We start from the raw sequence: 98,810 nt of genomic DNA, 5'->3' as shown, positions 1-98,810 counted from the left end.
AAGGTTTTGAAACCAGGGTAACGGGTAACTAGGTTATTGATCTTTTCAGCAGTCATAACCATGACCAATGCAGAGGCAATAATTGCAGCAACCATAAGCGGTACTTCACTTGTTAAACCGACTGCAGTGATGACAGAATCCATCGAGAATACCGCATCAACCGCAACGATTTGTAACAAAACCACCGCCAATCCCGTGCGCACATGGGTAGAGTGATTGGTTTCATTGTGAGTTAACCAGCTCCAAAGCTCTTTTAAGCTTTTCGCTAACAAAAACGCACCCCCCAAGATCATTATCATATCTCGACCTGTCACTGCATGGTTTGCAACGCTAAATAGTGGTTGTGTAAGTTGCATGATCCATGTGATAGAAAACACCAATCCAATACGCGCGAACACCGCAAGACCAATACCTAGGTTTCGTGCAAGCTTTCTCTGGTGGGATGGCAATCTTTCACATAAAACGGAAATAAAAACGACGTTATCTACGCCTAAAACAACTTCGAGAGCAAATAAGGTGGCAAATATCACCCATGCTTCGGGCTGCATGAAAAGTTCTAACATGAGTATGCCTCCTGAGAATGGAAGCGATACGGAGAAGGGTTCAGTCGACTAAAGGGGTCGTCCATTAATTATTTATACCTCTGTTACTTAGGGATCTAGAGTTAAGCACCTCTTGGTTTGCAACACAATACTCTTTTCAGCACAAAAACTAGTGTCTTTATTTGTTCTCTAAAGGATTCTTCCCATCTCACCCCTCCTCTGTTTATCACTCGGAAAAGTTTATAGTGTAGGCTTAAGGAGCATCCCCGTTCGGAACGCTTCTATATCAAGCATATTCAGACATTCGGCAAGTAAAACGACAAGTCCGCCAAGCATCTTTTATCAAATAAAGCCAACAATGGACCTTAAGCTATTCCATTGAGCTCAAAGAAAAAGATGCTATTTTTACTCAGTGATCAATAGTAAAAATTTGTTTCATGCTGATATACTGGCAGAAATCACAAGAAATCATCGCTCTCATGGATTATATCGCTCTATCGCGCATTAGCTTAAAACACCTCACCGTCCTTCACATGTTGCTGACAACTCACAGTGTCACTCAGGCGGCCGAGCGACTTTGTGTGACGCCTTCCAGTGTCAGTAAAACGCTAAGCCAGTTACGTGAAACGCTCAAAGATGATCTTTTCTATCGTGATGGTACACGTTTAGTGCCCACACCATTTGCGTTGAATATTGGCCCGTCCATTCACGGTATTCTGTCTAGCATGAACGGCCTATTGCACCAAGGTTCATTCAACCCAGCTTATTATCAAGGTACGTTTTCTCTGTCGATGAGAGGCAGTTCTTTTGAACTGTTTGCTCCCGTGTTAACGCGCATTTCTCAACAGTTGGGGAACAATGCTCACTTAAGCGTCCATGCAAAAGAAGAGATGAGTTTTGATTCACTAGTGAGAGGACAAGTCGATTTTTTGCTGCTGCCGCATGACATCAGCCAGCCGCCAACTCAAAATAAAGACTTGGTTTGGCAAACAATCTTGAAAGATGAAATGGTGTGTTTAATGGGCGAATCAAACCCGTTATCTAAAGCACCCCTGTCGATTGAAGGTTATCTTTGCGCTCGCCACATCGGGATTCACGATAAAGATCTTTCTCAGCCTTACTTCGAGCAAAACCTCACTCAGCAGCATTCAAAGCGTAATATGGCGATGCGTGTGGCAGATTTCGGTTCGGCAGCCGTCATGTGCCATCATTCCGATTATCTATTTACGTGTTCAAAACTGTGGGCGGGAGTCGCACATCAAGCGAAAGGTTTAGTGCAGCGCTCTTTACCGTTTGATTACGGGCAAGTGGCTTACAGCTTGGTGTGGAACAAAGCGAGTCTCAATGATCCTGCTCTGAGATGGCTGCAACAACAGTTGCTTGATGCTTGTATAGAGCTCGAAGGCTGCGGTGTGTAAAGATAAGAGGCAGCTCTAAACGAATACGGAAGGAACAGCGATAGGACGATCAACAAACTTTCCAAGCTGTTTCTCTAGTTGCTCTATCTCTTCTTTTGAACACTTGTCCCAACTACGTGCCTCTCCTACCACGCCATGATGTTGAAAGGCATTGAGGCGAACGTGTACCGAGCTTGGTAGCGCATTAAGATACCGCCCTACCGATTCGATTTCCGTATCTAAGTCACTTTTACCGGGAATATGCAGAAGACGTACTTCGTGCAGCTTTTGTTGTTCTGCAAGAAACTCAATCGTCTGAAAAACTCGGTGATGTTCTCGGCCAGTTAACCAACGATGTGTGTCGGTTTGCCACGATTTTAAATCAATCATTGCGCCATCCATAAAAGGTAAGACACGCAACCATCCCGAGACTGACAATGAACCATTGCTGTCGATGAAACAAGTGAGATGCTGTAGTTCAGGATCCCGCTTGATCCCTTTAAACAGCTCAATAATGAAAGGAAGTTGTAAGGTAGATTCCCCACCGGATACCGTCACACCGCTAATAAAAAAGCGTTGTTTTCGTATCAAATCGAGCATTGTCGCCACAGAGTAGTCAGTAATTTTTGGATTAGATTGGTTCTGACACATCTCTATACAATGATCGCAGTGGGTGCACTCCTCTTTAAGCCAAACAACGTTGTTGCTTTCGTCGAACTTCAATGCGCCTGCCGGACACTCTGCAACACAATCACCACAGTGATTACAATGGTTGATAGTGTGAGGGTTGTGACAGTTCAAACACTGATAGTTACAACCTTGTAGAAAGATGACTAGACGATTTCCTGGCCCATCAACACAAGAGAAAGGAAGGATACGAGTTACTTTCGCCAAAAGGCTTTCACTTCGTCTAGACATCTTGTTCTTTCCGTCACCAGTTACTTGTAGACTGGCGACATTTCTTGGCTCACCACTCGTGGTGAACGCTCTAAAATTCCTGTGTTCTTCGCCGCTTCAGCGCCCAAAAACGTCGTATTAGTACGGGAGCCTTCCGCATCGTATTTCGCGATATCAGATAACTTCACCATATAACCGGTCACTCGAACTAAATCATTCGACGCGACATTTGCGGTGAACTCTCGATACCCCGCGTTCAACGCGCCCTTGCATAAATTGAACATGGCTTCTGGGTTTGACTTCACCGTTTCATCAATCGTTAGAATATCGCTGATACCCGCTCGATAATATTGATGATGCGCCGCAGTTGCTTGTACATAAGTAACAGGGTCTGGCTCGTTACCGTAAGGAAGGCGCACACCTGGCGTTACATCCAGATCGAGACTGATACCACCTTGAGCATGCAACAACGCTTTGCCCTCTAAGCCATATCTCACAGGCGTAGAATCAACCAATGTCGCTAGTGACGCTGAAATCTCGTGGCCTAATGCATTTGCATGTTCGTCTTGTCCGTAGCGGGAAGTTTGCCCTTCTTTTTCAAGAAGTAAGTTGACCGCTTCAGCCATACCATAAATACCGTACATTGGCGCAAAGCGTGATTCTTCAATCAAGCCTTCTTGGGTTAAGAAGCCTTGGAAGAACTGTGATTGTTCATGCAAGTGCGAGCTTCTTGCATCCATCAACTCCGTCATTAGTTGATGATACGTCGGTAATACATTACTGAAAAAATCGTCGCGACTTGCTGCACGTTTCGCCACTTCTTTTAGATTCATGCGTACAAGCGTGTTTGAACCACCAGCTAGCGGGAGTGAGTTGTAGCAACTGACGATACCAAACCGCTCTCCGTCATAAGCATTTGCGTGAATTGGGTAATTCGCAATATGAGGCTTGCTACAGTCACAAATATTTTTCGTCGCCTGACGTAACAAATCATCTGGTGTGATCGATTCGTCGTACATAAACGTGAGATTTGGTGCAATTTGCTTGAGCTCTGCGTCCACACGTAAAATAGTGCGACAGATAATGTTGTCTGTCGGCCCGATATTCACGTGCATGAAGGCATCCGGCAACGTGCGATCCAACATGATCCAGAAATGTCGAAGTTTTTTGTAAATCTGCGCTTCAGTTTGGCCGCCTACATAAGGCATCAGGACGTCGTCTAACTGCCCTAAATACACGGGAATATTAGTAACTGACGGCACATGATGATAGATGATGGTAAGCATATTTAGCGCATCATCAAAATCTTCTGCAGGTGACAACTCCAAATATTCAGAGCCTTTAGATAAAAACTTAGCATAGTCAGGTAAAACGTAACGCGGTTTAAAAGGCGCATGACCTTCAAACATGTCACAGATTACGCCATCGCTCATCGCTTCACGAAGTGCTTCAGAAATGGGCATGTATGGAATACATGCTTCGGCTTCTAAAGCGAGGAAGTTAGACTTCTGTTTCGGAGACAAACGGCCGTCAGTTGCGATATTGAGAAAACGCTGTTGGAGTTCAGATAGGCTTGTCATCAAGGATGTTCCTGCAAAAAAGACCACTACATCTGGATCTGGGTAGGTACAGACCATTACCCCTAAAGGGCTAGATTGAATTTTACGCCTAGTTAAGCCTTGCCACTAATGAAAAAAAACAAACCGTTAATTTCCATATTGGAAATAAGCTATCCCTAAATTAGGGGTTACCTCACAATCTAGCTGCGATTCGCCGTGGATAGCATCACACCAGCACTGATAAACACCCCACCCGTTAAACGATTGAACAACTTAGCTCGTCCTGCTTCAAATAACCAATTGGATGTTTTCACCCCTAATAAGGCGTAAAAGGTTAACCAGCTCAATTCGAATACTACGAAAGTACCCGCGAAAATCGCATATTGGGTCAGCAGCGAAGCGGTTGGGTCAATGAATTGTGGGAATAGTGCCGTAAAGAAAATAATGGCTTTCGGATTACTGGAACCAACGATAAAACCACTGGTATAGGCGCTGACGTGGCTGGTTGACACCTGTGCAGAGTCGGACTTCGAAAAATCGGTTTGTTTTGATCGAAATGCTTGAATGCCTAACCAAATCAAGTATGCCGCACCACACCATTTGATGATGTTAAACACGAACTCAGAAGACGCAATCACAACGCCTAAACCGGTAAAAGAAAGGGTAAGAATGATGGTGATCGCGCTTAAACTGCCTAGAGCCGTCGTCAGTGCGAGACGAAAGCCGCTGCTGACGCCTTTACTTAAGCAAAGTAGAGAACTTGGCCCAGGAGAAGCAGTGAGAACGAGTATCGCGAGAGTGTAGTAAATCCAAGTATCGAGTTGCATTGGCGCTCCTTTCCAATCATGGTTTGATGCCACATATTAAGCCTTAAGCTAAGTGATGTAGTATCGACGCTTCTATCCTTGAAACGTGTTTTTGAGGCAAATGCGCAACCCAAATTGCGCATTAATTATGCAACCAAAATACTCGCTATATGCAATAGTGTAAAGAAAATAGTCAGTAATGATTCAAGCTAAGCACCGACTTAGTCATAGAACGGTTTTGGATCGATTTCTAAAGATGAAGGCGCTATCGCTCTTTCAATTTTGTGCGTACTTGTTTTTAAATCCACCATCGCGACATCAATGTATCGTTTGTACTTACGGGAGTAGAAACATTTCACTTCTGGCTTTAACGCTTGAGATGGATTCGAAGACCATACAATACCCACTCTGCCATCACTGAGTTCCACGATAGAACCTACTGGATACACACCAATGCAGTTGATGAACTTGTAAACCAGATCAGGGTCAAGATGGAAAGGCGTTAGACTGAGCAAAATCTTAAATGCTTCTGCTGAGCTCATGCCTTTTTTGTAGCAACGATCAGCGGTGAGCGCGTCATAAATGTCGACGATACAACTCATGCGACCATGAATCGGAATCTCGTCGCCCGATAGTCCGCGCGGATACCCTGTTCCATCAAGCTTTTCATGATGCATTAAACACACGTCTCGGCTGACATCGCTCAACCCTTTCACTTCAACGATGATCTCGCCCGCGAAGACTTGGTGCAACTTCATGTGCTCAAACTCTTCTGGCGTTAAACGCGCTGGCTTGTGAAGAATTTTATCGTCCACTTTGATTTTACCCACATCGTGAATGATGCCACCAATCGCCAATTGCTTGAGGGTATCTTTGTCTAAGCCTAAGTGTTTGCCGAACGAAACCAGGAGACAGGCGACATTTACTGAGTGCTCGAGTAAATAAGAATCTTTCTGGCGCAATGCAGAAACACACTGCAAAGCGTCTGAATCAATAAATACACTTTCGATCATGTCATCCGCCCACGATTCAATCTCGTCGACTTGGATAACTTTGCCTTCAAAAGTTTGGTTGAGAAGTTTCTGCGCTAGGCCTTTTGCTTCCGCAATCAGCTTTTTAGCACGCTTGTGTTGGACTTCTCGCGAGCGATACGCACGTTGTACTTTGCTTGATACGGAAAGCGTTTTATCCCCTACTTCGATATCGATAGGTTCTTCGACGGGTTTGAATACGCACTGCTGAGCAGAAAGTGATTGATCAACCCAAACGAATTTCACGCCACTTGCGCGAAGCTTTTTAATGCCCTCTGCGCTCGAAACTCGACCAGCATTGGCTAAATTGACTCGTTTGTTATGCTCTATCGCGGTAACAAACATGCCGACAGCAACATCTGCGATTGCAATTTTAATTGAGTCTTCTGGGTTGTACTGCATATGGTGACATTTATTAAATACTATTAGGTAACGCGTGCATTATAAAAGATATCGCGCATAGCTGTTATAAGAATCCTCAATTCATTTCAATTAATGAGTATTCAGTCAATTAATAGCGCGATTTACTTCATAAAACCATTTTATTCTTATGGACTTAGCTCAAGAAATGACAGCATTATTAACTAATTTTAATAATTTGAGGAATGCATCAATAACTATTTCATATAAACACGATTTACTGTTGACTAAGTTTTATAAATATCGATGATCAGCAAGTTAAACTGAACGAAGTTTTATTCATTTGAAAGCGCAAGAACATGACTGTCTACTATTTTAAATTAGCATTTGTATCTTAATAATGCGCATGATTACTTCATTTCCCTGTTACAGGAACGCCCACTCATCTCTGTTGCCAGTAAGGCACGAGGAGGACATGTCTTGACCACCATTTTTGATCAACAGGCCTCAGACAATGATCGCGAGTTTCTCAAGATCGTCGAAGAACGCTTTATTCATATCTTTGATGTGTTCAACGAAGGCCTCTTCTACATGGACGAGTTTGGGACGATGGTTTTCTACAATCAGGGATTTTATGAGCAACTTGGAATCAATGCTGGACGCATCAACCTAGATCGTTGGTTGGATTTGGTGCATCCGTTGGATAGGGAAAGATTGTCCAAGCGCGTCGATGCCCACATTAACACCGACAATAAGCGTGTCACAACCACTTACCGCCTGCGTAAACCCAACGGGCAATACGTTTGGATTGAAGGCGTTGCGATGACCAAAGAAACTGAGCATGGCCATTACATGGTAGGTAGCCATCGCGACATTTCAGAACGTAAATTGATGGAGAGTTACATTCATCAAGTCGCGTTCCATGATAACGCCTCAGGTATGGCAAACCGCGCGCATTTGTTGCTTGATATTGAAGAACACGTCTGTTCAACAGACACGCCAACGTCGATTTGCTACATCCAAATCAATGAGATCAAATCCTATCTGAACCAGTACGGCAATGAACTGGTCAATGGTTTGGTGGAAAAGCTGCTGCAGACGCTCAGTCATCTGCCATCCCCTAACTGCTCAGTGTATCGTGTACATGATGACGATTTCGCAATTTTAATTCAGGACGATTGCTCAATAGACACGCTTCAAGCTTACGCCGAGACGATAAAACAAACCTATCACGAAGCCGTTGTAGAAGAAGGTCAGTATCTTGGCAGTAACATCAGCATTGGCTTGTACCCTTGTATCGACCCTGCGCACTCTGCGGATGAAATTTTGCGTAAAGCTGCAAGAACATGCCAATACGCCAGTGAACAAAATAAAGATAGGATTGCCATTTACAGCCAACGCACTCAACACGCGGTAGATCGTTACTTTTTTATCGAACAAGGTTTGAAAAGCGCACTAGAAAAGCAAACCTTGAGTGTGAAGTTTCAACCAATCATTAATGCAAAAAGCTCCGAAGTGGTGAGTTTTGAATCTCTCGTTCGTTGGCGTAGCAAAGAGTTTGGCGAAATTTATCCCGATGAGTTTATTCCCGTAGCCGAGAACAAAGGCTTGATCGTCGAGCTAGGCTATCAAGTGTTCGCGAAAGCTTGTCAGTTCATAAAACAATACCGTGAACGCTACCAAAATGAAGTAAGAGTGAACGTAAACGTCTCCGTTCTGCAGCTTATGAATGGTGAGTTTCCCTCAAGAATCAAAGCCATGGCTGACGAGGCTAGCGTCGCACCTCAGTCTATCGTGCTAGAGCTCACCGAAACATTCATTTTGGATAACAACCAAACGGCTATGGCCCCCTTAAACACGCTTCGTGAGTTGGGCTTTGCGTTGTCTTTGGATGACTTTGGTTCCGGGTACAGTTCTTTAAACTGCTTCTTTGATTTACCGATGACGCAGATAAAAATCGATAAATCGATGGCTTGGAAAACGCTGACAAACCACTCTTCGCGAGAGTACCTAAAGTTTTTGATTGCAATGTGCCACGAGAACAATATTGAGGTAGTGATTGAAGGCATTGAGGATGCGAAGATGTGCGACTTCTTTACTCAGATGGGCGTCGACTATTTACAAGGTTACTGGTTCTCAAAACCCTTATCTGTCGCAAGTGCTAGCCGATATTCATTGAATTCGTAGTTCGAATTTTGTCATTCTCACCTGTTCCGCACAGCCACCGTTTAGTCACCGATTTTTACATCAAAACAGAACGTGGCTGTGGCGAAAACTCAGGTTAATTTTACCCACCTATCTTAAGCGGTCAAACACAACGTTTTGATCTAAGTGCTCGTGATATTGCGTGTAATCGAGCCCCATATCAAAAATGTATTGTGTAACGAGGTTTCTTACGCACTCAATCAACTGATTGGCTTGCCAAGGCTTTTCGAAATAGCGATCGATGCCCGCAGAGTTAATCGCATTGATCGTATCAGTGTGCGTGGCCTGCCCAGTCAACAAGACTTTGCGAGTGCGAACAAAGCGGCTGTCTTTGGAAATTTCCGTCAGCAGCTCAACACCCGTTTTACCTGGCATCACGTGATCCGAAATAATTAACGCGATCATTTCACCATCTGCATCAAGCTCATCCATCAGCTCAAGCACTTCATCAGCAGACTCACAATCCTCAATATTCAGCCATTTATTCAACGGTTCTAGATCTTGTAGAACCGCGCTTAACACCTCTCGTTGGTCATCAACGCAAATTAAATTAAGCTTCTCCATGTTCACCCTCTACCGGTAATTTGATTCTAAAAATGGTCTTTTCACTGTCACTTTTTACGACAATGGAACCGTTGTAACCTGCAATAATTCGTTTAACGATCGAGAGCCCAAGCCCCAACCCAAAAGACAATCCGCCCTTCTTCGTTGTAAAGTTCGGCCTAAATATTTTTCGGCGCGTGGCCTCATCAATTTCAGGGCCGTTGTTGGCGATCGTGACTAAAATCTTTCCTTTGCTCACGCGTGTATGAATTTCAATGGCCGGCGACTCAATGTTAATCATCGCATCGCACGCATTTTTTAAAATATTCACCCAAATTTGAACAAGCTCAGTTTGCGATCCAATAAAAACCGGCAGTTCTGCAGGGCTGAAACGCACACTAACGCGCCTCAAATCACTCTGCAGCAACGCCAATGCCCGATTTATTGAATCGTTAATGTTGATGGCCTCATCAAGGTCGATATCCGTTCTGCCCAATTGCTTAACGGAACGAACAATGCCAACCGTATGCTTAGACGCGATACGCAAGTCGTGCAGGTCTCGCCCAACTTGCCAGTAACGAATCGCCTCTTCTGGCCTTTTTAACCAATGCTCCGAGAGGTAGTTACTCGGCACGGCTCGCGCTAAATCACGCGCCAACTCTTTAGGCAACCCATAATATTTTTCGAAATGACGACCGCGCTTTCTCGCTTCACTAGACGATACTTTTTGCCCTTGCATCAAACCAAAATCAAAGAACTGACTCGCCTCTGGATGCACTTCTTCAAGCAGCGTCATGATGACGGACTCTAAACGCTCCGATTTACTGCTGACCACACCAATCGCATTGTTAAGTTCGTGTGCGATACCTGCGGCTAACTGACCGAGTGTTGTCATTTGCTCTGCGGTGTGGAGCTTTTGCAGCGCCTTTTCTTTTGCTATCGCTTCTTGCATCGCGCGGCGCTGACGGCGAGACAACTCATTCACCATTACGGGCATAAACTGTGTGGTTAATGGCCCGTAAGTTTCTTCTTCAACGGCTGGCGTATCGCGTTCTATCCACGCAAGTTCTACATCGGTTTGTGCAATCACCGTAGATGAGGCAGTCCATGTTCCTGAAAAAAAACTGTGCACTCCAATAAATGCCCCTTGAGAGGCGGAGAATACCTGAATAGGCTTTCTGTCTTCGTCCGCATAGAAGCCAGCAAGCTCGCCAGAGAGCACATAGTATAGACGGTCGTTGTAGCCTTGCTGTTCGATCAATACGGAGCCGGCCAACACAGTCAGCCGACGTTCGATATGATTAAAGTAGCGTTCTACTAACGCATCTAACTTGGTTTCGTACATGTATTACCCAATATGCCCAACCGTATGAAGGATCCACACCATCACAAAGCTTAGCAGCACACCAACAATACCAAGTACCGCACCCACTCTCGCCATTTGGCTACTTTCTACATGGCCAGTGGCATGCGCGAGCGCGTTAGGCGGTGTACTGATAGGTAGTGACATACCAAGCGAAGCCGCGAAGGTCACAACGAGAATAAGCGTGACTTCACCACCTAATGGCGTTAAAGAAGCCATGGACGTACCAAGCGCAGCCATTATTGGCATCAGCAAGTTGGCTGTGGCCGTGTGTGACATAAAGTTTGCCATTAGTAAGCAGAGGAATGCCGCGCCGAATAGCACCACATAAGGCGAGAATTCATCAAATGGAATACTGTGCACCACCAGCTTCGCAAGCCCTGTTTTGTCGAGCGCTAAACCTAGAGCAATACCACCCGAGACTAACCAAAGCACATCCCAAGAGATCTTTTTGAGGTCTTCTTTGTTGATGATCCCTGTCAGCGAGAATACGGCAACCGGAATTAAAGCGACGGTGTATGAGTTCATGCCATGCGCAGAGCCCATCAACCAAAGAATGATGGTGCCAGCGAATGTGACGTAAACAATCATCGCCTTTGGTGTTTTTAGGAACTTACTTTTGATGTTCAGATCAATCTTAGTCTGCTCGGCTTTGTATAAATAGCCTATCAGAAGCCAAGCAAGGGCCATCATAATCACCACAAATGGTACGCCGAATACCATCCACTCCCCAAAGGTAATCAAGTTATCACCCACGAGGTATTTCAGAGCAATCGCGTTTGGTGGCGTACCGATTGGCGTCCCAATACCACCGATGTTCGCAGCAACAGGAATACAAAGCGCGAATGCAATTCGCCCCGGGTCTTTAGGCCCAAACACGGCGATAACTGGCGTTAATATCGACAACATCATCGCGGTGGTCGCGGTATTCGACATAAACATCGAGAATATTGCGGTGATCAGCATCAGGCCTAACATGACAAACTTAGGGTTTTGCCCAAACGGCTTGAGCAACACCCTAGCGAGGTTCACATCCAAACGATATTTGGTTGCGGCCATTGCTAAGAAAAAACCACCTAAAAACAGCATGATGATTGGGCTTGCAAAGGTAGCCATGATTTCGTGGTATTGCAGTAGTTCGCCAAAATGAGGTTGCCCTTCTTGTGTTCGAAACAAGACAATGCCTTTGTTCGAAACGAGCAATAACTCAAGCACGATGATCACCACCGACGTGGCATAAATTGGAATAGGCTCGAACACCCAACAGAGCGCTGCCAGCAAAAAGATCGCGATAACTCGCTGTTGGACGATGGTAATGCCGTCAAAAGGAAACGCTGACAAAGGCATCAGCCAAATAAGTAACGGAATCACCGTTGGGATGATGTATTTGAGATATGGGCGCATAGTACTACTACTCTTCCTGAGTTGGTTGGCCATGACATTAGGCATTTCGAGCCACATTCAGTCATCTTTCTATCAATCTGATTTTTATGAACAACTTTGCGGTTGTGAGATAGAAACATACCTGTTTGATAACTCTGAGTAGAGATTATGTACACTGTTTTGAAACGAAATTTTGGTCTTAGATCAATGAACTGGAATTCACATCAGAAAACATCTCTTATCTGTGTCCAAGCTCACTAATTACGCGATAGATACTTCTTCATCACATAATTAGTTAAGTGTTGCCCTCTCACTTCAACTTCTTGATGTTTAATCACTTTAAATCCCATTCGTTCAAAGAACGGACGAGCAGTGATACTGACCTCTGAGTACAAATACGGTAACGCTAATGACTCCGCTTGAGAGAAAATATGAGCCATCAATGCGCGGCCAACACCTGTCCTTTGATGCTGATGATGGCAAAAGAAATGGTCAATGAAGCCATCTGGCTGTAAGTCCGCATAACCGACAATCTCACCTTCAATTTCGGCAATAAATGGGGTGATGGTGTCCATCCTCGCTTGCCAAGTTTGTGGTTCAAAATCATCGGGAGCCCAAGCTTTCACTTGATCTGTTTGGTAATCGCGGCAGTTTACTTCTCGAACCGTATGGTAGAAGAGCGTCCATAGTGTTGGCGCATCAGCAGCGCGATAGCGGCGTATTGAAAGCATCAGTACAATGTTCCAGACAGACGAAACAAAAACGTGGTCACAATCGCGCTCACTAACAACGTATTGATTGGCAAATAGTGCGGAAACAAATAAGGCAGAGAGCGTAAATCTGGTTTGGTGATAACTCTTTGAGGCTGGATATCTAGGCTCGTCGCGATCTCACAAGCCCGAACCGTTAACGGATGTTTAAAAAGCCATTGTGAATAAGCGCTATAAAGTGCCACCACTCCCGCCATTCCGATGATTTCTATCAACACAATAGCCTCTAGAGTAAAAGGCAGTAAAGTTGGGCCACTCAAAAGCAGCGCTGCGGAAAAAAGCCACTTTTTGTACGTCATCATCCATCCTTGAATTACATTCTATAAATGTACATTTGAGACCAATCGTCCATGATCAGCCTTGCAAGCGTATTTTCTATAAGCCTGTGTACTAAGTTATTTTGATTACTGACCAAAATCAAGCAGACGCAAACATAAACAAATCAAGTCAGACTACCTCAATAGTATCCACACAGTTGACACGAGTGATTCGACCGTCTTCGATAATGAAAAACGCATCTTGAGGTAAATCTTGCAGCCAAACTTGAGTGTAATCCATACCCAACAGCAATCCTCTTAGCACGATGCCTGTTAGCCCATGGCTCACCACGACAATGTCTTCGTCATGCGTTACATCACTCAACCAACTGGACAAACGCTCCCTTACCGACTCATAAGTTTCACAGTTTGGCGCTTGAAGGTACCAATCATTTTGAGCCAATAAGTTGGGAACTTCTTGCTCTAAGCTGGGAATCGTTCTTTGCTCCCACTCACCAAGAGAAAACTCTTTTAGCCTAGGCTCTTTGTTGAGGTTTTCATACGAGTAGTTAAGCTCTTCACATACGATTTGCGATGTTTGCAGTGCTCTCCCAAGCGTACTTGAGTAGACACGGAAAGGACGGTTTTCAACATACTGTTTGAGCGTTGTGCCAACGCGTCTTGCTTGGTCGCTGCCTTTCGATGTCAGTGAAGAGTTACAGTGACCTTGTAACTTTTTGTCTGCGTTAAACTCTGTTTCACCATGGCGCAATACGAATATTCTTCTCGTCATTTCTTTACCTTAAACGGTTTAAATTCATAGGTAAGCTAACGTAAAGTCGCCAACTGGGCAAAAAACACTATTTGAGTCAACTTTGACACAGAATGGCTCGCCTCATTATTCCTGAACATCCAAAATTTCATAATGGCGCTCAACATTCACTGTAACCCGCCCCCAGTCTGAATCTTTGACTCGGAGTTGATGGTGCTCAAACGCATCTCGATTTGTAAACTCTTCGTACACATCAAAGCGTAACGGGTTGTCAGGGATTTCAACCACTTGAAACACAAGGCACCCAGCCTCGCTTTTAGTTAATCGCATATGAATAGGCAGCGCACTTTTTACCGTTTCAAGTTCCTCTTCAGGCACCAATATAAATCCTTTTAATATGACTTTGGACATCACGACTCCATCGCTATTTTACTACCTACAAAAAACGCATAACCGAAAAGTTATGCGTTAAAACCATTAATACTGATTGAAAGGTTACCCAATTATTTTAACGTGAGGGTAAACACCTCGTTGTTCACGCCACCAATCATCATTGGTTTTCCAAGCTGATCTTGCTGGACAAAGAGCGTGGTTTTTAACTCACGACTTGAGTGACGAGATTTACTTTTGCGAACCACAAGCACATCAACAACGTAATCCGAATATTCCTTAATCACGGAGCCTGAGAGCTCGATGATTTCCTCATCATTGTCTTCAACGGCGTCAAATCCTCGATCAACCTGTATCGGTGCTGAAACCGAGGTTTGTCCATAGTTTAAAACCGCAGTTTGAGGCTCTTCAAGCTGTGAAGCAACACTAGTAAAGGCAATAAAACACGTTGCCCATAACGCTTTGGATATTATTTTCATTAGTATTTTTCTGATTTCCGGCAAGCAAATAGAAATAAAAACCTTAGATAAGAGTTTGATAAATAGTTAATAATGGCTATCTAAGGCGTGACTGGAAACAATACCGATTTCATTACGAATAAACAACTTTTACAGTATGTATCGTAATGTGATTTATCTCTTCACGTTCGTAGACGTATGCAGTAACTACACGAAAGCCTGACTGTTCTAGTTCCGTAATCAAAGATTGTTGTGAACATACATGTCGATAAACATGGTCATTTTTGGTGATTTCGTAGCTGTTACGGTCTTTGGCACACAAGCTGCTCACAAAGAAAACGCCATTTTCAACCAAAGAATTATAGATATGACCTAGAAAAGTATTCCGATCTTCACCAATGATGCAGTGTAAACAGTTTCCGTCGATCACCACATCATAGATCTCTGGAATCTCAAGCGTTTTCTCGGTCAAGTCCGCAACGTAAAACGCCCCTTGATTGCCAGTATCTCTCGCTTTTTCTTTTGCCCAAGATATGGCAGTCGGTGAAATATCAATACCTGTTACTTCAAAGCCTAATTTAAAAAATGCTCGACAATGATGCCCTTCGCCGCAGCCAACTTCCAAGAGTTTGCCAAAAGTCGGAGCTCCTTCTAGCTCAATAAAGCGCTGAACAAGAATGGCTTGCGATATGCGCTCATTGCCTCCCCATCCTTCCCAGCCCTCTTTTCGGGCTTGAACATACATATCCTCGTGGACATGGTAGTTCGCTTTCATATTCATCCTTGATGATTCCTTACGTTAAAGCGCTATCGACCTATCAATACATTACGGGTTGTACGACTCAACATGTTCATGTACTGCGTGCATTATCGACGCTTTAATATCCTTTAAATATTTCGCGTGTGGGCACCACATTGAAAGCGGCAGCTTCATCCCTTCTAGCATGAGGTCGATACTCACTGGCTCGATACCCTCTGCTTTAAACTGAGGCTTGGTTAATGCTTTGGGTAGCCACGACCACCCTAAACCCTCTCGCACCATATTGATGACAACGGAGAGCTGATCAACTTGCTCATTATTGGCTGAAAATATGAATTTCTCTTTTAAACCTTCATCAACTAACGATTTTAGAATGAACTGTCTCTCGGTCACCATCGCGTCAACAACCGAGTTCTGATCTAATTTCGCTAACCGTCCACCAACTTGAACATAAGGAACGAACTCGACGTGGCCTAAAAAAACCGAGTCCATGCTGTGCATCGCGCTACTTTCGTGCACATTAACTAATCCAAAGTGGATTGAGCCATCAACAATACCGCGCTTGATTTCAGCGCGATCACGCACTAATAACTCAACACGCATGGTCGGAAAATCTTTCGCTAGTTGTTTGCGAATCATGAACAAAGCAGAAGGCGGCATAAAGCTCGAATAGGCAATCACCACGCGCTCCAAACCTCCGAAAGAAAGGCTCAGTGCGATGTTTTCAAATATCCTCGCCTGTTCGACTGTTTTCTTGGCGTAGTGATAAAGCAAGTGACCATCTTCGGTAGGCTCAACAGAACGGCCTACTCGGTCAAATAAAGTGATAGCCAACTGATCTTCAAGATTGCTGATGACTTGCCCCGTTGTCGTTCGGTGCTTATTGAGCTTAACGGCTGCTTTACTAAATGATAATTCTTCATACACAGTGACAAATGCCAACAGCTGCTCAAAGTTAAACGTCATGTTATTCCCCCACGTTCAGTGACTTACTCAAAATATCACTATCGTTCACCGTCGTGTCCTTAGAAATGAGTGAGATGTGACAATCGATCAGTTTATTGCCTCGCCGTTTACTATTCCAGATTTCTATACCATCGAGAGTGCCATGAGTTTCTTGACAGGGAAATCAAACGTAGGCTCAACAAACTCATACTGGCCTGCGATCGTTTCTAGCTCCGAACTCCCATTGTCATAAGTCAACTCTAGTACGCCATACACCGCATTATTGGTATGACGTAACGCTGCAACCGGAGACATACACTTGAGTAAACAGGCCGTAAACACCACCGCTGTTAAGTCCCCAACACCAGCAGGTGGCGTTTCAAAATCTAGCATCGGCCTTTGACTTAGATAGATAGATTTCGGTGTCGCTAGCATCATCGTGAAGTGTTCTTCAAGCTCAATATTTGTCACAAGGATGAGCTTTGGCCCCATTTCGAGGGCCTTTTGGCAAGCCTGCGTCGCTGATTCAACGTTACTAATCTTGACTCCTGTAAACTGCTCCAGCACATACTTACTCGATACAATCACGTCAGCCATTGGCATCAGACTCTCAAACAATGGAGCGTGAGACTCTTTATCAGCGATAGGCTCAGCTAGCTCTGGGTGACAGACATAAAGTACTTGGCGACTTTCCTCCTTCAATCGCGTAACTAACTCACAAACTGAATCGCAGAACTTTAAGTCCGTTTGATAACCCGCAATGACAGCGCCACATTCGGATAGCTGGCAGAAGCTTTCTACTCCATCCGTCAACGCTAGTAATTCATCGACAAGGCTTCTACCGACAAACACCTCATGGTCTTGTATTTGTTGTGCATTTTGAACAGCGTGGATTGGCCATATGTCCAACCCCATTCGTTGAACAGGAAACCCGGTCACGCTGCTACTTAAATGCCTAACTACGCCGTAAGTTTTAATTGAAATGATACCTTTCATCGCTATGCCTACATTACTTTGCTTTACATCTATTCATTGAGTATTCGGCATAGCAATTACGCTCGAATCCCTCGCTATCAAGTGTTCTCACAAATTATCGAGGTTATCCATAAGCTGGTAGAAGAAACCAATTGAACGGCCGTATTCGTCTACACGGATGCGCTCATTCACACCATGGAAACCTTCAAACTCTGTTGTATTCTCCAACTGAATTGCCGTAATCGTGTAAACATCTTGTGCAAAATCACTGCGATCTTGATTGGAAATTGTTGGGAATTACACCGCTTTTGATAGGCGTTTTGCTGCCCCATCTAAGTCGACCTTAACTTCGATTTGCTCCACGCCTTTCATCTGCATTGAGCTAAAGTCTTGATCGCCTGCCGCCCAAGCTGAAACGCCCGCAGTAAAGGAAATTGCTGAAGCGACGCCAGCGAAAATTTTTGAATATTTTGTCATGTCCATTTTCCTTTTCAATAGGAAGTAAATTGGATTATTGCTCGTTGATATGGTCAGTATTATCGAAAAGCGTTACCTCAACCAATCGCTTATGTAGGACCTAACCCTACAAACGGTTTCATCGTATAAGGACGTAATAGACAACCATCAAAAGCTTCACTCACAGAGCTCATCACCTTTGGGAGCTGGTGACATAGGAATGCGCCGAAGTGTTACAAGTCAGCGCTTTTTCTGATCTGCATGCTTCATGTGAACATCAATTTGAGGGTAAGAGATTTCAACATGATTCTCTTTGAAGAGTTGATTAATTCTCTTATTCACCAAATGCAATGTTGGTAAACGATCATCAATGGAGTTGATGTGAAATCGAAGCTCGAACTCTAAACTTCTATCGTCAGGGCATTAATCGTTTCCGGCCAAATCGACGAACACTGCCCTTGAGTAAGCTTAGTCAAAGATTCAATGATTCATTGTCTTACATGAACAAAAAACGTGCATTCATGACATTGATGAGCTGGCAATAGCTCTACTGTTCAGGCTTTGAGTAGCAAGCGCATCACTCTTCGGTTTTCGGTGCAGAACAAGGCTCAGATTTTACTTACATCATTTGTAGGATGGCGTCCTACAAATGCGATTATCTGCTTTTCATCTCTTCCCTTATCTTTGCCTCATCCAAGACAAACGAGACAACTTCATGAACACAATGCCGCACGAGCTGGTATGGGGTGAAATCTATTTCCCGCCGCTGCTTTTAGTCATCGGATTGGCTTACGTTCTGACCACGATGGTGACTTCGCTAGCAACGAGATGCGGACTACATAAGTACGTTGCATTCCCTGCACTGGCAGAGCTAAGTCTGATTGTCATTTTTACCGGCGTTATTGGCCAATTTATTTCGATCTTTTGAGGAAAGCACACTGTGATTAAACGTTATCTCATTACCCTTATTTTGTTGTGTACCGCGGGTACTGTGCTTTACACCCACTACCAAACATACACAAACAATCCATGGACGCGAGACGGACAAGTGAGTGCCTATGTTATCTCCATTACGCCTCGAGTCACTGGGCAGGTTACGCAGGTGTATGTTGCTGATAACTCAAAAGTAAAAAAGGGAGATTTGCTGTTTGAGATTGATCCAAGCACATACGTTGCGTCTTACCACAAAGCACTGGCAAACCAGAAACAAGCGACTGCATTGCTAGCAAAGGCACAAAATGAAGAACAGCGAGCACGAAAATTAGAGAAACGTACGCACGGTGCAGTGCCTGCGTTAACACTTAGCAATTTACACAATGCCGTACAAACAGCGCAGGCAAATGTTGAACTTGCGAAGGCGAACATTGAAGAAGCGCAGCTTAACTTGGACTTCACCAAAGTTTACGCGCCGACCGATGGTTACATCACCAATCTAAACGTTCGAGTGGGCTCTCAAGTGGTCGCTAACTCCCCTGTTGTCGCCCTTATTGATGAAAATAGCTTCTGGATTGAAGGTTACTTTAAAGAAACAGACCTCGCGGGCATTGCCCCTAACGACCGCGCAACCGTGACATTACTCATGCATGATGACGTCGCGTTAGAAGGCAAAATCAAAAGCATTGGTTTTGGCATTGCGAAAAAAGATGGCACAACAGGAAATGACCTTCTGCCAACAGTGAACCCTAACTTTCAGTGGATTCGCTTAGCTCAACGTATCCCAGTCAAAGTGACATTGAATGAAATGCCAAAAGATCTGCAGCTTCGCGTAGGCATGACGGCATCGATAAAAATCATCAAACACTAATTAGGTGAAGGTCATGCTGAGTTCATCGACTAAAGAAGCAATAAAAGCAGCGCTCTCAATTGTTGTCGCTATTTGCCTTGCACTGTGGTTTCAGTGGGAAAAACCTTATTGGGCGGCCATTGCGGTTGCTGTTATGGCACTAAATGAAAGCTTTGCCCACTCAATTCATAAAGGACACAACCGCATTTGGGGAACGCTCATCGGAATCGCTTATGCACTTTTCTTAATTGGTACGTTTCCTCAAGATCCATTTTTGTTTTTGAGCTTTTTAACTCTTTTTCTTGGCTTGTGTATTTTCATGTCGAGTGACGAAAAATATGGCTACATATTTTCGATGGCCTTTACGGTTTGTGCGTTAGTTGCTTGTATGGGTCAATTTGACGACCAAACTATATTTCATTTCGCGATATTACGACTTCAAGAAACAGTTCTAGGTGTAATAACATTCTCTGTTGTTTATCGAGTCATTTGGCCAGTAAATACTGAGCAGAAATTTATTCAGCAGTTTGAAGAAAGTCGAACGTTGCTACTGGAAGCTCTTAAAAATAAGCACGACTTTAACCTTGAAGCGCTAGAAGCCAATTCAGGAAATATCAACAAGCTTTATCAACTGCTTAACCTACCGTTAAAAGGCAGCTATCGGCTCAGACAGCACCGACGTGCTTGGCTTGAGCGAGTCAACGAACTGACTCACATTCAAGAAAAACTACTAAACCGAGGGGATAAGTCAAATTCAAACAGTGCAGAGTGGAAAGCTCTTACCGAACAGTTAGAAAACTTTTATGTAGATAAGCCTCAAACTTCGCTCATTGGTGTCAAAGATAGCGATAAAATAGAAAGCGTTAACTCATCACTTCGCCAAGGAAAACGAACATTTTTCCAACATATCAAAGAGGATAAACGTAAAGTGTTTCACGGGGTGTCGATGTTCGTAACATCATTGCTCGTTTGGATTTATCTCCCAATACCCGGTGGTTCTATTTTTCCGATGATCGCAGCGGCTTTTTCTTGCATCTTGCCGACAATGCCACCGAGCGTACTTAAAGATGCTTTCTTTGGTGTTATAGGCACAGGAACCGTAATTCTACTGGAGTACGTGTTTTTGATGCCACTCATGACTGAGCTATGGCAGTTAGCGTTATTTTACTTCATCAACACGATAGTAATTTGGGAGGTATTTTCAACACCAAAAATGCTGATTCATCGAGTTCTAGGGATTAATCTATTGGTTGTACTGACCTCCGGCGCGTTAAACCTGACTCCAATATATAGAATTGAAACACCAATTTTAATGCTGACGAATATTTTAATTATTCTTCTGATCGGCAAATTGTTTTCTGACCTGTTTTGTAAACCTAAAAATGTGCGCAGAGTTTAGAAACTCGATATTAATAGCCATGCTATTCATGTAATGAATTATCAAAATAAATTTTGAAATAACACATACACATTTTTAGAAAATGGGTATTTAGAATATTAAAGAGAGACCATTGTGAAATTAAAAATAGGACTGGTATTTTTAACCACTTTATTTACCCAGTTAAGTTTTGCTCAAGATTCATTTTTCCCTATTTGGGGAGATGAAGCAGAAAAGCGTGGCTATTCACTGCCAAAACCTTATGGTCTTTCCCTTTCATACATGGATATGAGCAATCCAATCACGGTCAACAGCATTGATTTAACAGGACATCCGGTACTTGAGGCACTTGATATTGATGCTAACCACGCCGATTTTAAAGGTTCCAATATTACTCTAAGAGGAGACGTGTGGATTTTCCCATTTATGAATATCTACGGAATTATTGGCTATACCCAAGGCACGAGCACAGCAAAAATTAACGCTTTAAGTTGCGACACTTCCTCCATACAAGGTATCAGAAACAAAGTTCTGTGCTCGCTGCTCGATGCAGCGGGTGACGAGCTACCGGATAGCGCCGCATTTGAGTTAGAGATGGACGGAGGAACCTATGGAGCAGGCACCACATTAGCTGGCGGTGTGGGAAATTGGTTCGCACTACTCGATATGAACTACACCTACACCAGCATAGCCGCCATTGATGGCAATATTAAAACCTTCGTGGCTGCCCCTCGAGTCGGATATCGCTGGCAATACGATGGCGGACGCGAACTGCGCGTATTTGTTGGCGCCATGTATCAAAATGTTCAACAAGAATTGTCTGGTGACCTCAAAAGCTTAAACCTACCACCGCAACTACTTGGCTTAGTTGAAAACTTGAGCCCTGATGCGGGCTTCAATGTCAGTCAAAGTGCCGATGAGAACTGGAACAGTGTGCTTGGTTTCCAATATGCCTTTAACAAAGACTGGGAGATATTGATGGAGGCCGGATTTGGGGAACGTGAGACCTTATTCTTTTCATTAGGTCGTCGATTCTAGGGTTGAAAGCATGACAAGATTACTTCCTATTGTTTGTCTATTTCTATCTGAAGCAACTCTCGCCGAAGCGGCTAACCAAAAGTCAGAAATGCAAGAACTGACAAGCTATCAGCAATATCAAGCGTGGCTTGAGAACTTATTGCTGGAACTAGGCGCGGATGGTCAGTTCGATCCTAAAAAAGGCATCGACTGGAGTGTCATGCCCGGTCCCTTTTATACTCCAGAGAAAAAGTTTGGTATTGGCGTATCGGCGGTCGGCCTCTATAAGCCAGATATCAATGATATCGACTCCCAGCCAAGCTCTATTACCGTTAACGGTTTTGGGTCAATAAATGGTGCTTATGGGGTATCTATCAACAATGCCAACTACTTAAACAACGATAAATACCGCTTGTTTGTTGACGCTGAACTAACGGATTCTCCCGATGTATTTCATGGTATGGGCGTTGATGCTGGAATGCACAATGAACGAGTTAATTATGACCGACGCAGTTATTCCGCCTCAATCACTGGTATGACGCGTGTATTACCATTTACCTACTTAGGCATAGGGCTCTCCTTTTTCCACAATGAAGCATCCAACGCCAAACAAGAAAATACACACATCCCCTGGATAGGTGATGATTTGGCGGAGTTTCCTAGCACGCAGCGAAATATTGGCAGCATGCTCAACCTCACTTATGACTCTCGGGACTTCGCCCTAAATGCCTCAAAAGGCAGGCTGATTGAGCTTGAATACCAGCACTTCAGCACTGAATTAGGCTCAGATAATGATTTTGAACGTGTGAGGCTCAATTACAGTGATTATCGTTCCCTATCGTCAATTCCTGGTGTTTTGGCCTGGCAAATACGCTCCGAATCCAACTTCGGCGACGTAAGCTGGGATCAAATGGCAATGCTCGGAGGCGCTGATGCTCTTCGTGGCTATGAACAAGGCCAATATCGCGGCAGAAATATGCTGATTACCCAAGTAGAGTACCGGCAGCCGCTATCTGAGCGCCATGGCATGGTGTACTGGTTAGGAGCAGGCACACTGGCTGAAGAATTTGATCAACTGGGTCAAGACGAATGGCTCTACTCTGTCGGCGTTGGCTACCGATTTGAAATCAAGCAGCGAGTTAACCTGCGTTTAGATATCGGCTTTGGTAACGATCAAAGTGGATTTTACTTTGCAATTAATGAAGCGTTTTAACTGAAATGAACCGTATACTTTTTATATCTCTTTACACTGCCACCCTTTGTACCTTCTTGGCTGGATGCTCGTCCGACAATTGGGCAGTTCATGCGATGCCAAGTTCGAATCAAGCCGCTGATATGCTTGAAGGTGATTTGACGACCAATCAAAATTGGTATTTGGATGAGTCTCGCTACCCTCAATTGACCGTACCGCAGAACGTTCGCCCGTGTTGTGCCTTTGGGGATATGCAGAAAGTCAAAATTGGACCAGTTCCAGTGCCCTTTTTCCGACTGAACAACGTTGTCGAACTTGAGGAGATAGGCCCACACAAGTTTGCCAGCGGGATATATCACTACACACCATCATCCTCATCGGCATTGGGTCATGGCGGCAGCGAAAATAACGGAATCTTATACACGCAAAAAGGTGGCTTTATCGACCTCGCCCATGTGCGCGATACCGCCGATGACACCATGGGCTTATTTTTCGAGATACTCGCCAACTTAGGCCATGCCCATCGCATTGATTTACCTGCTGAATTAGGACCAAGATACGTCGAGATGGCCTCGTTCGACGCATCTTCTTTAACCGATGAACAAAGGTGGTCTGTGGCCGCTCATTTAGCTGCGCGCTTAGCCTACTTCAAGGCTGAATCCCACGAGATCGCACAGTGGCACGGCTACGCAAGTTTTTCAGGTTGGCCAGAAACCATTTCCGCCTACTCGCTTGAAGACCTCTACTCCAACATGTTGGGAGCTAAAATTGTACTTAACCTCATTCAACAACATAAGATACTGAGCGAAAGAGAATACAACCAAAATGTAACTTTACTTCTCAATGCAAGTCTGCAAGAGCTTGGCGTCGTTGATAAATCTCAATCAAAACTGGTATTAGCCGCCGTCGACGGTAAATGGTGGAACTCACACGAGTCAATCCCAAACAAATACATGGTTCTGCAACGTAACTACGACCTAGGAGATATACAAACGCCCCACCGACTAACACCGGAGCTATTAGGTAAAGAGAACTCGAACTTGCAGTATCTCGCGCAATCTCCCGCGATTGTGCTCACCTTACCAGCATCTGTAGAGTCGCTGGATCTAGATAACATTGCCAAGTTAGTACTTGAAGTAGCGCCGAGTTATGCAGATACCTTCAACCACATCCCAAAACGTATCTGGTCAGAGCGTATCGAACATACCCAGTTTCCTGTCATTGCCAAGTATGCAGAGTTACAAGATGGTCAAGAAATGAAAGCGCTAGATGTGGCGGAGAAGTAATTTAGAGAAAAAGAGAAAAGAAGGAATTTCACTTGAATATCAATAAGTTACAGACACAAAAAAGCCCACCAGAAAGGTGGGCTTCTTCTAAAATTTGGTGGGTCCGGGCGAACTCGAATCGCCGACCCCTACCATGTCAAGGTAGTACTCTAACCAACTGAGCTACGGACCCAAATTTTTCATTCCTGACCATTCAATTCAGAATGGTGCGTCCGAGTGGACTCGAACCACCGACCCCCGCCATGTCAAGGCGATACTCTAACCAGCTGAGCTACGGACGCATATCTCTGGAACGAGAAGGATATTAGCTATATCCGATCAGGGGTGCAAGCATAAATTCATCAACTTTGAATCGTTTGGTGAAAATGTAAACTCAACACCCGTTTTCAGATGATTTTATCGGCAAGCCCTTCGTCTATTGGGGATAAAAGTGTGATCTATATAACTTTTACGATTTTGTTCAATTGTCGTAAGGCACTTCACTTAACATCCAAATTTGTAATGTCTGGGAAATATCAGGGCAAAAACCAAACAGAATTTGATATTTAGGCTCAAATGGCTCACCAATGTAAGTAGTGCGGATCAGTTTACCCGTTTTAACATCGACTTGAGTACTTACTCTGCCTTTAAAGTTTTGGAAAATCACAAACTGCTCGCTGTGATAAACCATCTGTTCACGATAAAACAAAAAGTGGTCTTGTGGCGTCTCCGTCAGTTTGCACTCCAGCGGCTTTAAGCTCTGCATTCCTTGCACGTGTGGAGCTAGCAGCAACAGTGCAAATATCCATCCATATCGCATACGACTTCCCTATTCCGCTTTCTTTCTCAAAGTATAGGTCTTGGCGTATCGGGCGATACAAAAAAGGCTTTGATCTACACAAATCAAAGCCTTTAGGTTTATCGTTTGAGTGGTTGTATTAGTCGTCAGACTCAAACACCACATTGTAGTTTTCAGTATAAGTACAATTAGGTTGACGACTGCAGGTGAAAAATCGTCGTCCTTTAAATTCACCTTGGCTGGCGGTTTTGATGATCATCGGACTGCCGCATTTCTTACAAAAACGCACTTCTTTCTCAGGCTCGATCAAATCAATATGCGCCGCCAACAAACGACGTAAACGCCCCACTTGATAACTGTGTTTTACTGAAGTCCCGATCAGAGGCAAGTTGGCAGATTTACATACGTGCATCAGCAACTTCTGACGCTCCACCTTACCTTTATTCAATTGCTGCCCGTTATCAAACTCGATAATTACGCGCGGCTCTAACGTTCTTGGGTCACAAATTACGTAGTCGAAATAACTGCGCGCGATGCGATTATTGGCCACGAAAAACTGCTTTTTATTCTTGATGTCTTTCGGAGCAACCAAAGTAGACATGTTCACCTTGGCAAACACGACAGCATGCTCTCCAACTGCGGCTCTTAGCGCATTGAAAAAAGCACCTTCTTGCCCTCTTAGTAACGGGCCTTTCGCACGATATGGATAGTCACGCGTGTCGTCGTGCTTAATCACGTACTTTTGAATAATAAAGAAGAATACAACCAGAAGAACAACAATGATAAAGATGTTGGTCATAGATAAAGTGCGCCCAAAACAACTAGTTGCTCAAAGCGTAAATGGAAATGCTATACAGAGCAACAAAACCTATCAATTTTTAGGTGCGATGACATAAGCGATGAAGAAAAGTTCGCGGAGGATAAGCAAAAACAAGCCAATCTTTCTAGGGATTGGCTCTTGTACGTTGTGCCTGATTAACAATCATTAAGCGTTAGCGTCTGGTTGATTGTCTGGCATGGCATCAATGAAAGTTGGCAGTTGGTTGCAAGCATCTACAATTGCGTTGATAACCGGATAAGGCGACATATCAACTCCAAAACGTTGCGCGTTGTAGACTTGAGGCACAAGGCAAATATCAACGATGCATGGTGAGTCAGTCACACTGTATTTACAGTTTCCATGCTCTTCTCGATATTTGGCCAGTTTCTCTTCTAACGCAGCAAAGCCTTGTTTGATCCAGTGATGAATCCACTCCTCTTTCTGCGCTTGTTCACAACCTAATGTTCCTTCCAGGTACTGCAAGACACGCAGATTGTTTAAAGGATGAATTTCCATGGCAATATCCTGCGCCATCGCCAACGCTTGATAACGTAATGGCGTTTGTTCAGGAATGACCGACACATCTGGGTAGTTTTCTTCAAGATATTGAATGATCGCGAGTGACTGGTTTAAGCGTAAGTCGCCATCCACCAGCACAGGTACCAGCTCTGAGGCGTTAAGATCGTGGTATTGCTCATTGTGCTGTTCACCGCCATTGCGAACTAAGTGAACAGACACTGAATCATACGCCAGTTGCTTTAAATTCAAGCATATACGCACTCGATATGCCGCCGAAGATCGCCAATATCCATAAAGAATGATGTCATCGCCCATGGCTTGTCCCTATTTTGCTGTTTAATGTTTCAAGTATTGACTAACTTGCTGATCAATAGCACCAAAAATAGTATTACCTTCAACATCAAACATCTCAAGTTTGATCGAATCACCAAACGACATAAAGTTTGTCGCTGGCTTGCCATCACGAATGGTTTCGATCATACGGACTTCCGCGATACATGAATAACCAACGCCACCTTCCTCAATCGAAGTGCCATGGTCAGTGCCTTGCTTGTTGGACACCGTACCAGAACCGATGATTGCGCCAGCCGATAGTGGGCGCGTTTTTGTGGCATGAACGATTAAGTCTGCAAAGTCAAAAGTCATATCAACGCCAGCATTAGGGCGACCAAACGGCTTGTGGTTGTAAGTGGAAACCAATGGTAAATGAACTTTGTTTTCATACCATGCATCGCCCAATTCATCAGGGGTAACCGCTACAGGAGAAAACGCCGAAGACGGTTTAGATTGGAAGAAACCAAACCCTTTTGCGAGCTCCGCAGGAATCAAACCACGTAGCGAGACATCGTTCACTAACATAATGAGACGAATAGATTCTTGCGCCTCAGCAATACTTGCGCCCATCGGAACATCGCCAGTTACAACGGCAACTTCGCCTTCAAAATCGATACCCCATTCGTCGCTGGCAAACTCAATATTGTCGCAAGGGCCAATAAACGCATCTGAACCACCTTGATACATCAGAGGATCAGTCCAAAAACTCTCTGGCATTTCTGCGCCGCGCGCTTTACGAACCAACTCGACATGGTTGACATAAGCACTGCCATCCGCCCACTGATAAGCGCGAGGTAACGGAGACTCACAGTAATGCGCCTCAAACTCTTCAAACCCTGCGACCGTGCCGTTGTTCAGCGCGGTGTAAATTTCTTCCAACTGTGGTGCAACAGCTTCCCAATTATCAAGTGCAACTTGCATGGTCGGTGCTAGGTTTCTCGGGTGGAACACTTCTGTTGCGGGCACGCAGCGCGTTAAGTCTTTGCTCACGACCATCAACAGACCGTCACGAGTGCCATTTTTCTTGGTTGCTAATTTCATCCTTGCCCCTTACTTCTCTTGCCAGCTATAGACGTATTCTTTGTTTTCTACTTTATCCAGTTCATCCGAGAACTGGAGTGCATGACGGGTATCGATCATGACTGCGACCTCATCCGTAAACTTCTTCTTATATTCTCGACCCGCTTTAAACGCTTTTGGATGCGGACCATGAGTAAAGCCTGCCGGATGAAACGTCACCATACCCGCTTCAATGTTATCGCGACTAAAGAAGTCACCTGCGTGGTAGAACAACACTTCGTCATAGTCATCATTGTTGTGGTAGAACGGTACTTTAAGTGCACCAGGGTCGCTCTCAATTGGACGAGGAACAAACGTACACACTACAAATCCCGCTCCTACAAATGTAGTATGCGCCGACGGTGGTAAGTGGTAGCGATGTGACATAAGGGGACGTATATCACGCCAATTCACTTTCACTGCTGCTAAGTCGCCATGCCAACCAATGGCGTCTAAAGGATTGAACGGATAGGTAATCACGCTAACTTTATCGTGGCGTTTTACCTGAACCTCAGTGCGGTTTTCAGAATATTGCGCACGAAACTCATCATTGATAGATGGAACTTCCAACACCGCAGGGTCAAATACCGCGTGATTCCCTACCATGCCCTTTTCCGGTAAGGAATACGCTGCATCGGTGTTTTCAATCATAAGAATGAACATGGGTTCACTCGGCTCTAAACGCCAACTCGTTGAGCGCGGGATCATGACGTAATCCCCTTCGCTCACTTTCAGATGACCATAGTCACAGTAAAGATCTGCCGTACCTTGGTGGATGAACAGCAGCTCGTCGCCATCGGCATTTCTTACCAAGAAATCCATCTTTTCATCCATGCGCCATACACGTATTTTACAGTTAGCGTTGTGCAGTAAGTGCGGTACTGACCAAGGAGAGAGCTGACTGGCTTTATCCACTAAGGTGAAGTCAAAAGCGCGTGGGCGTAAGTCACCTTCCCACTCACACCAACCGGTTGGCGCATGTTGATGATGAAAATGTGCCGCAGGGCCGAAGAATCCACTTCGGCCAGCTTCACGTTCATAAATTGCCTCATCCGGGAAATCCGCATGTGCTTGTTTAGAGCACACTCCCTCCCGATGCGGAAATGTGATCCATTTATGCATCGCTTAGTACTCCTCGGCGAATTTGATCTTCTTCAATCGATTCAAAGAGCGCTTTGAAGTTACCTTCACCAAAGCCTTCATTGCCTTTGCGCTGAATGATTTCAAAGAACACAGGACCAATAACAGTCTGAGTAAAGATTTGCAGCAAGATTCCGTCTTTCATTGGCGCGCCATCAATCAAGATCTGCAAATCACGAAGTTTACTGACATCTTCAGTATGGCCTTCAACGCGCTCATCGACTTTCTCGTAGTAGGTGTCTGGCGTTGGCATAAAGTCCATACCGCGGTCACGCAACGTTTGCACCGTTTGATAGATGTCATCCGTTGTCAGTGCGATATGCTGAATGCCTTCGCCGTTGTATTCGCGGATAAACTCTTCAATCTGCGATTTGTCATCCGAGGATTCATTGATTGGAATGCGGATTTTGCCACACGGAGCTGTCATTGCGCGGCTAACAAGGCCTGTCAGTTTACCTTCGATATCGAAGTATCGAATTTCTCGGAAGTTCCCGATGCGCTCATAAAAACCAGACCAAACATCCATATTACCTTGCTTAACATTGTGCGTGAGATGGTCTATCTCGTACAAGCCAACGTCTGATTTTGCTAAGCGATCGTCTGCATCATCATAAAAACGGAAATCGACGTCGTAGATGCTCTGCTTGCCATAGCGATCAACGAAATAAAGCAAGCTTTCACCAATGCCGTAAATGGCAGGGATACTCAGTTCCATCGGACCAATTTCAGTTTTGTACTCTGTGCCGCCGTTTTGAATAGCATGTTCAAGCGCAACCGTCGCGTCTTTCACACGAAACGCCATACCACATACAGATGGGCCGTGAACTTTAGCAAACTCCTCTGCCTGGCTATGAGGCTGGGCGTTCACGATAAAGCTGATGTCACCTTGTCGATACAACCATGCTTCTTTCGAACGATGTTTGGCTATTTCAGCAAAGCCTAGCGATGTAAATAACGCTTTTAGTTGTTCAATGCCTTTGCTGTCAGCAGCTGTGTATTCAACAAACTCAAATCCGTCTGTACCTAATGGGTTGTATGTGTCCACCATGACTTTCTCCTTGCGTCACTAATTTGTTTACAGCCTCACTGAGCTGTTTGAACTGATTTTTCTAACTTGGCGCAGGTAGAGAGAAATTGGAATACATCGGCCGAAATCTCTATTTCGATGGGTCTTACGGAGAAATGTAAAATTAATGTTACACCACAAAGCCATCAATGTGCCCGGTTAAAAAGAAACCAAAATTAAATTGAATTTCAATCAATTAGGTTGATATTTTTCGATTTACGCCACACCACCAAATGTAAACAACTTGTTACCATGGTGATTTTTATTGGCACCTAGCGACTTTAGATAAGTCTTTGGTTTCATTTAAAGAGAGGTTGGAAAGAGTGAAACAAGCGGGAGCTTCAAGACAACAAAGCGCACGTAAAAAGCGGCCAAGCTCTTATTGAACTTGGCCTATCCAGTTGGCAGTGCGAGGATATGAGTAAACAGAGACGTCATTAATCCACAAATGTGATTTTGCTTCAAATACACCCTACTCATTTACAGTGCACCTTGCAGCAATTATTGACTGCTTTCATCAGTTACATATTTGCTTCGAGCCATAGTGCATTACTGCCTCCGCTCTCCATTGCCAAATTGTCACGTGCTAAACCACTTTCGTGATTGCGTCGTCACTTCTGGCATTATCCTCGGTCAGAATCGTGTCAGGCAGTGATTTTCTTTGATTCAACGCAGCTTCACCTACATAAAGCTGTGCAATAAGAGAGATTCTGTTCCCTTTCGAGTCCGTGCCATTGATTTCGAATTCACATCGTTTCTCGGTATCGCCCTCGACCCCAAAAGAAAGAGACACCCAAATGACACAAATTAATCAAGAACGTCTAGTTGAACATTTCTGCCAACTGGTTCGTATCGACAGCGAATCTATGAATGAAAAACAAATTGCAGAAACGCTGGCTGAGCAACTGGGCGAACTAGGCTTTACGGTTCACAAGCTTCCTGTACCAGAACACATTTCTAATGGCTTCAACGTGTACGCACGTTTAGAAGGGAAAAAAGAAGGCTCAATCCTAATGAGCTGTCACATGGATACGGTAACGCCGGGCATTGGTATCGAGCCGATCATCGAAGACGGTATCATCCGCTCGAAAGGCAACACCATTCTTGGCGGTGACGACAAATCTGGCATCGCTGCCATCATGGAAGCAGTGCGCTGCATCCAAGCTGAAAACCTAGAACACAAAACGCTCGAATTGGCGTTCACTGTACATGAAGAAGGTGGCCTGTTCGGTTCTGAATACTTCGATATGTCTCACGTAACCTCAACAGAAGCGATCGTACTGGACACAGGTGGCCCAATTGGAACTATCGTAACGGCTGCTCCGGGCCAACAAAAGATCATCGCAACCATCAAAGGCCGCCCTGCACATGCAGGTCTTGCACCGGAAGAAGGCATCAGTGCGATCATGGTTGCGGCAGACGCAATCAACCAAATGAAACTGCTTCGCATCGACGAAGAAACCACAGCGAACATCGGCATGGTCAACGGTGGTCAGGCAACCAACATTGTGATGCCAGAGCTTAAAATCGTTGCTGAAGCTCGCTCTCTAAATGGAGAGAAACTAGAAGCCCAAGTCAACCACATGATTTCAACATTTGAGTCGGTATGCGAAAAACATGGCGCAGAAGTCGAAATCGAATCTAGCCGCGCGTACGACGCCTTTGTTATCGAAGAAGACAACACGCACGTAACCGCAATCAAAGCGACGTTTGCAGATATGGGTATCGAAGCGTTCACGAAAGGCACTGGCGGCGGCAGCGATGCGAACAACTTCAACAAGAAAGGTCTGACAACCGTGAATCTATCTACGGGTATGGCTAAAGTACACACCACGGAAGAGTTCATCGCCGTTGACGATATGGTAAAAATATCTGAGTTCGTTAAGCATTTTTTGGTGAAGTAGCCTCGCTCAAATTTAGATTAGCTTCCGACTTTCATCCCCTTCTCGCCCTGCGCGAAGGGGATTTTTATTTTTGCCCTCCATAAATATTCTTCCCTTAATGCCAACTTGGCAATCAACCGCGATAAAAATTCTACCAGCTCACTTTTTGAGACCGAACAGCCCGACTTTTAGCACCTTGTTACAACCATGTTAAAACCCGATTGTGCAGACAATTTATACAATATACATTTTGAGCACCTTTCAGGATAAATAGAGTGAGACAAGGATGAAATTACCTAAACTACTTTTGCTAGCATCGATAATGAGTCCGATACTGGCTACACCGAGCTACGCAGTGCCGTATCCGGCTGGCGTGACGCTTGCAGAGACGCAAGAAATTACGCTTAACAACGGTGCGGAAGTCACCTCTATCGATCCTGCAAAACAAGCCGCGGAACCTGCGTTCAACCTTGGTCGAGACTTGTTTGAAGGCTTAACCATTCAGGACAAACAAGGCAAAACGATTCCTGGGATTGCAGAATCTTGGACGGTGAATGACAACAATACCGTTTACACCTTCCACTTGCGCGATGCGAAATGGTCAAACGGCGACGCAGTGACCGCTCAAGATTTTGTCTACAGTTGGCAACGATTGCTCGACCCTAACACGGCATCACCTTACGCTTGGTTTGCCGCCATACCGAATATCCTAAACTCGCAAGCCATTATGAAAGGCGAAGCAAAACCTGATTCATTGGGCGTGAAAGCATTGGATGAAAAAACCTTCCAAGTCACTTTGGAGCAGCCAATTCCTTTCTTCATAAAACTCCTGAGCCACCCCGTTCTTGCTCCGGTTCATCAAACAACGGTAGAAAGACACGGCAGTAACTGGACACAACCAGAAAACATCGTAACCAACGGCGCGTTTACCGTTTCGGAGTGGAAGGTAAACGAGAAGATGGTAATGAAGAAAAACCCGCACTATTGGGATGCAAACAACGTCGTCTTAGATAAAATAACTTGGCTGCCGATCGGTGATGCGAATGTCGTGCTAAATCGCTACCTAGCAGGCGAAATCGATCAGGTCATATCGATTCCTGCCGCACAAAAAAGGAAACTAATAAGCAAACTGCCTCAAGATGTGGCAGATACAAGTGCTTCGCTAGGTTCGACTTTTTACTACCTAAATACGCAAGAAGGACCGACCAAAGATCGTCGAGTTCGCCAAGCCCTCTCCTACGCAATTGATCGCAATCTACTGACTGATTCGATTCTAAGAAATGGTGGCATTCCGATGTTCACGCTAGTACCACCGCAAACCGATGGGTTTCAATCGCACACACCGGAATATTCAAAGTGGGACCAAATCCAACGAATTGACGAAGCAAAGCGTTTGTTAGCAGAGGCAGGCTACAACCAAAGTAACCCACTTAAGTTGACGTTTACCGTCCCGACGTTCTCGATGGATGTAAAAATGGCGACAGCCATGGCGGGCATGTGGAAGAGCCGTTTAGGCGCACAAGTCACTATCAAGCAGTTGGAACCTAAAGTCTTCTATGCCTTGAAAGAACCCACAGAAATTACGCGCGGCGGTTGGACGGCCGACTACAACGAGGCATCGACTTGGTTAGATATCTTCGTCTCAAATGGCGAATACAACGATTCACGTTACCACAACCCGAAATACGATGAGTTGATGTCGCAATCTAAGACCATGAGCGACCCATCTGAGCTGTATCTGCAAGCAGAAAGCATGTTGATTGATGATATGGCGATAATTCCAGTTTACCGTCCCGGCAACGATCAATACCTGATCAAGCCTTATGTCGGTGGCTACGAGCGCACTAACCCCGAGTCCTCGTACTACCGCAAGAATGTCTATGTGAAAGTCCACTAAAGGCATGTTTCGGCCTGTGTCGATAAGGTAACTAGCACTGACATTGCCAATACATGGCATACCTTCTCGAACCTCTCTTTCCTCGGTAATGAGCACAGGCCAATTTTTTTCACCTTTTATTCGACGCGGCAGGATGTGGCGTCGTTTTACCAAAGGATGATGGATCATGATTTGGTACATTCTGAGACGGCTAGCCATCGCCGTTCCAACCTTACTGTTTATTGCACTGGTTTCTTTCTGGTTGATGCACATCGCGCCGGGTGGCCCGTTTGATATGGAACGCCCAATGCCAGAAATCGTGCGCGCCAACATCGAAGCAAAATTCCACCTTGATGAACCGTTTCTGGTTCAGTTTTGGATTTACATTACAAACTTTGTGCAGGGTGATTTAGGCCCAAGCTTTGTTTACCAAGACTTCTCTGTCACTCAACTGGTCGCCCAATCTTGGCCCGTATCGGCAATGCTTGGGGTGCTTTCTTTTAGCATCTCAGTCCCACTTGGGATGCTGCTCGGCACTATTGCCGCATTAAAGCGCAATAGCCGTTTGGACTACGGATTAATGACACTCTCGATGACGGGCGTGGTTGTTCCTGCTTTTGTTTTGGCTCCCGTGCTTGTCACCATTTTTGCGATTCAGCTTGGTTGGCTCCCCGCTGGTGGCTGGGAAGGTGGGCAATTAGCTTTTCTTGTTTTGCCGGTATTAAGTCTGGCCATTGGATCAGTCGCTAGCATCGCGCGTGTCATGCGCGGCGCGATGATTGAAACCCTCAATCAGCCTTACATTCGCACCGCAGAAGCGAAGGGATTATCGACCGCCTACATCTTGTTCCACCATGCCCTGCGTCCGTCATTGATCCCCGTCGTCGCCATGCTCGGGCCAGCGTTTGTCTCTGTCGTGACGGGCTCTGTCATCATCGACATCTTTTTCGGCACTGGTGGTATGGGCCAGCACTTTGTCTCTGGTGCACTGAATCGCGACTACGGCTTAGTCATGGGTATCACCTTAATTGTCGCCTCACTCACCATCTTCTTTAATCTTGTGGTCGATTTGTTGTACACGGTGATCGACCCACGTATCCGAGTTTAGGAGTCAAACATGTTATCGATTAAGAAACTGGATACTCAATCCTTACAAGACCAAGTCGTAGACAATATCGAAGCGGTGGAAGGTCGAAGTTTGTGGCAAGACGCCTGGGCTCGTTTCCGAAAAAACCGCGCCGCGATGACATCGGTTTATGTGCTCGCATTCATCACTTTTTGCATCACGTTTGGCCCCTCTATTGCGGCCTTTGGACACGATGAGATTGATTGGGACGTACTCGCCGACCCATACGAACTAGGAAAGCCATCACTTAGCAGCGGCCATTACTTTGGTACCGACGATCTCGGCCAAGACCTTTTTGCCCGCACCATGCAAGGCGGTCGCCTTTCGATTTTAGTTGGCTTTGTGGGCGCGTTCGTCGCCGTCGTTATCGGAACGATTTGGGGCAGCATTTCAGGCTACCTAGGCGGCGTCGTAGATAGCGTGATGATGCGCATCATCGAAGTGTTGGATTCAGTACCATTTATGTTCATGGTCATCCTTTTCGTCACCCTCTTTGGCAACAACATCTATCTGATTTTTATCGTAATTGGCATGGTGTCATGGCTGGGAATCGCTCGCGTGGTACGCGGCGTGACCTTCGGAATTAAAAAGCGCGAGTTCATCGAAGCGGCACATTCCATTGGCGTGTCAAAGTTCACCATTGTTCGTCGTCACGTGCTGCCGAACGTATTGGGAATTGTAATGGTCTATTCATCGCTCATGGTGCCCGGCTTCATCATGTTTGAATCGTTTTTGAGCTTTTTAGGCTTAGGCGTTCAACCGCCAGACACCAGCTGGGGAATACTGATTTCCGAAGGCGCAAAAACCATTGATGTTGCCTTGTGGATGCTGCTTTTTCCATCCCTGTTCTTGGTCACAACCCTATTCTGTTTCAACTTCATCGGCGATGGCTTACGCGACGCTCTTGACCCGAAAGATCGATAAGGACAACTCCATGCTATCTATTGAAAACATGAACGTGCGCTTCGATACGCCAGACGGACAAATCCAAGCGGTCAGTAACCTTTCCTACTCGATCAAAGCAGGAGAAACACTCGGCATTGTGGGTGAATCAGGCTCTGGTAAAAGCCAATCGGTATTTGCGCTGATGGGACTCACCGCCGACAACGGTAATGTCTCCGGTGAAGCCTTATTTCATGGCGAGAACTTACTCTCAATGTCCAAGAAGCAGCTCAACCGTATTCGCGCAGAGAAAATCGGCATGATCTTCCAAGATCCCATGACCTCTCTCAATCCATTTATGAAGATTGGCAAACAGCTCAGTGAAGTGTTGATGGTGCACAAAGGCATGAGCCGAAAACAAGCCATTGCGGAATCCATTCAGATGTTGGATGCGGTGCGGATTCCTTCTCCGGAAACGCGCATGAACCAATATCCACACGAGCTTTCTGGCGGTATGCGCCAGCGCGTTATGATCGCCATGGCGCTCCTGTGTAAACCAGAGCTGCTCATCGCAGATGAGCCAACCACCGCGTTAGACGTGACCGTACAAGCCCAAATTTTGACTCTGTTGCGTGAGTTACAAAAAGAGTTCAATACCTCGATATTGCTGATCACGCACGATATGGGCGTGGTCGCCGAAATGTGTGACCGCGTGTTGGTGATGTACGGCGGACAAAAAATGGAACAAGCGGATACGGACACCCTCTTTGCTCAGCCCGCACACCCTTATACCCAAGGCTTACTGAGAGCAATTCCTTCGATCACCGAAGACATGCCTCGTTTGCCAACTATCCTTGGCAATCCACCGAGCGCTTTGATTAACCACCAAGGCTGCCCGTTTAGAGATCGCTGTGATTACCGACTCGCTCGCTGCCAAGCCGAAACGCCGAAATTTATGCCGCTCAATGGTCGTCAATCCATCGCCTGCCATGTCAAAGCCCAAAGCAGCATTTCACTCATCCACCAGTCGGCTTAAGGAAGCGTTATGAATCAGAAAGAAGTGTTATTGTCCGCTCGCGACTTGCAAGTGCATTTTCCTGTTTCGCGACACCTCATTCCGAGCCGAAGAAAGATCGTACAAGCCGTCAACGGCATCGATTTGGATGTTTATCGAGGCGAAACGCTCGGCATTGTGGGCGAATCAGGCTGCGGAAAATCCACCTTAGCGCGTGCTCTGCTGCGCTTAGTTGAACCCACGCACGGTAAGCTCACTTGGAAAGGTGAAGACATGCGTGGCTTCAGCAAAAACAAGTTAGCGCGTCGTCGCCAAGAATTTCAGATGATATTCCAAGACCCATCGGCGAGCCTCAATCCGAGATTGACGATTTCAGAATGTATCGCAGAGCCGTTACTCACACACCAGCCTCAACTCAAACGCGCCGAAGTCGAAAAACGCGTCATTGCGATGATGGACAAAGTGGGTCTGTTGGCAAGCCAACGTAACCGATATCCGCATGAGTTTTCTGGCGGTCAGTGCCAACGTGTTGGCATCGCGCGAGCCTTAATCCTCAATCCGGACTTGGTGGTGTGTGATGAACCCGTCAGCGCATTGGATGTCTCGATTCAAGCGCAGGTCATTAATTTGCTCGACGACCTTAAACAAGAAATGGGACTGACACTGGTGATGATCGCTCATGACCTAAGCGTTGTGCGCCATATCAGCGACCGAGTGATGGTGATGTACCTTGGCAAACCAATGGAAGTGGGACGCTACGACCAAGTGTTCGACGATGCGCAGCATCCCTACACAAAAGCATTGCTTTCTGCGGTACCGATTGCCAATCCGCAACTTGCACGCAACCGCGACATCCAATTGTTGCCCGGAGACCTCCCCTCTCCGCTCAACCCACCAAGCGGTTGTGTTTTTAGAACCCGATGCCCAGAAGCTACGGAACTATGTGGGCAGCAAAGCCCAGTCAAAACAGGCACTGAGCAACATCATATTTACTGTTCAAACATGATTTAGGACGTTTTCATGAATACAACAAACTCGGTTAACCAACGCCTTTCATCGCTACGCGACGCAATGGCAAACTACAAGGTTTCGGCCTACATCGTCACAAACAATGATCCCCACAATAGTGAGTATTCCGCTGACCATTGGGCTGGACGCACATGGATTTCTGGCTTTACTGGCTCGGCTGGTAATGTCGTCATAACTCAACAAGGCGGTGGATTATGGACAGATGGTCGCTACTACATTCAAGCAGAAGAACAATTGCATGGAACAGGGTTAGACCTTTTCAAAGCGCGTCAGCCGGAAACCCCCACCATTCCTAAATGGCTTGCGAATACCCTCGACGAAAACAGTGCGATTGCCGTGGATGGGCGCTCGATCTGCTACGCATTTTACCAAGAACTTAAACAAGCGCTTGAACCAAAGAACATCGAGATTGTTCTCGACCTCGATCTGATAACGCCAATCTGGACTGACCGCCCGAGCAGACCGAGCGCAGAAATTTTTGACCATCCGGTTGCGTTTTCTGGTGTAGAAACCAAACAAAAACTCGCAGATATTCGTAAATGGCTCAATGAAAACCATGCGGACTGTTTATTGGTTTCAACCCTTGACGATGTGATGTGGACACTGAATATTCGTGGCGGTGACACGCTTTACTGCCCGGTTTCAGAATCCTACCTTATTGTCGAGCGAGACCGCGCGACGGCGTTCATCGATAAACAAAAGTTACCAGCCGAGATAGAGAAGAAGCTGACTGCGCAAGGTGTGAGCGTTCGTCACTACGAGTACGTCAGCCAGTATTTGAATCAGCAATGTGAAGGCTTGTCGCTTGCTTTTAGCCCGGTTTATACCGACAGCTTATTGGTTAACTCCATTGAGCAGAACCTTTCATTAAAGCCAATGGCTTGCCCCGTCACCGACATGAAAGCCATCAAAAATCAGACCGAGTTAGCCAATCTCGAACAGTCATTGACGGACGATGGTGTGGCTGTCGTGAAGTTCATGAGCTGGTTAGAAGACCAAGTCCCAAGCGGGCTCGTTACTGAGCTGTCAGCCGAGGCTCAATTGAAAAGCTATCGCCGTCAAACTCGCCATTATGTGAGCGACAGTTTCCGCACGATTGCAGGCTTCGCCGCACATGGCGCGAAAATGCACTACGCCGCCGATGAAGAAAGCAATGCCGTGGTCAATGAAAGCAATTTCTTCCTTGTGGATTCAGGCGGTCAATACCTTGGCGGCACAACAGACATCACCCGTACTTTCCACTTCGGGTCACCGACCATTAAACAGCGCAAAGACTACACGTTAGTGCTGAAAGCGGTCATCCGACTGACTCAGACTCGATTTATGAAAGGCTCTACGGGTGCCAATCTCGACATCATGGCACGAGGCGTGCTGTGGCAACATGGTATTGATTACAAATGCGGTACAGGACATGGTGTGGGTATTTGTTTGAATGTCCATGAAGGGCCACAAAACTTCTCGCAGAGCCACCGCGAAGTTGAGCTAAAACCTGGCATGGTGATCACCAATGAACCCGGTGTTTACCGTGAAGGTGAATACGGTGTTCGGATCGAAAACATCATGAAAGTGGTTGAAGTCGAGCAAAATGAGTTCGGTATTTTTTATGGCTTCGAGACCATTACGCTGGCACCAATCGCCACGAACATGCTTGATGTCTCTTTGCTAAGCCATGATGAAATTAACTGGCTAAATCAATACCATTCTCGCGTCTACCAAGCACTCAGCCCATTTCTTGATGAGCACGACAAAGCTTGGCTTCAGCGCGCAACTCAGTTTATAGAGTTTTAGACAAACTGCCCTATCTCCCGATTTCATTTTCATTTCAAACTCCCTGTTTGATTGCCGGCCTTCGGGCTGGCTTTTTTTATCCGCCTATGTGCGCACCTCTTCTTGTTGCTGAAAGCTTTGCTTTGCACAAATAAATGCCAATGATTAACGCTCATTAGTCGTCACAGAAAACACTAAATACGCTCCGCCGATGACAAGACACAAAAACGCCCTGCCAATATGACAGGGCGTTTATTTGTGTCAAAATGCGCGTTACTCTCGGCAAGCTTCCGTGTCAAAATCTACAACAATCGCGGCATTTTCAAAACTGCCAGAGACTTTGATATAGCCCCAATAATTGGCTTGGTTTGAAACGGTTATGCACTCTTTGTTACCAGCATTGTCTGACCAACCATGTAGGTTTGAACCATCTGGCCAGCCTAGGTTGCTGTATTCAATTTTGAGGTCACCCGTGCCATTGCCAGTTGAGATAGCAATGTTCGCATGTTCATTAACTGCAGGCACACTCAGCCAAATGGTTTGCTGATTTGACAAACAGACAGGCTCTCCAGCATTTAAACGACCACCACTCACTTTGCTTTGTACCGCGCAATCTTGCGGAAGCGTACTACTACCGCCAGTCGCCGAAACCGTCACATCGTGGGTCGCGGTAGCTGTCAAACCGTCATTATCTGTCACTGTTAAACTGACCGTGTACTGACCTTCACTCCCATATTGGTGCGTCGGCTGGGTTTGTGTGCTGGTCGTGCCATCACCGAAGTCCCACAACACACTGACGATTTGCCCGTCTGTATCCGTACTGTTCTCACTGCTGAATGTAATGCTTTCACCGACTTTTCCCTCATTGTTTGCGGTTATTACTGCATTAGGAGCGCCACCTGAAACCAATGACTGTTGCCACTGTTCAAACTCGCTCTGGTATAGGTTTGCCCATTGATTGATGGTCGCCTTGTAATTGCTCCAATTACCTTGGCGTGTTTCCACCAGCATTTGGTTTACATCATCTTTATGTCGCTCGAACATAAATCGAACGGCCAGATAGCCCCAGCGATAAATTCGGTCAACATCAAAGCCATCGTATGTGGTTTCAAAAACCTCGCTCAAGGTGTAAGTTGAGCCGTCTCGAATCGTATCTAACGCCGCTTGATTGTCTTTTTCGTTTGCGATGTATTCTGCAATGCCTTCACTCCACCACACTACCTTTTCAGTTGGATGACCAAAACCGCCATAAAGGTCGAATCGGCCATCTAGGTAATGCACGTATTCATGTTCTAAGTTCCAAACAAAATGGTCAGGGTTCGCGTAAGACGCTTCATAAGCGACAAAGTTAGGAATATTGCCCGGCTTGGACGGATCACCCTCAAGGTACATGCCGCCGTTGTTGGTACTGATATCAAAGATTGGCCCCGCGTATTTGCCGTAGTCGTCGCTGGAATCAAAAATATTCACTTGAAGCTGTGTATTATGATCATCAGCGACTGGCTGCTCGCCTGTTTCCAAAGATTGATGAAAATACCCTTCTTCGTAACCCATTTTGCTACAAGCGGCCACATGCTGCTCTTGCGTCATGTTTTGCGACAAAATACGGATGGTTGGGCTACAAGTGTAGGTTTGCGATAACACCAAACCTTTGAGCTTGGTTTCGAAATCACAAATTCCGTACTCGCTGCATTCGGCGTAGTACGAGACCGTATCCGCAGCAGCAAGCCAAACGGCATCCCCTTTTCCATACATCTCGTAGCGAGCAAAAATATCTTTTAACTTGCTACTCACCGTTGTGGCAGCGCTGCCCGAATATTTGGTCAGACGCCCCAATTCGCGACCCGCATTTGCCACCATGAACTCGTCACTCGCTCCTATCGAGGACTCTCTCAACGCAAAGTCACCCAATGCTTTTGCAAGTTCGGTTTGGTTACCGATGGTTTGCAAATATTGGTCGTTCCACTGACCACCAAATAAGATGGTGAACACCCCATTCACCGCGTTGCGCATGTACCAGTTTTGAGCGTATTGGTCATTCCAGCGCATCAGCCACTCCGTCACTTGCGGTAAATAAGCGTGTTGCAGCCCCGCACTGTCCATCGTGATGATCACTTCACTTAATACCTTGCCGTGCGGGTCGCTGTTTTCGTAAAAATTAGCGTTGTTTACGAACGCGTCTACCGCCTCTTGCACTGCGGGCGTGACCCAAGAAACAAACGAGATATTGTTGTTGTAAAACTCGGCGTAATAGCCAGCGCGCAAATACAAGTACAAGGCTTCAAGCTCATCACTACCACCGCCAGTATAGGCCTTCGCCAAAGTCACCGTATGCTTTGCCACGTTGTACATGTGGTCAGAATCAAACGCCGCTTCTTGCACTCGGCTTTGAGCAGAGAACAGCTCGTTGATGCAACTTGCACCTTGAGTTTTTATCGCGCTGATCAAGTCGTTGCTGTTGGTGGTTGTGAACGATTCTACGTCACAAACCACGCTTGCCGCTTCAACCGATTGGGTAGCCCGGGTACGTAACGTCTGTTTCGGTAGCTGTGGTAACAATTCTGTCGGTGCATACTCAGGCTGCGCCGTTTCTACACCGTGTTCGTGCTGATGATGTTCAACTTTCTCTGTGACTTGCGCTACTGGCTCGCTCATTGCGAACGCAGCAGTGCTGCTCAAGGTTGCCGCAATCGCGACGCTGAGGGTTTTCAGTTCCATCTTTGTTCTTCTATATAATGTGTTCCTTAAATGCCGATACCACGTGACATCACTTCGTGCTCTTTTCACAACAAAGAGCATCCTCATATAAATCTGATTGAGCTTTAAAATAAACAATTCATTAACAAACAAATTTAGCGGTATCACTTTTTAGTACCCAATTCGCCACACTACGAACTTTATTAAAATCGATTTGCTCAATAGACTTTGATGAACTAGCACTTAAAGACGCCACAACGAAGGATTTTGGCGTTATGAAAAAACCAAGCTACACTATCGCTCTCCCAACATATTTAGAATGAAATCTATGACCGATGCCGATATCGAACTTCAGCACCTGTGGTTAGAAATCCAAACGCAACGCTGGCAAAACGTGTCCCGTTTTTTATTCAGTTACTACTGCTATAAAAACAATTTAGTAAATAAAAACAACAAGGTTTGTTGGGAAACAGCCCGTGATGCATTGCCAGCCTCTATCAGCCTTAAAACTCGTAAACAGGCGGTTATTGAGCCTTTAGTTCCTGAAGAAACCGTGGTTGGTTTGCTCAAAGCCATCAGTAAAGATGGAGAGATGACGTTTGATGTAATGACGGCTACGCTTAACGCGTTTTTGCACTATGTGGTGATCAGCAAACAGGAGAAGCTACAGCTTAAACCTAACATGCCAGCGAGCTGGTATCAGCAGCATCACAGGCCTGTATTCGCCCGTTTTGAGCAAGCGGGAATAGAAATTCAACAAATCAAATAGCCCCCCTATCGAGCCGCAGACGTAAAAAAGCGCCCACAAGGAGGCGCGTTCGGTCAAAGGGTGAGTAATTCCTGGACGAGAAAGCTCTGAGCAACCGAAAAAGGCTTATTTATTCTTGAATCCCACGAATACGGACATTGCGTCTACGTAAGATCTCCAACGTCACGAGCAAACACACGGACATAAAAATCAGCAAGGTCGCAACAGCCAAAATTGTCGGGCTGATTTGTTCTCGGATCCCTGACCACATCTGCCTTGGGACGGTTTTTTGTTCTGCGCCCGTTAAAAACAACGCCACGACCACTTCATCAAACGACGTGCCAAACGCAAACAATCCACCGGAAATCATGCCGGGACGGATCAACGGAAAAGTCACATGCCTAAAGGTATAAACCGGATTTGCGCCCAAACTGGCCGCCGCTTTGACGAGGCTTTGATCAAAACCACTCAGCGTCGCGCTCACTGTGATCACGACAAAAGGCGTACCTAGCGCGGCATGCGCTAAGATAATGCCAAAATACGTCTGAGATAAACCCAACCGAGTGTAGAAAAAATACATCGCAGCGGCAGAAATAATCACAGGCACAATCATTGGAGAAATCAGCAACGCCATAATGGCATTTCTAAACGGCAAATTGCTGTTGGCTAGCCCCAATGCGGCTAACGTACCCAGACCCGTCGCGATCAAGGTAGCCATGAGCGCAATAAACGTGCTGTTTTTGAGTGCTAATAACCACTGCTCATTGGTGAACATTTCTTGATACCAGCGTACAGAATAGGCGTCTGCGTCCAAGTTCAGCATGCCTTCTGTAAACGTAAAATAAGGGGTGGCATTAAACGACAAGGGGATGATTGTCAGAATAGGCGCAATGAGAAAGAACAGCACCAGTCCACAAAATACCAAGTAGCCTGCGTAAGCCATTCTCTCACTTTTTGAAGCGTAGTTTGGTAGTGCCATGGTTATCCTCCTACCTTAATGTTATTTATGCCAACCACACGGTTAAACACATAAAACAGCGCGAGCACGACAAACAAAAGCAGCCCACCTAACGCCCCCGCCATTCCCCAGTTGAGCGAGGTTTGCATGTGGTATGCAATCATATTGGAGATCATTTGCCCACTCCTTCCTCCCACGAGTGCCGGCGTAATGTAAAAACCAATCGAAAGAATGAACGTGAGCAACGCTCCAGCGCCAATACCCGGTAAAGTAAGCGGCATGTAGACTTTGACGAATGCAACAAGAGGGGACGCCCCTAAGGAACGAGCAGCGCGGAAATACGTTGGACTGATGCCTTTCATTACACTGTAGAGCGGCAGAATCATAAAAGGCAATAAGATGTGTACCATAGAAACAACCGTACCAAAGGTATTGTGTATCATCTGAATTCGCTCAGACGTTAAACCAGACCAAATCAGTAAATCATTAATCACCCCCTGATTTTGCAACAACACAATCCAAGAGGTCGTACGGACCAATAGTGACGTCCAAAAAGGCAGTAGCACCACAATCAACAGCAAGTTGGCGCGTTTGTCTGGCAAGTTTGCTAACAGATACGCCACGGGATAAGCCATCAACAAACAAATCACGGTAATTAAGATCGACATCCAAAAGGTTTTAAAGAAAAGGTCAACGTAGATCTGCCGTTTTTCTGGTTGCGCTTCAATCTCGCCCATTTCGTTCACCTGCATATCCAATGCCGCAAGGTAATGGTTGACGGTTATCGCACCGCTCAGGTTCTTAAAAGCAACCCAATATTTTGCATCCGCCCAGCGTTTATCGAGCCTACTCAGTTCTTTTATTGACGTAGGAAGCACTTCTAAACGAGACAATTTTCGTCCCGTTTTCATCATCAAACTGCGCATGCCAGAGACTTCTATGTTCATGCGATTGGCGATTTTAGGCAGGGCTTTGGTCTCATACAGTGCCAGCAGCTCAACCGAAAATGCTTCTACCACTTCGGAATCTGGCAATCTTTGATAATCCCAATGCGCTAACGCTTGGATTGTTTTCGGCAAGGCCTGCGGAATATCTCGGTTGTCGACACTGCGATAAAGCATTTCTAAAATAGGAAACGCAAATGTGAGCAAAATAAAGCATACCAACGGCAACGTCAGCATGATTGAGCGTAGGTTTTTATTGCGCTCCGCTTTTTGTAGTTGGGCTCTGAGATCGCTCTGTTGGTCATTCACATGTCGTTCGATTTCCAGTACCGAATCTAACGAGGTTAGCTCTCGACTCATGCCGCCACCTCCTCGGTTTCCGGTTGAATCGCATCTAGCGCATGGCAATCTGTACTTTGCCACCCAATTCGACAAACCGTTCCCGGAATAAGGTTCAGATGCGTTCGGTTGTCGTTCGGCACTTTCACGACAAACTGACCAACCAGTTCAACGTCGACCACTAACCGATAATGATCACCGTGATAAATTAGCTCACGCAGCACGCCTTCAATTTGGTTATCACACGATTCGTCATCAGGTTGGATGGAAATTTTCTCTGGTCGAATAGACAAGGTTGTGTGCTCGCCGTTTTGGGTCACTCGAACCGGTTTGGCAACGAAGTGAGCGGGGCCGACCTGGACTTGGCATCGCTCTGATTGCCACTCTTTTACCACACCAGAAAGCTGATTATTTTCACCAATAAACTGAGCGACAAACGCGTTACTCGGAGATTCATACAGCTCCGTTGGCGGGGCAAGTTGCTGCACTTCGCCTTGATTAAAAACTGCGATTCGGTCAGACATAGTGAGCGCTTCATCTTGGTCATGCGTGACATACAAAATCGTAATACCGAGCTTTTCGTGCAGGTGTTTAATCTCCATCTGCATTTGCTCACGAAGTTGTTTGTCCAACGCGCCCAAAGGCTCATCCATCAGGACGAGTTTAGGTTCAAACACAAGTGCCCTCGCTAACGCGACACGTTGTTGCTGCCCGCCAGATAACTGCTTGGGATAACGACTGGCAACGTGCCCCAACTCGACCATGTCCAGTGCGCTCTGTACTTTATTTTGAATGGTTTGATTATCGAGCTTGCGCACTTTTAGAGGAAAAGCAAGGTTCTCCGCAATCGTCATGTGAGGAAACAGCGCGTAGTTTTGAAATACCATTCCGATGTCGCGTTTATGTGGCGCGAGATTGTTTACCGGAACGCCATCAATGTAAATCTCTCCGCCTGTTGCCGTTTCAAAACCCGCCAGCATCATCAGACACGTTGTTTTGCCTGATCCAGAAGGCCCCAACATGGTGACAAACTCTCCGGGTGCGATGTCTAAGTTGAAGTCTTTAACCACCAAGTTTGCACCGTCGTAGGTTTTCTTAACATGTTGAAAGCTCACATAATCCTTGTTTGCTGTGCTCATGGCATCCCTCCGTTCATTTTTGTATAGCGAAAATAAGTAGAGCGCCACAAAGCGCCCTACTCACTAGCTCAATTACAGATTGTATTTTGATAGGCCTAAACGGGTAGCAAGCGCGTGCTCCACCATCTGGATCACTTGTTGACGCTCCTCACCTTTAAGCAGTTGGCGCGGTGCACGAACTTGCTCTGAACCACGGCCACACACTTGTTCAGCAAGCTTAATGCACTGAACCAGCGTAGGAATGGTGTCGAGACGCAGCAGCGGTAAGAACCAACGGTAAATTTCTAACGCTTCTGCATAACGGCCTTGGCTCGCCAGCTTGTAAATTGCAACTGATTCTTCTGGGAACGCATTGGTTAAGCCAGAAATCCAGCCTGTCGCTCCTAACATCAGCGACTCAAGCGCAATATCATCAACACCGCTGAACACGGTAAAACGATCATCGAACTTGTTGTAAAGCTCAGTGATACGACGCGTGTCGGTAGTCGACTCTTTGATTGCAACAATGCTGTCAAACTCAGCCAGCTTCGCCATGATATCGAGATTTACATCGACGCCGTACGCAACAGGGTTGTTGTAAATCATGATAGGCATCTCTGGTGTCGCTTCTGCCAGCGTGCGGTAGTAATCATATGTTTCGCTTTCAGACGTGCGGTAGACCATCGCAGGCATTACCATACACCCGTCGATACCAATTTTGTGCGCGTCTTGCATGTAATCGATAGCCGCTGTGGTAATTGACTCTGCCGTACCAGCAATAAGAGGAACACGACCATTAACCACTTCTTTGGCAGCTTGTAGCACCTGACGCTTTTCTTCCGGATATAGCGCGCAGTTCTCACCTACCGTACCAAGGCAAATAATGCCGTTCACACCATCTTTAATTTGGTTATCGATAACGGTTTGTGTTGCGTCTAGGTCAATGGACTGATCTTGACGAAACTGCGTACTGACCGCCGGATAAACACCTTTCCAATCTACTTTCATGAACTTCTTTTCCTTTATGTATATTGTATGCAATTTATAAAGACGAGCGAAAATGCTCAAATTTGGCTTTCAACGCCATGTTTTAACAACACCGCTTTTACTGCGGCTAAATCAGCCAAGGCACTGCCAACCGATTTATATAAGGTAATCACCTCGTCACTTTGACGCCCTTGCACTTGCTGAGCGCAAAGCTCAGGCAACTCCCCATAAATGTCTTCAGGTGTGAATACCCCCTCTTGTATTGGGATCAGCAAATCTCCCGCTTCCGCCAACACATTAATGCGACTGTCGACATACACATTCGCTCTTTGTACCGAGACAGAATCGCATTCACGCTTGTCTAAGTCGTGATTACCGACCAGATCAATGTGTGTTCCTGACTGCACATCAGAGCCATTAAACAAAGGCTGAGCAGACGCAGTAATGCAACTGATGATGTCGACTTGATCAATCACTTGCTCAACGTTTTCGACCACAGACACAGAGAACTGGCGCTCTTCTGGCAGTGATTGATATTCAGAGGAAGACAGAATCTGATCCACCGTTGAGGCAGCCTTTTCTGGGTTTCGTCCCCAAACATAAACTTGTTTGAGTGGTCGAATCGCTGCGTAAGCCCACGCAAAATAAGGGGCTAAGTTGCCAGTGCCACAAATCAACAAGCGGGAGGCATTTTTGCGCGCTAAGTAATCGGCGGCTAAAGCAGATGCGGCAGCTGTACGCCAAAAAGTTAAGACTTTACCGTCCACCAGCGCGATAGGTTCACCATCTCCGCGTTTGAAGACCAACAACTTAGATGCCAAAGTATCTTTACCTTGCAGGGGATTCTCAGGAAAGTAAGTAAATGCCTTAACGGCAATCAGTTCTTGGTTCCATGCAGGCAGTAAAGCAAAAGCTTCATACTTTCCCTCTTCTAATGACATCACTCTGCGCTGCGGAATCGTGGCAGGCTGTGCATAGATGTCTCGCATGGTTTCAATCAAAGAGTGCATACTCAAACTTCGCGCGACTTGCTGTGCATCGATGACTTTCATCACTTCTCCAAAATAGGTACGTTGAGTTCCAATTTGGGGTTTAACTCATCAATCGATAAACAACCCCCTACAGTTAACGCCTAATTAAGCAGCCAAGTATTGAACTCTTCATTCAACTCATCGGCATAATCAGACCACCATTCGTCGTTAATCAAAAACGCCGTTTTAAAGTTCTGAGGCGCGGTCGGCAGGTTCGCCAGAATCTCTGGGCTTACTTCTGCGGAAGAAGACTTACGAGTTGGGCCATACGCGACGTATTTAGCTTGATCTGCCAGAGGCTTAGTACCCGAAGAGAAAGCAATGAAATCGAGGGCAAGTTTGGTATTCGCGCTTCCTTTAGGAATAGCCCAGCCGTTCATGTAACCCATTTGGTGATCCCAAATGATGCGAAATGGTTGGCCTTCATCTTTACGCGCGTTGTGTATCCGGCCATTGAAAGCAGACGCGATTACCACTTCTTTATCTGCCAACATTTGTGGTGGCTGCGCACCTGTCGTCCACCAAAGCACTTGCGGTTTGATGGTGTCGAGTTTGGCAAAGGCGCGTGCTCGCCCCTCTTCAGTTTCTAGTAGGCGGTAAACTTCGTCAGGTTTAACGCCATCGGCCAATAATGCCCATTCAAGGTTACCTTGAGGTTGCTTTTGTAGTGCTCGTCGACCGGGAAAGTTTGTTAAATCAAAAAGGTCCGTCAACTTGGTTGGAGCCGTTTTGCCGTTGAAAGCATCCTCGTTCACCGCTAAGACGGTCGATACGACGATGGTGTTAATCGCACACTCGTGGATCGCCCCATCGATAAAATCCTCTTTTGCTGGTGTCCCGTCAGCGCCGGGAGGCAGAATACTGGGGTTGACGGGTTCCAAAAGCCCTTCCGCGCAGCCTCGAACAATATCTGGTTTATCCAGCGAGACCAAATCCCAGCGCACGTTGTTTGCTTCTACTTGCGCTTTTATCTCCGCCAAACCGCCACTGAAATCCTCCGATACGATCTCAACACCGGTCTTTTGGATGAATGGTTTGTGGTAAGCCTCTACTTGGCTTTTGGTGAACGCGCCACCCCATGAGACGACCGTTAGTTTATCTTCAGCGTATGCCGAGGTACCCAACAGCATTCCTGAAATCAACATCACCAGTGGTGTTTTCGTCATTCGAGACATGGTTTACTCCTTTGGTTGTTTTTCTGGAGGTATCCGTTACGGCTGTTGGACACCACATTTGTTAAGTTTCTGTTAACATTAGCATTAAATATATTTTATACAATATTTAATTTTAAAATTTTTTAGGCAAATCGCTGTAGTGTGAACGGCGCAATGTTCACCGATGTTGGCTTGTCTGCAACGAGCTCAGAGATTAGGTCTGCAGTGATCGCCGCTTGAGTCAATCCCAAGTGCTGATGACCAAATGCCAGCAATATCTTGCCATTAAAACACTGGTCGATTACCGGCAACGAGTCGATTGTTGAAGGTCGATTTCCCATCCACTGTTCCTGCTGTTTTAACGGATTTAAACCGGACTCAAACATCGCGTTCGCCTGCTGATACAACATCTCTGCGCGCTTCATGTTTGGTGGCGATTTCACATCGGCATACTCGACCGTTCCCGCCAAACGTAAGCCTTCAGACATGGGCGTCATAATGAACTTTCTGTCGGCAGAACTGATAGGAAACGGCAATGACTCACGCTTGTCATTCATCATGAGATGGTAGCCTCGCTCAGCTTGTATCGGGACATTCACACCGGTTAACTGGCGAACCAAAGCTTTAGAATGAACACCCGCTGCGACCACAATTTTGTCAAAAGACATTCGCTGAGTATTGACCAAGACATCGCCGTTTTTACTTACTGCGTCTACTTCTTCATGGACAAGTGAACCTCCGAGTTTTTCAAATGCATTACTTAGCTCAACGCAGAGTGCATAAGGGTTTATTGTATGTCCTGTTTCTGGAAAAAAGACGCCAAACCGAACCTTTCTGCTGAGTTCAGGAAGCCGACGTCGGATTTCGTTTTGCGTCCAAATCTCGTACCGAACACCTTGTTCCGCTAACGCATCAAGCGTACTTTGATAACCTTCAAACAAGCTTTCGCTTTCAAACGTCAGCAGTGAACCATCCATCTTAATCAGCCCACTTTTTCCGATCGAATCTAATAGCAGATTCCAACTCTGAACGGCTCGCGTGTTAAGGCTTGTTATCGCCTGCGTGGAAGCTTTTGCCGCTGAAGGTTTCGCTTTCAATAAAAAGCGTGTCATCCACCCTACGGTATTGGGCAAGTCTTGCCAACGAATAGAAACTGGACTTGTCGAACTCAATAACATCTTAGGTAATTGAGGGATCAAGGCCGGCGTGGCAAGAGGAAAAACTTGCTCGGTCGCGATGTGCCCAGCATTACCTTTCGAGCACCCATTGCCCACTCCATTCGGATCAAAAATGGTGACGCGATACCCCTGCTGTTGCAGTTTTAAGCCAATCGACAAACCGATGATTCCCGCCCCTATAACCGCGATGCTTTGATTTCTGAGTTCTTCCTTACCCAACATGAATATGCTCCAAGTCACATTTGAAAAAGTAGATTGTATACAATATATTTTACATTACGATAACATCAAGCTCGTTCGATTCAACCCATTTCTTCAGCAAGGAGAGAAAAATGAGACAAGGAACCTTTTTCTGTATCGATGCCCATACCTGTGGAAACCCAGTGAGATTGGTGGCTGGTGGTGTTCCACCACTTGAGGGCAACACGATGAGTGAAAAGCGTCAGTATTTCTTAGAGCATTATGATTGGATTCGACAAGCACTAATGTTTGAACCGCGTGGCCATTCAATGATGTCGGGCTCCGTTGTTTTACCGCCTTGCAGTGACAATGCAGATGCTTCCATCCTTTTTATTGAAACTAGTGGCTGCCTGCCTATGTGTGGACACGGCACCATTGGTACCGTGACCACCGCCATCGAAAATCGTTTGATTACGCCGAAAGAAGAAGGCCGTTTGATCCTCGACGTGCCAGCCGGCCAAATAGAAGTCCACTACCAAACCAAAGGTGACAGGGTCACGTCAGTAAAGATTTTTAATGTTCCAGCTTATCTTGCGCATCAAGATGTCACGGTTGAAATCGAAGGTTTAGGAGAAATCACGGTAGATGTCGCTTATGGCGGCAACTACTACGTTATTGTTGATCCACAAGAAAATTATGCGGGACTCGAACATTACTCCCCTGATGAGATTTTAATGCTCTCCCCCAAAGTGCGTACCGCCGTTTCTAATGCAGTGGAATGCATCCATCCAAATGACCCCACGGTTTGCGGCGTTTCCCATGTACTTTGGACAGGGAAACCAACGCAAGACGGCGCAACGGCTCGCAATGCCGTTTTTTATGGCGATAAAGCACTCGACCGATCGCCATGTGGAACCGGCACGAGCGCACGTATGGCGCAATGGCACGCGAAAGGAAAACTCAAATCAGGCGAAGATTTCGTGCATGAAAGCATCATCGGCAGCCTATTTAACGGCCGTATTGAGGGCATCACCGAAGTAAACGGGCAAACGGCGATTTTGCCGAGCATTGAAGGTTGGGCACAAGTGTATGGACACAACACCATTTGGGTCGATGACGAAGACCCGTACGCGTACGGATTTGAAGTGAAATAAGGACAGTAAGGAAGAACAATGAATTCGCAAAACTCACAGGTGTTTTACGCCACCAACGCCTTTACCGGTGAACTATTAACGACGGCGTTTCCCGTTCATGGAGAGATGGAAGTTAACCAAGCAGCGGAAGCAGCAGCCAAAATTGCACGCAGTTTTCGCCGACTCAGCAACGAAAAGCGCGCCAACCTACTCTGCTCTATTGCGTCAGAGTTAGAAGCAAGACGTGAAGATATTGTCGCGTGTGCGCATTTAGAAACAGCGCTTCCACAGGCACGTTTAGAGGGGGAAGTCGGCAGAACGGCGAACCAGCTACGATTGTTCGCAGATGTTGTAAAATCGGGCAGTTATCATCAAGCTATCTTCGATACACCAAATCCTGAACGCCAACCTCTACCAAAGCCTGACATTCGTCGCCAACAAATTGCCATTGGCCCTGTTGCCGTATTTGGTGCTTCGAACTTTCCGCTGGCATTCTCAGCCGCGGGTGGCGATACCGCATCTGCACTTGCGGCTGGCTGTCCGGTTATTGTTAAAGGTCATACCGCGCATCCGGGAACGAGCCAAATCGTCGCCGAATGTATTGAAAACGCACTGAATAAAGAAGACCTGCCTTCAGCTATTTTTACTTTGCTTCAAGGTAACAAACGTGAACTTGGCCAAGCGTTAGTGACACACCCTAAGATTAAAGCCGTTGGGTTCACAGGCTCAGTTAGCGGAGGGCGTGCCTTATTCAACCTTGCTCAACAGAGACCTGAGCCGATCCCTTTTTATGGAGAACTCGGCGCCATTAACCCAACCTTTATTCTCCCAGAAGCAATGAAGAACAACGCTTCACTTGCAGAGCAGTTTGTCGCATCAATGACCATGGGTTGCGGCCAGTTTTGTACAAAACCGGGAGTAGTGTTCGCGTTGAATACTCCAGAAACACAAGCCTTTATCGAAACCGCTCAGGCTTTGATTCGTCAACAGTCCCCTTCTACGCTTCTCACTCAAGGTATCCGAGAAACCTATGAGAACGAAGTCGTCAAGCGGGCCGCTGATCAGGGTATTAACGTGACTTACTCTCAGGCTGACTCTCCAAATGTCGCCTCTGCGCTGTTTGTCACCGACAGCCAAAACTGGCGCACAAACCCAAAATGGGAAGAAGAGATTTTCGGCCCTCAATCAGTGATTGTTGTCTGTAAGGACTTCGAGGACTTACTCGATCTAAGTGAAACACTGAGCGGCACGCTCACCGCTACCATCCACGCGACTGAAGCAGATTCATCACTCGCTGAGCAGTTGATTCCATGCCTGGAAGAAATTGCCGGACGCCTGGTGTTCAATGGCTGGCCAACTGGCGTAGAGGTTGGTTATGCGATGGTTCATGGTGGGCCGTATCCTGCGTCGACCCATGCGGCATCAACCTCTGTCGGAGCAGAGGCGATTCACCGTTGGTTACGCCCGGTCGCTTACCAAGCGTTGCCTGAAAGCTTGTTGCCCGATTCATTAAAAACGTCTAACCCGTTAAACATCCAACGCGCTATCGACGGCAAAACATCATAACAGGCAACATACACTTAGCTAAATGGTTCAAAAAGGCACCAGTTGGTGCCTTTTAATTCACTCTACTTCTCAAAACCTTATTTCGTAGTTGGCTTAAGCCGGAAAAACAATAAACTACTAGAGTTAAATGGATTGGATACAATATTTATTTTTGAGGGGAGCCTTCAATGTCACAAAAACCTGTTTTTAAGACGCGTACTCAGCTCGTTGAAGAAGCAATTCGAACTCAGATCCTGAAGGGCGAGTTAAAAACTGGTCAGCCTTTACGTCAGGATGCGTTAGCAAAAGAGTTCAATGTCAGCCGAATTCCTGTGCGTGAAGCACTAGTACAATTGGAAGCGCAGGGTTTAGTCAGTTTCGAGCCACATAAAGGCGCGACAGTGACTGAACTGTCTCCAGATAAAATCGATGAGCTATTTGAACTGCGTGCGGTTGTGGAATGCCACATTCTGGAACGTGCGATTCAAAACATGACGGATGAAGATCTAGAACGCGCTCGTGAAGTTCGTGAACGTTTCGAAGCGGTGGTAAATAGTGGCGACGAAGTGGAAGAATGGAGTAACTATAACTACGAATTCCACAAAGCGTTATACGCACCTGCCAACATGCCAGAAACCATGGATGTGATTTACAACTTAAATACCAAATGCGATCGCTACATTCGTATGCAGTTGTTATTTACCACAGGCATTAAAAAAGCGGAACAAGAACATTTGACCTTGTTTGAGATGTGCCAGAACAGAGATATTGATGGCGCAAAATATCTGTTGAAAAAACACATTCTAGAAGCAGGTACAGCTATTCGTAACTTGCTGTTAGAAAGACAGAGCCCAAATAACTAAACAGATAACTTAGGGGAATCACGGATGAATGTTGGACCTAAATTTCTGTTGGCGGCGCTGCGACAAAAAATAAAAGATGAAGGGCTGTGTTACAGCTCTTTATCAGAGAAAAGTGGCATTCCTCTCTCGAGTATTAAACGACACCTTCACAATCCCTCTCTCGGATTGGATAAAATTCTCCTCTACCTAAACTACCTAAATACTGACCTCATCGAGCTAGCCAATTTAGCCAATCAACTCCAGCATGAAAACGAACAAATGCTGACGGATGAACAAAGTGCACTCTTTCTCGAACACCCTTACCTCCTCGACTTCATCTATATGGTAACATCTCGAAATCTTGAGCCGAAAAAGATTGCGGAAATATACAACCTAACAGAGACAAGCTTGCGTTTTTACCTCCGCATTGCAGAGATTCTCGGTTATGTGGAAGATTTTGGTGATGGTTTGTTTTATCGCTCCGGCCGCCGATTTTTGATGGAAGAAGGCTCAGATCTCGACTCTCTATTTCGTGAACGTTTTCAGAAAGAATCACTTTCGCATGAAGTCAGCCCCGGTATTTGTATTGGTCGTATTCGTCTGACCGAAGCGCAGCGATTGCAGTTAGAAGATGATGTTTACAATAAACTGGTCAAGTTCAATGCGCTCAATACCTCCAACCAAGATGGCGAGTTAACTAACGTTTTAATGCGTTGCACTCCAGGAACACAAATATTTTTCTCTGACGGATTACCTAATATTGATGGGGATTTATTAAAGTATGTTTCTCAGCTCAATCAACGTGTTTAAATTAAATCGCACATACCAATATTAATTCCAAACTTAAAATAAATTGAACAAGTCAGTATACTTTGTCAAACCAATCCATTTAATTGACATTAAATTCTGTTAAAACACGTCATTTAAATATCCACATATAAATATACTGCTAAAACACTAACCTACCTTCCGTTAAACCTATCACAATATTTAAATATAAATTTGCGCATAAACAGTTGAAATTTATACATTCATCAATGCTAAGGAAATAAAAACAAGCAGATTAAATAATTATAAAATCATCACTTGTAGGGACATACAAATATGAAATTTCAGTATTCTATTGCAACGGCAGTTACTCTAGCGTTATTACAAGGCTGTGGCGGTGGTGGCGACGGCGCTTCTCCATCCATCAATACGTCAACCAATTCGGCATGGACGCAAGGCGATTACAGTAAAACCTCTAACGAATTTGCCAACCGATGTGAAACGCCAAGAACGGGCTTAGATCCGTACGCGGGTTACCAACCATACCCAGACAAAGCAGGTTCAGCGTTGCAAGAAAAACTCTTTTTACGTGCTTTTACTAATGAATCCTACCTTTGGTACGATGAAGTACCTGATAGAAACCCAAGCTTTTACAGCAGTGTCATTGCTTATTTCCACTCACTCGTGACTTCTGAAACAACTGCAACTGGAAAAACGAAAGATCGCTTTCACTTCGCTATTCCTTATGAAGATGAAATGAAATCCTCACAATCAGGATTGGTTGCTGGGTTTGGATTTAATTGGTCGTTCATTCAAGCGACAGAGCCTCGAAACGTCCGTATTTCTTATACGGAAGACAACTCTCCAGCTGCGTTAAATGGTATTGTTCGTGGAGATAAGTTAATAAAGATTGGCTCAATCGATGTGGTTAATACTTCAAACAACGCAGAAATTAACACGATTAATACCACGCTATTTAGTCCAGAAATAAATAAAGAGTATTCGTTTACATTTGAAACCGTAGATGGATACAGAAAGTCAGTAATACTGAAAGCCGCAGATGTTGCGACTTCTCCGGTTCGTAATGCGAAAGTCATTGAGCACAACGGTAAAAAAGTCGGTTACCTGCAATACAACTCGTTCGAGCCAAGTGCACAAACACCGCTCATTAACGCCTTTAATAAATTGGCAGAAGCTCAGGTTGATGAAATTGTTATCGATTTACGATACAACGGCGGCGGTTTAGTGCTGCAATCTTCTCAAGTGGGATACATGCTCAGCGGCGCGGATAAAAATCGTGTCTTTAGTGAGCTTATTCACAACGATAAGATCATGAAAACCATACCTAATGGCGACAATGTATACCCATTTACTAACGTAGCCATCGACTGGGCAGCAGGCAAGTTCTCAGACCAAGTGTTGCCTACTCTAGGCAAGCAGCAAGTTTATGTGCTGACCTCTGGCGGTACGGCCTCTTCAAGTGAATTACTGATGAATGCACTGCGCGGTATTGATGTTAATGTTATCCAAATTGGCTCAACCACAATGGGTAAACCTTATGGATTCGCACCCGAGCAGAACTGTGGCACCATGTACTACACCATTCAGTTTAAATCTGCGAACGAAAAACAATTTGGCGACTTTGCCGACGGTTTTGTTCCAACACCTAAGAGCCAAATTAGCAGCAACCTTGGTTTAGATAATCGAGTTGAAGGTTGTTGGGTAGATGACGACTTAACGAAGCCGCTAGGCGATACATCCGAGCGCATGCTATCTGCCGCACTCAACTACATGGATACAGGAACTTGTCCACAAGTGTCGCCTGCGAGTTTCAACACAATGCCACTTAACAGCGACTCTCCAGCACTTAAGGATCACCGTTCACCACTAAGAACAGAGGCTATTCATGTTGAGATCAACTAGATCAAGGCGCGCAACAGCTATAAGACTTTGTGCTTGCCTTGGACTAACACTACCGATTTTGGGGTGTGAAGCAATGTCACGAGAACCTGTTGAAGCCTTAAGCACTAAAACCACGCCGGAGGCCGTAACGGAAGTACAAGCTGCGATTGCACAAATTCAAGGTACGCCAGCACCGAGAATCGCAAGCAACGTATTTGAATCGTCTCCGCACTTGTTGATTGAGAAAGGCAGAGTTAAAGGCAAGGATAACGTGCTACTAGACGGTAGCTATACCGATTTTCCTGACCAGTACACATTGCAGATTCGCGGTACAACCTGCGGACTGTTCTACGCGAAAACAGACCAGTTTGTGCCACTAACAGCACTGAATTGTGAACCAGTCACCAAACGTTGATCAAAAAGCCCGCTGAAAATTGCGGGCTTTTCTTATCTATTCTGCTGAACAAATACAACTAGATAAAATTATTTCAGCTCAATCCAAGTCTTTCTTTGCTGCTTGTCCATGAATGACCAAGCCATAAAACGACTGATCTTTTGGCCTTGGCTCATTTCCACCACACGAATCGCTTTAACTCCTAGCTTTTCTAGCTGCTTACGCATCGGACGCACGTTGTCTTTTTTCGAAATCAACGTCGTAAACCACAGCACTTGAGAGCTGAATGCTTGGCTTTCATTGGCCATTCGACGAATAAATGCCGCTTCTCCACCTTCACACCAAAGCTCGGCGTTTTGACCACCAAAGTTCAACGTTGGCTTGCCCTGCTTCACTGGGCTATTTTGCGACTTGACCCCTTTTTTTCGCTGGTTTGCTTTTAGGTTGTCGAGTTTACGCTGACTGCCCATCGCAGCATCTTCTGCTGAACGATGAAACGGCGGGTTACAGGTCGTCACATCAAAGCGATCATTTGGCTGAATTACACCGCGATAGATGTGTGACTCGCTCATTTGTTGTACGAGTTCAATTTTTCCGTTTAACGCGACGTTGCGCTCAACGATATTGGCTGCGGAGTCTATGGATTTCGGATCAACATCGCTGCCCGTATAGTGCCAGCCGTATTGAGTAACACCGACGATCGGATAAATACAGTTTGCTCCAACACCCACATCCAGCGCGCGTACATTCTGATGGCGGTACTTTCCTTTGACTTCACCATCAAGCAGTTCTGCCACTCGGTGAATGTAGTCCGCTCGACCAGGAATTGGTGGACATAAATAGTGCTCAGGAATATCCCAAAAATCAATGTCGTAATACGCCGTGAGAAGTGCTTTGTTAAGTATTTTCACTGCATTCGGGTCAGAGAAGTTGATTGAATCCTCGCCTTTAGGATTCTTGATAACAAACGACTCCAGTGCTGGCTCACTGGCGATTAGCTTTTTGAAATCATAGCGACCACGATGCGCATTACTTTCATGCAAGCCACTTTTAGCAATCTTGATAAAATCGACATCGCTCTTTTCTGCCGATAGTTTCGCTTTCACTGCTGCTTTCTTTTTTACCCGCTTCGGCTTGGCCTTGTTAACGTCGTTATCATGCTTTGGCTTAGCTGCTTTAAACGGAGCCTGTTTCGCGTTGTGGCTATTGTTCTTCATTCGAGTTCGCTTTTAAATCGAGGTAAATCATAAACAGACGAGCATCAAATTCGAGTTGGTGATACTCAGGCTCCATGTAACAACACAGTTGGTAAAACGCTTTATCGTGATTCTTCTCGCGAGTATGAGCCAGCTCATGCACCACTAACATTCGCAACAGTGCCTCTGGCGCATCTTTAAAAACGTTCGCAATGCGAATTTCGTTTTTTGACTTTAGCTTCCCGCCATGATTTCGACTGATCACACTATGAAGCCCCAGCGCGTTGTTCACCGCATGAATTTTCTTATCGTAGACTACTTTACTGATTGGTGAGGCTTTCTTCATATAGCGGTTTTTAATCGCTATTGCATACTCGTAGAGAGCCTTCTCGCTTTTGATTTGGTGTCTATCTGGATAGCGCTTTTCGAACCAAGGGATCAGTTTTCCATTGTCGACCAATGAGCTCACCTGCTCAACGATGTTCTGAGGATAGCCTTGAATGTATCGAAGTGACGGATGCATGAGTGTTAAGTCTGCTATGACAAAGTAAAGGCGCTAATTCTAGCTTTTATCAATCGGTAATACCAATAACAGTCAACTGTACGCAACTTTAACAAGGATAAATTGTTGTGTTATTGCCTAACCTTGTAGAGAAGCTAGGCATAACGAGACTACATAGGAAGCAAGTGCTCTTTGATAAAACCTACGTTATCGTGGTTTTCTCTATCCTGTTCTTTTGGCAACTGCATGTAGTCACCATAAATCATAGATAGGTAATCATCGTATCTAGCGATGCATTTATATTGACGATCTTCAAATGGGCACGAAGTATAATCATGATAAAGCGATGACTCCGTAAACTCTTTAGCAAGGTAACTGCTGCCAATGCTCACGGCATAGCCATCATCATTAACTGAGCATGTTGAACACAACCCTTTGATTGCTGATAGAAACCATTTTTTAGGCAAAAGCTTTAAACACTTTTGAAACAACCGGAATGCGATATTTACTATTGGGTTTGCCCTATCATGTCTCGAACGTTGAATACGAGCGAAAAAGTTGATCGCTTTCATTAATGAAAAGCGTAACTTTGCTGCCCCCTTCTCTTTACCAAGGCTATCAATAGGAAATATATCAATATTGATCCCGACGCCTTTAATTCGCCCGTTCGAAATAACAGAATCATTCAGAGATAGCTTGCTGAACAAAAACGGATAAGGATTGTGCTTGGTGTCCAAGTTGAAAAACGTGAAATCAGGATACTCTTTGGCAAAATTTTGCAACAGGTATTCGTAATCTTCCCTTGGCATCATAATATCGATGTCATCATCCCAAGGAATGTAACCTTTGTGGCGTATCGCCCCTAACAGCGTTCCACCCGCCAGCGAGTACTCCAAATCGTGACGCTCACAAAACAGATGCACTCTATCTAAAATAGACATCTGTACGCTTCTGAGCTGCTCAAATGTTAGTTTTTTCAATTTAACTTACCTAATAAACTCGATGGTTTTCTCTAGACCAGATTTCAGATCAACCCTTGGCTTCCAGCTCAGAGCTTCAATTTTCTCCGTACACAACTTGGTTCTTTTATATTGACAATACGCATTGTCGTTAGATATTTCATGCTTAACAGAAGAAATACCACCGCCTAGGTCCGAAAGAAGGTTTGCCAGTTGCAATATAGAAACTTCTTCCGTTTCATTGGCAATGTTGTACGCAGTATTTACCTCACCTTTTAACAACACCAAAAGCATTGCTGATACAGCATCTGTGATATAGCAAAATGAGCGCAGCGCACTTCCATCGCTTTTCAGTACTATCGGTTGATTATCTATCACACAACCAACTAAATCTGACATCACGCGTCCATCATTTAGGAACATACCTGGCCCGTAAGAATGAGCGATTCGCACTGCAGTGAAAGGAACGTCATGCTGAATGGCGTAGCTTTGTAACAATGTCTCAGCCATTCTTTTGCTCTCTGGGTAGCAAGATCTTGAGTCCAATGGGTCAAAGCTGCCAAAGTCCCTTTCGCGGATCAGCTCTTGACTCTCTAAGTTTCCATACACTTCACGAGTGGACATGAACAAAAAGTTTTTTACTCGTTTGTTTTTAACGAGCTCAAGCAAATTCATGGTTCCAACAACGTTGGCCTGAATGATCCCAACAGGATCATGTTTGATGTGATGTGGGCTTGCATTACTCGCCGCATGAATAACGAAATCGACTTCGTCATCAAACTCAATCGGCTGGCAAACATCTTGGTAAAAACATTCAAATTCACCGGTCAGCTCACCAAATAAGTCTTGAACTTTCTGTTCACTACGGGCTAACAGCAAAACTCTGATGTTCAGTTGATCTTTTCTATTGAGATAAACAAAAAAGCGAACCATACAAGCTGCAAGCATTCCTGTCGCACCCGTAACAAGTACAGTTTTATTTCGCAACGAACCCCATGACTTTTGGCTCAAGTACAATTGCTCGTTATCATCACTGATGATGTTAATCCGATTATTTTTCATATAATTAACCAAAAACCTGTAGATTTTCCTGCGTATCGATTATTGCCTTAAAAATAAAGAAATCGATGGGTGACGTGATTTTAATGTTTTCAGAAATGCCAGAGACTAGGCGGACATCGTATCCGTACTTTGTCATCAACGAACATGAATCGATCGCTTCGGTGTAACAGTCCTCACGCGCTTGACGATGTACTTTAAGAATATCGCGCAAATAAAAGCTTTGTGGCGCTTTCGCTAATCGAGATAACGAACGATCGTGAACGTCTTTCACGACGTCTTCATTGTCGACAAGGACAAAGGTCTCTACTGGAGGACAAGTAGTGATCGCACTACCGTGACTTTTGACCGCTTCGATATTTCGGTTGATAATTTCGTCATTGATTAAAGGTCGAACGCCATCATGAATCAAAACAACAGAGTTATGATCAAATTCTTCTTCTATCTTACATAAGCCGTTAAATATAGACTCCTGGCCAGTTTCACCACCGGGAATAACAAACTTCACTTTCTGAATATCAAATTTGAACAACAGTTTGCGTAAATAATCGATCCACGGTTCAACGCAAACCACAACAATGGCATCAATGTTTTTGTTCTCTTCAAACTTCTCAAGTGTGTATATAATTACTGGCTTGTTATATAGCTCTAAAAACTGCTTCGGTTTAGTGCTGTTTTGCATTCGGGTTCCGACACCACCAGCAAAAATCAAGGCAACATTCATAATTCACTCCTAAATCATAGATATCATTTTGTTAATGCTAGTGTTCACAGTCTCTCTATATCGCTCATAGTGATTGGGTTCGTAACCTTCCGTGATAGACAGGGTTAAGCGATCAATGATCTCATTTGCATCAAAATCTTGATGGGAAAAGAAACGTTCTGGATAACCTATACACTCACCGAACATTTTGACTTTGTTGTTCCAAACAAGCCCTACAACAGGAACAGTCAACGAATAAGAAATAATGCAGGCATGAAGTCGAGCGGCGATTGTGCATTTAAATGTTGAAATAAGCTCAACCAGCTCTCTTGGCGTTTGTGGCTCAATAACGTTTAGTTGCTTCCCTAGATAGGTCTCCAGATCTTCGAGAATATCTACGTCGCTTTTCAAGCCATTAGTAAATAGCTGATAAGATTGCTCGCGAGCTTCCAGTTCTGAAATAAGCGAGGCATATAGCTCGATAACTTGCGTTCTATCCAGCTCAATACCGTTATCTTTGAAGATCCTTGCACGCACCAATCCAAGCCCGACAACATCTCGCGATTTTTTCTGTATCCCATAAACTTCTGAGCTGAAAACTGCTGAATCTGCTACTTGAGCGGTTTTGATGTACCCGTTTTCTATGTAGCCATCATTGAGCAAGCTCAAATCATCACGTGTCGTAATCATTTTTATAGCACTATGATTCAGACTTTCTTTTAACAATCGACATTTGTAGTTGCTTTGGTCATAACCTTCGACGCCCACAGCGTTGAAAAAAATCGGGCATGGCTTATTCGCAACCGTGTCAACTAAAGCAGAAATATGCGCCCAACAATCTTGGTACTTAAATTTAATCATTCCTCCGCCTGCAAATACAATTGCAGACGCATCATTAAATTTATTTTTATAATCTCGTTTATAACAGCCAACTTTATAATCAAACGATGAGCTAGAAGATAGTCTGCTTAAAATTTTATTTATTACTTTTCTTTTTGATTTTTTAAAACTATTAAATTCGTTTGAATAATTTAGGTTAAACCTTTCAACAGAGAATTCATTATCTATAATATTCTTCTTTATAAGATATTCTGCACTATCTGCTATCACTTGATCACCAAGGTTTGTGTCATGTGTATAGCCAACCATCACCAACTTTTTCGCTGTCATGCTCTTATACCTTTAGTCTTATCATTTTCTTTTCTTCTACACCTAACACCAGCCAATACGTTAAAAAGCTAATCATCCCGAATGAAACCAAAGTGGTAGAAATAAACCTTAAAATACTTTGCTCGAAACTTATCGTTAATGAAAACAATACGACTATCGTTGGTATTAGTACTTGAAGCGCTTTGTTGATGACAAACAATATATATTTCTTAATGGATAACCCGGCTTTGAGCTTGAGAAAAGCGAGCCTCATTCCACAAGAAACTACCTCCATAAAAATGGAAACAACGATAACGGTGTAAGGGGGATAACCTAACGATAGGAAAATATAGGCCAATGGCACAGTTAGCAGCAGCACTGACCCAATTGTTGACTGGTAAGCCTTTACGTCTCCGGTTGCTTGTATAGCCGTTTGAAGACCAACCGTCGTAAGGTTTACAAACGCAAGTACTAAAAATAGCTTGATAAAAGTCAGTACACCATCAGGATAATCTCCCAACCATATCGACAACATAAAATCTGTTTCAAAAAAGATCGGCAGCGCGATGACTGAGTAAAGCAACAAGCTAAAACGGCTTGCTAACATAGATAAGTGGAGCATTTTCTCCCTATTACCCTTACTTTCTGCCTTTACGATTCTTGGATTGAATGCTTTCATAATGTTAATGCTAAATTCCTTTAGCTTTCCATTTACTTGAACAGCAATGGCATAAACAGCATTGATATAAACGCCAAAGAAGTTATTGAGCACAACAGCCAAGCCTTGAACTCTAGCAACGCCACAAATGGCACCAAACGAGTTCCAACTCGTGAAGCCAATCATTTCTTTAAATAAGGCAATATCTAATTTGAAGTTTATAAGGTTACATTCTTCATATTTAATCCGACAGTAAGCCACCTTCATAATAAGCATTGTCCAAGAAACTAAGACAAACAAAGCTCCCAGAGCGACTAGTTGATTTTCAAAGAGGATAATCAAAAATGCCGAAATCAACTTAAGCAGTGATTCAAAAACACTAAACACAGCATCAATACCTAAATCTTCATTGGCATTAATTTGCGCATTAAATGGCACGGTTACTACAGATGCTAATACGCCGACAGCCATAATCTGGTATAACGATTGAGCGGAAGAAACAACTGATACTGGAATGTTAATTAAATCTTCAAAAATAAAAGTTTGCAGCGAAAATAACAGTAAAAAAATAATCATTGCAACAACAATATGTAGCGATTTTGTGGTAGCAAAGACGCTAGTTCTTTTTTCTAACTGTTGGGTACTGTAAAAAGACAAATAACGCTGACTTGATGTTGTCATTGCTCCATTTAAAAACAGCATTAACGCCAAAACGCCGGCAATAAGGTTGAAAATACCATAGCCTTCAACACCAAGTTGATGGAGTAAAACACGTACCATATACAGGTTAACTACGGTCGTAATTAGCATTTTGACGATCTGAAAAAGAGTATTTTTCGCGACCCGCTTCCCTGACATTTTCTCTTCCGAATTTAAAGTAAAACTCGACGTTTAAGTGAATTAGTTACAACAATTCATAAAAACGTCATATCAATGCAACAATTAGCATTCAGATAGTAAATAAAAGGATATTTAAGTTCTATTGCTACAGGTACCAATCAAAGCGTTTGGTACTTTTTCCCAACCTTACGTTCTTTATTGGCATTACATTTTTATGACTTTCACTTTCCAAACCTCATTCTTTTACTCAACAAATCAAGTTCTGGAGAGTTGAAGAAGCATATAGTAGACTTCGCCTCCCAATGATAATGGAGAGAAATTCAATGAAACGTGTCGTTCTTTATGTCAAAGACAAATGCCCTCACTGCAAAGATGCTCAACGTTATCTTGATTCGAAAAACATTAATTACCGCCTTTGTAACGCGAAAATGCAACGTGGTCGTAAAGAGCTTGATGCACTTGGTGCTCGCTCTGTGCCTGTATTGAAGATTGGTGACCGAGTAATGATCGGTTGGAATCCGAAGAACTTCGAAAAGATGTACAGTGGCAGTTAATCGCCTATAAATGGATAGTGACAAGAGCTTCTGAAATAAGAAGCTCTTTTTGTATCAGACGTAACGTTTCACAAAATCAATAAACGTCCGATCTGCGATAGATAAATACCCTTCTTTCCGCCAAGCTAGTGCCAAATCGAGCGTTACTGGTGGATAAAACGGAATGCCAACAACCCCCTTCTCGTTTTGAGTAACAAGCTCAAGCAGGGCCGTAATGGCAAACTCCTGCCTGACGATGCTCAATATCAGCGGCAGCAAGTTGGTTTCAAAGGAAGATTTCATGCTGAAACCGTGCTCTTCACTGACATGGTCTAAGAATTCTCGATGAAAATATCCGTGCTGAAACATCACCAATTCATGCTCGAAAAATTCATCAAACGTTATGGCTTCGCGCTGCGCTAGCTCATGCTCGGGAGCAACAACGGCCACCATTTGGCTGCTGAACAAATGGTCCGTTTCTAGATCTTCAGGTACATCGTCACAGCTGATCACGCCGATATCTAGTTGTCCATTGAGCAACATTCGACGAATAGATTGCGTGCCAGCCTCAACGAGCGTCAATTTCAGATCAGGAAACTGGCTCTTAAACGCCATCACGATACGCGGGAAGAAGTAACTCCCCATCATAGAAGGCGTGCCAAGGCGCACTTCTCCTTTTGCTAAACCTTTTAGTTCATCAATCGCTAATTGCGCGTCGTGCAGTTGTTGAATCACTCGCTGCGCGTGAATGAGTAAGGTTTCCCCCTCTTTCGTTAGGCTGATTTTCTTATCTTCACGACGAAACAACGTCACGCCGAGTGACTGTTCGAATTTTTTTATCGAAATGCTTAACGCTGGTTGCGCGATATGAAGTGCCTTAGCTGCGTGGGTGATATTGCCATGCTCAGCGACAGCCAGAAAATGTTTCAGTTGTTTCGATTCCATAAGATCAAAAATATATCGTATCCATATTTTTAATATATTTTTTTAATCCATATCCAACTGATAGATTGATCACAATCTCCTTTATTGCTCCTATCAGGCAGGAAACATGGTCAGCTTTGGTACTCCGGAATACAAACGCATTACGCTATCTCTGGCGCTTGGCTCTTTTTTGGTTTTTTCTAACCTATACCTTTTACAACCTATGCTGCCGACCTTCGCAACGCTGTTTTCCATTTCAGAAACGCAGGTTAACTGGTTGTTTGCTGCCTCGACGTTAGCGCTTTCATTCAGTTTGGTGCCAATGGCGGTCTTGTCCGAATCCATTGGTCGTAAGCCAGTCATGATGGTTGGCTTGTTCTCTATTCCTGCCATTTCTGCGTTGATGCTACTCGGAGACTCATTTATATTTTTGGTTGCATGCCGAGCATTAATCGGAATCGCTTTAGCCGCATTTGCCGCTGTTGCCGTCGCATACATGGCAGAAGAACTTGATAAGCACGCATTTTCAATGGCCATTGGTACTTACATTGCAGCAAACTCATTAGGTGGTATCGCAGGACGTATTAGCGGCGGTTTGTTGGCGGATAACTTTAGTGTCGATGTCGCCATCGAAGTCATGATGGTTGTAACACTGATTGGCGTAATCTGCGTGCACTACTTATTGCCAAAGCAGCGCAATTTCACACCTTCATCCAGCAGCTTAAGACACCAAAATCGCGCCATTATTGGCCACTTCCGAAATCAGCGGGTTTGGTTTGCAATGCTCATCGGCGGCCTTAACTTTGCGTTGTTCGTCAATCTTTACTCAGTGATGGGCTTTCGTTTGGTTAGCGCGCCGCACAACGTTCCGGTCGGTCTGGCATCGTTGATATTCATCTGTTATCTGGGAGGAACTTTTTCTTCTCGATGCGCAGGGCATTGGAGCAAACGTTACTCTTCTATTCTAGGTATGTTCATAGGCGCTGTGGTTAGCATGGCAGGCATGTGGATTGCGGCTTTTGAGAGCCTCGCCGCTATGCTTATCGGTCTTCTGCTGATTAGTTTTGGCGCGTTTTTTACCCATACTTTGGCTTACGGCTGGGTAGGCCAAAACGCAACACAAGCAAAAGCAACCGCAACAGCTTTGTACTTGGTGCACTACTATGTTGGCGGAAGTTTAGGTGGTTTTTTATTGCTCTACTGTTGGCAACATGGCGGTTGGCCAACCGTACTGCTTGGCGGAAGCGTTTTGTATGCCGTGATGTTTGCTGCCATTGCCTACTTAAAACACATTTGTGAAAGCGTAGATACCGACAGCAACACTGATGTAGCAAGCTTGGGAAGAAGTTAATCGACTTCTCTGCTATGCTTGCGCCAAATTCATAAAAGCAAGAAAGTCGTATGCCAACGCGCTCAACACAAGAAACACCGAATACAGATATTAATGCGATCACGCAACAAGTCGATCAATGGCTTAATGATGTCGTGATTGGTCTGAATTTGTGTCCTTTCGCTGCAAAGCCGCAGCGTAACAAACAAATCAAGATTTTTGTCAGCGAAGCAACACAAGAAGAAGCGCTGCTTGAGGATATTCTGCTGCAACTTATTGAACTCAGCACCACCGAACCAGAAAAGCTGGAAACAACATTGGTCGTCGTACCTAACATGCTGCAAGATTTCTGGGACTACAACTTCTGCATCGATTGGGTTGAAGGGCTGATCAAACAACAGGATTGGGAAGGTATATTCCAAGTGGCGACTTTCCATCCAGACTATTGCTTCGGTGGTGCAGCGCCAGAAGATGACGAGAACTTAACCAATCGTTCACCATACCCAATCTTCCATCTTATTCGAGAAGAGAGTATGGAAAAGGTGTTGAAGCACTACCCTGACCCTGAGTCTATTCCCGACACAAACATCGCGCGAGTTTCTGCTCTTTCAGAAGAAGAACGTAAAAAGCTCTTCCCTTATCTATTTCGTTAAGCCACAGTTTAGAACCTCAAGAGACGATTTCTAATCAGTTAGATTCTGATCTCTTGGGGATTAAAGTGCGGTTTGGTATCATTGCCCCTTCAATCGATTCAATGGACATTAGAATGCAACTGTCAAAGCTAACCCAAGAGATTTTTGATCACTTATACCGTGACATCACCGAGTTCCGTAGTACGTTCGACCTACCAGTCGCAGACGCTGCAAGCCTAGATGCACAAGCAGACACACTACACACCTCTTTGGCGATCGAAGAGCTAACAGAGCTAGCAGAAGCAGATTGTAAAACTGAACAAGCCGATGCGATTGTAGACAGCGTTTACGTTCTAATGGGTCGTCTAGTTCACCTTGGTCACAGCAAAGTAGAAGATAACCTAGCGATCAGCTACCTCATTGATCTTTTACTGAACGTTGCAGTAAACCGCGGAATCGACTTTATTCCTTGTTGGGACGAAGTTCATTCAAGCAACATGAGCAAAGTATGCCGCAATGAGCAAGAGTATACTGAGACCGAAACCTTCTACGCAGAGCAAGGTATCAAGTTGATGGCTGTACAAAAAGGCGAATACATCATCGCAAAATGTGCACAAGACTTCGTGTCTGAAGGCAAAACCGTACGTAAAGGCAAAGTGCTCAAGTCGGTTTACTACCGTCCAGCGGACTTAAAACCGCTAACTCAATAAATACTTGGTTAAGTATTCAAGAAACAAAAAAACGACCTTATACGGGTCGTTTTTATTTTATCAGCACAAACCTAGGCTCTAATCGAAGATCAAATACGGTCTCTCGTCTATCATCACTTTTCTGACCTGAGTTTTGAACACTTCAGCGAGACCAGTCTCGGAGAGCACGTCATCCGCCCTGCCCGACGCATGCAACACACCATTACTGAGCAATAACACTTTATCGGCATGTTTAAGGGTGCGATTCAAATCATGATTCGCCACGAGCACGCTAATACCTTGTGCCGCGATAGCATTGATTAACTGATACAACAAACCTTCTTGAGCGATGTCGAGCGGAGCGGCTGGCTCATCTAAAATCAACAACTGCGAGTATGGATTTATCGTTCTCCACACTTGTAAGCATACACCCGCTAAGCGTACGCGTTGCCACTCGCCTCCTGATAGCGTTTGAATGCTGCGGTGCAACTTATCTTGCAGTTGGACGAGCTCGACCACCATATTAACGGCATCACGAACTTTACCATCAGTGATCGCAGTGCCACTTGGCAAGGACAACGCAAGATATTGAAAAACATCGACGTTAAATGCAGGTCTAGATTGCTGACATAAGTAACCGCGAACATGAGCTTGTTCCGACAAAGATAACGTAAGCAAGTTCTTGTCATCCACATGAACTTCACCGCTCGCTCCGTCCCTGCCAGTTAATGTGCCAGAAATCGCTGCGAGTAACGTACTCTTACCAGAGCCGTTTGGTCCGACAATGTGGACGACTTCGCCAGCTTTGCATTCAAATGAAAGTGGCAGCAAACGACTTCCAACCGCTATATGCTTAACGCGCATCATGACTCTTCACCAACATCCAAATGAAAATAGGCGCACCGATAGAAGTCGTCATCACACCTAAAGGCAGTTCTGCGGAATCCAACAATAAGCGCGCACCAATATCTGCAAAAACAAGCAAAGCTGCACCAGATATTGCCGACATTGGCAACAAGTAACGGTTTTCTGTGCCAAACGCTAATCGCAGCAAATGCGGAACCACCAAGCCAACAAAGCTAATGATGCCACCTAATGCGACGGAGCAACCAACCAACACTGAGATGGCTAAAATCAACTTCCAGCGCATCTGATGAACATCGACACCGAGTTGAGTGGCATGAATCTCTCCAAGCATTAACTTATCGAGCGGTTTACCTTGGCAACATAGCCAAACTAGAACAGGGAACATGACTAATGTTACCGTGTGCTGATACCAACTCGCGCCACCAATGCTCCCCATAAGCCAGTACATTAGCTGGCGTAGACTTAAATCGTCACTGAAGTAAAAAGCCCATGTCACGATGGCACTGGATAAAATACCCAACGCGACACCGACTAACAGTAAACGCGCTGTCGTGAGATGCATCGCCCGAGCAATACCAACCAATATCAGCGTGAACAACATCGAGCCAGCTATCGCCGCCAACATAAAGATCATAGGCGTTGGCAGCACAGGCAATGCAAACATCACCAAAACCATCGCCAAACTTGCGCCCCCAGAAATGCCAAGCACGCCCGGCTCTGCCAGCACATTCCCCAACAAAACTTGTAGTGTGGCACCAGATACGGCCAATGCAGCTCCTATCATTGCTGCTGCGACCAATCTTGGCAGACGCAAATCCAGTAATAGCTTTTGCTCAAATACAGAGAGGGATTGAAAAGGAGAAAGGAAAACCTCTCCGACCATCAAATGAATAGTAGAGAGTAAAACGAGTACGACTGACATAATCACGAGATTACGCTGCCAGCGTCGCTCCTTGTTCAAGATAAGTTGTTGAAAATCCATAGTGGCCGATAAAAACAAACGAGGCTTAACCTTACAGTTAAGCCTCGGTAGATTGCAATTAACTTCTAAGAGTAATATTGGATTAATCGTAAACCAACTCACCCTCTTCAAAACGCGTTTTCACTTCACAAACCATCAGTGCAGCACGTTGACCAATAGCGACATGACGATTTGGGAAGACAATCGCTTCGTTATCATTTTTAGCCATCAGAGGCTTGTCGCCATCATGACCAAAGACTTCACCATGAACAAACGAAGTAAAATTCTCCACGTTGTCGTCAAACATGAAATTGAAATCATCATGCAAGCGGACGATAGTGCGACTTACGCGATATTTAATACACGGTTTCGATAAGTGCTCTGGCTGAGCTTCTGCAATCAAATTACGCAGAGCCAAGTCAAATGCCGTTAATCTGTCCAGAGCGTTTTCACCAATTCTAGCGACGCGGCCAAGCTCCATCGTTAGCGCTTGTGCACCGTAATTCTCTGCACTGTACCAACTGAACGTACTTGATGGTGAATTGGATAACAACACAGCTTCAATATGCGCACTATCGAGAAAATCCACCAACGCTTTGCTGCGAACTGGGTGGCGCGTTTTTGGGCTTACCGCAAACGTGTAATGTTTCGAACCACGAATAGCACAATGCAAATCTAGGTGCCAACGCGTTTTTGGTTCGGTATCTTGATAGAAATCTCGCACCAACAGTTTCAGCGTATCAGCAATCGCCAGTTCTTTCGTTGGTTCGTGCTCTTTTTCATCGAATAGACGATTGAGGTTTTCTTCTAGGAATCGTGTATGCGCCAGAGTTGACTCAGGGTGAGCAATAATGAATAGGCAACGTGCATCGACTTTCTGGAATCCAGATTCGATGTCTTTAATGATCGAATCCACCAGCTCCATCGGTGCGGTTTCATCCCCGTGAATACCACAAGAGATGATGATGTTCTTCGTTTCCTGAGTCGGGTATTCAGGAATGACTTCTAGCACACCACGCTGATAGAGTTTGAGTTGTACGCCGTTTGATAGCACCTGCTCCGCTGGCGCTACATCAATATGAACATCTAACGTGTCAGTTAAAAACGATTGGCGAAAGAGAGACTTCGTCATGCGTTACTCCTTAATAGCACGGCGGGTATGTTAATAAATTGTACAAAGGATTTTTGTTGCTGCGATCTCACTTATGAGTAGAAACCGCTAAATTTATCAAAAATCCGATACCCATTTGCGCCATGCACTCAAATCAAGCATTGAGGCGTTTATTTTTTAAACAATTACAAAGTGTTAGGGCTGTGAACTTTACCACAGCCTTCTGTAAGATCATTATGATTTGATCAAGTTTGAGTGTCTGTTAACCTTTTGAGCCGATTTTTTCGGCGGTGTGCGGATTCTTTATACAACACATGGTCATTTGCTTTGTCACTGCTTCTATGAGCAAGCGGCTATGCGAACCAAAGAAACCGCCAGTACCACCAAATAGTTCGAACTGAAGCCCTATCCGAGCAAGATTCATCAACTAGGGTCAACAGAACTCAACGTTTTATTGGCTACGCTGCGCAAGTAGGCGTTCAAACTCATCGACTTTGTCGCGCACGAGCTCCACGCTTTGTTGCCAGAAGTCTGGTTTGGTTAAGTCCATCGATAGATGTTTTTCAACCACCTCTTCTGCCATCATGTTGCCAGTATCACGCAGTAAATTAACGTAATCAATGTAGAAGTTTTCACCTTTAGCTTCACGTTGCGCATAAATGCCTTTACTGAACAAGAAGCCGAATAGATACGGATAGTTATAGAAACTCACATCGGCAATCGAGAAGTGCAGCTTGCTTGCCCAAAAATAGGGGTCAGCTTCACTCATCACGTCTCCGTACCAATCTTCCCACGTTTCTGACATCAGATTACAGAAATCCTGAGCGGTTAATTCTCCCTCCTGACGACGTTCGTAGAATGCTTTTTCAAACTCGTATCGAACAGGAATATTGATCATTAACGCCAGCGCAGAAGACAACTCTTCCCACAGCATTTCGAGTTTGTCGTCCACACTTTCTGCTTTCGAGATCAAATGATCGCGTACGATATTCTCTGCAAAAATAGAAGCGGTTTCTGCCAGTGTCATTGGGTAGTAAGTTTGGCAAAGCGGCAGATCTCGAATAACCCAGTTATGGAAGGCATGACCAAGTTCGTGAGCCAATGTCATCAAATCAGAACGGCTACCACTCCACGTCATGAATACCAACGGTGTGCGCGTGGCTGGTAGCTTAGTGCAGTACGCCCCCAAACGTTTATTGGCATTGGGCGCGGCATCAATCCAACCGTTTTGAACCATTAAACGCACAAACTCAGACATCTCTGGGTTGACAGTTTCAAACGCTTCGCAAATCACATCGATTGCTTCATTGAAATCGTAGACTTTAGCATCACCGCTTAATGCAGGCATTGCAGCAAGGTGGTTCCACGGCTTCATCTCATCCAAACCGTGCACTTGCGCCATCAATTTACCGGCTTTTTGACCAATATCACGACTGTCCTTCGCCACTTTCATCATGGCAGCCAAGGTTTCAGAGTGAATGCGGCTACCGTACAAACTTGGATCTAAAAAGTGTACCTCTCGCTTAGTCGAGCGCTTTTTGTTTTCAGTTAAACGCCAGCCTGCAAGTGCATTTAAAATCGCGGCGAAAGACTCTTGGTGCGTTTCCATTGCTTTTTGGACGCCACGCCATGCCGCTTCTTGGCGGTCAAACTCTGAACCGTAAAGGATACTTGCAGCTTGGGAGAAACCGAGCTCTTCAGTAGTGCCATCAGCATGGTCTAACGTAACCTTTAACGAACCCGTCAAGTTATCGTACAAATTGCCCCACGCGGATTTTCCGTCCACACTCATCGCAGCTAAAAGCTTTTCTTCTTCCATACTCAAGCGTGTATCTGCCAGTTTTCTCGACTCCATAATAGAGAAAGCTTGACCGCTGATGTCTGGATTTTCGTGATCGAGAACGCGAGCAATGAACTCATCATCTGCATGCGTTAAGGTAAGTTCGAAAGCACTAAACGCTTGAGACAATTCAGAGAAAATACGCATCATACGACCAGAAAGCGCTTTCGCTTCGGCGTTAGTAGCGTTCACTGATGAGTAGCAATTTGCGAAGTTGTAGACCGTGCCCGCCAAGCGACTTGCTGCTTCGTTAGTCAGAATGGCATTTTGCATCACTTCCACATTTTCACAATCTTGCGATTGCTTATTCAGCAGGTCAATACATTGCTCAACAAGTGCGATATCGTCTTGAATTCGAGGGTCGGCAAGGTCGTTGTAAACGATGGATAAGTCCCAACTAGGAGTGGTCATTTTTTAGAGTTCCTTTTGATGTAATCGAATCGGCCTTTCCTCTTCCTCCTAACAAAATAGGATTTAGAAAGCCGATTTCTTCCATGACTAGGGCTGCTTTTCTTCCTTGATTTGTTTCGCGTTGAAGGCCAACAGCGCCTGATTTTAATCTTCTACAAGAGGCACGCCTATTGAACGAACTGAGGCGTAAATTTGGTCATCAATAGTAATTGTTATATGAGTGACTGAGGCATTTCCTATCGCCAATGTCGAATACCATTGAGGATTGCGCCAATCCACGCCCAAAACATGAGCGAGAATTATTCGAATTACGCCACCATGCGTGACAATTAACAAGTTGTCATTGATATCGTTAATGATTTGAGACCAAGCGCGACTAACGCGCTGAGAAAATGTGCTTAAGCTCTCGGCATTAGGCAACGAATGGTGAGCGGGTGATTGCCAAAAGGCATCGAGTTTTTTCCAATGTTCAGTAAGCAAATCAAATGGCATGCCATCGAAGTCACCAAAGTCCATTTCTTGCAGATCGTCTTCGGTGGTCATTGGCAACAATTGTTGCTCAGCTAATATTTGCGCCAAATCGTGACAACGAGAAAGCGGCGACGATATTATCCCCGCTACGTCGTATCCTTTGGTTTTCCAAGCCATGGCGATTTGCTGCTGCTCGGCCTCTTTCACTTTGAGATCAGTCTGACCATGTAAGCCAGGCGCGGCGTCTACTTTTCCATGACGCATAAGATAGATATTGAGCGTTTTCATTACCTTCGTATCCTATTCTTTAAGAACCAATGGCAACCCTGCCGCAACAAACGTTACTCGAGAGCATACTTGAGCAAGTTGTTGATTCATGCGCCCTGCATTATCAACAAAATAGCGGCTCACAGCACCCAGCGGCACGATGCCCATTCCCACCTCGTTAGAGACAAAAATCAGTGTCGCGCGAGAATTTTCAACCGCTTGAATGAGCTTTTCTATCTCTTGTTCTAATGACTCGTTACTGCAGACTTCACCTAGCTCAAAAATCCAGTTGTTCAGCCACAACGTTAAGCAATCAACCAATACAACGTCATTAGCATCAAAATGAGCAAGTAAATCAGGAAGTCGAAGGTGGCATTCGTGTTCATGCCACCCTTCCCCACGTTGAGCTTGATGATGCTTAATCCGCTCTCGCATCTCATCATCAAATGGCAACGCAGTAGCGACATAATGTAATGACTTGTTCTGCTTTTCGGATAACTGTCTTGCGGTTTGTTCAGCAAGTTTCGATTTTCCTGAACGAGCACCACCGAGAATTAACTGCTTCATATATTTTGATAAAACGCGATTAGAGTAAGGTAAACCAAGAGTTCAGAAAGCTGCTGCGCTGCACCTAAGCAATCGCCAGTAAAACCGCCAATGCGCTTAGCAAGCCAACGTTTGAATGCAAATCGAAATGCAAACAAAACGATGACGATAAATGATGTCTGCATTACCCCGAGAAAGAGCGAAACCACGCCCGCAGTAAACAGCAAAATGGCAACTTCAGACGAGGACTGCTTGTTCGCAAGCGGCTTGCTTTTCGAGGTGTCACTGTCACTCACATAAGGCATGTCGTAAATTAGCGTTGCAGCGAGGGCACGACTCGTGGTGTAGGCCACAACAATAACGAGCCAAAAATCAGGCAAATGCACCAACTCGCTCCAAAGGACAAACTTAGCCAACAACGCCATCACTAATGTTGCGGCACCATAAGTCCCGATGCGGCTGTCCTTCATGATAGAAAGACGACGTTCAACCGTCATACCGCCGCCAATGCCATCCGCCATATCAGTCAAACCATCTTCGTGAAAAGCACCGGTGAGCAACAGGCTGAACGCCATGGTTAATACAATAGCAACAGAATCAGGGAAAATAAGTTGAGTGAAGTAGAACACAAGCGCGCAAAGCACACCAAGAATCACACCAACCAAGGCAAAATATCGCCCGGCTTGGTTCATACGCTCTTCGCTGTAAGGTAAGTCACTCGGTACAGGCAAGCGGCTAAAAAAGCTCACAGCCAAGAGGAATAGCTCCATTTGATAGCGTAGCGTTGCTTGTCTTGAACTTTTTGACTCAGACACTAAACCGTTACTCCTGCACTCTCAAAACTGGCCATTTTATTATAGAACTGCGCAGCGGCCCTCAATAGCGGCAATGCCAACGCAGCACCTGTTCCTTCACCGAGGCGGAGCCCTAAATCCAGCAAAGGTTCGGCTTTTAATGACTCCAACACAAACTTGTGTCCGTTTTCTTCTGAACGATGTGCAAACAGCATGTAGTCACGTGTTTCTTCATCTAGTAACGTGGCAACATACGCCGCGACAGAGACAATAAAACCATCGACAAGCACTGGCGTTTTCAAACGCTTCGCCTCAAGGAACGCCCCAACCATCTGTACGATTTCAAATCCACCAACTTGCGATAATACAGCTTTGGCGTCTAGACCTCGACAACGACTTACCCCTTGAGCAACCAACTTTAACTTTCGGCTCAACTGCTCTGAGTTGATGCCCGTACCAAGACCAACACAGTGGTTTACCTCAAGCGGGCTGAGTGCCGCCAATAATGCGGAAGCCGAGCTGGTATTTCCAATGCCCATCTCGCCAAACATCAGTAAGTTAGATCCTGAATAGATGGTGCTTTGCGCCACTCTTGCACCATATTCCAAACCAAGCGCTACTTGTTCAGAAGACATCGCCGCTTGCTTTGAAAAATTGGCAGTGCCATTTCCTAAACGCTGCTCAATTAAATTCGGATGAGATTTAAACTCAGGAACCATGACTTCGATTGGCGCAAGCATACCGCAGTCAATCACTTTGAATTCGATTTGGTTTACATCGCAAAAGCAGTTAATTGCCGCACCTCCAGCAAGGAAGTTTGCAACCATTTGCTGGGTAACTTCACTCGGTGCGATGCTAATGCCTTCTTTCGCAACACCATGGTCGCCAGCAAACACCAACATCGTTGGCTTGCGAATAACAATCTCTTCAACGGCTTGTGCTTGATCTTGGCTTTGAATCAACGCTAACTGCAATGCGACTTTTTCTAGCAACCCTAGAGCACCTAAGGGTTTGGTTTTGTTATCAATGCGCGTTTGAATATCTGCGGAAAAAGAGCAATCCATGTTTGGTATTCCTTCAAGTAATTGGTGTTCGTTCGATAGAAACGTTGTCTACAGTTGCGTATGCATTACGACGAGACAAGATAAAAGGCTGACGACGAATGAGAGAATAAGTGTACGCCTCTTTCATTCTATTTCATCTGATTTTCTCTTTTTGCTGATGTTTTTAGCATTCTGACTGTCATATTGACAAGAATATGATTCTAGGTGGCTGTTTTTACATAAATAGAAAAGTGATACGAATACATATCACCTGGATATCCGGCACAAAAAACCAAGCCCATACAACCAAGCAAACCATTGAAATCTATAACCAAAAAACAAACCAAAGTGACTAAAACCAAGCATTTATAACATGTCTAACACCTAATAAACTCAACGATTGGCACAACAAATGCTTGAATTAACTTGTCCCAATAAAATGGAGAGAGAATTATGTTTGCCAATCAAAGTCGTCGCCCTGCTAAGAGAAGCAAGCCCAAGCCGCAGCGCAAAACCCGGCGCTCAATTCCCTTATCACTCTCCTGAGCCTAAGACCCGTAAATAACGGGTCTTTTTTTAACATGCGATATCGAGCTCGCCACTGCACAAATTTGATGGAGAGTTGCGGCTTATTCTTGCTCTTTCAGCGTGTTGGCATAAGCTACTAATGCCTAAGCACTTGTTCTCTAAAGAGGAAGCATACAATGACAAACGATGTTAACACTTGCGTAATCATCGCTGGCGCAACTGGGTTAGTCGGCAGCAAAGTGGTCGAAAACCTCATTGCTCAGTCAGGTATTTCTCATTTGTACTCCCTCTCCAGACGCCCGCTTAAAGACATTTATGACCCAACAAACAAAATCATTCCAATCATTGATGCAGAGCTCACTATTCATCAATGGAATGAAAATCAAACAACGCCCGATATAGGTTTCATTTGTTTGGGCACGACTCTCAAGCAAGCAGGCAGTAAAGAAAACCTGCGTAAAGTCGATGTCGAACTGGTCACTTCGGTCGCACAGCAAATGAAAATGGTCGGCGTAAAACGCCTTGCGGTGGTGTCTAGTTTAGGTGCCAACCGTTCCTCTCCTTCTCACTATCTTGCTTGCAAAGGACAAATGGAGCAGACCATTGAAAAAATGGGATTTGATGAAGTGGTGTTTGTGCGTCCAGGCCCTTTAGTTGGTGAACGCGATCACCCGCGAAGTGATGAAAAGCTTGTTCAAGCTTTATTCAAAGTCATTCGCCCACTTATGATAGGGAAATTGTCTAACTTTCTACCGATTAAAGCCGAAGAAGTGGCCAAAGCGATGATTTGTCAAGTTTACAGTTATCAGGAAAATTCGGTTGTTTATCTACAAAGAAAAGAAATGCTCGACCTACTGCATCATTATGACTAGTCATTTTGCTTAAAAATCACGCTAAACAGTAAGCTCACGAGATTTATCTCTCATTTTTATATTCATTTTAGATCTATCTAATACCTGTTTGTCATTTTTAAAGTTATATCCTGAGCGTTATCTTACGGCATCAGTATATAACCCCGTATAAAAAACAGTCGGCGTTTCACGCCAGATTGATAAGGTCAGATTATGGATTTTGCAGTGATAGCCTCTCTTGCCGTGTTTATAGGCATATTATTCTTTCTTTTTACCCAGCAACAAAAACAGAACACCCTTTCTCGTCTCGTTTTAATTGGTCTTGTTACTGGCTCTCTTTTTGGCTTGGCTCTTCAGCTTATTCACGGTGAAGGCAGCGACGTCATTTCGAAAACACTAGAATGGGTTGGTATTGTTGGTAGCGGCTATGTCGGCTTGCTAAAAATGGTGATCATGCCACTTGTGTTGGTTTCGATGATTTCTGCGGTAGTAAAACTGGAGAAAGGTGGCTCACTTGGCAAAATCTCTGGTCTGACGATTTCTGTGTTGCTAGTCACCACAGCAATTTCGGCTTTGATCGGTATTCTTGTTACTTCTGCGTTTGGTCTGTCAGCAGAAGGGCTAACTGAAGGCGCTCGTGAAACGGCTCGAATTGCGGTTCTTGAAAGCCGAGCGGGTACAGTAAGCGATCTAACCATTCCACAAATGCTAGTAAGCTTTATTCCGACAAACCCATTTGCAGACTTAACGGGAGCACGCTCAACCTCAATCATTGCTGTTGTCATTTTTGGTGTACTAACTGGTATTGCAGCTCGCAAAGTAATGATGGAAAAAGAGGAATTGGAATCACCAATTCGCACGTTTGTTGAAGCGGCTCAATCTATCGTTATGCGCTTAGTAAAAATGATCATGGCGCTTACACCTTACGGTATTGCTGCATTGATGGCGAAAGTGGTTGCAACCTCAAATGCATCCGACATCCTAAACCTACTTGGTTTTATCGTCGCGTCATACGTCGCTATTGGTTTGATGTTTGTTGTGCACGGCATTTTGGTTTCATTCGTTGGCGTTAGCCCTGTTGAATACTTCAAGAAAATTTGGCCTGTATTGACGTTTGCGTTCACTTCTCGCAGTTCGGCGGCAACCATCCCATTGAATATTGAAGCGCAAGTGACCAAGCTCAATGTGCCACCAGCGATCGCGAACCTATCTGCTTCTTTCGGTGCAACAATTGGTCAGAATGGTTGTGCGGGTATCTACCCTGCGATGCTAGCTGTGATGGTTGCCCCAACAATGGGTATTAACCCACTAGACGTAAACTTCATTCTTTCTCTGATTGCGATCATTACTATCAGCTCGTTTGGTATTGCGGGCGTTGGTGGCGGTGCAACATTTGCGGCATTGATTGTTCTTCCAGCAATGGGCTTGCCTGTAACGATCGCTGCACTTTTGATCTCAATTGAACCTCTGATTGATATGGCTCGTACTGCGCTGAACGTTTCTGGCTCAATGACGGCAGGCACCATTGCAAGCCGAGTGTTGAAGTCCTCAGAAGCTGAAACGGCTCTTGAAGAAACGAAAGCCTAATCCTTATTTGCTGCCTAAGCAGACAAATGCAAAACTTCAAGCCGATGGTTCGCCATCGGCTTTTTCATTTTCACAACTTCACCTTGCATCTTTCGTTGCTAGTCAAGGCGTTGAATGGTCTAATACTCTTATCGGTTCCGTAAACGGTAAGCAGAATGCACCAAGATAATCAGCCCACTTTTTTCTTCTTTGACTACGAGACTTGGGGTACAAATCCCGCGAAAGATCGTCCAAGCCAATTTGCTGGTGTTCGCACAGATGAAAACTTCAATATCATCGGCGAACCTCTGGTGATGTACTGCCAGCTTCCTGCTGATTATCTACCTTCTCCGGAAGCTGCATTAATTACGGGTATTACGCCGCAAAAGGCGATGCAAGAAGGTCTATCCGAGCCTGAGTTCATTGTTAAGATTCACGCCGAGTTATCGAAACCCAAAACCACCAGCCTAGGCTACAACAGCATTCGTTTTGATGACGAAGTGACGCGTTACACCTGTTACCGCAACTTTATCGACCCATACGCGTGGAGCTGGCAAAACGGCAACTCGCGTTGGGACTTGCTCGATGTATTGCGTGCATGCCATGCGTTGCGTCCTGAAGGCGTAGAATGGCCCGAGAATGAAGACGGCTTCACCAGTTTCAAGTTAGAACATTTATCGGTTAAAAATGGCATTGAGCACAGTAATGCGCACGACGCGATGGCTGACGTTATCGCAACGATTGAGATGGCAAAGAAAGTCAAAGCCGCACAGCCAAAACTGTTCGATTACTTCTTCTCTATGCGCCACAAACGTAAGCTGAATGAACTGGTTGATATTGTAAACATGACACCGCTGATGCATGTCTCAGGCATGTTAGGTCGCGAATGCCAATACACCAGCTGGATTGTGCCTGTCGCGTGGCATCCAACGAATAACAACGCGGTTATTACGATTGATTTAGCCAAAGATCCGCAGCCAATTCTTGAACTTTCAACCGAAGAGTTGCACGAACGTCTCTACACCAAGCGTGAAGACCTCGGCGACCTACTACCCGTACCGGTGAAACTGGTTCACCTCAATAAGTGCCCTATTTTAGCACCAGCGAAAACGTTGACGGCGGAAAACGCAGAAAACATCGGTATTGATCGTCAGAAGTGTCTCGATAATTTGGCACTACTTCGCCAGCACCCTGAGATTCGAGAAAAACTAATCGGCTTGTTCTCTATCGAGCGTCAATTTGAAAAAAGCGATGATGTGGACACTCAACTTTACGATGGCTTCTTCTCTCCAGCTGACCGTGCAGCGATGGATATTATCCGCGAAACCGATCCAAACAATCTTGCTGCCTTAGATATCGAGTTTGACGATAAACGCATCAAACCGCTGCTATTCAGATACCGTGCTCGTAACTTCCCAGGCACTCTCGATGAGCAAGAGCAACGACGCTGGGCACTTCATTGCCGAGAGGTATTTGAAAGCCAAATCGAAGAGTATATGCTGAATTTAGAAAACTTAGTTCACGAACATGAAAGTGACGAAAAGAAGATTGCAATATTAAAATCCGTTTACCGTTATGTAGAGAGCCTAGCCTCCTAATTTCTACTTATCCAAGCGCACCTTATGGTGTGCTTGTCGTTTATATGCTGTCAAAATGATAAAAGATCGATTCTTACAACTGATCCAACTGCTCATCTCCCTCTTCCTCATCATGGGAGCACTTGGAATCGGAATTACTATTCAAAAATTCACTGGCGTTTCTGTTCCCGGAAGTGTCATCGGTATGCTTGTACTGTTTTTCTCCATGACACTTGGCCTTGTCAAAGTGGATTGGGTAAAACCGGGCGCAACGCTATTCATTCGCTACATGATCTTACTCTTTGTCCCAATCAGTGTGGGACTCATGCAGCACTTCGATATGCTACTTGCGAATGCATTGCCAATCATCGCCAGTGCCGTCGGTGGTTCACTCATTGTCTTGGTCAGCCTTGCTTGGCTACTGGACTACTTGCTAAAGGAGAAACATTAATATGTGGTTAATTGTCACTATTGTCGTTTTCCTGATTGCTCGCCAAATCGCAATTAAGATCAACAGCCCACTTGCAAACCCTTTGTTGATCAGTATTGCAGTACTGATTCCTTTATTAACGTACCTCAATGTACCGTTTGAGACATACTACGCCGACAACGAAGGCATCAGCTTTTTACTACAACCAGCTGTTGTAGCGTTGGCTTACCCTTTGTACGAGCAACTCCCTCAAATCAAAGCCAACTGGCGAATCATCACGTTTGCTTGTACGCTCGGAAGTGTTATGTCAATGGCAACCACAACCCTCATCGCCGTTGCATTTAAAGCTGACATCAGTTTAATCGCGAGCCTAGTAGGTAAGTCAGTGACCACTCCGATTGCAATGGAAATCTCAAGCCACCTTGGTGGTGAAGCGGCAGTCGCTGCAATCTTAGTACTGATCGTAGGTCTTCTTGGCGCTATTTTGGCGTACCCAATCTACAACCTAATCGGCATTAAGCATCCAATTGCTCGCGGTTTGACGATGGGCACAGTATCGCACGCGCTGGGTACTGCAACTTGCGCAGAGAAACAACCTGTCGACGCAGCGTTTTCATCGTTAGCGTTGGTGCTATGCGGCATCATCACTTCCATTCTCGCTCCGAGCTTTTTTGGTTTAGCAGTCTGGCTATATCAATAAGTCATTGTGACGGTCTGTCCTCCTTCCGACAGGCCGTCACTTTCCTTTTCTCATCGTAGTACGCTGTTGAAAACGATTTTCGCTACAAAGCACACTTCCCATCTAACGTGTCCCAACAAGATTCATAACTAAACGCTATCTTTCGCTGCTAGCATATTTTCATTACTTGGGTATATGAATATCCATTGATATAGTTATTTATGAGACGAAGTTAACGCTCAACACGATTGCAATCGAATACATGTGTGAGCTCACTCTAATTATGTAACAGAAATATCAATTGCATTATTTAACGTGATCTAAAGCACGGAACATTTCTCTCCTTTGCATAGAATAACTGTCCATGCAATAACAAGGATTCAACATGAAAAGTCGCATTGAACAGGCGCTAGCAAGCGCTCCTGAAGCACTTTCAAAACAACTTGCTCCTATCGTCCTAGCCGACGATTTTGATGCTACTCTTTCAGCGCAGCAGTTTGAGCAATTGCTTTCAGCTACCAGCCTATCAGATAAAGAGCTGCGTGTTGCTCTACTTCCTTTTGCCGCTGCATATTCTTACGCTCCTATTTCTGAGTTCTATGTTGGTGCAATTGTTCGAGGCTTGTCTGGCCGTCTGTACTTTGGTGCAAACATGGAGTTCTTTGGTGTTCAGTTAGGCCAAACTGTTCACGCAGAACAATCTGCAATTAGCCACGCTTGGATGAAAGGCGAACACGGTGTCAAAGACATCACCATCAACTTTAGCCCTTGTGGTCACTGCCGCCAGTTTATGAACGAACTGTCGACTGCTAAAGAGTTGAAAGTTCAGCTACCTGAGCGCGACGAAAAGTCATTACATGAATACTTACCAGAAGCTTTTGGTCCAGCAGACCTTGGTATTGAGTCTGGTTTGATGGCCGAAGTAAAACACCAATTTGTGTGTGATGATGAAGACGCATTGATTCAACAAGCCGTCGAAGCGATGAACATGAGCCATGCGCCGTATACCAATAACCTCAGTGGTTTGGCATTAGAGCTCGCGAACGGTCGTGTGTTTAAAGGTGCTTATGCAGAAAACGCCGCATTTAACCCAAGCCTTCCACCGCTGCAAGTAGCACTGATTCAAGTGTTGTTGGCAGGCGAAACCTTCGACAGCATTAAGGCTGCCGCTCTAGTTGAAAACTCTAAGGGGAAAATCAGTCACCTAGCAGACACACAGTCTACGTTAGAAGCGCTAAACCCAGATATTCCCGTCAGTTTTGTTAACGTATAAAATTCACTAATATGTCATTAAAAGCTCTACAACATGTAGAGCTTTTTTATTGACAAAAAACCACAAGCAAACGTTTGCTTCGCAATGAAAAATCAGTATGATCCCCTGCAATTTCTGTCTCATCACTTTATTTTGTAAGGGAACACTATGTTCGGTACTGCAACCAGCGCAAATGCTACCCGTGTATTACTATTAGGCTCTGGTGAGCTTGGTAAAGAAGTGGCAATTGAATGCCAACGACTAGGTCTAGAAGTGATTGCTTGTGACCGTTATGCAGACGCACCTGCGATGCAAGTCGCTCATCGTAGCTACGTGCTCGATATGTTGGATGGTAAGGCTCTAGAAGAGATCATAAACAAAGAGCAGCCTGCTTACGTTGTTCCAGAAATAGAAGCTATCGCGACCGACAAACTTGTCGAACTTGAAGAGAAAGGCCTGAATGTTGTGCCAACGGCGAAAGCGACCAAGCTCACAATGAACCGTGAAGGTATTCGTCGCTTAGCCGCAGAAGAACTAGACCTATCCACCTCCCCTTACCGATTTGCAGACAACTACGATGACTTTAAAGCCGCAGTAGAGCACGTAGGTATCCCATGTGTGGTCAAACCTGTCATGAGTTCATCTGGCAAGGGACAGAGTGTCATCAAAACGGAAGACGATATTGAAAAAGCATGGGACTACGCACAAGAAGGCGGCCGAACTGGCGCAGGTCGAGTCATCGTTGAAGGCTTTATCGATTTTGATTACGAAATTACTTTGTTGACCGTTAGAGCAGTGGATGGTGTTCACTTCTGCGCGCCAATTGGTCACCGTCAAGAAGATGGTGATTACCGTGAATCATGGCAGCCACAAGCAATGTCGGAAAATGCAATAAAAGCAGCAGAGTACACGGCAGAGAAAGTCGTAAACGCTTTAGGTGGGTACGGTATTTTCGGCGTAGAGCTCTTTGTTAAAGGTGACAAGGTTATTTTCAATGAAGTGTCTCCTCGTCCGCATGACACTGGCATGGTTACGATGATCTCTCAAGAGATGTCCGAGTTTGCTCTTCATGTTCGCGCATTTACTGGAATGCCGATTAATAAAATCGTTCAGTATGGCCCTTCTGCATCAGCGGTGATCCTAGGCCAAGGCACATCAACGGACATTCGTTTCGACAACCTTGCGAAGGCTTTAGCGCAACCTCAAACTCAAGTGCGCTTATTTGGCAAACCAGAAATCGATGGTCGTCGTCGTTTGGGTGTCGTGTTAACTCGCCGTAAAACTATTGAAGAGTCTGTTCAAGACGCGGTCGAAAACGCAAAGAAAGTAAAAATCGTTTACTAATCTTTGAGTTCTCAACAATCAAAAAAAGCGCAGCTTTATATCGCTGCGCTTTTCTTTTATTTGCGAGTTCTATTCATAAACTCACTAGTACGGAAATCGTCTTACTGAGCTTCAATTAAGTACACTTCTTCAGAGAAGCGGCTTAAACCCTTCTTCGCGATCTTTGGATGATGTTCATCAGCTTGATCGACGTTTAAGCATGTTACCTTGTAGCCTGCAAACAACTGTTGAATTTCTTCCAATGGCACACTAAATGGAGGACCAGCCATTTCCTCTTGCGGATAGTTCAATGTCACAAGCAAAATACGACCGCCCGGATTCAAAAGCTGCTTCAAGCGCGCTACGTACTCTTCTCGCATATCTTGCGGCAAAGCCACCAACGCAGCGCGATCATAAACGATATCGGCTTGAGAAACTGGAGCAGTAAAGAAATCACCAGCATAAATCGACAGTTCATCAAACTGATACAACTCGTGCATACCACTAATTGGGGTCACAGTTGGTGTATAAAAGTGTTCAGCAAAGAAAGAACGCACCGCTATTTGGCTCAACTCAACCCCCTCCACAGAATCATGTTTCGTTGCTAACCAAACGAGATCTTCAGACTTACCACACAAAGGAACCAAGACTTTGTCTTCACGTTTCGGATTCGCATGGTGCCAGTACGCTGGCAATAGAGGGTTCACATCTTCCAAATGAAAACCGATTTGATTACTGGCCCACTTACTGTGCCAAAATTCTTGATCTCTCATTCTTACTTTCTACTTGTTGGCTGATTTTCGTTTTGTGGGGTAAGACTAATGATTTTTTTAAATTTGTCTATGCCGTTCATCTTTGGTTAATACTGCGATGATAGGATGTCATCGTTCCTTGGAGAACAAACTCTTTATTCTCTAAGCAGAATAAAGAAAAGAGAAATGGTGATCTAACGCACGATTCCTCCAAAAGGTTAATTTTTAGCCTTGGAATCTTTCGGAAAGTCCCCATAAATAAGTTAGTACCTAATTTGCCCAGTCTTAGCGACTTTTACGTTCCCATTTTCTAAGTGCAAGCAAGTTAAGGAGAGTGAATGAGCTTATTTCTACGTACTACAGCATTGATGCTTTTGGTACTAAGCCGTGCGCCGGCATTCGCCGCACTTCCTAATGCCCCAAGTAATGAACAAAATCGTTCCCCTAGTCAAAACGAGGTTTGTTCTAAACTATTTAAACACAGCCTTAGCGGCTTGTATGGAATCCAATCCATCGACTCTCGTCCAACCCAGCCTTATTCAGATTTCGATATTCTTTACAGCAAAGCGCATCAAGCCCAATTCGAGCTTGAAACCATTTGTAAAAGTACCGCCCTACTCAACGATGCTCAGCCATATTTCGCTGGCGTAAAATCTAAACATCGCGCCGAAGAAAAAATCGCACATGAACTGGATGGCCAAGTAGAACGCATTACTGACTTAGCTCGTGCGACTATTGTGGCGGAAGATGTGGCAAGTTTGGTCTCTATTTACGAAACGCTAGAGCGCGAAACAACTATCGTTAAAGTCAAAAACCGCTTTAAGAAACCTGGCCCTTCTGGCTACCGTGATCTGAACTTGTTAGTCCGTTTGCCAAAAACGAATTTGATCGCAGAAGTACAGCTGCACTTAAAAGCGATTGCGGATGTAAAAAATGGTCCTGAACACGACCTGTATGAGCAAATTCAAAAGCTTGAACGTCAAGCATCAATGGAAAAGCGAAATCTAAGCGAGATTGAAATGGCTTCCATTAAGAATATGCGTAGCCAAGCGAAAAACTTATACCAACAAGCATGGCAGCCTTACTTAACGACGCATTTAGAAGCGGCATAAACAAAAACGCAGCTTGAGAAACAACAAAACCACCGCAATGCGGTGGTTTTCGTTTGTATGAAAACATCAAATTTCATACATAACAAAAGACCACGACTAAGCGTGATCTATTTGATTGGTTTTACTGTTCTTTTTTTAGATTTTCTACACGAGCTTTTAACTTCTGGCCCGGGCGAAACGTAACTACACGTCGAGCAGTAATTGGAATATCTTCACCGGTTTTCGGGTTACGACCAGGTCGTTCATTCTTGTCACGAAGATCAAAATTACCAAAACCTGACAGTTTTACCTGTTCGCCACTTTCCAGTGCCTTACGAATCTCTTCAAAGAACACTTCCACCGTTTCCTTGGCGTCCCGTTTACTAAATCCTAATTTATCAAACAGGTTTTCTGCCAATTCGGCTTTTGTGAGCGCCATAAAACTTTCCTCAAAGCTATGTTAAACAATGCTACCTAGTGTAGCGCCAGAGCAGTTTTACCCTACCAATTCAACAACATATCGGGGTTACATCAGGAAGTGTATGACAAGCTTATGATTTTCGCCAACTTTTTTCTTTGCGAATAAAAGGAATGCCGATGTATAAATTATTGTTAAATAGCGACATTTCAATATTTTTTGTTTAGTGAATGCTTAATTACAAAAAATATCCAGTCAATATGACTAAACAATAACAACAAAACGACATTAATCACTATTTAATAAAAATATCAGAGATTGGCTATTTTACAGACACATGACATAAAACTTGTCGGTATTTCAGTGATTTGTATGTAACTTGATACGTAACAATTAGTTCAAAGGTACGACCACTCCATATAGCTAATGTGCTTTGAGAAAGCTTGATTTAATCCACGGTTCTCATTGTTTCACCATGACGCAATGCATAAAGGTTTGATACTGTGATTACCACTTAGTTGATTAACCAACTAAGCGCACATCTACCTCATATACACTAAGGCGACCATGATTAATCAGATCATTAATATTCTTTTTCCTGTGTTCGCTCTTGTCGGTGTGGGCTATCTAGTCGGACGCCATATCAAACCTGATTTTCGCCCCATCAATCGAATTAATATCGATGTATTCACGCCAGCTCTGGTGTTTTCCTCATTAGCGAGCATGCCGCTCGACTCTGAACAAGGTCCCCTGCTCTTAGCTGCCATCATTGCGGTTTTAATTCCGGGGTTACTCATGATTCCGATTTGTAAAATCACTGGGCTAACATTTAAAGCTTGGGCTCCACCTCATATGTTTCGAAATAGCGGAAACCTTGCGATACCGTTGTTCACTTATACATTTGGCGAAGCCGCCCTTTCTTCTGCTGTACTGCTGTTTGTAGTATCAGCTTGCTTACATATCAGCGTAGGTGTGATGTTGTTAAGTAACGGGAATCCATTGAAACAAATCATAAAGATGCCAATTTTCTTATCGGCATCGCTCGCATTATGTTTGAACTTATCAGGTATTGGCGCGTGGACACCGTTGTATGAAGCAACAGCACTGCTAGGGCAAGCCGCTGTTCCGGTAATGCTGCTTTCTCTTGGCTCACAAATGTGCCATCTAAGACTGGATGGATTAAAAGTTGGCGTTTTGTGTACCGTTCAATCGTTAACGACTGGCGCAATCGCGTTTGCAATCATTTATTGGTTTATTCCTTTACCAACCATGCAACTACAAATGATGGTGCTGTTCACCATGCTACCTCCAGCGGTCATGAATTATCTGTTTGCAGAGCGACTGAATATCGAACCGATGACAGTGGCATCCATGGTGTTGTTTGGGAACTTCTTTAGCGTATTGACGTTGCCATTGCTCCTAAGTTACACGCTGTCGTTGGCGTAAGTGAACCTTGAGAGTCCATCGTTGCTGTTGGTAGGCAAACCTGAAGGTTCGGATTTTCGACACTATCTTTCTATGTAATCTTGTTTCACAATCTATGGTTGCATTAGTGGAATAGGCATAAAAAAAACCCTGCCAATTTGGCAGGGTTTTCAGTCTCTTAAAAAGTTTGTTACGCTGCGTTAATTAGTCGCGTAGAGCTGCACCAAACTTCTCAGATACGTGAGTAACGATAGCATCAACCGCACCAGCGATGTCTGCATCTTCAAGCGTACGCTCAAGTGACTGTAGGGTCAGAGCGATAGCTAGGCTCTTCTTACCTTCTTCAACGCCTTTACCTACGTAAACGTCGAACAGCTTCGCATCTTTAAGGAACTCGCCACCTTGCTCTAGACAAGCGTTAACGATGTCACCAGATGCAACAGCTTCGTCCACGACTACTGCGATATCACGACGGTTTGAAGGGAACTTAGAAAGCGCTACCGCTTCTGGGATCACTTTGCTGTTGATTGCAGACCATTCGATTTCGAATACGATTGTGCGACCGTTTAGACCGAACTTACGCTCAAGCTCAGGGTGAACAGTACCGATCACGCCCACTTCTTTGCCATCTACGATGATTGCCGCAGATTGACCTGGGTGAAGAGCTGGGTTAGCTTTTTTGCTTTCAGGTGACAGTGCAGCGAAAGAGTACGCTTTTTCGTTAGCAGACAGTTCTAGAATTGCTTCTAGGTCGCCTTTAAGGTCGAAGAAATCAACCGTATTAGTTTCGATATCCCAATGTTCTTCACCGCGAGTACCAGCGATAACACCCGCTAGCATAGGCTCTTGGCGCATGCCGTTTTCTGCAGATTCACATGGGATGAAACGTAGGCCGTATTCGAATAGACGAACGCGTGGCTGTTGACGCTTCTGGTTGTGAACAACCGTGTTCAGTAGACCTTGGATAAGACCAAGACGCATTGCTGACATGTCTGCAGAAATTGGGTTTGGAAGTACTAGAGGCTCAACACCAGGTACAACTAGCTTTTGCTGCTCAGGCTCAACGAAGCTATAAGTAATTGCTTCGTGGTAACCACGGTCAACAAGAAGATCACGAACGCGTTTCAGTGGAAGATCCGCTTCAACGTGGTTGTGCATCTTAAGTGCTGCTGCTGGGTTTTGGTTAGGAATGTTGTCGTAACCGTAGATACGGCCAACTTCTTCAATCAGGTCTTGCTCGATAGCGATATCGAAACGCCATGTTGGCGCTACTGCCACCCAACCTTCTTCAGAAGCTTCAACAGTCAAACCTAGGCGCTCTAGGATTTCTACTACGTCAGCATCAGCGATGTGGTGACCTAATAGGTTGTCTAGTTTAGAACGACGTAGAGCAACTTTGTTTGGCTTAGGTAGGTCTGCTTCAGATTCTACAGCTACAACAGGTGCTACTTCACCACCACAAATTTCAACTAGAAGCTGAGTTGCGCGCTCCATTGCGCTCGCTTGTAGTGCGTAATCCACACCACGCTCGAAACGCATTGAAGAATCAGTGTGCAGACCGTAGCTACGTGCACGACCACGGATGTGGTCAGGCGCGAAGAATGCACACTCAAGTAGAACGTCTTTAGTCTCAGTTGTTACACCAGACTCTTCACCACCAAAGATACCTGCGATTGCAAGCGCTTTGTTGTGGTCAGCTACAACTAATGTATCTGCGTTTAGTTCTGCTTCGCTGCCGTCTAGAAGTGTTAGCTTCTCACCTTGCTCCGCCATACGAACTACGATGCCACCTTCGATCTTCGCTAGATCGAACGCGTGCATTGGTTGGCCTTGCTCTAGAAGAACATAGTTAGTGATGTCTACTACAGGATCGATAGAGCGGATACCACAGCGACGCAGTTTCTCTTGCATCCATAGTGGCGTTTCAGCTTGAACGTTTACGTTCTTAACCACACGACCTAGGTAACGTGGACACGCAGCAGGTGCTTTCACTTCGATAGACACTTTGTCTTCGATTGAAGGAGCAACCGCTTCTACTGATGGCTCAGTCACGTCAGCGCGGTTAAGTACGCCGACTTCACGAGCTAGGCCACGAATGCTGAAACAGTCAGCGCGGTTTGCTGTTAGGTCTACGTCTACAGTTACGTCGTCTAGACCTAGGAATTCACGGAAATCGGTACCGATTACTGCGTCTTCTGCTAGCTCCATGATGCCGTCTGACTCAACGTCGATACCTAGTTCAGTGAATGAACAAAGCATGCCGTGAGATGGTTGGCCACGTAGTTTCGCTTTTTTGATTTTGAAATCACCAGGAAGAACAGCACCAACTGTTGCTACTGCTACTTTCAGACCTTGGCGACAGTTGTGTGCGCCACAAACGATGTCTAGAAGCTCTTCTTCGCCAACATCAACTTTAGTTACGCGCAGTTTGTCTGCATCTGGGTGTTGACCACATTCAACAACGTGGCCGACTTTAACGCCAGTAAAAGAACCAGCAACAGGAAGAACGTCGTCTACCTCTAGGCCGGCCATTGTAATTTGGTGAGTTAGCTCGTCAGTAGTAACCGCAGGGTTTACCCACTCACGAAGCCATGATTCGCTGAATTTCATGTTGATGAACCCTCTGGATTACTTGAACTGTTTTAGGAAACGAAGGTCGTTCTCGAAGAACGCACGAAGGTCGTTCACGCCGTAACGAAGCATTGTTAGACGCTCAACACCCATACCGAATGCGAAACCAGAGTATTTTTCAGGATCGATGCCTACGCTACGTAGTACGTTCGGGTGAACCATACCGCAGCCTAGTACTTCTAACCATTTACCGTTTTTACCTTTCACGTCTACTTCTGCTGAAGGCTCAGTGAATGGGAAGTAAGATGGACGGAAACGTACTTCTACTTCTTCTTCGAAGAAGTTACATAGGAAATCGTGCAGAATGCCTTTTAATTGAGCGAAGTTAACGTTCTCATCAACCAGCATACCTTCCACTTGGTGGAACATTGGCGTATGCGTTTGGTCGTAGTCGTTACGGTATACACGGCCCGGTGCGATGAAACGGAATGGTGGTTTACCATTTTCCATCGTACGGATCTGTACGCCTGACGTATGAGTACGAAGCATCAAATCTGGATTGAAGAAGAAAGTATCGTGGTCAGTACGCGCTGGGTGATCAGCGGCGATGTTTAGCGCATCGAAGTTGTGGAATGCATCTTCGATCTCTGGGCCTGCTTCGGTGTTAAAACCAAGTTCGCCAAAGAACTTCTCGATACGCTCTACAGTACGAGTTACTGGGTGTAAACCACCGTTTTCAATACGACGACCTGGTAGTGTTACGTCGATTGTTTCTGCTGCTAGTTTCGCTTCAAGCTCTGCACGTTGTAGTGCGTCTTTACGAGCTGCGATAGCTTGCTGAACTACGCCTTTCGCTTTGTTGATCTCTTGACCAGCTTCACGGCGCTCTTCTGGTGGTAGTTTACCTAGGCTTTGAAGTTGAGCAGTTAGCTCACCTTTTTTACCCAGATACTGAACACGCACTTCATCAAGTGCGACTAGCGATTCGGCAGCTTCAATTGCAGTGCTCGCGCTAGCAATGATCTCTTCTAGATGTTGCATCGTTTCCTCATCTACCTGTTGGTAGTGTCCATAAGGGAGTGATTGGTTTTTTGATAGCTGTACATAGTAGCCAAACCAGACACCAATGCCAAATTGAATTATAAAAAGAAGAGGTTATTGAATAAAAAGAACACAAAAACGTAAAAAAAGCACTGTTATCGAACTTAACGGTGTGCGAGCGCTTGTGTAACAAGCACCAGTTTCATAAATAAGCTTACAAACATAGAAGGGGAAAATGCATTAACTTGGTAGCAGAATCTCACCATTCAAATCATTCCGCACTGATTAGTTTTGTCGGACAGAAACCGGCTCTTGCGTTACGTACTTTTGAACAGCCCGAACTTTATTTTTACCTTCTTGCTTCGCTAAATAAACGGATTCATCGGCTGCGCGAATCAAATCGGTGTACGTACTCATGTTTTCTGTTCGTTCTGCAACACCAACACTGATGCTCCCTCTCCACGGTTCATAACACGTTGGAACGAGCATTTGAGACACCTGTTTTCTTACCATTTCCGCAACATATAACCCGCCGTCCAATCCTGTGTCTGGACAAATAACAAAGAACTCATCACCTCCCAATCTGCACACGATATCATCGCTACGAAAATGATATTTAAGTGCTTGTGCAAGCTCGATTAACACCAAGTCCCCGGCCTCATGCCCACACGTGTCATTGACTTGTTTAAAATAATCCGCATCAATCATGATACAAACCAAAGGCAGTGCTTTGTGCTCCGTGTCATCCCAAAGCTTTTTCAACGTTTTGATTGCACTGCGTCGATTGGGAAGTTGAGTTAATGAGTCCGTTAATGACAGCGCTTCCAGCTGCTTATTTGCCGTTAACAACTGGTTCGTTCTTGCTTCTACTTTTTCTTCTAATTCCAAATTGAGTTTTAAGAGATCACGATTACGTTCGGACACTTGAGAAAACAGCGCATTGAGTGCTTCTAGTAATGGCTCGGTAGACGCGTTAGCTTGTTGCTCTTGTTCGCGATAAGCTTCTAAAGGAGAAACGCCTCGTTCGATGGCTTTGATCTGTTTCGCCATATTTTGATCGATGCCAAGAATGTGGTACGCCAACCAATGAATGAGAAAATCCAACAACTGCTCCGCTGATTGCCGATTATCTTCGTTAATAAAACTTTGCATGCTGACAATATCGCCCATAAAAGTGCGATGTACTTGAATATGCTTTTGGAGATGCTCGTGATGAATCCCCACTTCTCTCATTAAATTTTCCTCTTCTTTGAAGTGAAATTCGGCGTAACGAGAGAGTTCAAATAACGCGCTCTGAATATCCGCTATAGAAATCGTGTTTCGCGTCAAAAGTTTGCCGTACTTATTAATAAACTCAACGAGATACTGGTGTTGGTCGTCAACATCTTCGATTCCTGTTTCAAAATAGATGTCCCAACGAAATGAATTCAACGTTACTACTCCCAATATCGACGAGTCTATATCAAGTCACCATGAGCAACCTGAAATGCCACAATAAATATAGGGAATAGTAACGATAAAAGTTTTCTAACACCTCACTGAGTAGTCAAAATAATGACAAAGATCTCCATGATGGATTATTTTCGCTAAGCAATTCAGCAAATCTAAAAATAATACTGTATAGAGAGCTCAATAAAATCGTCGTCTCGAGCAAAATAAAGTAAGTCTGTCGGCGTATCATTTTTAAATAACCACGCATCAACTTGCCACTTCAGATGGTTCGATATTCTGCTAGAGGCTTCTAACTTTGCGTTATAAACATCTGAGTTATCCAAATCTTGCGTAATCCCAGTGAGAATTTCAGTTCCATCCTCATCATTTAAGGCAAAGCGGACACCTGCAAACACATCATTTTGACCGATGTTCTGTGCGTTATTTCCCCGACTATCATAGAGGTACTCTCCAATAAGGCCGACATCCCAAACCGTATCAAAAGCGCCGACGATGGTATATTCGAAACCCGTCACCACGCCAACATGATGGTCATAACTATCTCGATATACACTTTCAAGCTTCCATAACCAATCTCCGACAATGCCTTGAACATCAATACCGAAATGACTCATCAGCGCATAATATGGTTTGAGTTCACCTTGCTCGAATCGAAAATAGGGATCTCGATTGGTCCCATACAAATAGCTCAAACCAATATCCCAATCACCCAGCATTTTGGAATATCGAAATGCCACATCAATGTGTTTCTCTTCCCTACTCGATTCATAAATAGCGCTGTCAGAAATAACAGGCTCCGTACGTAAACGTCCGTCTTGACCAGCAAAAGTACGCTCCCGAAAATAAGGAAGTACCATGGCATGAAAAGCGCCCCAATCTTTAATCGCCGTAAAATGTACCATTGGCTGACCCAGTTTATCTTCGCCATCAACCGCTTCCACGGCATCTGTTTGGTTCACAACATCAACCAGATGCGCGGACTCGGTGACGCCCCAAAACACTTTACTGATCCCAACTCTAAGCTCGTAATCATCCCAATACGTGAGAAAAAGCGCTTCTCTAATGTCACCGTGGGTTCTTTCATCATCGAGGCTATCGACTCGAAAAAACGGTGTGAAGGTGAAGCTACTATCTCCGCTTTGGAAGTCCCAGTAAAATTCAGGCTGAACTACAACAGAGCTTTGGCCTTTACTCTGCCCTTGCAGCCCGTGAGAGAGAAATTGTCGATGCTCAACATTCAATTGCCCCGCAAGCTCAAATGCGAACAGCGAGGGCGTTACCAACATCGCGAGTATTCCGCCAAGTTGGTTTACTCCTTTGCCCATATTCATACCACTCCCTTATTTAACTCGCTTGAGCACGTTTTTGTTGAAGTCGTTCTCTTCCAACCCTGTTTGAAAGCGCAAATCGCTAGTGTTCAATTCTGTACTTTTGCCAGTTTGGTGATTCGTCATTGCCATGGTATGTGCACGCCAATATTTATCGAGGTACTGCTTATAATTAGCGAAAGTTAGAGTTTTCAATAACGCGCCTTTTCGGTCGTAAAACTCGACTTTGAGAGGGCGATAATGCGCCTTGTCAAGCCATACTACCTGCTTGGTATAACCGGAGTTCTTGTCCGTTGGAATTTGCTCTAGCACGAATACGTCTTGCCCGTTAAACTTCTCATCCTTGAGGTGGTTAAAGCGGTATTTTTCGATTTCAAATGAACTCAAGTCTTCATACGCAAACTCGCTTCCCATAAACGGGCCCGACTTATTACGTGACGAAATTCGCTTTACTCGCTTTAAGGCAGGTAAATACAACCATTGGTCATCCGCACCAATGGTATGAGAATGGTTGAGAAAAGCCGTGCCCGTGACGTCCCGAGGCTGGTCAAAAATGGTCAGCCCTTTGTCGCCATCCCCTTCAACTTCGAGAGATTTCAATCGCATAAGGCGCGTACTGCTTTCACCTTGTGCGTTCTTTAAAATCATCTCCATGGTTGCGATAGAGTCGCCCCAACCTTCATCTCTTGCTTTTCGCTCCTGAGCAATTTCCAGCCCTTTTTCTTCATTCGCATAAGTGAATGGCGATGTAACTAGCGAAGCCGACAACATCAAAACTTGCAATACGTGGTTCATTTTTTTCATGGTTCAATTCCTTTTAATTCTGAGTTACGACTGAGTTGCAGTGATGGTGGACGACGCTTTCAAGCGCGCGTTATCAGACGGACTTTCTTGTAAGTACGCTTTTTTATCGAATAGCATTAGTAAGGTTGGGAGGAATAAGAAGTCCACAACCAAAGCGATGAAGATAACAATGGCGCTGAGCTGCCCCATATCCGCATTCAGCCTGAAGCTAGACATTGCCAATACAGAAAAACCTGCCACTAAAACCACCGTAGTGATCCACAGTGCGCGACCAACGGTATGAAACGCGTAACGAACGGCTTGCTCTGCTATTTGCCCCTCGCGGCGCGCTCTTTGATATTTGGAAAGGAAGTGAACGGCATCATCGACCACAATCCCAAGCGTCAATGTCACAACAACGGATAAGCCGAGGTTGATTTCACCCGATATCAGTGCCCACAAACCAAAGCCAATGACCGCTGGCGCAATATTGGGCATCAAACTAATTAGCCCTAATCTCACGGAGCGAAGTGCAAAAATCAGCAAGGCAGAAATTAAAACAAGCGTGATCGGTAAAGTGGACAGCATGCTCGCCATATTCGTCTCTCCAATATGGGCGAACATTAATGACGGGCTTGATGCAACCACTTGATACTGAGGGGCATGCTCTGCAAACCATTGATAGATTCTGTTTTCTAAATCGACCAGTTCCACACTGCCGAGGTTTGCCACGGTCAACACCATTTTGATCGAGGATTTATCGACATTGATTTGATTATTGAGGTCAAGGCCGTACGGCAAAGACATTTCGTAAAGCAGTAGATATTGCGCTGCGAGCTCTCGCTCTTGAGGGAGCAAGTAATACGCCTCATCATCACCATGCATGTTCTTGTTGAGACGCTTATAAACATCTGCCAATGTCGCCACATGGTCTGTTTCAGGTTGGTCTCGTAGCCAACTAGAAAACTCACCTATCGTGTTAAGAAAATCAGGAGCGGCAATACCTTGAGACTCGTTGGTTTTAATCGCAATGCTGATGTTGGTCATACCGCTGATTCGCTCTTCCATAAAATCAGCAGCCTGACGAAACTCGTTACGTTGACCAAAGTACTCTACCGATTCGTCATTCACCTTGTTAAGTGGGATAAGACTCGCGCACACGACAATGACAGCAACCGAAAGTGGCAACAAGGCTCTTCGTTGCGAAACCACAAAGTCACCTAAGCGATCCATGACATGTTTTTGGCCTTGTGACGTTTCCATTTTTACGTGGATAGGCAGCAACTTGAGCAACGCCGGCAACAAGGTAACGGAAAGAAAACAGGCGACCATAACACCTAAAGCAGACAAGTTACCGAAGTCTCGCAGGACAGGAGAATCGGACATGTTCATCATCAAGAAGCCAATCGCGGTTGTTACGGATGTAATCAGAATAGGCACGAAATTCAAAGCGATACTGCGCTCGATTGACTGCGCTTTCGTGAACCCGTTTTTCATTGATTGACGCATGGTCGCAATCACATGAACACAGTCAGCAACCGCAAGCGTCATGATCAACGTTGGAACGTTTACCGTCGCAGTGCTTAAGAACATTCCAGCCCAACCGGAAATGCCCATGGTCGCCATCACAGAACCAATGATGACAATCAGCGTCGCTATCACACTTAGAATGGAACGCAGCATGATAGTCAAAAAGACCAAAATCACAACGAGCATGGTTGGCACTAATGTCGAGCTGTCATCTTGCGCAGCAGTCATAAAAGCGTGGTTCATAGCAATAATGCCCGCTTTATGAAAAGTCACGTCAGGATACGCGCGTTGGTAGCGGTCAATCATGGCATTGATACTCGACACCACCTCCTCCACTTCTGCGGTCTTATCCATCTCGGGCAACTGGACGGTAATATTCACCACGGTGACATCGCCTTTCTCTGACACCAATGCGCTTTTTAAAACAGGTTCACTGAGTGCAATGCTTTTGACCTTGGAAATTCGTTCTGGGGTCAGTTCGTATTCACTGTATAGAAGATCTTCAACCAACAGATCATCTTCAAAGGCTTCTGTGTGTTGATAGTTAGCGATAGAGTCAACACGGCTCGAGTATGGGACTTGCCAAGCGTCGACTGTTATTTTCTGGATAAGAGACAAGGTCTGCGGGGTAAAAATGTCGCCATCTTCAGGCGCGATGACGATGGCAAGGTTGTCCGTTTTTGCGAACGTGGTTTGGATTTCATCAAACGCAAGCAGTTGCTTGTTAGTACCATCAAAGAAAATGTCGTAATCTCCTCTGAAATACAGGTTTTTACCTCCTATTGTAGCGACAATAATCAAGAAAATAGTTGCTAGTAGAACGAGCAAACTGTATTTGGTGGGTATCTTCCCCAAACCAATTCCTTGGTGTTGCTGAGCTTTACGGTGTGGCATCACACTCTCCTTTGTGACGTTTCGTCAAATTTAAAAACTAAAAAAATCAGCCAGCGCTGTTTTCTAGTTTTTACGTAACTTTTCAAATGCCTCTCTAG

General features: G+C 45.0%; 89 protein-coding genes, 2 tRNA genes and 2 pseudogenes. 35 read left to right on the top strand and 58 right to left on the bottom strand.

Going from position 1 to position 98,810, the window contains the following annotated elements; translation table 11 throughout:
• The coding region (locus tag OU793_RS03690; RefSeq protein WP_274647723.1) for a TerC family protein at window positions 1–563 on the bottom strand (563 nt) is incomplete at its 3' end.
• Between the two features lie 458 nt (window positions 564–1,021).
• On the opposite strand from OU793_RS03690, the gene OU793_RS03685 reads away from it, so the two are divergent.
• Window positions 1,022–1,960: a LysR family transcriptional regulator gene (locus OU793_RS03685; RefSeq protein WP_024701047.1), complete on the top strand. Its 939-nt coding sequence runs from the start codon at window positions 1,022–1,024 to the stop codon at window positions 1,958–1,960.
• A gap of 15 nt (window positions 1,961–1,975) precedes the next feature.
• On the opposite strand, the gene OU793_RS03680 is transcribed toward OU793_RS03685, so the two are convergent.
• The 4 genes from OU793_RS03680 to OU793_RS03665 all read right to left on the bottom strand — a co-directional run bounded on the left by OU793_RS03680 (window position 1,976) and on the right by OU793_RS03665 (window position 6,634).
• Window positions 1,976–2,857 carry a YjjW family glycine radical enzyme activase gene (locus OU793_RS03680; protein ID WP_045587686.1) on the bottom strand — a complete coding sequence of 294 codons (882 nt, stop codon included), beginning with the start codon at window positions 2,855–2,857 and terminating at the stop codon, window positions 1,976–1,978.
• Between the two features lie 20 nt (window positions 2,858–2,877).
• The gene (locus OU793_RS03675) at window positions 2,878–4,416 is read right to left on the bottom strand and encodes a YjjI family glycine radical enzyme (protein WP_201451675.1); all 1,539 of its coding nucleotides are present in this window, start codon (window positions 4,414–4,416) and stop codon (window positions 2,878–2,880) included.
• A 179-nt stretch (window positions 4,417–4,595) separates the two neighbouring features.
• Window positions 4,596–5,222: a LysE family translocator gene (locus tag OU793_RS03670; RefSeq protein ID WP_023623915.1), complete on the bottom strand. Its 627-nt coding sequence runs from the start codon at window positions 5,220–5,222 to the stop codon at window positions 4,596–4,598.
• 200 nt (window positions 5,223–5,422) lie between these two features.
• Window positions 5,423–6,634 (bottom strand): HD-GYP domain-containing protein, encoded by a 1,212-nt coding sequence (locus OU793_RS03665; protein WP_005480625.1) that lies wholly within the window; start codon window positions 6,632–6,634, stop codon window positions 5,423–5,425.
• A 345-nt stretch (window positions 6,635–6,979) separates the two neighbouring features.
• On the opposite strand from OU793_RS03665, the gene scrG reads away from it, so the two are divergent.
• Window positions 6,980–8,779: a regulatory protein ScrG gene (scrG, locus tag OU793_RS03660; RefSeq protein ID WP_140104085.1), complete on the top strand. Its 1,800-nt coding sequence runs from the start codon at window positions 6,980–6,982 to the stop codon at window positions 8,777–8,779.
• Window positions 8,780–8,887: 108 nt separating this feature from the next.
• Here the strand turns inward: scrG and OU793_RS03655 are convergent, their stop codons facing one another.
• The 13 genes and pseudogenes from OU793_RS03655 to OU793_RS24925 form a co-directional block, all read right to left on the bottom strand.
• Window positions 8,888–9,361, bottom strand: coding sequence for a response regulator (locus OU793_RS03655; protein ID WP_005454901.1), 474 nt, complete (start codon window positions 9,359–9,361; stop codon window positions 8,888–8,890).
• Entirely contained in the window at window positions 9,348–10,685 is a 1,338-nt protein-coding gene (locus OU793_RS03650) for a sensor histidine kinase (RefSeq protein WP_025516668.1), read from the bottom strand. The genes OU793_RS03655 and OU793_RS03650 overlap by 14 nt, the downstream gene beginning before the upstream one ends.
• Before the next feature lie 3 nt (window positions 10,686–10,688).
• Entirely contained in the window at window positions 10,689–12,107 is a 1,419-nt protein-coding gene (locus tag OU793_RS03645; protein WP_021453231.1) for a DASS family sodium-coupled anion symporter, read from the bottom strand.
• A 236-nt stretch (window positions 12,108–12,343) separates the two neighbouring features.
• A complete protein-coding gene (locus OU793_RS03640) occupies window positions 12,344–12,817 on the bottom strand; it encodes a GNAT family N-acetyltransferase (protein ID WP_031791274.1) in 474 nt (157 codons plus the stop codon).
• Window positions 12,817–13,155, bottom strand: coding sequence for a hypothetical protein (locus OU793_RS03635; RefSeq protein ID WP_180793950.1), 339 nt, complete (start codon window positions 13,153–13,155; stop codon window positions 12,817–12,819). The genes OU793_RS03640 and OU793_RS03635 overlap by 1 nt, the downstream gene beginning before the upstream one ends.
• Window positions 13,156–13,303: 148 nt before the next feature.
• A complete protein-coding gene (locus tag OU793_RS03630) occupies window positions 13,304–13,906 on the bottom strand; it encodes a histidine phosphatase family protein (RefSeq protein ID WP_140104023.1) in 603 nt (200 codons plus the stop codon).
• Between the two features lie 105 nt (window positions 13,907–14,011).
• A complete protein-coding gene (locus OU793_RS03625; RefSeq protein ID WP_025983377.1) occupies window positions 14,012–14,296 on the bottom strand; it encodes a putative quinol monooxygenase in 285 nt (94 codons plus the stop codon).
• A gap of 92 nt (window positions 14,297–14,388) precedes the next feature.
• Window positions 14,389–14,754: a hypothetical protein gene (locus OU793_RS03620; protein ID WP_015296647.1), complete on the bottom strand. Its 366-nt coding sequence runs from the start codon at window positions 14,752–14,754 to the stop codon at window positions 14,389–14,391.
• Between the two features lie 112 nt (window positions 14,755–14,866).
• Window positions 14,867–15,514, bottom strand: coding sequence for a bifunctional 2-polyprenyl-6-hydroxyphenol methylase/3-demethylubiquinol 3-O-methyltransferase UbiG (locus OU793_RS03615; RefSeq protein WP_140104022.1), 648 nt, complete (start codon window positions 15,512–15,514; stop codon window positions 14,867–14,869).
• Window positions 15,515–15,559: 45 nt separating this feature from the next.
• Complete coding sequence (locus OU793_RS03610) at window positions 15,560–16,459, bottom strand: LysR family transcriptional regulator (RefSeq protein ID WP_140071044.1); 900 nt, start codon at window positions 16,457–16,459, stop codon at window positions 15,560–15,562.
• A gap of 123 nt (window positions 16,460–16,582) precedes the next feature.
• Window positions 16,583–17,434 carry a pyridoxal kinase gene (pdxY, locus tag OU793_RS03605; RefSeq protein ID WP_140071046.1) on the bottom strand — a complete coding sequence of 284 codons (852 nt, stop codon included), beginning with the start codon at window positions 17,432–17,434 and terminating at the stop codon, window positions 16,583–16,585.
• Window positions 17,435–17,713: 279 nt separating this feature from the next.
• Window positions 17,714–17,890, bottom strand: a pseudogene (locus OU793_RS03600) (peptidase M20); the annotation flags it as partial.
• Between the two features lie 219 nt (window positions 17,891–18,109).
• Window positions 18,110–18,274, bottom strand: a pseudogene (locus OU793_RS24925) (hypothetical protein); the annotation flags it as partial.
• A gap of 310 nt (window positions 18,275–18,584) precedes the next feature.
• Between OU793_RS24925 and OU793_RS03595 the strand changes: the two are divergent.
• From OU793_RS03595 to OU793_RS03570, 6 genes are all read left to right on the top strand, one after another.
• Window positions 18,585–18,797 (top strand): DUF1656 domain-containing protein, encoded by a 213-nt coding sequence (locus tag OU793_RS03595; RefSeq protein ID WP_005454886.1) that lies wholly within the window; start codon window positions 18,585–18,587, stop codon window positions 18,795–18,797.
• Between the two features lie 12 nt (window positions 18,798–18,809).
• Entirely contained in the window at window positions 18,810–19,673 is an 864-nt protein-coding gene (locus OU793_RS03590; protein WP_021448647.1) for an HlyD family secretion protein, read from the top strand.
• Between the two features lie 13 nt (window positions 19,674–19,686).
• The gene (locus OU793_RS03585) at window positions 19,687–21,051 is read left to right on the top strand and encodes an FUSC family protein (protein WP_180944814.1); all 1,365 of its coding nucleotides are present in this window, start codon (window positions 19,687–19,689) and stop codon (window positions 21,049–21,051) included.
• Window positions 21,052–21,165: 114 nt separating this feature from the next.
• On the top strand, window positions 21,166–22,068 hold the full coding sequence (locus OU793_RS03580) for a hypothetical protein (protein WP_031821560.1): 903 nt from the start codon (window positions 21,166–21,168) through the stop codon (window positions 22,066–22,068).
• A gap of 10 nt (window positions 22,069–22,078) precedes the next feature.
• Window positions 22,079–23,260 carry a BamA/TamA family outer membrane protein gene (locus OU793_RS03575; protein ID WP_159404129.1) on the top strand — a complete coding sequence of 394 codons (1,182 nt, stop codon included), beginning with the start codon at window positions 22,079–22,081 and terminating at the stop codon, window positions 23,258–23,260.
• Between the two features lie 95 nt (window positions 23,261–23,355).
• Entirely contained in the window at window positions 23,356–24,525 is a 1,170-nt protein-coding gene (locus OU793_RS03570; protein ID WP_236578020.1) for a DUF4056 domain-containing protein, read from the top strand.
• A 95-nt stretch (window positions 24,526–24,620) separates the two neighbouring features.
• Here OU793_RS03570 and OU793_RS03565 read toward each other — a convergent pair.
• From OU793_RS03565 to hppD, 8 genes are all read right to left on the bottom strand, one after another.
• A tRNA-Val gene (locus OU793_RS03565) sits at window positions 24,621–24,697 on the bottom strand.
• A gap of 32 nt (window positions 24,698–24,729) precedes the next feature.
• Window positions 24,730–24,806: transfer RNA gene (locus OU793_RS03560), tRNA-Val, on the bottom strand.
• A 179-nt stretch (window positions 24,807–24,985) separates the two neighbouring features.
• Entirely contained in the window at window positions 24,986–25,324 is a 339-nt protein-coding gene (locus tag OU793_RS03555; protein WP_005495432.1) for a hypothetical protein, read from the bottom strand.
• Window positions 25,325–25,442: 118 nt separating this feature from the next.
• The gene (locus OU793_RS03550) at window positions 25,443–26,102 is read right to left on the bottom strand and encodes a DUF2726 domain-containing protein (protein WP_015296638.1); all 660 of its coding nucleotides are present in this window, start codon (window positions 26,100–26,102) and stop codon (window positions 25,443–25,445) included.
• Window positions 26,103–26,288: 186 nt separating this feature from the next.
• Window positions 26,289–26,957 carry a maleylacetoacetate isomerase gene (gene maiA / locus OU793_RS03545; protein ID WP_017448594.1) on the bottom strand — a complete coding sequence of 223 codons (669 nt, stop codon included), beginning with the start codon at window positions 26,955–26,957 and terminating at the stop codon, window positions 26,289–26,291.
• A 21-nt stretch (window positions 26,958–26,978) separates the two neighbouring features.
• Complete coding sequence (locus OU793_RS03540) at window positions 26,979–28,016, bottom strand: fumarylacetoacetate hydrolase family protein (RefSeq protein WP_020903864.1); 1,038 nt, start codon at window positions 28,014–28,016, stop codon at window positions 26,979–26,981.
• Between the two features lie 9 nt (window positions 28,017–28,025).
• Window positions 28,026–29,156, bottom strand: coding sequence for a homogentisate 1,2-dioxygenase (locus OU793_RS03535; protein WP_031818853.1), 1,131 nt, complete (start codon window positions 29,154–29,156; stop codon window positions 28,026–28,028).
• Window positions 29,149–30,222 carry a 4-hydroxyphenylpyruvate dioxygenase gene (gene hppD / locus OU793_RS03530; RefSeq protein ID WP_017448597.1) on the bottom strand — a complete coding sequence of 358 codons (1,074 nt, stop codon included), beginning with the start codon at window positions 30,220–30,222 and terminating at the stop codon, window positions 29,149–29,151. Before hppD ends, OU793_RS03535 begins: the two co-directional genes overlap by 8 nt.
• An 815-nt stretch (window positions 30,223–31,037) precedes the next feature.
• On the opposite strand from hppD, the gene OU793_RS03525 reads away from it, so the two are divergent.
• From OU793_RS03525 to OU793_RS03495, 7 genes are all read left to right on the top strand, one after another.
• Window positions 31,038–32,144, top strand: a complete 1,107-nt coding sequence (locus OU793_RS03525; protein WP_159404131.1) for a M20/M25/M40 family metallo-hydrolase — start codon at window positions 31,038–31,040, stop codon at window positions 32,142–32,144.
• A gap of 265 nt (window positions 32,145–32,409) precedes the next feature.
• The gene (locus OU793_RS03520; protein WP_159404132.1) at window positions 32,410–34,020 is read left to right on the top strand and encodes a peptide ABC transporter substrate-binding protein; all 1,611 of its coding nucleotides are present in this window, start codon (window positions 32,410–32,412) and stop codon (window positions 34,018–34,020) included.
• A gap of 166 nt (window positions 34,021–34,186) precedes the next feature.
• A complete protein-coding gene (gene oppB / locus OU793_RS03515; RefSeq protein WP_025505301.1) occupies window positions 34,187–35,107 on the top strand; it encodes an oligopeptide ABC transporter permease OppB in 921 nt (306 codons plus the stop codon).
• A 9-nt stretch (window positions 35,108–35,116) separates the two neighbouring features.
• Entirely contained in the window at window positions 35,117–36,049 is a 933-nt protein-coding gene (locus tag OU793_RS03510) for an ABC transporter permease subunit (protein ID WP_140389060.1), read from the top strand.
• Between the two features lie 10 nt (window positions 36,050–36,059).
• Window positions 36,060–37,043 (top strand): ABC transporter ATP-binding protein, encoded by a 984-nt coding sequence (locus OU793_RS03505; RefSeq protein WP_193237430.1) that lies wholly within the window; start codon window positions 36,060–36,062, stop codon window positions 37,041–37,043.
• Between the two features lie 9 nt (window positions 37,044–37,052).
• Window positions 37,053–38,033: an ABC transporter ATP-binding protein gene (locus tag OU793_RS03500; protein ID WP_005454798.1), complete on the top strand. Its 981-nt coding sequence runs from the start codon at window positions 37,053–37,055 to the stop codon at window positions 38,031–38,033.
• A gap of 9 nt (window positions 38,034–38,042) precedes the next feature.
• Window positions 38,043–39,839 (top strand): aminopeptidase P family protein, encoded by a 1,797-nt coding sequence (locus OU793_RS03495; protein ID WP_159404133.1) that lies wholly within the window; start codon window positions 38,043–38,045, stop codon window positions 39,837–39,839.
• A gap of 252 nt (window positions 39,840–40,091) precedes the next feature.
• On the opposite strand, the gene OU793_RS03490 is transcribed toward OU793_RS03495, so the two are convergent.
• On the bottom strand, window positions 40,092–42,536 hold the full coding sequence (locus tag OU793_RS03490; protein ID WP_159404134.1) for a collagenase: 2,445 nt from the start codon (window positions 42,534–42,536) through the stop codon (window positions 40,092–40,094).
• Window positions 42,537–42,843: 307 nt separating this feature from the next.
• Between OU793_RS03490 and OU793_RS03485 the strand changes: the two genes are divergently transcribed.
• Entirely contained in the window at window positions 42,844–43,284 is a 441-nt protein-coding gene (locus OU793_RS03485; protein WP_005495452.1) for a hypothetical protein, read from the top strand.
• A gap of 109 nt (window positions 43,285–43,393) precedes the next feature.
• Here the strand turns inward: OU793_RS03485 and OU793_RS03480 are convergent, their stop codons facing one another.
• The 7 genes from OU793_RS03480 to OU793_RS03450 form a co-directional block, all read right to left on the bottom strand.
• Window positions 43,394–44,242, bottom strand: coding sequence for an ABC transporter permease (locus OU793_RS03480; protein WP_005455010.1), 849 nt, complete (start codon window positions 44,240–44,242; stop codon window positions 43,394–43,396).
• Window positions 44,243–44,244: 2 nt separating this feature from the next.
• Entirely contained in the window at window positions 44,245–45,525 is a 1,281-nt protein-coding gene (locus tag OU793_RS03475) for an ABC transporter permease (protein ID WP_083122004.1), read from the bottom strand.
• Window positions 45,522–46,643: an ABC transporter ATP-binding protein gene (locus tag OU793_RS03470; RefSeq protein ID WP_025522365.1), complete on the bottom strand. Its 1,122-nt coding sequence runs from the start codon at window positions 46,641–46,643 to the stop codon at window positions 45,522–45,524. The genes OU793_RS03475 and OU793_RS03470 overlap by 4 nt, the downstream gene beginning before the upstream one ends.
• A 72-nt stretch (window positions 46,644–46,715) precedes the next feature.
• Window positions 46,716–47,630: a dihydrodipicolinate synthase family protein gene (locus OU793_RS03465; RefSeq protein ID WP_140103491.1), complete on the bottom strand. Its 915-nt coding sequence runs from the start codon at window positions 47,628–47,630 to the stop codon at window positions 46,716–46,718.
• Window positions 47,631–47,686: 56 nt separating this feature from the next.
• Entirely contained in the window at window positions 47,687–48,661 is a 975-nt protein-coding gene (locus tag OU793_RS03460; protein ID WP_140103492.1) for an ornithine cyclodeaminase family protein, read from the bottom strand.
• 80 nt (window positions 48,662–48,741) lie between these two features.
• Entirely contained in the window at window positions 48,742–49,815 is a 1,074-nt protein-coding gene (locus OU793_RS03455; protein ID WP_069485338.1) for a polyamine ABC transporter substrate-binding protein, read from the bottom strand.
• Window positions 49,816–49,937: 122 nt separating this feature from the next.
• Entirely contained in the window at window positions 49,938–51,194 is a 1,257-nt protein-coding gene (locus OU793_RS03450; protein WP_140103494.1) for an FAD-binding oxidoreductase, read from the bottom strand.
• 110 nt (window positions 51,195–51,304) lie between these two features.
• Here OU793_RS03450 and OU793_RS03445 point away from each other — a divergent pair, with 110 nt between their 5' ends.
• The 6 genes from OU793_RS03445 (at window position 51,305) to OU793_RS03420 (ending at window position 57,757) form a co-directional block, all read left to right on the top strand.
• A complete protein-coding gene (locus tag OU793_RS03445) occupies window positions 51,305–52,306 on the top strand; it encodes a 4-hydroxyproline epimerase (protein WP_023584276.1) in 1,002 nt (333 codons plus the stop codon).
• Between the two features lie 18 nt (window positions 52,307–52,324).
• Window positions 52,325–53,851 carry an aldehyde dehydrogenase (NADP(+)) gene (locus tag OU793_RS03440; protein WP_140103496.1) on the top strand — a complete coding sequence of 509 codons (1,527 nt, stop codon included), beginning with the start codon at window positions 52,325–52,327 and terminating at the stop codon, window positions 53,849–53,851.
• 167 nt (window positions 53,852–54,018) lie between these two features.
• The gene (locus OU793_RS03435; protein WP_005480641.1) at window positions 54,019–54,693 is read left to right on the top strand and encodes a GntR family transcriptional regulator; all 675 of its coding nucleotides are present in this window, start codon (window positions 54,019–54,021) and stop codon (window positions 54,691–54,693) included.
• A gap of 24 nt (window positions 54,694–54,717) precedes the next feature.
• Window positions 54,718–55,482, top strand: a complete 765-nt coding sequence (locus OU793_RS03430; protein WP_140103497.1) for a transcriptional regulator — start codon at window positions 54,718–54,720, stop codon at window positions 55,480–55,482.
• 294 nt (window positions 55,483–55,776) lie between these two features.
• Window positions 55,777–57,363: a S41 family peptidase gene (locus tag OU793_RS03425; protein WP_159404135.1), complete on the top strand. Its 1,587-nt coding sequence runs from the start codon at window positions 55,777–55,779 to the stop codon at window positions 57,361–57,363.
• Between the two features lie 73 nt (window positions 57,364–57,436).
• A complete protein-coding gene (locus tag OU793_RS03420) occupies window positions 57,437–57,757 on the top strand; it encodes a hypothetical protein (protein WP_005455025.1) in 321 nt (106 codons plus the stop codon).
• 68 nt (window positions 57,758–57,825) lie between these two features.
• Here the strand turns inward: OU793_RS03420 and rlmF are convergent, their stop codons facing one another.
• The 7 genes from rlmF to OU793_RS03385 form a co-directional block, all read right to left on the bottom strand.
• Window positions 57,826–58,953 (bottom strand): 23S rRNA (adenine(1618)-N(6))-methyltransferase RlmF, encoded by a 1,128-nt coding sequence (gene rlmF, locus OU793_RS03415; RefSeq protein ID WP_015296617.1) that lies wholly within the window; start codon window positions 58,951–58,953, stop codon window positions 57,826–57,828.
• Window positions 58,940–59,455, bottom strand: coding sequence for a M48 family metallopeptidase (locus OU793_RS03410; protein ID WP_005454903.1), 516 nt, complete (start codon window positions 59,453–59,455; stop codon window positions 58,940–58,942). Before OU793_RS03410 ends, rlmF begins: the two co-directional genes overlap by 14 nt.
• 149 nt (window positions 59,456–59,604) lie before the next feature.
• The gene (locus OU793_RS03405; RefSeq protein WP_005455037.1) at window positions 59,605–60,414 is read right to left on the bottom strand and encodes a phosphorylcholine transferase LicD; all 810 of its coding nucleotides are present in this window, start codon (window positions 60,412–60,414) and stop codon (window positions 59,605–59,607) included.
• 6 nt (window positions 60,415–60,420) lie between these two features.
• Window positions 60,421–61,455 carry an NAD(P)-dependent oxidoreductase gene (locus OU793_RS03400; RefSeq protein ID WP_069501642.1) on the bottom strand — a complete coding sequence of 345 codons (1,035 nt, stop codon included), beginning with the start codon at window positions 61,453–61,455 and terminating at the stop codon, window positions 60,421–60,423.
• Window positions 61,456–61,459: 4 nt separating this feature from the next.
• The gene (locus tag OU793_RS03395) at window positions 61,460–62,176 is read right to left on the bottom strand and encodes an IspD/TarI family cytidylyltransferase (RefSeq protein WP_005454982.1); all 717 of its coding nucleotides are present in this window, start codon (window positions 62,174–62,176) and stop codon (window positions 61,460–61,462) included.
• A gap of 9 nt (window positions 62,177–62,185) precedes the next feature.
• Window positions 62,186–63,325 carry a polysaccharide pyruvyl transferase family protein gene (locus tag OU793_RS03390; protein WP_159404136.1) on the bottom strand — a complete coding sequence of 380 codons (1,140 nt, stop codon included), beginning with the start codon at window positions 63,323–63,325 and terminating at the stop codon, window positions 62,186–62,188.
• 4 nt (window positions 63,326–63,329) lie between these two features.
• A complete protein-coding gene (locus tag OU793_RS03385) occupies window positions 63,330–64,820 on the bottom strand; it encodes a hypothetical protein (protein WP_069541093.1) in 1,491 nt (496 codons plus the stop codon).
• Between the two features lie 305 nt (window positions 64,821–65,125).
• Between OU793_RS03385 and OU793_RS03380 the strand changes: the two genes are divergently transcribed.
• On the top strand, window positions 65,126–65,356 hold the full coding sequence (locus OU793_RS03380; protein WP_005454961.1) for a glutaredoxin family protein: 231 nt from the start codon (window positions 65,126–65,128) through the stop codon (window positions 65,354–65,356).
• A gap of 54 nt (window positions 65,357–65,410) precedes the next feature.
• On the opposite strand, the gene OU793_RS03375 is transcribed toward OU793_RS03380, so the two are convergent.
• A complete protein-coding gene (locus OU793_RS03375) occupies window positions 65,411–66,280 on the bottom strand; it encodes a LysR family transcriptional regulator (protein ID WP_029855844.1) in 870 nt (289 codons plus the stop codon).
• 106 nt (window positions 66,281–66,386) lie between these two features.
• On the opposite strand from OU793_RS03375, the gene OU793_RS03370 reads away from it, so the two are divergent.
• The 3 genes from OU793_RS03370 to OU793_RS03360 all read left to right on the top strand — a co-directional run bounded on the left by OU793_RS03370 (window position 66,387) and on the right by OU793_RS03360 (window position 68,931).
• Window positions 66,387–67,610: an MFS transporter gene (locus OU793_RS03370; RefSeq protein WP_023584286.1), complete on the top strand. Its 1,224-nt coding sequence runs from the start codon at window positions 66,387–66,389 to the stop codon at window positions 67,608–67,610.
• Between the two features lie 50 nt (window positions 67,611–67,660).
• Entirely contained in the window at window positions 67,661–68,242 is a 582-nt protein-coding gene (locus tag OU793_RS03365; RefSeq protein ID WP_015296612.1) for a DUF1415 domain-containing protein, read from the top strand.
• 113 nt (window positions 68,243–68,355) lie between these two features.
• Window positions 68,356–68,931, top strand: a complete 576-nt coding sequence (locus tag OU793_RS03360) for a nucleoside triphosphate pyrophosphohydrolase family protein (RefSeq protein WP_140103817.1) — start codon at window positions 68,356–68,358, stop codon at window positions 68,929–68,931.
• 78 nt (window positions 68,932–69,009) lie between these two features.
• Here OU793_RS03360 and btuD read toward each other — a convergent pair whose 3' ends face one another.
• The 8 genes from btuD to cobT all read right to left on the bottom strand — a co-directional run bounded on the left by btuD (window position 69,010) and on the right by cobT (window position 77,242).
• A complete protein-coding gene (gene btuD / locus OU793_RS03355) occupies window positions 69,010–69,777 on the bottom strand; it encodes a vitamin B12 ABC transporter ATP-binding protein BtuD (protein ID WP_140103818.1) in 768 nt (255 codons plus the stop codon).
• On the bottom strand, window positions 69,764–70,759 hold the full coding sequence (btuC, locus tag OU793_RS03350) for a vitamin B12 ABC transporter permease BtuC (protein ID WP_031816043.1): 996 nt from the start codon (window positions 70,757–70,759) through the stop codon (window positions 69,764–69,766). The genes btuD and btuC overlap by 14 nt, the downstream gene beginning before the upstream one ends.
• An 82-nt stretch (window positions 70,760–70,841) precedes the next feature.
• A complete protein-coding gene (locus OU793_RS03345) occupies window positions 70,842–71,870 on the bottom strand; it encodes a succinylglutamate desuccinylase (RefSeq protein WP_159404137.1) in 1,029 nt (342 codons plus the stop codon).
• Between the two features lie 430 nt (window positions 71,871–72,300).
• A complete protein-coding gene (locus OU793_RS03340) occupies window positions 72,301–74,100 on the bottom strand; it encodes a M3 family oligoendopeptidase (RefSeq protein ID WP_140103821.1) in 1,800 nt (599 codons plus the stop codon).
• A gap of 144 nt (window positions 74,101–74,244) precedes the next feature.
• Window positions 74,245–74,859, bottom strand: a complete 615-nt coding sequence (gene cobC, locus OU793_RS03335) for an alpha-ribazole phosphatase (protein WP_005480583.1) — start codon at window positions 74,857–74,859, stop codon at window positions 74,245–74,247.
• A 12-nt stretch (window positions 74,860–74,871) separates the two neighbouring features.
• A complete protein-coding gene (gene cobU, locus OU793_RS03330) occupies window positions 74,872–75,405 on the bottom strand; it encodes a bifunctional adenosylcobinamide kinase/adenosylcobinamide-phosphate guanylyltransferase (RefSeq protein ID WP_021823050.1) in 534 nt (177 codons plus the stop codon).
• Window positions 75,402–76,154, bottom strand: a complete 753-nt coding sequence (locus tag OU793_RS03325) for an adenosylcobinamide-GDP ribazoletransferase (protein WP_180793919.1) — start codon at window positions 76,152–76,154, stop codon at window positions 75,402–75,404. Before OU793_RS03325 ends, cobU begins: the two co-directional genes overlap by 4 nt.
• Window positions 76,155–76,198: 44 nt before the next feature.
• Window positions 76,199–77,242 (bottom strand): nicotinate-nucleotide--dimethylbenzimidazole phosphoribosyltransferase, encoded by a 1,044-nt coding sequence (gene cobT, locus OU793_RS03320; protein ID WP_025521902.1) that lies wholly within the window; start codon window positions 77,240–77,242, stop codon window positions 76,199–76,201.
• A 683-nt stretch (window positions 77,243–77,925) separates the two neighbouring features.
• On the opposite strand from cobT, the gene OU793_RS03315 reads away from it, so the two are divergent.
• From OU793_RS03315 to purT, 7 genes are all read left to right on the top strand, one after another.
• Window positions 77,926–78,621, top strand: coding sequence for an NAD(P)H-binding protein (locus OU793_RS03315; protein WP_140103823.1), 696 nt, complete (start codon window positions 77,926–77,928; stop codon window positions 78,619–78,621).
• A 192-nt stretch (window positions 78,622–78,813) separates the two neighbouring features.
• Window positions 78,814–80,187, top strand: coding sequence for an L-cystine transporter (locus OU793_RS03310; RefSeq protein WP_005486634.1), 1,374 nt, complete (start codon window positions 78,814–78,816; stop codon window positions 80,185–80,187).
• Between the two features lie 155 nt (window positions 80,188–80,342).
• Window positions 80,343–81,764 (top strand): exodeoxyribonuclease I, encoded by a 1,422-nt coding sequence (gene sbcB, locus OU793_RS03305; protein ID WP_138937472.1) that lies wholly within the window; start codon window positions 80,343–80,345, stop codon window positions 81,762–81,764.
• Between the two features lie 55 nt (window positions 81,765–81,819).
• Complete coding sequence (locus tag OU793_RS03300; protein ID WP_005455074.1) at window positions 81,820–82,194, top strand: CidA/LrgA family protein; 375 nt, start codon at window positions 81,820–81,822, stop codon at window positions 82,192–82,194.
• A 1-nt stretch (window position 82,195) separates the two neighbouring features.
• Complete coding sequence (locus OU793_RS03295) at window positions 82,196–82,873, top strand: LrgB family protein (protein ID WP_025522457.1); 678 nt, start codon at window positions 82,196–82,198, stop codon at window positions 82,871–82,873.
• A 364-nt stretch (window positions 82,874–83,237) separates the two neighbouring features.
• Entirely contained in the window at window positions 83,238–84,125 is an 888-nt protein-coding gene (gene cdd, locus OU793_RS03290) for a cytidine deaminase (protein ID WP_015296604.1), read from the top strand.
• 147 nt (window positions 84,126–84,272) lie between these two features.
• The gene (gene purT / locus OU793_RS03285) at window positions 84,273–85,448 is read left to right on the top strand and encodes a formate-dependent phosphoribosylglycinamide formyltransferase (RefSeq protein ID WP_005495504.1); all 1,176 of its coding nucleotides are present in this window, start codon (window positions 84,273–84,275) and stop codon (window positions 85,446–85,448) included.
• A 101-nt stretch (window positions 85,449–85,549) separates the two neighbouring features.
• Here purT and OU793_RS03280 read toward each other — a convergent pair whose 3' ends face one another.
• Window positions 85,550–86,200, bottom strand: coding sequence for a thiopurine S-methyltransferase (locus tag OU793_RS03280; RefSeq protein ID WP_021486580.1), 651 nt, complete (start codon window positions 86,198–86,200; stop codon window positions 85,550–85,552).
• Window positions 86,201–86,517: 317 nt separating this feature from the next.
• Between OU793_RS03280 and OU793_RS03275 the strand changes: the two genes are divergently transcribed.
• Complete coding sequence (locus OU793_RS03275; RefSeq protein ID WP_005462651.1) at window positions 86,518–87,291, top strand: phosphoribosylglycinamide formyltransferase; 774 nt, start codon at window positions 86,518–86,520, stop codon at window positions 87,289–87,291.
• A gap of 121 nt (window positions 87,292–87,412) precedes the next feature.
• Here OU793_RS03275 and ihfA read toward each other — a convergent pair whose 3' ends face one another.
• Window positions 87,413–87,709, bottom strand: a complete 297-nt coding sequence (gene ihfA, locus OU793_RS03270) for an integration host factor subunit alpha (RefSeq protein ID WP_005462650.1) — start codon at window positions 87,707–87,709, stop codon at window positions 87,413–87,415.
• Between the two features lie 546 nt (window positions 87,710–88,255).
• Between ihfA and OU793_RS03265 the strand changes: the two genes are divergently transcribed.
• Window positions 88,256–89,134, top strand: coding sequence for an AEC family transporter (locus OU793_RS03265; protein ID WP_021823327.1), 879 nt, complete (start codon window positions 88,256–88,258; stop codon window positions 89,132–89,134).
• A 183-nt stretch (window positions 89,135–89,317) separates the two neighbouring features.
• Here OU793_RS03265 and pheT read toward each other — a convergent pair whose 3' ends face one another.
• The 6 genes from pheT to OU793_RS03235 form a co-directional block, all read right to left on the bottom strand.
• Window positions 89,318–91,723 carry a phenylalanine--tRNA ligase subunit beta gene (gene pheT / locus OU793_RS03260; protein ID WP_025526703.1) on the bottom strand — a complete coding sequence of 802 codons (2,406 nt, stop codon included), beginning with the start codon at window positions 91,721–91,723 and terminating at the stop codon, window positions 89,318–89,320.
• Window positions 91,724–91,741: 18 nt separating this feature from the next.
• Window positions 91,742–92,725, bottom strand: a complete 984-nt coding sequence (pheS, locus tag OU793_RS03255; RefSeq protein WP_005385470.1) for a phenylalanine--tRNA ligase subunit alpha — start codon at window positions 92,723–92,725, stop codon at window positions 91,742–91,744.
• A 285-nt stretch (window positions 92,726–93,010) separates the two neighbouring features.
• Window positions 93,011–94,156, bottom strand: a complete 1,146-nt coding sequence (locus tag OU793_RS03250; protein ID WP_140103979.1) for a GGDEF domain-containing protein — start codon at window positions 94,154–94,156, stop codon at window positions 93,011–93,013.
• Between the two features lie 173 nt (window positions 94,157–94,329).
• Entirely contained in the window at window positions 94,330–95,502 is a 1,173-nt protein-coding gene (locus OU793_RS03245; protein ID WP_180793937.1) for a hypothetical protein, read from the bottom strand.
• A gap of 15 nt (window positions 95,503–95,517) precedes the next feature.
• Entirely contained in the window at window positions 95,518–96,309 is a 792-nt protein-coding gene (locus OU793_RS03240) for an outer membrane lipoprotein-sorting protein (RefSeq protein WP_017448633.1), read from the bottom strand.
• A 24-nt stretch (window positions 96,310–96,333) separates the two neighbouring features.
• Complete coding sequence (locus OU793_RS03235) at window positions 96,334–98,712, bottom strand: RND family transporter (RefSeq protein ID WP_180793936.1); 2,379 nt, start codon at window positions 98,710–98,712, stop codon at window positions 96,334–96,336.
• Window positions 98,713–98,810: the final 98 nt, after the last annotated feature.

The sequence above is a fragment of the Vibrio sp. VP6 genome (assembly GCF_028823755.1).
Lineage (GTDB): Bacteria > Pseudomonadota > Gammaproteobacteria > Enterobacterales > Vibrionaceae > Vibrio > Vibrio parahaemolyticus.
Note: the sequence above shows the minus strand (reverse complement) of the source record. Positions and strands in the feature narration are given on the sequence as shown.

Coding starts and splice junctions, on each gene's coding strand:
- OU793_RS03685 (WP_024701047.1), top strand. CDS start 1,022: ATGGATTATATCGCTCTATCGCGCATTAGCTTAAAACACCTCACCGTC.
- OU793_RS03680 (WP_045587686.1), bottom strand. CDS start 2,857: ATGTCTAGACGAAGTGAAAGCCTTTTGGCGAAAGTAACTCGTATCCTT.
- OU793_RS03675 (WP_201451675.1), bottom strand. CDS start 4,416: ATGACAAGCCTATCTGAACTCCAACAGCGTTTTCTCAATATCGCAACT.
- OU793_RS03670 (WP_023623915.1), bottom strand. CDS start 5,222: ATGCAACTCGATACTTGGATTTACTACACTCTCGCGATACTCGTTCTC.
- OU793_RS03665 (WP_005480625.1), bottom strand. CDS start 6,634: ATGCAGTACAACCCAGAAGACTCAATTAAAATTGCAATCGCAGATGTT.
- OU793_RS03655 (WP_005454901.1), bottom strand. CDS start 9,361: ATGGAGAAGCTTAATTTAATTTGCGTTGATGACCAACGAGAGGTGTTA.
- OU793_RS03650 (WP_025516668.1), bottom strand. CDS start 10,685: ATGTACGAAACCAAGTTAGATGCGTTAGTAGAACGCTACTTTAATCAT.
- OU793_RS03645 (WP_021453231.1), bottom strand. CDS start 12,107: ATGCGCCCATATCTCAAATACATCATCCCAACGGTGATTCCGTTACTT.
- OU793_RS03640 (WP_031791274.1), bottom strand. CDS start 12,817: ATGCTTTCAATACGCCGCTATCGCGCTGCTGATGCGCCAACACTATGG.
- OU793_RS03635 (WP_180793950.1), bottom strand. CDS start 13,155: ATGACGTACAAAAAGTGGCTTTTTTCCGCAGCGCTGCTTTTGAGTGGC.
- OU793_RS03630 (WP_140104023.1), bottom strand. CDS start 13,906: ATGACGAGAAGAATATTCGTATTGCGCCATGGTGAAACAGAGTTTAAC.
- OU793_RS03625 (WP_025983377.1), bottom strand. CDS start 14,296: ATGTCCAAAGTCATATTAAAAGGATTTATATTGGTGCCTGAAGAGGAA.
- OU793_RS03620 (WP_015296647.1), bottom strand. CDS start 14,754: ATGAAAATAATATCCAAAGCGTTATGGGCAACGTGTTTTATTGCCTTT.
- OU793_RS03615 (WP_140104022.1), bottom strand. CDS start 15,514: ATGAATATGAAAGCGAACTACCATGTCCACGAGGATATGTATGTTCAA.
- OU793_RS03610 (WP_140071044.1), bottom strand. CDS start 16,459: ATGACGTTTAACTTTGAGCAGCTGTTGGCATTTGTCACTGTGTATGAA.
- pdxY (WP_140071046.1), bottom strand. CDS start 17,434: ATGAAAGGTATCATTTCAATTAAAACTTACGGCGTAGTTAGGCATTTA.
- OU793_RS03595 (WP_005454886.1), top strand. CDS start 18,585: ATGAACACAATGCCGCACGAGCTGGTATGGGGTGAAATCTATTTCCCG.
- OU793_RS03585 (WP_180944814.1), top strand. CDS start 19,687: ATGCTGAGTTCATCGACTAAAGAAGCAATAAAAGCAGCGCTCTCAATT.
- OU793_RS03575 (WP_159404129.1), top strand. CDS start 22,079: ATGACAAGATTACTTCCTATTGTTTGTCTATTTCTATCTGAAGCAACT.
- OU793_RS03570 (WP_236578020.1), top strand. CDS start 23,356: ATGCCAAGTTCGAATCAAGCCGCTGATATGCTTGAAGGTGATTTGACG.
- OU793_RS03555 (WP_005495432.1), bottom strand. CDS start 25,324: ATGCGATATGGATGGATATTTGCACTGTTGCTGCTAGCTCCACACGTG.
- OU793_RS03550 (WP_015296638.1), bottom strand. CDS start 26,102: ATGACCAACATCTTTATCATTGTTGTTCTTCTGGTTGTATTCTTCTTT.
- maiA (WP_017448594.1), bottom strand. CDS start 26,957: ATGGGCGATGACATCATTCTTTATGGATATTGGCGATCTTCGGCGGCA.
- OU793_RS03540 (WP_020903864.1), bottom strand. CDS start 28,016: ATGAAATTAGCAACCAAGAAAAATGGCACTCGTGACGGTCTGTTGATG.
- OU793_RS03535 (WP_031818853.1), bottom strand. CDS start 29,156: ATGCATAAATGGATCACATTTCCGCATCGGGAGGGAGTGTGCTCTAAA.
- hppD (WP_017448597.1), bottom strand. CDS start 30,222: ATGGTGGACACATACAACCCATTAGGTACAGACGGATTTGAGTTTGTT.
- OU793_RS03525 (WP_159404131.1), top strand. CDS start 31,038: ATGACACAAATTAATCAAGAACGTCTAGTTGAACATTTCTGCCAACTG.
- OU793_RS03520 (WP_159404132.1), top strand. CDS start 32,410: ATGAAATTACCTAAACTACTTTTGCTAGCATCGATAATGAGTCCGATA.
- oppB (WP_025505301.1), top strand. CDS start 34,187: ATGATTTGGTACATTCTGAGACGGCTAGCCATCGCCGTTCCAACCTTA.
- OU793_RS03510 (WP_140389060.1), top strand. CDS start 35,117: ATGTTATCGATTAAGAAACTGGATACTCAATCCTTACAAGACCAAGTC.
- OU793_RS03505 (WP_193237430.1), top strand. CDS start 36,060: ATGCTATCTATTGAAAACATGAACGTGCGCTTCGATACGCCAGACGGA.
- OU793_RS03500 (WP_005454798.1), top strand. CDS start 37,053: ATGAATCAGAAAGAAGTGTTATTGTCCGCTCGCGACTTGCAAGTGCAT.
- OU793_RS03495 (WP_159404133.1), top strand. CDS start 38,043: ATGAATACAACAAACTCGGTTAACCAACGCCTTTCATCGCTACGCGAC.
- OU793_RS03490 (WP_159404134.1), bottom strand. CDS start 42,536: ATGGAACTGAAAACCCTCAGCGTCGCGATTGCGGCAACCTTGAGCAGC.
- OU793_RS03485 (WP_005495452.1), top strand. CDS start 42,844: ATGACCGATGCCGATATCGAACTTCAGCACCTGTGGTTAGAAATCCAA.
- OU793_RS03480 (WP_005455010.1), bottom strand. CDS start 44,242: ATGGCACTACCAAACTACGCTTCAAAAAGTGAGAGAATGGCTTACGCA.
- OU793_RS03475 (WP_083122004.1), bottom strand. CDS start 45,525: ATGAGTCGAGAGCTAACCTCGTTAGATTCGGTACTGGAAATCGAACGA.
- OU793_RS03470 (WP_025522365.1), bottom strand. CDS start 46,643: ATGAGCACAGCAAACAAGGATTATGTGAGCTTTCAACATGTTAAGAAA.
- OU793_RS03465 (WP_140103491.1), bottom strand. CDS start 47,630: ATGAAAGTAGATTGGAAAGGTGTTTATCCGGCGGTCAGTACGCAGTTT.
- OU793_RS03460 (WP_140103492.1), bottom strand. CDS start 48,661: ATGAAAGTCATCGATGCACAGCAAGTCGCGCGAAGTTTGAGTATGCAC.
- OU793_RS03455 (WP_069485338.1), bottom strand. CDS start 49,815: ATGTCTCGAATGACGAAAACACCACTGGTGATGTTGATTTCAGGAATG.
- OU793_RS03450 (WP_140103494.1), bottom strand. CDS start 51,194: ATGTTGGGTAAGGAAGAACTCAGAAATCAAAGCATCGCGGTTATAGGG.
- OU793_RS03445 (WP_023584276.1), top strand. CDS start 51,305: ATGAGACAAGGAACCTTTTTCTGTATCGATGCCCATACCTGTGGAAAC.
- OU793_RS03440 (WP_140103496.1), top strand. CDS start 52,325: ATGAATTCGCAAAACTCACAGGTGTTTTACGCCACCAACGCCTTTACC.
- OU793_RS03435 (WP_005480641.1), top strand. CDS start 54,019: ATGTCACAAAAACCTGTTTTTAAGACGCGTACTCAGCTCGTTGAAGAA.
- OU793_RS03430 (WP_140103497.1), top strand. CDS start 54,718: ATGAATGTTGGACCTAAATTTCTGTTGGCGGCGCTGCGACAAAAAATA.
- OU793_RS03425 (WP_159404135.1), top strand. CDS start 55,777: ATGAAATTTCAGTATTCTATTGCAACGGCAGTTACTCTAGCGTTATTA.
- OU793_RS03420 (WP_005455025.1), top strand. CDS start 57,437: ATGTCACGAGAACCTGTTGAAGCCTTAAGCACTAAAACCACGCCGGAG.
- rlmF (WP_015296617.1), bottom strand. CDS start 58,953: ATGAAGAACAATAGCCACAACGCGAAACAGGCTCCGTTTAAAGCAGCT.
- OU793_RS03410 (WP_005454903.1), bottom strand. CDS start 59,455: ATGCATCCGTCACTTCGATACATTCAAGGCTATCCTCAGAACATCGTT.
- OU793_RS03400 (WP_069501642.1), bottom strand. CDS start 61,455: ATGAAAAATAATCGGATTAACATCATCAGTGATGATAACGAGCAATTG.
- OU793_RS03395 (WP_005454982.1), bottom strand. CDS start 62,176: ATGAATGTTGCCTTGATTTTTGCTGGTGGTGTCGGAACCCGAATGCAA.
- OU793_RS03390 (WP_159404136.1), bottom strand. CDS start 63,325: ATGACAGCGAAAAAGTTGGTGATGGTTGGCTATACACATGACACAAAC.
- OU793_RS03385 (WP_069541093.1), bottom strand. CDS start 64,820: ATGTCAGGGAAGCGGGTCGCGAAAAATACTCTTTTTCAGATCGTCAAA.
- OU793_RS03380 (WP_005454961.1), top strand. CDS start 65,126: ATGAAACGTGTCGTTCTTTATGTCAAAGACAAATGCCCTCACTGCAAA.
- OU793_RS03375 (WP_029855844.1), bottom strand. CDS start 66,280: ATGGAATCGAAACAACTGAAACATTTTCTGGCTGTCGCTGAGCATGGC.
- OU793_RS03370 (WP_023584286.1), top strand. CDS start 66,387: ATGGTCAGCTTTGGTACTCCGGAATACAAACGCATTACGCTATCTCTG.
- OU793_RS03365 (WP_015296612.1), top strand. CDS start 67,661: ATGCCAACGCGCTCAACACAAGAAACACCGAATACAGATATTAATGCG.
- OU793_RS03360 (WP_140103817.1), top strand. CDS start 68,356: ATGCAACTGTCAAAGCTAACCCAAGAGATTTTTGATCACTTATACCGT.
- btuD (WP_140103818.1), bottom strand. CDS start 69,777: ATGATGCGCGTTAAGCATATAGCGGTTGGAAGTCGTTTGCTGCCACTT.
- btuC (WP_031816043.1), bottom strand. CDS start 70,759: ATGGATTTTCAACAACTTATCTTGAACAAGGAGCGACGCTGGCAGCGT.
- OU793_RS03345 (WP_159404137.1), bottom strand. CDS start 71,870: ATGACGAAGTCTCTCTTTCGCCAATCGTTTTTAACTGACACGTTAGAT.
- OU793_RS03340 (WP_140103821.1), bottom strand. CDS start 74,100: ATGACCACTCCTAGTTGGGACTTATCCATCGTTTACAACGACCTTGCC.
- cobC (WP_005480583.1), bottom strand. CDS start 74,859: ATGAAAACGCTCAATATCTATCTTATGCGTCATGGAAAAGTAGACGCC.
- cobU (WP_021823050.1), bottom strand. CDS start 75,405: ATGAAGCAGTTAATTCTCGGTGGTGCTCGTTCAGGAAAATCGAAACTT.
- OU793_RS03325 (WP_180793919.1), bottom strand. CDS start 76,154: ATGGAGCTATTCCTCTTGGCTGTGAGCTTTTTTAGCCGCTTGCCTGTA.
- cobT (WP_025521902.1), bottom strand. CDS start 77,242: ATGGATTGCTCTTTTTCCGCAGATATTCAAACGCGCATTGATAACAAA.
- OU793_RS03315 (WP_140103823.1), top strand. CDS start 77,926: ATGACAAACGATGTTAACACTTGCGTAATCATCGCTGGCGCAACTGGG.
- OU793_RS03310 (WP_005486634.1), top strand. CDS start 78,814: ATGGATTTTGCAGTGATAGCCTCTCTTGCCGTGTTTATAGGCATATTA.
- sbcB (WP_138937472.1), top strand. CDS start 80,343: ATGCACCAAGATAATCAGCCCACTTTTTTCTTCTTTGACTACGAGACT.
- OU793_RS03300 (WP_005455074.1), top strand. CDS start 81,820: ATGATAAAAGATCGATTCTTACAACTGATCCAACTGCTCATCTCCCTC.
- OU793_RS03295 (WP_025522457.1), top strand. CDS start 82,196: ATGTGGTTAATTGTCACTATTGTCGTTTTCCTGATTGCTCGCCAAATC.
- cdd (WP_015296604.1), top strand. CDS start 83,238: ATGAAAAGTCGCATTGAACAGGCGCTAGCAAGCGCTCCTGAAGCACTT.
- purT (WP_005495504.1), top strand. CDS start 84,273: ATGTTCGGTACTGCAACCAGCGCAAATGCTACCCGTGTATTACTATTA.
- OU793_RS03280 (WP_021486580.1), bottom strand. CDS start 86,200: ATGAGAGATCAAGAATTTTGGCACAGTAAGTGGGCCAGTAATCAAATC.
- OU793_RS03275 (WP_005462651.1), top strand. CDS start 86,518: ATGAGCTTATTTCTACGTACTACAGCATTGATGCTTTTGGTACTAAGC.
- ihfA (WP_005462650.1), bottom strand. CDS start 87,709: ATGGCGCTCACAAAAGCCGAATTGGCAGAAAACCTGTTTGATAAATTA.
- OU793_RS03265 (WP_021823327.1), top strand. CDS start 88,256: ATGATTAATCAGATCATTAATATTCTTTTTCCTGTGTTCGCTCTTGTC.
- pheT (WP_025526703.1), bottom strand. CDS start 91,723: ATGAAATTCAGCGAATCATGGCTTCGTGAGTGGGTAAACCCTGCGGTT.
- pheS (WP_005385470.1), bottom strand. CDS start 92,725: ATGCAACATCTAGAAGAGATCATTGCTAGCGCGAGCACTGCAATTGAA.
- OU793_RS03245 (WP_180793937.1), bottom strand. CDS start 95,502: ATGGGCAAAGGAGTAAACCAACTTGGCGGAATACTCGCGATGTTGGTA.
- OU793_RS03240 (WP_017448633.1), bottom strand. CDS start 96,309: ATGAAAAAAATGAACCACGTATTGCAAGTTTTGATGTTGTCGGCTTCG.
- OU793_RS03235 (WP_180793936.1), bottom strand. CDS start 98,712: ATGCCACACCGTAAAGCTCAGCAACACCAAGGAATTGGTTTGGGGAAG.